This window comes from Mesorhizobium sp. P160187 (genome assembly GCF_057766425.1).
Window position 1 is genome coordinate 669006 of the sequence record NZ_JBYMDX010000004.1, and the last position, 112354, is coordinate 781359.

A 112354-nucleotide genomic window follows, 5' to 3' on the forward strand; every position below is an offset into this window, starting at 1 on the left:
CAAGCCGAAAGGCAGGCCGCTGGTCGACACCTTTATCACCGAAGTCAGTCAGGACACCTGGATCTACTTTCCCTGGGACATGGGTTTTACCTACCAGAAGCCGATCGCCGACGATCACGCAGGCTGATTCGCGCCAGCCCCATTTCTGCCCAGACGGCCAAACCCGCCCCGTTTGCTATGAAAACAGGCACTGGAAGGGACAATATTCTGTCGAATCGACAGCTGTTGGCGGAGTTTGACGGGTCGGTGTGAGGTTTTTTACTTTTAAGACTTACACTTGTCGGTAAGATTCATACGGCGGCTAACGATTCTGAGGGCTGGGGTAGCTTTCACTGATGCTGACGACACCGGCGACACACGACCATCTGGCTGAAAGGGTCCGCAAGCTCTTCGGCACTTCGCCTTGTCGCCTGCAGGTTGCCGCTTTGCCATGGCGCAATAACGAAGACGGCGTCGAGATCATGCTGATCACCAGCCGAGACACCGGGCGTTGGGTGCTGCCGAAGGGCTGGCCCGAGGCCAGGGAGCCGCTCTGCGAGGCAGCGGCGCGCGAGGCGGGCGAGGAAGCCGGATTGCGTGGCAAGATTTCAATTTTCGAGGCCGGTCGTTACTTCTACGCCAAGGCCCTCGCGTCCGGCGAGGAAGTCCCTTGCGAAGTGCTGGTGTTTCCGCTGCAGGTCGAGCACGTTGCCGACCGCTGGAAGGAAAAGCGCGCGCGCACCCGCAAATGGGTCAATGGGGCCGAGGCCGTACGCATGGTCAACGAGCCGGACCTCTGCCAGATCATCGCCCATTTCTGCGCCGATCCCGACAAGTTCGTCGTTAGAGCCTAGCTCACAGCCACCGCTGCATAGTCCTGCGCGCCCGCACCGGTTCTTGCCCCGATTCCGGGCTCGGTGCTTCGCTCCGCGCGCCAGCAATCCGACACTATAAATCCCTCCCCTTCAGGCCAAGCTTAGCCACAGCTTGACATGCAGGCATTTACCTGCATATTGTGTCTTCAAGATGAGTGAGACCGATGGACGCCGACAAGGTTTTCAAAGCGCTGGGCGACCCGACCCGCAGAATGCTGCTCGATCTTCTGTGTGAGAAGAACGGCCAGACGCTCGGCGAGCTTTGCGAAAATCTCGACATGGCGAGGCAATCCGCCACGCAGCACATCGATCTGCTGGAAGCGGCCAATCTGATCAGCACGGTCAAGCGTGGCCGCGAGAAGCTGCATTTCATCAACCCCGTGCCGCTGCACGAAGTCTACGAGCGGTGGGTGCGAAAATTCGAACGGCAGCGGCTGAGCCTGCTGCACGACCTGAAACAAGAACTCGAAGGAGACGACCAATGACCCGGGAAACCACCAGTTTTGTCTACGTGACCTACATCAGATCGACGCCACAAAAGGTGTTCGAAGCCATCACCAGGCCCGATATCGCCAAGCGCTACTGGGGCCACGAAAACGTCTCCGACTGGAAGCCCGGCTCGAAATGGGAACACATCCGCGCCAATGACGAACGGACCGTCGAACTCGTTGGCAAGGTCGTCGAAATCTCGCCGCCGACCCGCCTGGTCATGAGCTGGGCCAACGCCTCGCAGGCCGACGATCCCACCAAGCACAGCCGGGTGACGTTCGCCATCGAGGAATACGACACCATGGTCAAGCTGACCGTCAGCCATGACGAGCTCGAAGCCGGCAGCGGCATGGCCAAGGGCATCAGCCAGGGCTGGCCGGCCGTGCTGTCCAGCATGAAATCCTTCCTCGAAACCGGCACAGGCATCGACCTGTTCGCCAAGCCGAAATCGGCCTGAAGCAATCTGACAGCGGGAGAACGACAATGACCAGGCACTATACCGGCGGCTGCGCCTGCGGCGCGATCCGCTATGAGGCCAGCGGCGAGCCGATCTTTCAGAACCACTGCCAATGCCTCGATTGCCAGAAGCGCAGCGGTACTGGCCATTGTTCCTATGTGACCTTCGGCCGGCGCGCTGACGTAAAGATCACCGGCGAGCCGAGCACATGGCGGATGATCGCCGACAGCGGCAATGAAAAAGCCCAGGCCTTTTGCCCGACCTGCGGCACGCCGGTCTACGTAACGTTCGTCGCCATGCCGGAGGTGACGGCGATCCAGGCCACGAGCCTCGACGATCCGGGCCAGTTCGACCCGCAGGCGGTCACCTACACCGTGCGCGGCCACGTCTGGGACACGATCGACCCAGCGCTTCAGCCATTCGAGCGAATGCCTGGATGAACCAAGCAGAGCCCTATCCCTCGGATAGGGCTCTGCGTTCAGCTCAGATCACCAGGCCCTTGGTCAGTTCCAGCGCCTGCCGCTCGAACAGGCGGCGGTAGATGCCGCCCTTCAGCCGGATCAGCTCGTCATGCGAGCCTTCCTCGACGATCTTGCCACGGTCGAACACGAGCAGCCTGTCCAGCGCCCGCACCGTCGACAGACGGTGCGCGATGACCAGCGTCGTGCGGCCAACCATCAGCCGCTCCATCGCCTGCTGGATCAGCACTTCCGATTCCGAATCGAGGCTCGATGTCGCCTCGTCCAGGATCAGGATGCGCGCATCCGCCAGGAAGGCGCGCGCGATCGCCACCCGCTGGCGCTCGCCGCCCGACAGTTTCACGCCCCGTTCACCGACCAGCGTGCCGTAGCCCTTCGGCAGGCCGGTGATGAAGTCGTGCGCGCTGGCGAGCTTGGCGGCATGCTCGATCTCGGCCTGCGTGGCGTCCGGTCGGGCATAGGCGATGTTTTCCGCCAGCGAGCGGTGGAACAGGATGGGCTCCTGCTGGACGATGGCAATCTGCGCGCGCAGCGACGCCTGTGCAACCTGCGAGATGTCTTGGCCATCGATAAGGATCCTGCCGCCGCTGACATCATAGAGACGCTGGATCAGCTTCACGAAGGTCGTCTTGCCCGAGCCGGAATGACCGACCAGTCCGACCCGCTCGCCCGCCGCTATCTCCACCGAAAAGTCGCGGTAGAGCGGCAGGCGATGGCTGCCATAGTGGAAGGTGACGTTATCGAAGGCGATGTGGCCATGCGTGATCCGGATCGGCTTGGCGCCGGGCCGGTCCTCGATGCCGAGCGGTTGCGACTGGAAATCGACCAGTTCCTCCATGTCGTTGACCGAACGCTGCAAATTGCGGATATGCGTGCCGATGTCCCTGAGGTAGCCCTGCAGCACGAAGAACGAGGTCAGCACGAAGGCGACATCGCCCGCACTTGCCTGGCCCCAGGCCCACAGCATCAGCGACAGGCCGATTACTGCCGTCCGCAGCACCAGCAACATGGCGCCTTGCGTCGTGCCGTTGATGGTGCCGCGCACCCAGGTGCGGCTGGTCCGCGCGCGCCATTTGGCGACGACCTTGGCAAGACGCGTCTCCTCGCGCGTCTCGGCACCGAAACCCTTGACCACGGCATTGCAGCTCACCGCATCGGCAAGCGAGCCGCCAAGCCGCGTATCCCAGCTGTTGGCGAGCCGTGCCGCGGGCGCGACATAGCCGAGCGACAGCAGCGCCGTCACCGTGATGAACAGCAGCGAGCCGACTGCCACGACCAGCCCCATCAGTGGCCAGAACCAGCCGAGCAGCAACGTCGAGCCGACCAGCATGGCGACCGACGGCAACAACGCAATCAGGATGGTGTCATTGAGCAGGTCGAGAGCCCACATGCCGCGCGTGACCTTGCGCACCGTCGATCCGGCAAAGCTATTGGCGTGCCAGTCGGTTGAGAAGCGTTGCACGCGATGGAACGCGTCGGCGGCGATGTCGGCCATCATCTTCAGCGTCAGCTCGACAATGCCCATGAAAGCCAGGTTGCGCAGCACCACGCCGGTCATCGCCAAAGCGATGAGCGCGAAGAACGCCGCCATTGCCGCATTCCACGCGACATCGTCAGCCAACGCACTGCTGGCGACGGCGTCGACCAGCCGGCCGGAATAGAGCGGCGTCAACACGTCCGCTATGGTCGACAGCAGGAAGCTGCCCATGATCAGCGAAAGCCGCCACGGCTGGCGCCGCCAGTGGCTGAGCGTGAAGCCAAGAACGCTGCGAAAGGCGCTTGCACGCAGATCGATTCGAAAACGAGCCATGATGTCATCCGGGCGCAAATCTGCCCGGTCCCGGTAAGGTCTGAAAATTGAAAACCGCGCTGGGCAATTCGCCCGGGGCTGCGGAGGTTCGGCATGGGTGGCGGCGCGCCCCGGGTTGTCGGGTGGCGACCGGCAACGGCAGAAGCCTGTACTCGACCCGGCATCGGTGCGAAGGGCAAACCTTCGCCGGACGCCAGGTGAGACCTAGGCTTCGCGGCCTCGCATTACCATGTCAAATACTGCCATTCAGACCTCCCGCAAGACACTTGCGGAGCGGTCCTTATAGAGACGCCATGAAGGATCGCCAAGGCCGGGCACGTGGCAAAGCGTAACTGGTCCAACCAGTGAGGTTATTTTGCAACAACAGCGGGTCAACCCCTCGCTATGCCTCATTCCGGGTTGCGATCGAGGCGCATGTAGCGGCCGTCGGTCGATGCCTTGAAGCCCAGCTTCTCATAAAGGCCATGCGCGTCACTGGTCGACAGGCTCCAGTGCGAGACCGTGTTGAGTTCAGGGTGGTTGATGAGCGCCCGCACCAGTTGCGTGCCAATGCCTTGGCCGCGATGCTGCGGCCAGATGATGATGTCGGCGAGATAGGCAAACACCGTACGGTCGGTGATGCCCGGCCAAAACCGACTTGGTTCCTATCGATATAGGCCGCGGTGCAGAACGAGTTGCCAAAGGCGCGGCGATGAAAGTCATCGCTGCGGCCGGCGCCCCAATAACTCGCCATCAACAGATCGGAGGTCGCCCGGAAATCGATCCGTGACATGTCGAAGCTGATTTCACAGTCGGGCATGGTGCCTCGCAAAGAATGGAGGGCGGCCGAATTCAGTCCGGCCGGTGATTTGGCTGCCCACGTGGCGCGCTTATGGCACCACGAGATAGGCCTTCTGGTCGGCGATCGCGATGGTCACGTGGGTGCCGGAATTGAACTCGACGAAATCGAGCTCCATCCCGTCGCTGAAGATGACGCCGCCCCTGCTCTGCCGCGAAGAAACCACCAGCGGCCGGTCGCGGGTGATGACGCCATGCACAAGCGACACGCCGGTCGTGTTGCTCGGAAACGGTTCGCGCACCGAAAAGAACAGCTGTTCGGCTTCGCGGTCATAGCCTTGCGGCGGCACGGTCGGCACGGAGTTGTCACCATAGGCCGCGGCCAGTCCCGCGGCGCCCGCCATCACCGAGCGCAGCCAGCCGGTAGAGCCGGCGCCCGTGGAGATGATAATGCCGCTCGACGACTGGCGCTCGGTCCTGCCGCCATAGGTCAATTCGTAGCGCGCCGAGACATGCGTCGAGGCGCCAACGAACAGATCGTTGAAGGCGATCAGCCGGCGTCCGTCATTGGAGCGCGCTTCGGCCATCACCACCGCCTGGCGCTTCGCCTTGCCGGCGATCGTCAGGCCGAGGACCTTTTCGGTATCGTCGGCATTCCACGGCAGCAACACGCCGTCGAAAAGCGCCGGGTCCGGGTTGATGCCGATCAGCGGCTGGTACGGGAGGTACTTCGCGGTGTTGGACACCAGCCCGTCCTGACCGAGCGCGATCACCGCGTCGGAGCCGAATTCGAACTGCGGTACCAGTTCGCGGTCGAGCCGCAACTGTTTGAGGCCTTGGGGAAGCGAACCCATCACCCGGTCGAGCGCCTGGTGATAGACGTCATGCGCCGCCTTGACCGGGTCGAAATCCATGCCGGCCTGCCGGAGATAAAAGCGCGCCTGTCCCTGCGTGTTGAAGCGCGTCGTCAGCTCCTCCAGCTCGGTCTTGCGGGTGACGACGATCACCCGGTCGATCGGCCTGCCGCTCTGGTCGCTTGCCACCCGTGCTTGCCTTTCAGGACCCGGCTTTCGGCGTGGAAAGCTGGCTGAGCGCGCTGGTGAGCATGTCAGGCGTGATCGACAGATTGCCGACCGAACCGCCCTTTTCCGCCCAGGCCTTGAAGGCCATCGCCGTCAGCACGTGGGCGGGCGCCGACGAATAGACGGTCAGTTCCAGCTGCTGCGCCTTGGCTTCCGCCTCGGCAAGCGTCAGCTTGTTGCGCGCTTCGGTGTCGACCAGCAGCTTGTTGCGTTCGGCAAGCTCGATTTCGGTCGCCAGTTCGCTCTGCTTGATCTCGCGCTCCTTCTCCACGCCCCAGGCACGGCGCCCATAGATCGCGGCATCGGCCTGGCGCTGCAGCGCCTCGCGATATTCGGTCTGGAGCGCCTTGCGGATCTCCGGCGTCGGCTGGACCGAGGTGATGTGGACCTCCTCGATCGACAGGCCGGCGGTTGCCGCAATCGGATCGTTGCGCAGGAGTTCGGCGAGATTGCCGCCGAGCTTGGTCACCTCGGCCAGCGCCTGCTCCAGCGTCATGCTCGAAACCACCGCGCGGGCGCGGCTCTGTATCGCCAGCACCAGGCGCTCGGCGATCTTCTCCCGGCCGTCGCCGACGACGTCGGCACGGCTGAGCTTGGCGCTGAAATCAAAACCTTCGGCTGCCTTGAGTGGATCGATGATGCGGTAGCTGACCGACCCCTGGATTGCCAGATCCTGGAAATTCGCCGTCGTCTCGGTGAAGATGAAGGGGTTATCGAGCGACGTCACCGGCACCATCGCTATCGTGCTGCCGAACGTGCCGTACCAGAAGGAGATGCCGCGCCCCTGCTCCCTGATCTTGCCGTTCTTGAAGCGCAGGATGTGATACTCAGGCGTTCCCTTGAAATAGCTGATAAACATGCGCCCCCCAAGGTTCATCAATTTAATCAGATGTTTAGCCGCGATCCCTGAAACGGTTGGTGATGGGATAGCGGCGGTCGCGTCCAAAATTCTTACGGGTGATCTTCACACCCGGCGCCGCTTGCCGGCGTTTGTACTCGGCAATGTAGAGCAAATGTTCGACGCGCGTCACCGTCGCCCGATCGTGGCCGCGCGCGACGATGTCGTCGACGCCCATTTCGTTCTCGACCAGGCATTCCAGAATGTCGTCCAGCACCGGATAGGGCGGCAGCGAATCCTGGTCGGTCTGGTTCTCGCGCAATTCCGCCGACGGCGCCTTGTCGATGATATTCCTGGGGATCACCTCGCCTGAGGGACCGAGCGCGCCCGGCGGCACATGGCTGTTGCGCCAGCGCGACAGCGCATAGACCTGCATCTTGTAGAGGTCTTTTATCGGGTTGAAGCCGCCATTCATGTCGCCATAAAGCGTGGCGTAGCCCACCGACATCTCGCTCTTGTTGCCCGTGGTGACGACCATCGAGCCGAACTTGTTGGAAATCGCCATCAGGATCGTGCCGCGCGCGCGGCTCTGCAAATTTTCCTCGGTAATGCCTTCCTTGGTGCCCTCGAAAAGCTGCGTCAGCGTATGCAGAAAACCCTCGACCGGTTCGAAGATCGGCACGATGTCATAGCGGCAGCCAAGCGCACGGGCGCAATCCTCGGCATCCTTCAGCGAATCCTCCGAGGTATAGCGGTAGGGCATCATCACCGCCCGCAGCCGCTCCTCGCCGAGCGCATCGACGGCCAATGCGGCGCAGATCGCCGAATCGATGCCGCCGGAGAGACCCAGCACGACGTTCTTGAAGCCGTTTTTATTGACGTAGTCGCGCAGGCCGAGCATGCAGGCGCGGTAGTCCGCCTCCTCGCGCTCGGGGATTTTCGACATCGGCCCTTCCGAGCAGACCCAGCCGTCGAACTCTTCTGCGTTTTGCGCGCCTGCGGCGACGCGGTTGCGCTTCCAGGTGGTGACGTCGACAGTTTCCTCGAACTGGCTCATCTGGAAGGCGAGCGTCTTGTCGGCGCCGATGGCAAAAGAGGCGCCGTCGAAGATCAGCTCGTCCTGGCCGCCGATCTGATTGGCATAGATCATCGGCAAACCGGTCTCGATGACCTGGCGGATAACGACCTGATGGCGCACGTCCATCTTGGCGCGGTAGTAGGGCGAGCCGTTCGGCACCAGCAGGATTTCCGCGCCGCTCTCGGCCAAGGTTTCACAGATGCCGACGTCGCCCCAGATGTCCTCGCAGATCGGAATTCCGATGCGCACACCACGGAAGTTGACGGGTCCCTGAGCCTCGGGCCCGGCCTGGAAGACGCGCTTCTCGTCGAACTCGCCATAGTTTGGCAAATCGAGCTTGTAGCGCTCGGCGAGGATCTTGCCGCCATCGGCGACGATGATCGAATTGTGGGTGCCGCTCTTGCGCTTCAGCGGCGTGCCGATGATGACGCCCGGCCCGCCATCGGAGGTATCCGCGGCGAAATCCTGAGCGGCCTTCTCGCAAACCTTGAGGAAGGCCGGCTTCAGCACCAGATCCTCCGGCGGATAACCGGCAAGGAAAAGCTCGGTGTAGAGCACGATGTCGGCGCCCTGGCGGGCGGCATCCGCCCTCGCCTCGCGCGCCTTGGCAAGGTTGCCGGCGACATCGCCGACCGTCGGGTTGAGCTGGGCAACGGCGATGCGCAGAATATCGGGTGCGGTCTTCTGGGTCATCTGTGCGGTTTAGCGCGGCAAATTTGCCCGAGCAATGGCGTTCGTTTGGACCAATTCGGTGATCAGTCGTCGCCCATATATTCGCGCAGCGATTGCGGCGAATGGTTCTCTCCGATCGACATCGCCAGAATGCGCGAAATGTGCCGGCGCGGCAGGCCGGTTTCCTGCGCCCATTTGTTGATCTGCGCCTGAATCCTGTCGAGATCCCTCTTCGACGTCGGGCTTTCCGCAATGTCGAGGCCGGCGTCACGCAAAGCCGCAACCATATCGGCCGAGATGACGAAGGCGTCCCATTGCAGCCAGCGCAGGAAATACTGGCCGGTGTTGCCGCCAAGCCGGCTGCCATGCTTGCCGAGATACGCCATCAGCCCGACCTGGTCGTCGTCAGGCCACTCCGCGAGGAATTTGCCGAAACCGCCATGTTCCTTCGACACACGCTCAACGAAGGCGGCGTTGTCGCGGACGGATTTGATCTTCTGCGGGTTGCGCACAATGCGTTGATCAGCCGTCAGGTCGTACCAGAAGTCATCAGGTTGAAACAACAGCCGTTTCGGCTCGAAATGGAGAAAGGCTTCCTCGAAGCCCGGCCATTTCTGTTCGATGACGCGCCAGACGAAGCCGGCGGCAAACACCCGCTCGGCCATCGTCGACAGGATGCGATCGTCCGTAATGTTGGCAACGGCAGCATTGTCAGGCGCCGGCCCGAGCAGCGAGGTCAGCACCGCGTCGCCGCCTTTGCGTTTTGCAGCACGGGCGCGAATCTTCGCGAAATCGGGCATCCTGCATCCTCGCGCCGCGCTTTTGACGAAACGCCATCTTCCTATATGCAAACGAGGCTGCCAAGCCGACGCTTTTCCTATGGAGACATCCATGCACAAGACCGTGCCAGAACTGGCCAACCGCTGGCTGAAGCGAACGCCGGAGGGCCTCAGCGAGCTCGAGCGGCGGGTGTTGCAGAGCACTGTCGACCGCAAGCCCATCTCGCAGGATATCAACGACAGCCTCACCGGCCTTCAGGGCGCCGGCGACCGGATCGCCGATGCCATTGCCCGCATCGGCGGCTCGTGGACGTTCATCCTGTCCTTCATTGCTTTCCTGGTGCTGTGGATCGGCGCCAATTGGTGGCTGCTCGGGCGAGACTCGTTCGACCCCTACCCCTTCATCTTCCTCAACCTGGTGCTGTCGATGATCGCCGCCTTGCAGGCGCCGGTGATCATGATGTCGCAGAACCGACAGGCCGCGCGCGACCGCATCGACGCCGCGCATGACTATGAGGTCAACCTCAAGGCCGAGATCGAGATCATGGCTCTGCATGAAAAGCTGGACGAACTGCGCCACAGCCAGATCATCTGCGTGCGCGAGGACATCGCGCGCCTGGCCGAACAGGTGAACCGCATAGACGAAAAACTGTCGGGCCGGCAAACCTCTCAATGACCGGGATCGTCCATCACCTCATCGAGCAATATGGGTTGATCGCGGTTTTCCTGGGCTGTGTCGCCGAAGGCGAAAGTGCGGCCATCCTCGGCGGCTTCTTCGCCCATCAGCATGTCTTCATCCTCTGGAAGGCTTTCCTCGCGGCCGCCATTGGCGCCTTCGTCGGCGACACGTTTTTCTTCATTCTCGGCCGCAGCTTTGCCGACCATCCCAGGGTGCTGAAACTGAAGGCGAGGCCCGGCTTCAACCACGCCTACCGTCTCGTCTCGTCCCATCCCAACATCTTCGTCCTGTCCAACCGCTACATCTATGGCCTGCGCCTGGTCGGCGGCATCGCGGCCGGTTTCGCCAGCATTTCGGTAGCGCGCTTCGTTATCCTCAACGCGGTGTCGTCGCTGGTCTGGGCGGCTTTGTTCTGCGGCGTCGGCTACGTCTTCGGCCTCGGGGCCGAGCAGATGATCGGCAAGGCACTGCTCCATCACGAACGGCTGCTGATCGCGCTTGCCATAGGTCTGGCTTTCGCCATCCTTGCCTGGCTCATCGCCCGCACCGTCGCCGGCAAGGAGCGCGCCAAGGACGCCCGCGACAGCGAAACCACATCGTAAGGTTCAGTCGTCGTCCTCGACCAGAGCCCGGTCGCCGCGATCGAGGATCAGCGGGATGATGAGATCTTCCTCGTCGGCCAGATGCCGCTTCAGCGTGGCGATCAGCCGGCTGTTCTCGTCCGCATAGGCGTCGGCGGCGAAGCGCTGCCTGTCCTCGCTCTCCTCGAGCGTGCGGATGAAGGCGTTCGCCGTCTCGGCGTTGCGCTCCAGCCCCTCATGAATGGTGTGATGGTCGGCATCGAGGATTTCGAAGCCGCGCTTCAGGCGCGGCTCCGCCTTGGCGAAAGCCGGGAAATATTGGTAGTCCTCGACATTGTGGTGGCCGTCGAGATTGCCGAGAAAGTGGTTCAGCCGCGGCGCGAACCAGCGCGCGAAATCCGGCGCCGTCAGCCTGCCTTCGCGATAGTCGCCAATGCCGGTGGTGAGCATGCCGCCCAGCTCTCGGAACATGTCGTGCCGCTGCAGCCACATGTTTGCCATGCCGTGGATGTTGGCGTGGCCCTGCCATGTCTCGCGCGGATATTTTTCCGCCAGCCAGCGCAGGTCTTCCGGCAGGCCGGCTCTTTCAAGCAGCAGAAAATTGGCTTCCACGACGTCAGTCTCCTTTGGTGACTAACATATGGGAGCGTTCAGATCAGATCGGTAGTCCCGTGATGCGCTCGATGAGGGCGATTCCCCAGACGCCGGCGACGATAATAACCGAAATCAGCACCGCCAGCGAGCCGCAGTCCTTGGCGAGCTGGATGTCGACGTTGAACTCGCGACTGAAGGCATCGCAGGCTGCCTCGATGCCGGTGTTCAGCACTTCGACCATGATGAGCAGCAGCACCGCGCCGATCAACAGCGCGTAGCCGCGCCACGAGACCGAGACGAACCAGCCGAGCGGCAGCGCCAGCACCAGCAGCATCAGTTCCTGCTGAAATGCCCTTTCGCTGGCGGCGAGCTTGCGAAAGGCTCGCACAGAATTGAAGTAAGCACCGATCAGCCGCTGCATGCCGCATCCCCTTCGAATCACCGGCAGGGGATATCGCAATGGCTGGATCAAGGGAATAAGGCAGCCGCCGCAAAATCACTCCTCCGCAACCTTGATCGGCGGCGTCGACTTCTCGAACTGCGGCAGTCCATCGTCGATCGTATAGTAATCGCCCTTGTCGCCGACAAAGATGTGGCATTGGCCTTCGAGCCCGGTCGGGTTGTCGAACGATCCGGCCAGAACCGAGACATAGGCATCCTGACCCGGCTTCCAGAACAGCACCGAGCCGCAGATCTTGCAAAAGCCGCGCTTGGCAAAGGAAGACGATTCGTACCAGCTGATGTTGTCGGCGCCGGTTATCGTGATGTCGCCGTCGGCGACGTTGGTCGCGGCGTAAAAATGCCCGCTCTGCTTGCGGCACTGCGAACAGTGGCAATAAATGACTCCGCGCAACGGCCCTCGCGTCTGGAAACGCACGGCTCCACACAGGCAAGATCCGCTGTGGTTGTTGCTCATCCCTGCCTCCACCAGCCATCGTTCACGGCTTCGCCGCTGGCCGAGAGGATTTCAGTTTTGCCGCAGCCGGGCACCGGCAAATGCGACATGGGGTGGGCGTGTTCGGACCTGACCTCAGGATCTTTGCAAACCATTTCTGCAGCCTGCGGTAGAACGGACGCGTTACCTGGCGGCACATTAAGGAAACTTTAGCGCCGGCGCATCTATGGTCGTTGCCAAGCGAATGTCGCGATTGGGGACGTGTCTTTCGCAGGATGATCCGAAATACGGCTGGCACTCTCCGGTCGGCGGCATCTCGCACGGTCTGCGATGGTTCCCAGAGGCAGAGTGAACAGAACATGCAGCCGGCAGCCGTCCAGACCGACCGAAACAGCGACATTGCAACAGCCGTTGTGGCGACCATGCGTCAGCTCGGTGTGCTTGGCCTGCCGCGCAATTACGAAATCTTCTACGAAGCACTGAAAGGCACCAACCGCGAACTCGGCCTGGCCGTCGTCGCGCTCGGCAACCAGCCGACGCAGGACGATCTCGACCGCATCGGCCGCGCTTTCTTTGCACAGCATCACGGTCCCGGCATTGTCGAGCAGGCGCGCGACGTGCTGGCCAGGGAACTCGAGGACATCGCCTTGCTGCTGCGCAGCGAACGTAGCCATATCGAGAAATACGGCAAGATCCTCGATGAGACATCGAGTGGCCTCGCCAACCGCAGCCTGCTTTCGCAGGATCTGCTGCAGAAGGTCGCCAGCGCCATGGCGGCGGCCACCAACTCGACCCTCGACCACGGCAAGCAGGTTGCAACCACGCTGAGCGACAAGACGGCGGAACTGGAGAGCGTCAAGTCGAAGCTTGAGGAGTACAAGCGGCTCGCCGACACCGACCCCTTGACCCATATCTGGAACCGCCGCGCCTTCGACAAGCAAATCACGGCGATTTACACCTCCAACAAGGGGATCCTGTTCAACGCCCTGATCCTTGCCGACATCGACCATTTCAAGGGTGTCAACGATCGCTACGGCCACCCGGTCGGCGACAAGATCATCCAGATCGTCGCTGAAATCTTCCAGACCAGCATCCGTGAAGACATGTTCGTTGCCCGCACCGGCGGCGAGGAATTCGCGCTGATCGTCGAGGGCGCCAGCGAGGATACCACTTACGAGATCGCCGAACGCATCCGCGTGCTGATCGAACAGACGCCGTTCACCAGCAGCCAGACCGGCGCCAATTACGGCACGGTGACCGTTTCCATGGGCATCTGCATGGCTTCCGAAGCGGAAAGCCCGGAGGATCTTTACACCAAGGCGGACCGGGCGCTCTACCGCTCCAAGGTTGGCGGGCGCAACCGCGTCACCCGGCACTCGACAATGGCCGGCCGCACCGGCAAGAACTGGCTGCTATACAAGAAAGACTGACGCTTCGGCGTGCAGCCAATTCCCGGGCACAGGCAAATTTATCGGATCCCGCCTCTTTCCATATGAATTTCAGTGGACTATATTTTCCATGGAAAGAGAGAGGCCATGTCTGTTACACAACCCAATGCCGCCCCTGATCTCACCGCGACGGCGGCCGAAAACGCGGTTCTGACCAAGGCCACGCTGCGCGCCGCCGAACTCTTGGATATAACCGCCAGGGTGCTTGCGTCGATCATCGGCGTCTCGGAAGCCACGGTTTCACGCATGCGCAGGCAGGAATTCCTGCTGGAGCGCGGCACCAAGCCGTTCGAACTCGCGGTGCTGTTCGTGCGGCTGTTCCGTTCGCTCGATGCCATTGTCGGCGGTGACGAGACGATAGCCCGGGCATGGCTGAAGAACGCCAACACGGCTTTCGATGGCAGCCCGCTTGAAAAGATCCTCACCATTACCGGGCTTGTCGATGTCATTGCCTATCTGGACTCCCGACGCGCTCTCGTCTGAAGCCGTCCGGCTCGACGGCAAATACTGGCGCATGGTCGAGGCGCAGCACCGCGTCTCGACGCTGAAGATCGTCGACACGCTGGACGAACAGGCGCTGCTCGAGGATCTGATCGAGGAGACCAAGCCGCAAATCCCCATGGAATGCCGGCATCTCCACTATCTCCTGGCGACGCCCTTCCGCTACGGCTCGATCTATCCCTACGGCTCGCGCTTCCGCCGCGCCGGCCGCACTCTTGGCGTCTACTACGCGGCGGAGACGATCATGACGGCGGTCGCCGAAATGGCCTTCTACCGCTTGTTGTTCTTCGCCGATTCGCCCGAGACGCCATGGCCGCACGACGCCGCCGAATACACCGCCTTCGCCGCCGCGATCCGTACCGACAATGCCATCGACCTGACGCGGCCGCCGCTCGACCGCGACCGGGCCCATTGGACGCATCCGACCGACTATGCCGCCAGCCAGGCGATTGCCGATGTCGCGCGTGAGGCTGGGCTGGAGGCGATCCGTTACCGTTCGGCGCGCGACCCGAAGGGCGTCAATGTGGCGCTGCTGACATGCCGCGGCTTTACCAAGGCCAAGCCGCTGGAGCCGCATACCTGGCGCATCCGGCTGGGCTCCCTCGGCGTCCAGGCGATCTGCGAATTTCCGGAAAGGCGCATCGAGTTTTCCAGAACCGCCTTCGCCAATGATCCCCGGCTCAACGGATTGCGCTGGGAACGCGGGCGTTGATCTAAACGAAAAGCGCCGGATTTCTCCGGCGCTTTTCCACTTCAATCTGAAAACAGGTTCAGCCGTTAGCCACCTGCTTGTGCTGCACCGGATGGCTCTTCTTCAAGAGATCCGACACCAGGAACGCCAGCTCGATCGCCTGGTCGGCGTTGAGGCGCGGGTCGCAATGGGTGTGATAGCGGTCCTGCAGCTCCTCGGCGGTGATGGCGCGGGCGCCACCGGTGCATTCGGTGACGTTCTTGCCGGTCATCTCGACATGGATGCCGCCGGGATGCGTGCCTTCGGCGCGATGCACCTCGAAGAAGGTCTGCACTTCCTTGAGGATGCGGTCGAACGGGCGCGTCTTGTAGCCGGCAGCCTCGATCGTATTGCCGTGCATCGGGTCGGACGACCACACGACGCTGCGACCTTCCTTCTGCACCGCGCGCACCAGCTTCGGCAGATGGTCGGCGACCTTGTCGGAGCCGAAGCGGGCGATCAGCGTCAGCCGGCCCGGCTCGTTCTCCGGATTGAGCAGGTCGATGAGCTCCAGCAGGCCGTCAGTCGTCAGCGACGGGCCGCATTTGAGGCCGAGCGGGTTCTTGATGCCGCGGCAATATTCGACATGCGCATGGTCGGGCTGTCGGGTGCGGTCGCCGATCCAGATCATGTGGCCCGACGTTGCGTACCAGTCGCCGGAGGTCGAATCGACGCGGGTCAGCGCCTCTTCATAGCCGAGCAGAAGCGCCTCGTGACTGGTGTAAAAGTCGGTCTCACGCAGCGCGTAGTTGGTCTCCGAGGTGATGCCGACGGCCTTCATGAAGTCCATCGTCTCGGTGATGCGGTTGGCGAGCATGCCATACTTCTCGCCTTGCGGGCTGTCGGAGACGAAGCCCAGCATCCAGCGATGCACATTCTCCAGGCTGGCGTAGCCGCCTTGGGCGAAGGCACGCAGCAGGTTAAGCGTCGCCGCCGACTGGCGGTAGGCCATTTCCTGGCGGGCCGGGTCGGGAATACGCGACTTGGGGTCGAACTCGATGCCGTTGATGATGTCGCCACGGTAGCTTGGCAGCGTCACCCCGCCCTTGGTCTCATCGTCAGACGAGCGCGGCTTGGCGAACTGGCCGGCGACACGGCCGACCTTCACCACCGGCTGCGCGCCGGCAAAGGTCAGCACCACCGACATCTGCAGGAAGACGCGGAAGAAGTCGCGGATGTTGTCGGCGCCATGTTCGGCGAAACTCTCGGCGCAATCACCGCCCTGCAGAAGGAATGCGTCGCCGGCAGCGACAGCCGCAAGCTGCTTCTTCAGCTTGCGAGCCTCACCGGCAAAAACCAGCGGCGGAAAGGTGGCGAGCTGGGCTTCCGTGTTCTTCAGCGCGGCGAGGTCCGGATAGGCAGGAACCTGCTTGATCGGCTTTGCTCTCCAAGAATTCGGCGACCATTTCGTCATCGCTGCACCCAAACGCTCTTTCCAGCAGGCTTTTGCCCGCCATTCCCGCCCCATATGGGGATGGCGGCTCCATACACGAAGCCGATTTTCTATTCTAGACCGGAATTCAAGCGCTGGCGAATGATGGGGAGCTCCATGCCGCGACCCACTTTGGCTTCTTATCTTCGCGACGGCTGTGCAATATCCCTTGGTGCCAGAATCGATCCTCACCGATGTAGTCGCGCCGGTCATCGTCCGCTGCGCAACAATTCTCCATGGAGTCCCTATGTCCGTGTCCGCCTACCTTGACCGCGTGCGCCGCGAGCAAGGCCTGTTTACGATCGAAGAGGTTGTTGGCCTGTCCGAGCGCGGCAACGTGATCTACGACCCCTACTCCACGCTGATTTCCGCAGGCGCCGTCATCGGGCGAGGCAACGTCTTCTTCCCCGGCGTCTACCTGTTCTGCACCGACGGTGGCGCGCTGGAGATCGGCGACGCCAACATTTTCCACGCCAACACACTGTTCGAAGCATCCGCCGGCGCAATCCGCGTCGGCTCACGCAACCAGTTTGGCGAAGGCGGTTTTACTGCAAAGGCCAACAGGCCGGGAGCCTCGATCGTGATCGGCGATCAAGGCCGCTATCTCAACGGCGCGGCGGTGTTCGGTGAGACGGTGCTCGGTTCGGGCAGCCAGCTTCTCGGCGCGATCACCGTCGACAGTTGCCGGCTGGAACCGGGCGGCAGTTTTCGTGAGTCCGACCCCGACCGCCGGGCCGGATTGCTGAAAGGCGCCGGCGCCGCGCGCGGCTTCACCGTGCCTGCCGGGCACGTCATCGTCGGCGCCGGCACGTTCTCGGCATCCGACCTGCAGTTGCAGTCGAATTTCCATCCGAAAGTCTAGGTGGCCACCAGCCGCGCCAACTGCGTCATGACGACAGCCGAGCCCGCCAGACGCTTCTCGGCTGTCGGCCAGTCGCGGATGAAGACCACGCTGTGGTCGGCCCTGATCTTGGCCAGCGAGCCCTGTTCGCCGATGTACTTGACCAGCCCGACCGGGTTGGAAAACTCGCGCTTGCGGAAATGGATGACGACGCCCTTGGGGCCGGCATCGAGTTTTTCGACATTGGCCCTGCGGCAGAGTGCCTTGATGAAGACGATCTTGAGCAGATGCTTCACTTCCTCCGGCAGCGGGCCGAAGCGGTCGATCAGCTCGGCGCCGAAAGCATCGATCTCCTCTGTGTTTTCGAGATCGCCAAGGCGGCGGTAGAGCGCCAGCCTGAGCTGAAGGTCCGGCACGTAGCTTTCCGGGATCATGACAGCCGTGCCGACAGCGATCTGCGGCGACCAGCCGCCGTCCTGGACCTCGCCGGAGTCCTTCACCTCGGCCACCGCCTCTTCCAGCATCTGCTGGTAGAGCTCGAAGCCGACCTCCTTGATGTGTCCGGATTGTTCTTCGCCGAGTAGATTGCCGGCGCCCCTGATGTCGAGGTCGTGGCTGGCGAGCTGGAACCCGGCGCCAAGCGTGTCCAGCGACTGCAGCACCTTCAGCCGGCGCTCGGCCGTGTCGGTGAGCTTGCGGTTGGCCGGCAGCGTGAACAACGCATATGCCCGCACCTTGGAACGGCCGACGCGGCCGCGCAGCTGGTAGAGCTGCGACAGGCCGAACATATCGGCGCGATGGATGATCAGCGTGTTGGCGGTCGGAATGTCGAGCCCGGATTCGACGATGGTGGTCGACAACAGCACGTCGTACTGGCCGTCATAGAAGGCGTTCATGATGTCGTCGAGTTCGCCCGGCGGCATCTGGCCATGGGCCACCGCCACCTTCAGCTCGGGGACGGATTCGCGCAGGAAATCATGGATTTCGGCGAGATCGCTGATGCGCGGCACGACATAGAAGGAATGGCCGCCGCGATAGCGTTCGCGCAGCAGCGTCTCGCGGATGACCAGCGGATCGAAAGGCGAGATGAAGGTGCGCACCGCCATGCGGTCGACCGGCGGCGTGGCGATCAGCGACAGTTCGCGCACGCCGGTCAACGCCAGCTGCAGCGTGCGCGGGATCGGCGTCGCCGACAGCGTCAGCACGTGGACGTCGGTCTTGAGGTCCTTCAGCCGTTCCTTGTGCTTGACTCCAAAATGCTGCTCCTCGTCGATGATCAGCAGGCCGAGATTCTTGAACGAGATCGCCGACCCGAGCAGTGCATGGGTGCCGATGACGATGTCGACCTGCCCCTCGGCGATGGCTTTCTTGGTTTCCGCCAGTTCCTTGGCGCCGACCAGCCGCGAGGCCTGGCCGACGCGGATCGGCAGGCCGGAGAAGCGCTGCGAAAAAGTCTTGAAATGCTGGCGCGACAACAGCGTCGTCGGCACCACGACCGCGACCTGGAACCCTTCCATCGCCGCGATGAAGGCGGCGCGCAACGCCACTTCGGTCTTGCCGAAGCCGACATCGCCGCAGATCAGCCGGTCCATCGGCTTGCCGGCGCCGAGATCGTCCACGACGGCATCGATCGCGCCCTGCTGGTCGTCGGTCTCCTCATAGGGAAAGCGCGCCGAGAATTCGCCGTAAAGCCCTTCCGCCGGCACCATGGGCGGCGCGGTACGCATCTGGCGCTCGGCGGCAATGCGGATCAACTGTCCGGCCATGTCGAGCAGGCGCTTCTTCAGCCGCGCCTTGCGCGACTGCCAGGCGCCGCCGCCGAGCTTGTCCAGCGTCGCCTCGGCTGTGTCAGAGCCGTAGCGCGACAGAAGCTCGATGTTTTCCACCGGCAGGAACAGCCGGTCGTCGCCGGCATAGTGGATTTCCAGGCAATCATGCGGCGCGCCGACCGCCTCGATGGTGCGCAGGCCGATGAAACGGCCAATGCCGTGATCAGCATGGACGACGATGTCGCCCGCCGACAACGACGACGCCTCGGCGATGAAATCCGACGCGCGCTTCTTGCGCTTCGAGCGCCGGATCAGCCGGTCGCCCAGAATATCCTGTTCGGCGACGACGACCAGTTGTTCGGTCTCGAAGCCGGATTCCAGCGGCAGCACCGCAAGCGCCGCCTGGCCCGGCTCGAGTTTTTCCGCCTCGGCCAACGTCGCCACCGGCACCAGATTGCCGAGATGATGCTCGGCCAGGATCTGGCCGAGCCGATCGAGCGATCCTTCGGTCCAACCGGCGACGATGACCCGCCGGCGTGCCGCGCGCTCGTCGGCAATATGCTTCACCACGACGTCGAAGACGTTGGCGTTGGGGTCGGCACGTTCCTCGGCGAAGCTGCGGCCGTGGCGCGAACCGCCATGGAACACCTTTTTGGCCCCGACATCGGGCGCGTCGAAGGCGGTGAAGTCGATGGCTTCGCGCGGTCCGAGGGACGCTACGAGGTTTTCCGGTGAGAGATAGAGCAGGTCCGGCGCCACCGGCTTGTAGGGCACGGCGTCCTTCAAGGCAGCGTCGGCCTGTTTGCGGCGCGCTTCGTAGTGGTCGAGGATCAGCGTGTGACGCTCAGCCAGCGCTTCGTGCGCCAGATGGTCGAAGATGACAGGCGCATCCGGCAGATAATCAAACACTGTCTCCAGCCGCTCGTAGAACAGCGGCAGCCAGTGCTCCATGCCGGCAAAGCGCCGCCCTTCGCTCACCGCCGCATAAAGGCCGTCGTCGCGCTGCGGCGCGCCAAAGGCTTCGATATAGGAGCGGCGGAAGCGGCTGATGGTTTCGGGGGTCAGCGCCACTTCACTCATCGCCTGCAGCGCCATCGACTTGCGCTGGCCGGTGGTGCGCTGCGTGGCGGCGTCGAAGACGCGGATCGATTCCAGCGTGTCGCCGAAGAAATCGAGCCGCAGTGCTTCCGTCCAGCCGGGTGCGTAGAGGTCGAGGATGCCGCCGCGCACGGCGAATTCGCCGATACCGCGCACCGTCGGCACCCGCTCGAAGCCGGAAATCTCCAGCCGGGACACCAGCGCGTTCATGTCGATCTGGTTGCCGGGCTTTGCGTGGAAAGTCTGCGCTTCGACCAGATCGGCCGGCGGAATGCGCTGCAGCAGCGCATTGGCAGTGGTCAGGATGACCGCGCGATGCGGCTTTTTTGCCAGCGCGATCATCGCCGTCAGGGCGTCGAGCCGCTTGGCAGCGGCATCGGAGCCTGGCGAAACGCGGTCATAGGGCAGGCAATCCCAGGCCGGCAACTCCAGCACCGGCAGGCCGGGGGCGGCAAAGGTCAGCGCCTCGATGATCGACGGCAGGCGCTGGCCGTCGCGCGCCACGAACAGCACCGGTTTGTCAGGCGCAATCTCATGGATCGCCTGCACCAGCGCAAAGGCTTCGTAGCCATCGGCAACGCCGTCGACGATGAACTGGCCGGCACGGCCTTTCGGCAGACCGATTTTGGGAATGAGGCTCATGGTTGCACGTTTAAAATGTCATGGTCCGGCGCGATGCCAGGATCTTTTGCAGGACGGCACAGTCGATATTCCTGGGAACCGGGCGTTCGCCGGTGACCATGGGCAGGAATTCGGTGTCGGGAATGTCGAGCAGCCTTTCATATTGGTCGATTTCATCGCCGGTCAAGGCGCCGATCTCGTTGTCGGCAAACGTACCGAGGATAAGGTCCATCTCGCGCATCCCGCGATGCCAGGAGCGGAACAACAGCTTGCGGCGCCTGATATCCAGCCCCTCGCTTGATCGTTTCGTCCCGGTCATCGTGCCGCATCCTTGCTTGGTGCGGCGCATATAGCGTGGATAGAGGGCGGTGTCAGCCTTGCAACGCACGGGTGGGCGGCTAAACATCCCGGGTGTGAAGAACACTCCTGACAACGCTGGTGCCGGACACCGCCCGCACTTCACCCTCCCCCTTGTGGGGAGGGTCGGCGAGCACGCTTCGCAAAGCGAAGCGGGTGAGACGGGGTGGGGGTGCGGCGCTGACCTACCGACTTCCTCGAAAGTTAGACGCGCACCTACCCCCACCCCGCTCCGCTTCGCGGATCGACCCTCCCCACAGGGGGGAGGGTAAAGGCATGCGCCCCTCCCTCCTCGACCCTCTCTTCGTCCCCATCACTTCGCTTGCCGGCGTCGGCCCCAAGGTTGGCGCTCTGATCGAGAAGGTGGTGGCGGCCGATCTCGGCGAACGGCCGGCGCGCGCGGGCGACCTGTTGTTCGTGCTGCCGCACACCGTCATCGACCGTCGCAATCGTCCCGGCATCGCGCTTGCGCCGGCCGGCGCCATCGTCACGCTCGACGTGCGCATCGACCGCCACCAGCCGCCGCCGCGCGGCAACCGGTCGGTGCCTTACCGCGTCTATGCCCATGACGACACCGGCGAGATCGGCCTGATCTTCTTCCACGCCCATGCCGCCTATCTCGAAAAGGCGATGCCGGTGGGCGAGCATGTCGTCGTCTCCGGCCGCATGGAGTGGTTCAACGGCCGCCCGACCATGGTCCATCCCGACCATATCGCCCTGGTGAGCGAGGCGGAAACACTGCCGCTGGTCGAACCGGTCTATCCGCTGACCGCCGGCCTGTCGGGCAAGGTGCTGCGCCGCGCCATCGGCCAGGCGCTCGGCCGGCTGCCGGAATTGCCGGAATGGCAGGACGGCGCCTTCATGCGCAAGCAGACTTTCCCCGCCTTCGCCGACGCGCTCGCCCGCATCCACTATCCCGCGGACCCGATCGATGTCGCCATCGAGGGGGTGGCATGGCGCCGCCTTGCCTATGACGAGCTTCTCGCCGGCCAAGTCTCGCTGGCATTGGTGCGGGCAAAAGTGCGCCGGCTGTCGGGCCGGCCGCTCATCGGCGACGGTCGCATCGTCGAGAAACTGCGCGCAGCCCTGCCCTATTCATTGACCGGCAGCCAGGAATTCGCGCTTGCCGAAATCAATGCCGATCTGGCCGACCCCGAGCGCATGCTGCGCCTGCTGCAAGGCGATGTCGGGTCCGGCAAGACAGTGGTGGCGCTGCTGGCCATGGGGCGCGCGGTGGAGGCCGGCGGCCAGGCGGCCTTGATGGCGCCGACCGAAATCCTGGCGCGCCAGCATCTGGCGACAATCACGCCGCTGGCCGAACAGGCCGGCCTGCGCGTCGCTATCCTGACCGGCCGCGAAAAGGGCCGCGAACGCACTGAAACGCTATCAGGTCTCGCCAGCGGCGAGATCGACATCGTCGTCGGCACCCATGCGCTGTTCCAGGAAACGGTGACCTATCACGACCTCTTGCTTGCCGTGGTCGACGAGCAACACCGCTTCGGCGTCCACCAGCGGCTTGCCATCACCGCCAAGGGCGACGCCCCCGACATGCTGGTGATGACGGCGACGCCGATCCCGCGCACTCTCGTGCTGACCGCCTTCGGCGACATGGACGTCTCCAAGCTGACGGAAAAGCCGGTTGGCCGCCAGCCGATCCGCACCGTCACGCTGCCACTGGAACGGCTGGACGAACTGGTCGGGCGCATGCTCGATGCTGTCGCCGACGGCCAGAAGATCTACTGGATCTGCCCGCTGGTCGAGGAATCCGAAGAGATCAAGCTGATGTCGGCCGAGGACCGTTTTGCCTCGCTGCAGCCCTTGTTCGGCGATCGCATCGGCCTCGTCCATGGCCGCATGAAGGGCGCCGAAAAGGACGAGGCGATGCGCGCCTTCAAGGCCGGCGAAACCCGCATCCTGATCGCCACCACCGTTATCGAGGTCGGCGTCGACGTGCCGGACGCCACGATCATGGTCATCGAGCATGCCGAGCGTTTTGGCCTGGCGCAACTGCACCAGCTGCGCGGCCGCGTCGGGCGCGGCGACAAGCCTTCTTCCTGCGTGCTGCTTTACAAGGACCCGCTCGGCGAGACGGCAAAGCGCCGGCTGTCGGTGATGCGCGAGACCGAGGACGGTTTCCTGATCGCCGAAGAGGATCTGAAGCTGCGCGGCGAAGGCGAATTGCTCGGCACCCGCCAGTCCGGCACGCCGGGCTTCCAGGTGGCGCGCATCGAGGTGCACGCCGACTTGCTCGAAGCAGCCCGCGACGATGCAAGGCTGATCCTGTCGCGCGACCCGGAACTACAGTCTGAGCGCGGCGAGGCGCTGCGCCTGCTGCTCTATTTGTTCGGCCGCGACGAGGCCGTACGGCTCTTGCGCGCCGGCTGAGCGCCCTCGGCGATCAGCCCGCCAAGCGGCGGGTTGGTGAGATCTCCGTCGATCGGCTGGCCGTTCATCGTCACCATTTTCGGCTTGACTTCGGGCGCCACCAGCCCGGCCGAGACGATCAGCCTGGCGCCGTCCTCGATCGTCATGTCGAGCAGCACGATGTCGGATTTCGGCACGTACATCAGGAAACCGGTGGTAGGGTTCGGCGTGCACGGCATGAACACGGCGATCATCGGGTCGCCTGCATGGTCGAGCTTCTGGTTGATCTCGGTTTCCTTCTCGCTGGCGACGAAGACCAGCGACCAGACGCCTTTTCGCGGATATTCGACCAGCCCGACCTGGCGGAACATATCGCCCTTGTTCGACAGCACCGTCTGGAATATCTGCTTCAGCGAACCGTAGATGCCGCGCACCAGCGGCATACGGCCAAGCAGCCGTTCGCCGAAATTGACGATCGCGCGGCCGACGATGTTGGCGGTCATGAAGCCGATCAGCGTGATCAGCACGAGCGCCACGATCAGGCCGAAGCCGGGCACCGGAAACGGCAAATAGGTGTCGGGGCTGTAGCGCGCCGGAATGTACGGCTTCACCCAGGAATCGACCCAGCCGACGAACGACCAGGCGATATAGGCGGTGATCGCCAGCGGCGCGCAGACGATAAAGCCTGTGAGGAAATAGTTCCTCAGCCGGGTCATGCCGGAAGTTCTGGGAGCATCAGACATGGTTCACCGGGGACGCGGTTGCAGGGCCACACTAGTGAAGCGAACGGCGCTTTGGAACCGCGAAGTTTTTAAGACCGCCGATGAGCGCCGACTACTCCACAGTCACCGATTTCGCTAGATTGCGCGGCTGGTCGACGTCTGTCCCCATAAAGACGGCGGCGTAGTAGGCCAGCATCTGGATCGGCAGCGCATAGATGATCGGCGAGATGATTTCCGGCACGTCAGGCAGGATGATCGTCTCCATCGTCTTCACGCTCACCTGAGCCGCGCCCTTGGCGTCGGTGATCAGGATGATCTTGCCGCCGCGCGCCGCCACCTCCTGCATGTTCGACACAGTCTTTTCGAAGATGCGGTCATGCGGCGCGATGACGATGACCGGCATGTTCTCGTCGATCAGCGCGATCGGCCCATGCTTCAGCTCGCCCGCGGCGTAGCCCTCGGCGTGGATGTAGGAGATTTCCTTGAGTTTCAGTGCGCCTTCCATGGCCAGCGGGAAATTGGTGTCGCGGCCGAGATAGAGCACGTCCTTGTAGCGCGAGATTTCGCGCGCGATGCGCTCGATCTGCTCCTCGAGCTTGAGCACCTGGTTGGCGTAGCGAGGCGCCTCCGAAAGAGCGCGTACCAGAGTCTTTTCCTCGTCCTTCGAGATCGTGCCGCGGGCCACGCCGGCGCGCACCGCCAGCGAGGCCAGCACCGAAAGCTGGCAGGTGAAAGCCTTGGTCGAGGCTACACCGATCTCCGGACCGGCCAAGGTCGGCAGCACGACATCGGATTCGCGCGCCATGGTCGATTCGCGCACATTGACGATGGCGCCGATCTTCATGCCCGCCTTGCGGCAATAGCGCAGCGAGGCCAGCGTGTCGGCGGTTTCGCCGGACTGCGAGATGAAGAAGGCGGCATCATCCGCCGATAACGGCATTTCGCGGTAGCGGAATTCCGAGGCGACATCGATGTCGACCGGCAGCCGCGCATAGCGCTCGAACCAGTATTTGCTGATCAGGCCGGCTAGATAGGCGGTGCCGCAGGCCGAGATCGCCAGCCGGCCGATCTTGGCAAAGTCGAACGGCAGTTCCAGCGGCTTCGACACGCCAGAGACGAAATCGACATAGTGCGCCAGCGTATGCGAGATCACTTCGGGCTGTTCATGGATTTCTTTTTCCATGAAATGGCGGCGGTTGCCCTTGTCGACCATGAAGCTGGTCGACAGTGATTGCTGGCGCTTGCGGGCAACCTCTTTGCCGTCGATGTCGAAGATGGTGACGCCATCGCGGCGCACCACCGCCCAGTCGCCGTCTTCGAGGTAGGTGATGGAATTGGTGAACGGCGCCAGCGCGATGGCGTCGGAGCCCAGAAACATCTCGCCATCGCCATGGCCGACGGCCAGAGGCGGACCATTGCGGGCGCCGACGATGAGGTCCTCGTCGCCGGTGAACATGATGGCCAGCGCAAAGGCGCCTTCCAGCCGCTTCAGCGCCTGGTGCGCGGCCTCGATCGGCTTCAGCCCCTTGGCCAGTTCGCGCGCCACCAGATGCGCTACGACCTCGGTGTCGGTCTGCGACGAGAAGGAATAGCCGTCGCGGATCAGCTCATCGCGCAACTCGGCGAAATTCTCGATGATGCCGTTGTGAACGATGGCGACGCCGTTGGAAAAATGCGGATGGGCGTTGGTCTCGTTGGGCACGCCATGGGTCGCCCATCGCGTGTGGCCGATGCCGATGGTGCCGTCGAGCGGTTCTTCCTTCAGCCGGCGTTCGAGGTTGATGAGCTTGCCTTCGGCGCGGCGGCGGCCGAGCGCACCTTTCTCGACGGTGGCGACTCCGGCGGAGTCATAGCCACGATATTCAAGCCGCTTCAAAGCATCGACAATGAGCGGCGCGACTTGGCTCTGGCCGACAATTCCGACGATACCGCACATGCGCCTGCCCCCGATTCACCTGGAAAACCAGTCCCGATGGAAAACCAGCGTTATCTAGGGATTGCCGGCCCGCCGCGAAAGTCACTTTGCATTTCGTCTGGTGTAACGGAACGCTTCTCAACCCGATGCACCATGACACACCGCTCTTGCAATCCGGTTACCGCAATTCCTCGGTTGTTCAATTGCTTCGGCGGTTAATGGTCGGTGCCGGCCTTTTTCTTCGCCGCAGCGGCCGAGGCAAAGCGCTCGCGCAATTCCTTGCCTTTCCCGGGAATGGTCTTCTGGCGGGCGCGGCCGAAGGCCAGCGCATCGTCCGGCACGCTTTCGGTGATGACGCTGCCCGAGGCGATGTAGCCACCCTTGCCGATGGAAACCGGCGCCACCAGCGACGAGTTCGAGCCGACAAAGGCACCCTCGCCGATATCGGTGAAGAACTTTGAATAACCATCATAGTTGCAGGTGATGGTGCCGGCGCCGATATTGGCCCCCGCGCCCACACGGGCATCGCCGATATAGGTCAGATGATTGACCTTGGCGCCCTCCTCGATGACCGCCTGCTTGACCTCGCAGAAATTGCCGACCTTGGCCTTTTGCCTCAGATCGGCGCCAGGCCTGAGCCGCGCGAACGGACCGACGTCGCAATTGGAGGCGATGGTGGCGCCCTCTATGTGGCTGAAAGCGTGTATCTTGGCCCCGGTTGCAATTTTCACGCCCGGGCCGAACCAGACATTGGGCTCGACGATCGTGTCGGCGCCGATTTCGGTGTCGTGCGAGAAATACACCGTCTCCGGCGCGATCAGCGTTACGCCCGACAGCATGGCCTCGTAGCGCCGGCGCACCTGCCAGATGCCTTCCGCCTGCGCCAGCTCGGCCCGGTTGTTGATGCCGAGCGCGCTCTCGAAGCTCGTTTCGGTGGCGAGGACATCGAGCCCTTTCGCACTGGCGATCTCGACGATGTCGGTGAGATAGTACTCGCCCTTGGCGTTCTTGTTGCCAACCTGGTCGAGCAGGTCGAGCGCATGCTTGCCCGCCACCGCCATCATGCCGGCATTGCAGAAGCCGATCTTCTTTTCCTCGGCGGAGCAGTCCTTCTCCTCGCGGATGGCGGTGAGCTTGCCGCCCTTTTCGATCAGCCGGCCATAGCCGGTCGGGCTGGGCGGACGGAAACCGATCACTACGACGGCCGCGCCATCGGCAAGCTTTTGCCGCGCGGCCACTAGGGCTTCAGCATCGATCAGCGGCGTGTCGCCGAACATCACGAGAATATCGTCATAACCCTTTGATATCGCATCGCGCGCAGCCAGCACGGCATGCGCAGTGCCGAGCCGCTTCTCCTGCACGAAGGTCTCGGCCTTGGGCGCGAATTTCGCCGCCGCCTTGCGCATATCATCGGCGCCATGGCCGATCACCAGCGCCTGGCTGCGGGCGCCGGCGGCCTCGGCCGCTTTCACCACATGGGCGACCATCGGCAGTCCGGCGATCTGGTGCAGCACCTTCGGCATCGCGCTCTTCATGCGCGTGCCTTCACCGGCGGCGAGAATGACGGACAAGCAGGATCTCTGGCTCATGGAAGGACAACCGTATGAATGGGATCAGGAATCGCAGAGTGGTAGCATCTGGCGCCATGCTGCACCAATGGGGTTAAATTCCGGTGAGGTGATGAGGCAGTTCACTCTCGATCAGCGGATCTCTACCCCAGCCGGCCCAGCAGCGGAAAGGTCTCCAGCAGCCAGTAGGACACCGTCTGCACGCCGCCGGTGAGGAAGAACACGCCGGCGACGACCAGCAGCGCGCCGATGGCTTTTTCGACGCGGCCGAGATGGACGCGGAACCTGCCGAGGAAGCGCATGAAGGCGCCGGAGAACAGGGCAGCAATCAGGAACGGAATGCCGAGGCCAAGCGAATAGGCGGCAAGCAGAAGAGCGCCCTCGCCCACCGTCTCGCGGCCGCCGGCCAAGGTCAGGATCGGCCCCAGCACCGGGCCGATGCACGGCGTCCAGCCAAAGGCGAAGGCCAGCCCCATGACATAGGCGGCGACCATGCTGGCAGGCTTGCCCTGCGACTGGAAGCGCGCCTCGCGCGACAGAAGTGGTATGCGCAGGATGCCGAGGAAATTCAGTCCCATCAGGATGATCAGCACCCCGGCCGCCATCGCCAGCGGCTCCTGCCAGACGCGCAGCCAGTGGCCGATGGTCGAGGCGCCGGCGCCGAGCGCCACGAACACGGTGGAGAAACCGAGTACGAAGGCGAGCGAGGAATAGATGAGCGCGCCGCGGGCGCCGGCCTTGGCCGTGACGCCGGCACCGCCACCGCGAAAGTCGTCGACCGACACGCCGGCCATGTAGCAGAGATAGGGCGGCACCAGCGGCAGCACGCAAGGCGACAGGAACGAGATCGCCCCCGCTCCGACCGCGCTGACATAGCCGATGTCCAATGGCATTCCAGAACTCCAGATTCCCTGGCGCCGATATAGCGACGCAAAATCGTGTTCGCCAATCGCCATCGTGTGGAATTTGGCTACAGATACGATCCGGCCGGACGAATTGTTGTCGGCCAATCCCAAGTTGACCAAGCCGGGGAAGAAATATCCCTCGCCGAACGTTCACAGAGCGAAGCCGCGATTTCTGCGCGCTTCGTCGGATCACCAGGGAGATTTCCATGAAAACGATCACCGTCGGCTTGGCCGCCCTTCTGCTCAGCACCGCCGCATCCTTCGCCGCCGAAGCGTGGAAGGAAGCCGAAGTCGGTGGCACCAAGATCTACACCGATGCCAATGGCATGACGCTCTATACCTATGACAAGGACGAGAAGGGCAAGACCAACTGCTACGACAAATGCGCCACCAACTGGCCGCCGCTGAAGGCCGAGGACGACGCCAAGGCGGACGACGAATGGACCATCGTCGACCGCACCGACGGCACCAAGATGTGGGCCTATGACGGCAAGCCGGTCTACACCTTCATCAAGGACAAGAAGGCCGGTGACATCACCGGCGACGGCGTCGGCGAAGTCTGGCACATCGTCAAGGCCGACTGATCCTCCGAACCTCTATCCCGCACCCCATCGGCGGGACTCGGCTGGCCGCCGGCTCCAAGCGACCCGGCGACCAGTTCGGCATTTACGCGCAGCACGAACTGGTCGCGGCGCCTTTCCCGGTGGCTCGAAACACGAACCGTCCCAGACAAAAATTTTGTGATCTTCTCCATACACTCTAAGAGTGTATTGCGGCACACGCCTCCGCATTTTGGCCGCTTGCCCTTGACCGATCGCAAAAGCGCGGCCATGTGAGCGACCAATTGAATGCGTCACGCAGCGGAATTCTTCTGCCGCCCCACAGCTGATATGAGACCTCATGGACGTCGTCGTCGTCGAATCGCCGGCCAAGGCAAAGACAATCAACAAGTATCTCGGCAAGAACTTCAAGGTTCTGGCCTCGTTCGGCCATGTCCGCGATCTGCCGGCCAAGGATGGTTCGGTGCGTCCCGACGAGGATTTCGCCATGTCCTGGGCGGTCGACACCGCGTCCGGAAAGCGTCTCACCGACATAGCCAACGCGGTCAAGGATGCCGATGGCCTGATCCTCGCCACCGATCCGGATCGCGAGGGCGAAGCCATTTCCTGGCACGTGCTGGAGGTGCTCAAGCAGAAGCGCGTGTTGAAGGACAAGCCGGTCAGCCGCGTCGTCTTCAATGCCATCACCAAGTCGTCGGTGCTGGAAGCGATGGCCAATCCGCGCCAGATCGATGCGCCATTGGTCGATGCCTATCTGGCTCGCCGCGCACTCGATTATCTCGTCGGCTTCACGCTGTCGCCGGTGCTGTGGCGCAAATTGCCGGGCGCCCGTTCCGCCGGCCGCGTCCAGTCGGTGGCGCTGCGCCTGGTCTGCGACCGCGAATCCGAAATCGAACGTTTCGTCCGCGAGGAATACTGGCAGATCGCTGCCCTCCTCGGCACGCCACGTAACGACAGCTTCGAGGCGCGGCTGACCGCGTTCGAGCGCAAGAAGCTGCAGAAGCTCGACATCGCCAGCAAGGCGCAGGCCGACGATATCAAGGGCATGCTCGAAGGCGCGACCTTCAAGGCTCTGTCGGTGGAAGCCAAACCGACAAGGCGCAATCCTGGCCCGCCCTTCACCACTTCGACGCTGCAGCAGGCGGCATCGTCGGGCCTCGGCTTTTCGGCGACGCGCACCATGCAGGTGGCGCAGCGCCTCTATGAAGGCATGGAGATCGGCGGCGAGACCACCGGCCTGATCACCTATATGCGAACCGACGGCGTGCAGATGGCGCCGGAGGCGATCGACGCCGCCCGCGACACCATCGCCAAGGAATTCGGCCCAAGATACCTCCCGGAAAAGCCGCGCCAGTACACAGCCAAGGCCAAGAACGCCCAGGAAGCGCACGAGGCGGTCCGCCCGACCGATTTCATGCGCACGCCGGCTTCGGTCAGGCAGTATCTCGATTCCGACCAGCTGCGGCTTTACGAGCTGATCTGGAAGCGCGCCATCGCCAGCCAGATGCAGTCGGCCGAGATCGAGCGCACCACGGTCGAAATCGAGGCGGTCAATGGCGCCCGCACGGCGGAGCTTCGCGCCGTCGGTTCGGTCGTTCGCTTCGACGGCTTCATCGCCGCCTACACCGACCAGAAGGACGAGGACGCCGAAGACGAGGAAAACCGTCGCCTGCCCGAGATCCGTGCCGGCGAGCAGCTGGCCCGTCAGGCGATCAATGCCACCCAGCACACCACCGAGCCGCCGCCGCGCTATTCCGAGGCGTCGCTGATCAAGAAGCTGGAAGAGCTCGGCATCGGCCGTCCATCGACCTACACCGCGATCCTGAAGACGTTGGAAGACCGCGACTACGTCACCATCGACAAGCGCCGGCTGGTGCCGCAGGCCAAGGGCCGGCTGCTGTCGGCTTTCCTCGAAAGCTTCTTCGAGCGCTATGTCGAATATGACTTCACGGCCTCACTCGAGGAAAAACTTGACGAGATTTCCGACGGCAAGCTCGCCTGGAAGGACGTGCTGCGCGACTTCTGGAAAGATTTTTCCGGCGCCGTCGCCGACATCAAGGAACTGCGCGTCACCGACGTGCTCGATGCGCTGAACGAGGAACTGGCGCCGCTGGTGTTCCCCGCGCGGGAGGATGGCTCGAATCCCCGCATCTGCCCGAAATGCGGCTCCGGCAATCTGTCGCTGAAACTCGGCAAGTTCGGCGCCTTCGTCGGCTGCTCCAACTATCCGGAATGTTCCTTTACCCGCCAACTCGGCGATGCCGCCAACCCGAATGGCGAGAATGGCGGCGGCGAGGACGGCACCAAGGTGCTCGGCAACGATCCCTACACGGCAGAGGAAATCACGCTGCGCTCAGGCCGCTTCGGTCCTTATATCCAGCGCGGCGACGGCAAGGAAGCCAAGCGCTCCAGCCTGCCCAAGGGCTGGACGCCCGACTCGATCGACCATGAAAAGGCCTTGGCGCTGCTGTCGCTGCCGCGCGATATCGGCAAGCATCCTGAATCCGGCAAGATGATCTCCGCCGGGCTTGGCCGCTATGGTCCATTCGTTTTGCATGATGGCACCTATGCCAATGTCGACAGCATAGAGGATGTGTTCTCGATCGGCCTCAACCGCGCTGTCACCGTGATCGCCGAGAAGCAGCTGAAGGGCAAGGGCGGCCGCAATGGCGGCACCGCGGCGGCGCTGAAGGAACTCGGCGACCATCCCGATGGCGGCGGCAAGATCGTCGTGCGCGATGGCAAATACGGGCCCTATGTCAACTACGGCAAGGTCAACGCGACACTGCCCAAGGGCAAGGATCCGCAGTCGGTGACCGTCGAGGACGCGGTGGCGCTGATTGCCGAGAAGGAAGCCAAGGGCGGCGGCAAGAAGCCGTTCCGCAAGGCGGCAGCCGCCAAGGCCCCCACAGCCAAGAAAACCACTGCCAAAACAACCACTGGCAAGAAAACCACAGCCAAGAAATCGGCGACCAAGAAGCCGGCGGCGAAGAAAAAGGGATAGCAGCGTGGCGCGCAGGATCACCGGTAGAAGCCACGGCGATCCGCGCACCGCCGACACGAGGGCCAAGGTCAAGGACGACTACAGGCCTTCGCGTGACGAAATCCTGCGCTACATCGCCGAGAACCCCGACCGCGCGGGAAAACGCGACATCGCCAAGGCGTTTGCCTTGCGCGGCGACGACCGCATCTGGCTGAAGGACATTCTGCGCGACCTGCAGGACGAAGGCATCCTGACCAAGGAGCGCAAGCGGCTGGCCCGTGTCGGCGCCTTGTCGCATGTCGCCGTACTCGACATTTTTGGCCGCGACGGCGACGGCATCCTGCTGGCGCATCCTGCCGAGCCCGTAGGCACCGGCGAACCGCCCGTCGTCTCGATCCGCGTCTCGCGCGGCGGCAATGGCCCGCAGCCGGGCATCGGCGACCGTGTGCTGGCCAAGACCTTCCCGACCGACGATGCGACCGGGCCTGCCTATACCGGCCGCGTGATGAAAATTTTCGAGAAGCGCACCGATGCCGTGCTCGGCGTGTTTCGCATCCTTCAGGACGGCACCTTCCGCATCGAGCCGGTCGAACGTCGCCAGCCCGAACTGATCGTCGACAAGGAATTCCAGAACGGCGCCAGGAACGGCGACCTTGTCGAGGTCGAGCCCGCGCGGGCCTCCCGGTATGGTTTGCCGCGCGCAAAAGTGCTGGCGGTGCTGGGCTCACTGACCAGCGAAAAGGCGGTCTCGATGATCGCCATCCACGCGCACGACATTCCGCATATCTTCCCGGCCGACGTCATCGCCGAATCCGAGGCGGTAAAACCGGCGACGCTTGCTCACCGCGAGGACTGGCGCGACCTGCCGCTGGTGACCATCGACCCGGCCGACGCCAAGGACCATGACGACGCCGTCTTCGCCACGCCCGACCTCGACGAGAAGAACCCCGGCGGCGTGATCGCCACGGTGGCGATCGCCGATGTTGCAGCCTATGTCCGCTATGGCACCGCACTCGATCGCGAGGCGCTGAAACGCGGCAATTCTGTCTATTTCCCCGACCGCGTCGTGCCGATGCTGCCAGAGCGCATCTCCAACGACCTGTGCTCGCTGCGCGAAGGCCAGGACCGTCCCGCGCTTGCCGTGCGCATGATTTTTGCCGCCGATGGCCGCAAGCTGCGTCACACCTTCCACCGCGTCATGATGAAATCGGCGGCAAAGCTCGCCTATCCACAGGCCCAGGCCGCGATAGACGGCCTTCCTGACGACAAGACCGGCCCGATCCTCGATACGGTGCTGAAGCCGCTGTGGGACGCCTACGCCATCCTCAAGCGCGGCCGCGATGGCCGCCAGCCGCTCGAGCTTGATCTGCCGGAGCGCAAGATCCTGCTCAAGCCGGACGGCACCGTCGACCGCGTCATCGTCCCGGAGCGGCTCGACGCCCACAAGCTGATCGAAGAATTCATGATCCAGGCCAATGTCGCCGCCGCCGAAACGCTGGAAGCGAAGAAGCAGGCGCTGGTCTACCGCGTCCACGATGCGCCGTCGCTGGCCAAGCAGGAATCGCTGCGCGAGTTCCTGCAGACGCTCGGCCTGTCGCTGGCGCGTGGCGCGCAGATGCGGCCCGCCCAGTTCAACGGCATTCTCGAGCGCGTGCGTGGCGCCGACAATGAGGGGCTAGTCAACGAAGTGGTGCTGCGCTCGCAGAGTCAGGCCGAATATTCGCCCAAGAACATCGGCCATTTCGGCCTCAACCTGAAGCGCTACGCGCATTTCACCTCCCCGATCCGTCGCTATGCCGATCTGATCGTGCATCGCGGGCTGATTGCCGCACTTGAGCTCGGCCCCGGCGGGCTGACGCAGGACGAAGAGACGCGGCTGGAAGACGTCGCGGTGCTGATCTCGGGCACCGAGCGCCGCGCCATGGCGGCCGAGCGCGACACCGTCGACCGGCTGATCGCCGCCTACCTCGCCGAGCGCATCGACGACCGCTTCGACGCCCGCATTTCGGGCGTCACCAAATCGGGACTATTTGTCCAATTGCCGCAGTTTGGCGCAGATGGCTTCATCCCGGTGTCAAGTCTGGATGGCGATTACTATATATATGACGAAACCGCGCGATCGCTGTTCGGAGAACGCACCGGCAAGGGCTATCAGCTTGCCGACCGCGTCGAGGTTCGCCTGATCGAGGTGGCGCCTATGGCCGGCGCGATGCGTTTCGAGATGCTGACCGACCCGAAGCCCCTGCCCGGCTCCAAACGGTCGTTTCACAAGGCAAAAGGCCGCGCCCGCGCGTCGCAATCGCGCCCGGGGTCGCGCGGCAGGAGACGATAATGGCAAGCGAAATGGGAATCCAGAAGCAGGTTTTCGGGGGCGAACATCATTCGGGCCGAGTCGCCCGCCCGCTGTGGACGGCGATGAAGCGCGGCGCCCTTGGCCGCTGCCCGCATTGCGGCGAAGGCAGGTTGTTCGCCGGCTTCACCAAAAGCGTCGACAAATGCGCCGCGTGCGGTGAGGAGTTCCACCACCACCGCGCCGACGACCTGCCCGCTTATCTCGTCATCGTCATCGTCGGCCACATCGTTCTCGGCGCCTTCATGGGCGTCGAGGCGACGTCGACGCTCTCCATGTGGCAGCACATCGCCATTTGGGTGCCGTTGACCATCGTGCTGTCGGTCGCTCTGCTGCAACCGGTCAAGGGCGCCGTCATCGGACTGCAATGGGCGCTCTATATGCACGGCTTCGGCGGCGAAAAAGACGGCACCGAGCCGCATCCCGGAACCTAGTTTGCGTCAGGGCAATGTCGCCTGGCGCAACATGCCGACCGTGAAAGGCCACTTTCGTTTGCCAGAAGTTTCCGCTAGGTCCTGCGCATGGAAGGTATGACCAAGGCGGAAGTCAGCAGGATGGACCGTGGCGCAGCCGCCCACAGCGGCCTGCCCATACGCCCGCGCGATGCCGCCACCCTGATCCTGCTCGACCGCGAGGGCGACGAGATTCTGGTGCTGATGGGCCGGCGCCATGCAGGCCACGCCTTCATGCCCGGCAAGTTCGTCTTTCCCGGCGGCCGCACCGATTCGGCCGACAGCCGCATTGCCGTTGCCACCCCATTGCTTCCGGAGGAAGAAGCCAGGCTGACCGCCGGCGTCGGCCGCATCAGCCCGTCGCGGGCCTGTGCCATCGCGCTCTCGGCCATCCGCGAGACTTATGAGGAAGCCGGCCTGCTCATCGGCCGCAAAGGCTCGTTCGCAACCGACAAACGCGACTGGCAGGGCTTTGTCGAGCACGGCGTCCAGCCTTCGCTGGCGCCGCTGCGCTTCATTGCCCGCGCCATCACCCCGCCCAATCGCGTGCGTCGTTTCGACACCCGCTTCTTCAGCGCCTGGCGCAGCGATGTCGCCGTGGAACTGCCGGGTGGCGGCCCGACCAATGAGCTGGAAGAACTGGTCTGGCTGCCGCTCGCCAAGGCCAGAGAGGCCGATATCCCCGACATCACCCGAACGATCTTGCAGGAGCTGGAGACGCGGCTTGCCGGCGATCCGCGCCTGCGACCCGGTGGGTCCGTGCCGTTCTACCGGCTTGTCCGCAACCGCTTCGTTCGCGAAATTCTTTAGAGCAATTCCAGGAAAAGTGTGACGCGGTTTTCCGTCCGGAATTACGCAATATCAAACAGACAGAGTATTCAGGCATCCCATGACGGTCGATACCCAGCAAGAGGGCGACGAGCGCGTACATTGGCTACCGATGATCGCCGCGATCTCGTCGATCAGCGTCGTCGGCATCGCCATAGGCCTCGGCATGCCGCTGCTCAGCGTTATTCTCGAGAGCCGCGGCCACTCGGCATCGATGATCGGCCTCAACACCGCGGTCGCCGGCCTCGCCTCGATCGCCGGCGCCCCGCTGGCCACGCCGCTGGCGATGCGCTTCGGCGTCGCCTGGACGATGATCGCCATGATCGCCGCCGGCGCGCTCGCCTTTGTCGGCTTCCACTTCGCGCCGGACTTCTGGATGTGGTTCCCACTACGCATCGTGCTGCACATCGCGCTGACGGTGCTGTTCATCCTGTCGGAATTCTGGATCAGCACCTCGGCGCCGCCGCGCCGGCGCGGCCTGGTGCTCGGCATCTACGCCACCGTGCTGTCGCTCGGCTTCGCCGCCGGGCCATGGGTCTTCGCCCATATTGGCAGCACCGGCTTCTTGCCGTTTGGCGTCATCATCGTCCTGGTCGCGCTGGCCGCAATCCCGGTGCTGGCCGCACGGAATGAAAGTCCCACAATCGTGGTTGACGGCGAAACCAGCAACTTCCTGCGCTATATCTGGCTGGTGCCGACAGCGACCGCCGCCGTGCTGGTGTTCGGCGCCGTCGAGACCGGCGGCTTTGCGCTGTTCCCCGTCTATGGCAACCGCATCGGATATTCCGAGGCGGATGCAGCCCTCCTGCTCACCATGATCGGCCTCGGCAACGTGCTGTTGCAGATCCCTATCGGCATGATCAGCGACCGCGTCTCAGACCGCCGCTATCTGCTTTTGGCCTGTGCCACCGTCGGACTTGCCGGCACCATCTTCATGCCGTTCTTCGCCGGCAATTGGCACCTGATGGCGGCGCTTCTGTTTGTCTGGGGCGGCGTGGTGGCCGCCATGTACACGATCGGCCTTGCCCATCTGGGCTCGCAGCTCTCCGGCCATGAACTGGCCTCGGCCAACGCCGCCTTCGTGCTCTGCTACGGTGTCGGCATGGTGCTTGGCCCGCAGGCGATCGGCATCGGCATGGATGCCTTCGGGCCTTCCGGCTTCGGCTGGTCGCTCGGCCTGTTCTTTGCCGCCTATATCGCCTTGGTCAGCGCCAGGCTGGTCCGCAAGATCTGGTAGCCTGTTCGCCCGCCAGCCTGCGCAATCCTGACGGGATGTCGCCGCTGCTGACAGAACCGTGTCAGGAGACCTCAGCTAAAAGGGTGTCCCAAAAAACCCGAGTTTGAGGATACGGCGATGATCGACAGCGGCTTTGAAACCACATCTCTGCGCATGACGCTTCTGCTGCTTGTCAGCTTCCAGGCCCCGGCAGCCGATGTCGACCGCATCATGGACGCCGTGGTCGCGATCGCGCCGCTGGCAATGGGCAAATACGACCGCAACGCCTATCAAACCGCGCACGGCATCGAACGCTACCGACCGCTGGAAGGTGCAGCCGCTGGCGTCGAAACCGAACTGCGCCGCCGCCCCGGCACCGTCGAGGTCTCGTTCGAGTTGCCCGACGACCAGGCGCTCGCCGCCCGCGTCGTCGAGGCGATTTTCCAGGCGCATTCCTACCAGGAGCCGGTGATCCGCATCCAGCCAATCCTCGCCAGCCGCTCCAAGGGCCTGGACGACCGCGCCAATCCGAATTGCTGGTGGAACACCACCGGGGACTGGAAGAAAGCGCTTCCAGTTAAGGAAGAAGCCTAGAAATCCGGCCCCGCTGAGGGCGAGCAACAGCGACCTTACCTTCTCTCCTTGTGGGGTGAGAAGCGGCCTCGTAGCGGACGAAAAGCCAATTGCTTGGCTTTTCAAGATTCGAACGCCCTGAGCCTCAGCCTCCATCGAGCCGGTGATAAAACCGGACAACTCATGTGCTACCTAATCCGGACACCTCATGTGCTTACGACACGGCGGCCGCGCCGGGCTTGACTTTCCGGGCACGTTCTTTATGTGTCGCGCCAAGTTTCCCGCGTCCGGGTGTTTTCCCCCGCTCCAGCGGCCAAAACCCCACGAACATAACGGACTGATACAATGGCCAAAGCCGCAAACATCAAGATCAAGCTTCTGTCGACCGCCGACACCGGTTTCTTCTACGTGACCAGCAAGAACAGCCGTACCAAGACCGACAAGCTGTCGTTCCGCAAATACGACCCGGTCGCCAAGAAGCATGTCGAGTTCAAGGAAACCAAGATCAAGTAATCTGGTTTTCATACGCTCTGTCAAAAGCGCCGCCCCTTCGGGCGGCGTTTTTGATTCAAGGCCCCGAAAAGCCAGAACCCTCCGCTGTTTGGCGCGAAGTGCTCATCTCATTTTTTGGCAAAAAAGGGGGCCGGTCGGCGTATGGCAGCGGTACGAGGAGGCCACTATGTGCCAGCGCCGGCCGGCCGACCCCACGGACCCAGGAGATGCGGCGGACCTGAGCATCATGGGGTATTCGGCGAAGCGATGCGGCTGTCTACCCTCGTGCCCGCATCGCCCTTGTTCTTGCACCGCACATTTGCGCAACAATGTTTGAAAATCAATAGTTTCTTAACCAAGCCTGCCGAATCGCTTGGATTAAGGTAAATTCCTAACCCTGTCCGATTGACTGGATAATCGGTGGTCTAGCCTACGCTGCCTTGGCGACGACCCGGTTGCGGCCGCCACTTTTGGCTTCGTAGAGCGCCACGTCGGCACGTTTCATCAACGCCGCGACCGTGTCCGCGCCCTTCAGAACCGATGACACGCCGACGCTGACCGTGACTTCGATCGCCTTGCCGTCAGGACCGATGGCAAACGGCAGCTGGGCGATTTCGGCGCGAATGCGCTCGGCAACCTTCTCCGCCACCGTGCCGTCCGTGTCCGGCATCACAACGACGAATTCCTCGCCGCCGAAGCGGCAGGCAAGGTCGATGCCCCTGACGTTCTTGCGCAGCCGCCTTGCGAACTCGCGCAGCACATCGTCGCCGCCATCATGGCCATGCGAGTCATTGACGGTCTTGAAGCGGTCGAGATCGGTGATCATCACCGACAGAGGCCGCCGCCGCGCCACGGCGCGGTCGAACAGCGTCTGCAGATGACTGTCGAGGTAGCGGCGGTTGTGCAGCCCGGTCAATGCGTCGGTCACCGCCATCTCGATGGTCTGGGCGACGCTGGCGCGCAGCTGATCGTTATAGCGCTTGCGCCGCACCTGGGTACGCAGCCGCGCCGTCAGCTCCTGCTGGTCGATCGGCCGCATCAGATAGTCGTTGATGCCGAGTTCGAGGCCTCTGATGATGCGGCCCTCCTCGCCTTCGTCGGCAATCAGGATGATCGGCAGGAAGCGGGTGCGGTCGAGCGAACGCAATTGCGAACACAACCGCAGCGGATCGAAATCGGTAAAGCCGGTCGAGATCAGCACGCACTCATAGGGCGCCTCGGCGGCCTGGAAGAAGCCGGCATGCGGATCGGTGGCAATGTCGAGCTCGGCGCTGCCGCGCAGCATGTTCTGGATGCGCTCAACCGACGATTTGCGCTCGTCGATCAACAGCACCTTCGGCGTGGCGTCCTCCGACGCGAAGCTGCGGCTCAACAGCGCCTCGATGCCGATGTTGCGGGTGGTCGATGCGCGCAGCCGCAGCTCGTCGGTCAGCGACTTCAGCCTGACCAGGCTCTTCACCCGCGTCATCAGTTGCAGATCGTTGACCGGCTTGGTGAGAAAGTCGTCGGCGCCTGCCTCGAGGCCGCGCACCCGGTCGGCAACATGGCCCAGCGCGGTCACCATGACCACCGGTATATGCGCGGTCGCCGGATCGCTTTTCAGCCGCTTGCAGACCTCGAACCCGTCCATGCCGGGCATCATCACGTCGAGCAGCACGACATCGACCTTGCCGTTTTCGCAGGTCTCGATCGCGTCCGGCCCGTTGGAGGCCGTCAACACCTCGAAATATTCGGCCAGCAGCCGAACCTCGAGAAGTTTGACATTGGCAGGGATGTCGTCGACGACGAGGATCCGCGCGGTCATGTCACAAGGCTCCGGCTGAAGGCATCAGGCATCACCGAGATAGGATTTGATGGTCTCGATGAAACGCGGCACCGAGATCGGCTTGGAGATGTAGGCCTCGCAACCGCCCTGGCGAATGCGTTCCTCGTCGCCCTTCATGGCGAAGGCGGTGACGGCGATGACCGGAATGGAATGGAGGTCGTCGTCCTCCTTCAGCCATTTCGTCACTTCCAGCCCCGACACTTCGGGCAGCTGGATGTCCATCAGGATCAGGTCGGGCCTGTGCTGGCGCGCCAGATCGAGCGCCTCGAGCCCGTTGCGCGTGCGAACCGTTTCATAACCGCTGGCTTCGATGAGGTCGCGAAAGAGCTTCATATTGAGCTCGTTGTCCTCGACGATCATGACCTTCTTAGGCATCGATTTCCCGTCCCGGCCAGGCTTCTGCCCGAAGCCCTGCCGCTATCCGCCCTTGTCGAAGCACACCAAACCCTCGCTCACTCTTAAGGCAATATGATTGACGAAATGGAAACCCGAAGCGGCAAAAGCCATTCGGATTCCACCTCGAAAACCACATTGGATCGGGGCTGTGGCTTGCCGCAGGCGACGCTTGCGATTACTGCGGAAAAGAGACTCATTTCCGCAACGAGAAAGTAGTGATGGCAAACGCAGCGTCAATGCGCGAGGAAGCGGAAACCATTGCCGTGAAGGCACTGGGCTTCGTCGCCGCCGACCCCGAACTCCTGCCGCGCTTCCTGGCCATCACCGGCATCGAGGCGTCCGCCATCCGCCGCGCCGCGGCCGAACCGGGATTCCTTGCCGGCGTGCTGCAGTTCATCCTCGCCCACGAGCCGACCTTGCTGCGCTTTGCCGAGGAAACCGACACTCCGCCGGCCTCAGTCGGCAAGGCGTTGCGCGCGCTGCCTCTTGGCGACGACCATGAGCATTCGATATGAGCGACGATCCCGAGACGGCACGCCAGATCGCCGAACTTGCAGCCGACGACCGGCCTCTGCTGATCCTCGATGTCGACGATGTCGTGCTCGAATTCATCCGGCCGTTTCCGCATTTCCTGAAATCGCGCGGCTTCGGCCTGACCCTGGCCTCCTTCCGTCTCACCGGCAACATTGCCGAAACGGCGAGCGGCCGGCTGATCGAACAGCCGGAGGTGACGGCACTTCTCGGAGATTTCTTCGATACGCAGGCCGACTGGCAGAGCGTTACCGACGGTGCCGAACAAGCGCTTGCCAGCCTCAGCGACCGCGTCGAGATCGTCCTTTTGACCGCCATGCCGCACCGGCATCGCGCCGCCCGCCGCGCCCATCTCGATGCGCTCGGTCTGCCCTATCCCCTGTTGACCACCGAAATGGCCAAGGGACCGGCGGTGGCCAAGTTGCGTGGTAGCAAAGGCCGGCCGGTAGCCTTTGTCGACGACCAGCCCACCAATCTCATCTCGGCACGCAACTCGGTTGCCGAAGCCCATCTCTTCCACCTGATGGCCGACAATTCGCTCCGCGCCTTCCTGCCGCCGGTGCCGGACGACATCATCTCCGTCGAGGACTGGCACGAGGCCGCGCCGAAGATCGCGAGCGCGCTCGGGCTCTGAGTTAGTCGCCTCTGAGTCCAGCGCTCAGGGCTTCGTTGCTGTCCCAGGGCTCGCATCCTGATCGGTGTTGTCTTCCACGACCGGATCAGGCCCCTTCAGCATGGCGCCGTTGACCGTCACCGACCCGTCGTGCCTGGCGTTGATCACCCATTCGATACGACCGCCCGGCAGCGTCTTGGCGAATCCCTTGATGGCAAGCGCCCCTGTGAAAGCCTGCGACGCTTGCGGGTCGGTCTTCGCCGCCTCCTGCAGGCTTGCCACGATCTCGTCGTAGCCGGTGACGTCGATGGTCACGTTGGCATCGGGCTTCTTGTCGGGGAAGGTCATTTCGCCTTCCATGGCGACCTCTATGTCGCCATTCTTGACCGTGCTGTGTCCAAGCACGAACTTTGGTGTCTTGGCCAGGAAATTGGCGGAAATCTGATCGCCGAAATCTGCCGGAAGCGGTGGATCCTTACTGAAATCGAGGGTTTCTATGGTTTTCCGAGCCATACTGTCGAGATCGATGTTGGCGCCGCCGAAATTCAGGTCGAGATCCGTCGGCAGCAACGCAACGGTCCAACTGGGCAGCATCTGCTGCGGTATTGTCAGGCCGGAAACCTTGAATGCGTAGCTGATCTTGCCGTCCTTGGTGATGCCGTCCATGCCGACAACGGTGTTCAGCTGCGCCGCGCCGAAATTGCCGGCATATGTTTCAATGGCAAGGTTTTTGAATGCGTAGGTCCCATCGATCCGTTCCCATAGCGGCAGCGCACCGAGCAGAAGCGTTTTGAACTCTGCTTGATCGGCCTTCAGCCGGGCCTCGTCCTCATGGGCGACGGCGAACGCCAAAAGATCCAGAAGCGGCTTGGTCTGAATGGCCTTAGCGGTCACGTTCACAGCGAGCTCCGGTGCCCGGAGCGCTGCGATTGACCGGTCATCGATTTTGACCGTTTCGACGAAGTCCGCCATCGCCTGTGTGAAATTAAGATCGACGCCGCCGTTGGCCGACTTGCTGGCGTCAAATTTGGAAGAGCCCAGCCCCACGCTCAAATCGGTCAATTGACTGACTTGGCGCGACGTCATCGTCATGCCTGCAATCGAACTGGTGCCGCTGGTAAATGCCGCCAGTTCCGGGTCATAGACGCCCGTGAACTTGCCATCCTTGACAACGATTTGCCCGGTGTTCAGGCCATTTGGGCCATTTACCTCGATGGACCCAGTCGTAGAGAAATCCGAGGCGACTTCCCAGCCTCCGTCGCTGCGCGGTTTGACCCGCAGCGTGACGGGCGGGAAATCGAACCGCTTCAGATCCTGCTTCGGCATCTTCGCCACAAGCGCCTTCACATCGAAGGTGATCTTGTAGGCACCCTCCTCGGCTGAGATCTTCAAAATGCCTTCATTGAGCGCCTGTTTGCCGACATAGCGAGAGAGCTCATCGGAAAGTTGCTTGGCACCTTGGGCATCGACAGCCTGGCCAAAGGCAGGAGCGCTGAGGGCGAGAAGGAAAGCAAGCGGCAAGACACGGTTCACAAAATTCTCCATTTGACCAAAAAGGAACGCTTCGTTCGTCTGCTATGAAACCAACCTACAGCTTCCACAGGACATCAACAAACGCCGACGTAATTAGACTACAACACCAGCCGCATCAGCGGCCGTCCGGCCTTGCGTTCGACAAGCCGCTCGAAGCCGGCCTTTTCAAACACACGCGACGAGCCGACGAACAGCCCGATCGAACGCGAATCGCGCGACACGTCGATCGGACACGCCTCGACCAGCCGCGCCTTGTTCTGGCGGGCAAAAGCGATGCCGCCCTCGACCAGGCGGTGGCTGACGCCCCGGCCGCGCGCGCTGGCGCGGATGAAGAAGCAGGAGATGGCCCAGACGCCGGGATCTACGGCGTCCGTTGGATCGACCGGCGCCGAGCCCCGGCCCCGATTGTTCCATTCGGGCACGTCGGCGCGTGGACCGATCTGCATCCAGCCGACCGCCTGGCCGTCCTCGAAGGCCAAAAGCCCCGGCGGCGGCCCGGCCTCGATACGCGCCTTGATATGATCCTTGTTGCGCTGCTTGTCGCTGGCCCGTCGGACCGCCGGCGCCATCCGGAAATGCGTGCACCAGCAGCCGTAACAGGCGCCCTGCTTGCCGAAAAGATCCTCGAAATCCGCCCATAGGTCAGGCGCCAGCGGCGCTATGGTGGTGCTCATGAGTTCTCTCCCGGCTAACCGCTTGTGGCGGCTTCCGTCCTGACGTACCATTGCATCTGTTCTCTTTATGTTCGCAGCGATGGCGGCCCCTGTCAACAATCCCGAGCACGGTTTTTGCCGCGACTGCCTGACCTTTCAGCGCAGCGATACCAGGCGCTGTGAGCGTTGCGGCAGCCCTCGACTCACCCGCCATCCCGAGCTCTACCAGCTGCATCTGGCGCATATCGATTGCGACGCCTTCTATGCGGCGATCGAAAAGCGCGACAATCCGGCGCTGAAGGACAAGCCGCTGATCATCGGCGGCGGCAAGCGCGGCGTTGTCTCCACCGCCTGCTACATCGCCCGCATCAAGGGGGTGCGCTCGGCAATGCCGATGTTCAAGGCGCTCGAAGCCTGTCCGGAAGCGGTCGTCATCCCGCCCAATATGGAGAAATACGTCCGCGTCGGCCGCGATGTCCGCGCCTTTATGCAGGCGCTCACGCCGCTGGTCGAACCGCTCTCCATCGATGAGGCGTTTCTCGACCTTGCCGGCACCGAGCGCCTGCACGGCATGCCGCCGGCGGTTGTGCTGGCGCGCTTTGCGCAGACCGTCGAAAAGGAAATCGGCATCACCGTTTCGGCCGGCCTTTCCTACTGCAAGTTCCTGGCCAAGGTTGCCTCCGATTTCCGCAAGCCGCGCGGCTTTTCGGTGATCGGCGAAGCCGAGGCGCTGGGTTTCCTGGCCGAACAGCCGGTGACGCTGATCTGGGGCGTCGGCAAGGCTTTTGCCGCAACGCTCGAACGCGACGGCATCCGCAGCATCGCCCAGTTGCAGCGCATGGAGCGCGCCGATCTTATGCGCCGCTATGGCGTGATGGGCACCCGGCTCTACCATCTCTCGCGCGGCCAGGACGACCGCCGTGTCGATCCCGACCAGGATGCGAAAAGTGTGTCGGCCGAAACCACTTTCGACACCGACATAGCTGAAATGGGCGAACTGGTTCCAGTGCTGAGGGGATTGTCGGAAAAGGTCTCGGCGCGGCTGAAGAAGTCAGGCATTGCCGGGCGCACCGTGGTGCTGAAGCTGAAGACGCAGGATTTCAAGCTGCGTACCCGCAACCGCCAGCTCGGCGACCCGACCCGGCTGGCCGACCGCATTTTCCAGACCGGGCTCGAGCTGTTGCGCAAGGAGGCGGACGGGACAAAGTACCGGCTGCTTGGCATCGGTGTCAGCGATCTCTCGGATGACGAGAAGGCCGATCCGCCCGATCTCGTCGACGTCGGCTCGCGCAAGCGCGCCATGGCCGAAAGCGCCATCGATACGCTGCGCGACAAGTTCGGCAAGAAGGCGGTGGAAACCGGCTACACCTTCGGTAAAGGCCGCAACGCCAACCCGCCGGAGCCGATCGAGGAGTGAGACGGCTTAGATACGCTTGAGATCGATGCGGCTCGTCACCACGTTCTTGCCGGTTTTCGGATCGACGTCGGTAACGGTCAATCGCATTCCGTCGCCGCTGGTTTTCTCGACCGTCAACCGCGCCTTGCGATCACCATTGACCTCCGCCGCCCAGCGAATGCCGAGACTGATCGCGTTGCCGGAGCGGCTGCCGGCGAGCTGTGCCGGCCCGGTGCGCGACCCGACATAGACGCCTGTATACGTCGCCCCGCGGGCCTTCAGATTGGCGCTGATGGCGCGCGTCACCACGACAAGACCACGGCAATTGCCGTCAAGCGACAATGAGCTCGAGGTCGCGTCTGAATTGAAGGTGCAGGACACATTCATCGTCGGTGCGTCGGTGGTGACCTTGACTGTCCCCTTGCCGGAGAAATTCCCTTGCAAGGAGCTGAGAAAATTCGCCTCGTCGGCATGGGCCGCGGCGCTTGCAGTTAGCAGGCAGCCGGCTAGCAGAAACCGCGCGAATGATTTCATCGGAACCTTTCCCCCGTTGATGTTGAAGAAACGATGCGTCCAGCAATTGGCCAATACCGGGAACCAACGCCTGCCGTTGCGTCAGGTTCCACTTCCAGCATGGCTGTTTTGCAACGGTCTGGCCCAGTCGAATGCGTCGCCTAACGGTTGCGATAGAAGTCCCGGCTTGCGACATAGCGCCTATGGCACCTTCCCCATCGATCCCCAAAGCCGCGTTCTGGATGGCGCTGTCGATCGCCTCGTTTCTGGCGATGTCAGTCGCCGGCCGCGCAACCACCGCCGAGCTCAACGTCTTCCAGGTGCTGGAACTGCGCTCGGTAATCGGCTTCTTCATCCTGTTGCCGCTGGTGATGATGAGCGGCGGATTCGCCGCAATGCTCACGCAGCGCCCGTTGGCCCATATCGCTCGCAATGTCATCCACTATACGGGCCAGGCGGCATGGCTCTATGCGCTGACGCTGATCCCGCTTGCGGTGCTCATATCGATCGAATTCACCACACCGATCTGGACCGCGATCCTGGCGGTGACCTTTCTTGGCGAAAGGCTCTCCCGCCCGAAAATTGCGGCGGTCGTGCTTGGCCTGATCGGCGTGGTGGTCATCGTTCGCCCCGGCGTCGGCTCCATGGATCCGGGTCACCTCGTCGTTCTCGGCGCGGCCGTGTGCTTTGGCGTATCGGTGGTGTTGGTCAAGTCGCTGACCCGCACGGACAGCGTCGTGCGCATCATCTTCTGGATGCTGATCATCCAGTCGGTGGTCGGCCTGATCCCGGCGCTTTATGGATGGCGCAACCCACCGCTCGAACTCTGGCCATGGATCCTGCTGATTGCCTTCACCGGCATGTCGTCGCATTTCTGCATGGCGCGTGCCCTCACCTATGCCGACGCTACGGTGATTTCACCGATGGATTTCCTGCGCGTGCCGCTGTCGGCGCTGATCGGCTGGCTGCTCTACAGCGAGCAGATCGACATCTTTACAGCCGGCGGCGCCCTGCTGATCCTGATGGGCAACCTGCTCAACCTGCAGCGCAAGGCGCCAAAGCCGGCCGAGGTCGCGGCCTCGTAGCGGTCGGTCAATTCCCCTCATCCGGTATGTTGAGAAGATGCCCGCAGGCCTTGCAGTGCACGGCGTCCGGCTCATGCCGTTGCAGTCCGCATTGCGGACAGGGAAAGAACACCTTGGCGGGTCGAAAAATCGCCGTCGCCAGTCTGACGAACAGCGAGATGCCGATGATCATGGTGGCGATCGCGGTCAGCTTGCCGGCGATCCCCGGCAGCACGATGTCGCCGAAACCGGTGGTCGTCACCGTGGCAACGGTGAAATACAGCGCATCAATGTAGTTTTCGAGGCCGGCGCCGGTGCGGAAGAAGAAGGTGTAGACGAAGCCGGTGATGACGAACAGGAACGTCAACAGGTTGATGACCGCGTGGCTCGCCTCGCGCCAGGGCCTCAAGCCACGCATTTCGAAATGCCGCCACAGCGACCCGCTGCGCGACAGCGACCACAGCCGCAGGATGCGCAGGAACGCCAGATTTGCCAGCGCCGTCGGCATCAGCAGCGTCAAAAGGATGAAGACATCGACCCAGGATGTCGGCTGTTTCATCAGCCGCAACATGTCGTTGGAGGCTAACAGCCGGGCAATCAGGTCGGCGGCGACCAATGCGGCGACGGTATAGTCGAGCCACAGGAATGACGGCTTGTCCTGGAGCACCGGCGTGGCAACGAAGAAGGCGATGATGGCGAGGTCGATGATGACCGCCGCCAGTTGAAACCGGAACGCCACCGGCGTGCGCCCGTGATAGAGCTTGCGCAGCCTGTCACGCAGCCGCGCCATCGCTGAGTTTTGCTGCAATCCGTCCTTCTCGGCTGCCTTCATCACAAGTGCGTAACGGTCCCAGCCGGGGCCGTCTAGAGCATGATCCCAAAAAGTGGGTGCCGGTTTTGGAAAAGATCATGCTCCAACAAAGGGTTAGATCATGATGAGATTTCAACCAAATCTCATCATGACCTGACCCGGTGATCGTCACCCCTCCACCACCTTGCCGTCCGGCCCCACGAGGCGCCAGGCCGAGGCGTTGTCGTAGACGAACCGCTCCTCCGCAATCCGGTCACCATGCCAGCGCTGCAGGGCCACCTCTTCCAGCCGGCGCACGGTGCCGGCCTTGTCGACACGGTCGAAGGTCCAGCGTATGGCGACATTGTCGCCATCGACCAGGAATGTCTGGACAGGATGGGTGTGCATCTTCTCGATCCGGTCGAGTGCTGCCTGCTCATGCGCCATCAGTGTTTCCTTGCCGCGCCGCGGGACGCCGAGATTTTCCTGCATGGTGGCATCGTCATGGTAGAAGTCGGCGATCGCCTTGACGTGGCAGCCTTCGACCACCTCCTTGAGGAAGGCTTCGACGCGTTCGCGGCTGGGCATGATTGTGCGTTCCTGTGAAGTTTCTGCTCAACGCATGTGGTTCAAAGGAAGGTCAGTTCAACCACGCCCCGCACGCTGGCCCTATCGGCTGCAATGTCAGGCCCAGAGCATCTTTAGGCCGTCATGCACTGGCCGACGTCGATGCGACTGCCGTGTATATCAGCGCAGCCTAGACGAGCTCGACCTCGACCACCCCCGGCACCGCGCGCATGGCCGACGCGATTTGCGGCGAGATGCGGTAGCGGTTGGGCAATTCGATCTCGATCTCGCCTTGGCCGGCCTCCTTGATCAGCACGAAGCTGACCTGGCCTTCGCCCTTCACCGCCAGTTGGCCGGCCAGCATGCCGATCGGAGCCGCATCGCGCACGAAGATGCGCAGCGCCTTCTGGATGCGGCTGGCCTCATCCTCCAGCGACTGCACCGTCTGGATGCGCAGATTGACCCCTTCGGGCCTATCCTCGGCCGAAACGGTGATCACCACCGAACGTCCGGGCTCGAGCAGATCGCGATACTGCGCCAACCCTTCCGAAAACAGCACGGCTTCATATTGGCCAGATGTGTCGGAAAAGGCGATGACGCCCATCTTGTTGCCGGTTCGGGTCTTGCGCTCCTGCTTGGTGGTGACGGTGCCGGCGAGCCGGCCCGCGGCGGCACCGCGTTTGACCGCAGCCGAGAACTCGCCCCAGTTTTGCACGCGCATCTTCTGCAGGGCCGCCTTGTACTCGTCGAGCGGATGCGCCGAAAGATAGAAGCCGACGACCTGGAATTCACGGTGCAGCCGGTCGGCGGCAAGCCACGGATCGGTCTGCGGCAAATTGAGCGCCTGCTGCTGCGCGCCGAGCGACGCGCCGAAAATGTCGTGCTGGCCCGAAATGGCATTCTGCTGCGCCAGCGAAGCCAGCCCCATCATCCGTTCGACGCCGGCCATCATCTGGGCGCGGTCGTGGCCGAAGCAGTCGAGCGCGCCGGCCATGATCAGGCTTTCGAAGACGCGCTTGCCGACGATCTTGGGATCGACCCTTTCACAGAAATCGGCGAGATTCTTGAACGGCTTTTCGCCGCGCATGGCGACGATGTGCTCGACCGCAGCGTCGCCGACGCCCTTGAGGGCCGCCAGCGAATAATAGATGCGGTTCTCGCCGACCTCGAAATTGCGGAAGCTGGTCATCGCCGACGGCGCCACCACCTCGATGCCGAGACGCAGCGCATCCTGGCGGAAATCGGCGAGTTTGTCGGTATTGCCCATGTCGAGCGTCATCGACGCCGCCAGGAACTCGACGGGGTAATGCGCCTTGAGATAGGCGGTCTGGTAGGACACGACGGCGTAGGCGGCCGCGTGCGATTTGTTGAAGCCGTAGTCGGCGAACTTGGCCAGAAGGTCGAAGATGAAGTCGGCCTGCGGCTTGCCGACGCCGCGTTCGACCGCACCGGTGACGAAACGCTCGCGCTGCTTGTCCATTTCGGCGCGGATCTTCTTGCCCATCGCGCGACGCAGCAGATCGGCTTCGCCGAGCGAATAGCCCGACAGTTCCTGCGCGATCTGCATCACCTGTTCCTGGTAGACGATGACGCCTTGCGTCTCCTTCACCAGATGGTCGATTTTGGGATGGATCGAGGCCATCTCCTCCTCGCCATGTTTTCTGGCATTGTAGGTCGGGATGTTCTCCATCGGGCCGGGACGGTAGAGCGCCACCAGCGCGATGATGTCCTCGATGCAGTCGGGCCGCATGCCGATCAGCGCCTTGCGCATGCCGGCACTTTCCACCTGGAACACACCGACCACTTCGCCGCGCGACAGCATGGCGTAGGTTTCAGGATCGTCGAGCGGGATCGTCGCCAGGTCGATCTCGATGCCGCGCCGGCGGATCAGCTTCACCGCCGTCTCCAGCACCGTCAGCGTCTTCAGGCCGAGGAAGTCGAATTTTACCAGCCCGGCCTGCTCGACATATTTCATGTTGAACTGGGTGACCGGCATGTCGGAGCGCGGATCGCGGTACATCGGCACCAGTTCCGACAAGGGCCGGTCGCCGATGACGATGCCGGCGGCGTGCGTCGAAGCGTGGCGGTAGAGCCCTTCCAGCTTTTGCGCCATATCGAGCAGCGTCTGCACGATCGGCTCCTTCTCGGCCTCCTCGGCAAAGCGCGGCTCGTTGGCGATGGCATCCGCCAGCTTGACCGGATTGGCCGGGTTCTGCGGCACCATCTTGGAGAGCTTGTCGACTTGGCCGTAAGGCATTTGCAGCACGCGGCCGACGTCGCGCAGCACCGCGCGCGCCTGCAGCGTACCGAAGGTGATGATTTGTCCCACCTGGTCGCGGCCATATTTCTGCTGGACGTAGCGGATGACCTCTTCGCGCCGATCCTGGCAGAAGTCGATGTCGAAGTCGGGCATCGACACGCGGTCCGGATTGAGGAAGCGCTCGAACAGCAGCGAGAAGCGCAGCGGATCGATATCGGTGATGGTGGTGGAATAAGCGACCAGCGATCCGGCGCCCGAACCACGGCCCGGCCCGACCGGAATGCCTTGCGCCTTCGCCCATTTGATGAAGTCGGCCACGATCAGGAAGTAACCGGGAAATTTCATCTTCTCGATGATGGAGAGCTCGAAATCGAGCCGCTCGCGGTATTGTTCGACCGTGTAGCCGGCGGTGGGTCCATGCGCCGCCAGCCGGGCCTCCAGCCCCTCATGCGCCTGCCGGCGTAGCTCATCGGCCTCCGCTTTCAGCGCCACCTCATTGTCGGCGACATCGCCGCCGGTAAAGCGTGGCAGGATCGGATTGCGGGTCTTGGGATAATAGGAACAGCGCAGCGCGATCTCGACGGTGTTGTCGATCGCTTCCGGCAGGTCGGCGAACAGCCGCGCCATATCCGCCTGGCTGCGCAGGAAATTGTCCGAAGTCAGCCGGCGACGGTTGTCGGCGGCAACCACCGAACCCTCGGCAATGGCGATCAGAGCATCATGCGCGTCATAGTCGTCGCGGGCGGCGAAGAACGCCTCATTCGTGGCGACCAGCGGCAGATCATGGATATAGGCAAGATCGACCGATGATTTCTCGATGGCGCGGTCATAGCCGGAAACGCGGTCCAGTTCGACATAGAGCCGGTCGCCGAACAGCGCCTTGAGTGCCAGAAGCCGCGTCTCGGCAAGATCTCGGCGATCCTCCTTCAGCGCCCGGCCGATCGGGCCGCGCGGCCCGCCGCTGAGGCAGATCAGGCCATCGCTATGGCCTTCCAGCATTGCTGACGTCAGATGTACGGGCTCGCCCGGCGGCGTCTCCAGATAGACCTGGCTGACCAGCCTGACGAGGTTGCTATAGCCAACCTCGGTGGCGGCGAGCAGCACCACGGCGTTCATCTCCGGCCCGTGGCGGCGGCGGTCGCGCTGTGCGTCACTGGTCTCGCCGGAAAAGGCGAGATCGATCTGGCAGCCGATAATCGGCTGGATGCCTTCCTTCACCGCCTTCTGGGCGAACTCAAGCGCGCCGAACAGATTGTTTGTGTCGGTGACGGCGATTGCCGGGCACTCGTCCTTGACGGCATGACCGACAACGGCGGCGACCTGCAAGGCTCCCTCGAGCAGCGAATACGCCGAATGCACGCGCAGATGGATGAACCGCCGCGCCGGTGCCTCAGGGCGCGCAGCAGCGAGCGCTGCTTCGCGCTTCAGGGGATCGCGTGGAAGTTTGTCATCCGCCATGATGTATCAAATTGCTCGAAGGGCTTTGAGTCGATGGAGATGTATTGTCCCGGACCGGGCGATGCCAGTCCAGCACAAATGACCACCGACCACAGGCTTCCGTACCCAGCCGCTCGGCTCAGAGATTGTTCGAAATTCGCTCTGGCGAGTCATATGATGGTGGTTTCGAGAACCGGAGCGCAGCGGCCATTGGTCCGTGAGCACGGGAAGCGCAGAAACCGCCTTCAGATGGCCGCCGGAGTAGAATTTCCAAACAATCTCTAGGCGAACTCCATGATCACCGCATCCACAGCCAGGCTGTCACCCGGCTTGGCGTTGAGCTTCGACACGACAAGATCGCGGTCGGCGCGCAACACGTTTTCCATCTTCATCGCCTCGACCACGGCCAGCGTCTCGCCGGCCTTGACCTCCTGCCCCTCGGCAACCGCGATCGACACCACCAGGCCCGGCATCGGGCAAAGCAGCATCTTGGACGTGTCCGGCGCCACCTTTTCCGGCATCAGCCTTTCCAGTTCAGCCGTTCGCGGCAGCATGGCGCGCGCCGTCACCGACATGCCCTTCCAGGCGATGCGCAGGCCGTTCGGCAGCGGCCTGATCTGCGCCGTGACCTTGCGGGCACCGACAGTGCCGCGCCAGATGAGGTCGCCCGGCCGCCAGTCGGACGCCACGGTCAGCGCTTTGCCGCCATCGACCGACAGATCGATTTCCATCGGAATGGAGATCATGCCCTCGATGATCGAAGCCTGGAGATAGTCGTCGCCGAGCTTCACCACCCAATCGCGCTTGAGTGCGCCCGAATGCGGCGCCAGCCGCCCGCCCAGCCGGTCGAGCCGGTCGCGGCGCAGAAGCTCGACCGCGATGGCGATTGCCGCCAGCACCGCCTTCTCGTCCTCATTGGGTACGATCGGCGCGAAGCCGTCGGGATATTCCTCGGCAATGAAGCCCGTCGATATTCGCCCTTCGCGCCAGCGCGGGTGCTGCATCAGCGCGGCCAGAAACGGTATGTTGTGCTCGATGCCGTCGACGACGAAACTGTCCAGCGCTTCCGACATGGCGTCGATTGCCGCCAGCCGCGTCGGCGCCCAGGTGCAGAGCTTTGCCACCATCGGATCATAGAACATCGAAATCTCGGACCCCTCGGTGACGCCGGTGTCGTTGCGGATGACGATGTCGCCGAACGTGCCCTCCTCCGGCGGCCGATAGCGCGTCAACCGGCCGATCGAAGGCAGGAAATTGCGATAGGGATCCTCGGCATAGAGCCGGCTTTCCACCGCCCAGCCGTCCAGCGTGACGTCGTTCTGCTCGATCGCCAGCTTCTCGCCGGCGGCGATGCGGATCATCTGCTCGACCAGGTCGATGCCGGTAACAAGCTCCGTCACCGGATGCTCGACCTGCAATCGTGTATTCATTTCAAGGAAATAGAAGTTCTTTTCAGCATCGACGATGAACTCGACGGTGCCGGCGCTCTGGTAGTTGACCGCCTTGGCCAGCGCCACGGCCTGCTCGCCCATCACCTTGCGCGTCCTGGCATCGAGGAATGGCGACGGCGCCTCTTCCGCAACCTTCTGGTTCCGGCGCTGGATCGAGCATTCGCGCTCGCCGAGATAGAGGGCGGTGCCATGCGCGTCGGCCAGCACCTGGATTTCGATATGACGCGGATCGACGACGAACTTTTCGATGAAGACGCGGTCGTCGCCGAACGAGCTTTTCGCCTCCGAGCGCGCCCGGTCGAAGCCGTCGCGCACTTCCGACTGGCTCCAGGCAATGCGCATGCCTTTACCGCCGCCGCCGGCCGAGGCCTTGATCATCACGGGATAGCCGATCTCGCCGGCGATCTTTTCGGCATGGTCGGCATTTTCGATGACACCAAGCCAGCCGGGAACCGTCGACACCTCAGCGGCCTTGGCGAACTTCTTCGATTCGATCTTGTCGCCCATCACCTTGATAGCCTTGGGTTTCGGACCGATGAAGACAATGCCCTCAGCCTCAAGCGCTTCGCAGAAGGCGGCCCGCTCCGACAGAAATCCGTAGCCGGGATGCACGGCCTGCGCGCCCGTCTCCTTGCAGGCGGCGATGATCTTTTCAGGCAGAAGATAGCTTTGCGCGGCAGGCGATGGGCCGATATGCACGGCTTCGTCGGCCATTTCGACGTGCACGGCGTCGCGATCGGCGTCGGAATAGACCGCTACGGTGGCAATCCCCATCCTGCGCGCCGTCTTGATGACGCGGCAAGCAATCTCGCCGCGATTGGCGATCAGGATTTTCGTGAACATCGAAGGCGTTTCCTCGGTCTTTCGTCCTTCTTATGGGCTTCGGCAGCCGGGCTCAAGCACCGCCGGCAGCGCACCCATCAAGACACTCCCTGCCCGCCAGGGCCGTGCCGAGGGGCGAAGGTTGGGCTCGCCGACGACTGGGCCAAGATTTGCGCCATATTTGGTCGCCAAATCGGGTTGAAACAGTATAAAAACCCTGAAAGCCTGAAGACCAATCGCCTTGGGAGGAATTGCCTAATGAAAACCCGCGCCGCTGTCGCTGTCGCCGCCGGAAAGCCGTTGGAAATCATGGAGGTCGACCTCGACGGACCGCGCGAAGGCGAGGTGCTGGTCGAGATCAAGGCGACCGGCATCTGCCACACCGACGAGTTCACCCTGTCGGGCGCCGATCCCGAAGGCCTGTTTCCGGCAATCCTCGGCCATGAAGGCGCTGGCGTTGTCGTCGATGTCGGCAAGGGCGTCACCTCGGTCAAGAAGGGCGACCACGTCATCCCGCTCTACACGCCGGAATGCCGGCAGTGCCCATCCTGCCTGTCGCGCAAGACCAATTTGTGCACCGCCATCCGCGCCACGCAGGGCCAAGGCTTGATGCCCGATGGCTCCTCGCGCTTCTCGATCGGCAAGGACAAGATCTTCCACTATATGGGCTGCTCGACCTTCTCCAATTTCACCGTTTTGCCCGAGATCGCCGTCGCCAAGGTCAACCCGGACGCGCCCTTCGACAAAATCTGCTACATTGGTTGCGGCGTCACCACCGGCATCGGCGCGGTCATCAACACCGCGAAGGTCGAGCAAGGCGCGACTGCTGTCGTCTTTGGTCTCGGTGGCATCGGCCTCAACGTCATCCAGGGCCTGAAGCTCGCCGGCGCTGACATGATCATCGGTGTCGACCTCAACAACGACAAGAAGGCATGGGGCGAGCGCTTCGGCATGACGCATTTCGTCAATCCGAAGGAGATCGACGGCGACATCGTTCCTCACCTCGTCAACTTGACCAAGCGCGGCGCCGACCAGATCGGCGGCGCCGACTACACATTCGACTGCACCGGCAACACCAAGGTGATGCGCCAGGCGCTGGAAGCCTCGCATCGCGGCTGGGGCAAGTCGGTCGTCATCGGCGTGGCCGGCGCCGGCCAGGAGATTTCGACCCGGCCGTTCCAGCTGGTCACCGGCCGCACCTGGATGGGCACCGCCTTCGGCGGCGCACGCGGCCGCACCGACGTGCCAAAAATCGTCGACTGGTACATGGACGGCAAGATCCAGATCGACCCGATGATCACCCATTTGCTGAAGCTGGAAGACATCAACAAGGGCTTCGACCTTATGCATGAGGGCAAGTCGATCAGGAGCGTCGTCGTTTATTGAGGAGAAGAAGCCGCCGACCGAAGGGCCAGCGACTGTAGTTGCATGGGTTCAACAAGGGAGGAAGATAATGCCTGAGAAACTGCATCCGAAAATCGACAATGGCCTGCCGAAGGAAAGCGCAAGCTTTGCCGGCGGCACGCTGGTCTGTGCCTGCACCAGCAAGCCGGTGAAGGTGAAGGTCAAGGGCCAGATCGCCCACAACCATGCCTGTGGCTGCACCAAATGCTGGAAGCCAGACGGCGCGGTGTTCTCGATCGTGGCGGTCGCCGGCACCGGCGATGTCACCGTGACCGAGAATGGCGACAAGCTGAAGGTGGCCGACCCCTCGGCGCTGATCCAGCGCCATGCCTGCACCGGCTGCGGCGTCCACATGCACGGGCCGGTCGAACGCGACCATCCGTTCAAGGGCCTGTCCTTCATCCATCCCGAACGTTTCGAGGAAGACGGCTGGTCGCCGCCGGGCTTCACCGCTTTCGTCTCGTCGATCATCGAATCCGGCGTCGACCCGAAGCGGATGGACGGCATCCGCGGCCAGTTGAAGTCGATCGGCCTAGAACCCTATGACTGTCTCAACCCCGGCCTGATGGACTATATCGCCACCTGGACCGCGAAGAAGTCGGGCGCGCTGCCAGCCTGACAAGCCAAGATTTCTGGCATGGGGCCGGATAACATGCCGGCCCCATGTTCGTTTTGGAGAGACAATGCCCGCACCCGCCATATACGTCGACGCCGACGCCTGCCCGGTGAAAGCCGAGGTCGAGAAGGTCGCCGAGCGCCATGGTGTCGTCGTCACCTACGTCTCCAATGGCGGCCTGCGCCCGTCGCGCGATCCGATGATCCGCAACATCGTGGTGTCCAAGAGCGCCGACGCCGCCGACGACTGGATCGTCGACAATGCCAAGGCCAACGACATCGTGATCACAGCCGACATCCCGCTTGCCGCCCGCACAGTCGCGCTCGGCGCCCATGTGCTCGGGCCGACCGGACGCCCATTCACGCCGGAGACCATCGGCATAGCGGTGGCTATGCGCGATTTGAAACAGCATCTGCGCGAAACCGGCGAGAGCAAGGGCTACAATGCCAGCTTTGCGCCACAGGATCGCTCGCGTTTTCTCGGCGAACTCGACCGCATCTTGCGGCGGGCTCTGAAATCCGTCACACCCGACCAGACGTGAAGCATCATCCGAGGTCGGGCTATGGCCGACACATCGCCGAATAACCCCTTGCAGCGGCACAAGCAGTTCTTTGTGTCGCTAGCCGTCGGTCTGGTCGTATTTGCCGCGGTATTGCCTTTGATTGGATCGCTCCCCGTCTTCACGCGGCTTGCCTATTCGATCTCGATTGCCGCCGATTCCTTCTTCGTCGTCTTCATCGCGCTCGTCATCGCCAAGATGCCGCTGCTGTCCGGCCGCTATCTCAGCAAGAACGCGCGCGAACTGGACCTCCCAGTGCTGGGCATCTTTGCCATCACGCTCGGCATCGTCGCCATGGCCATTGTCCTGCTGTTCCTTTTGATCAATCACAAGGATCGCGACCCCATCGAACTCGGCTTCGCCATGCTGTCGATCCCGCTTGGCTGGTTCACCATCCATGCCATGGCCGCCCTCCACTATGCGCATGTCTACTGGATGGACGGCGACGCGATCGATGCCGAAACCAAGAAGAAGATACCGGTCGGCGGCCTCGATTTTCCCGGCAGCAAACGGCCGGACGGTTGGGACTTTCTCTATTTCGCGACGGTGATCGGCATGACCGCGCAGACCGCCGACACCGCGATCACGACCTCGCATATGCGCCGCGTGGTGCTTGTCCATTCGATCCTGTCGTTCTTCTTCAACGCCGTCATCGTCGCCGCCGTCGTCAATCTCGCGGTGAGCCTCGGCAATTGAGTATCCGTGCCCGCGATAAACCCGTGCCCGTAATAAAAACGTGACCGCATGAAACATCGCTTTCGATAGCGACGTATTGGGAGGACAAGGACGAGCGCGGCCATCCCAGGATCGCGCAGCCGGAGGCGAGGAAAAGATGGAAACCATTACCGTGAGTCAGCCCGGCGCAGGCGTCGATGCCGCCTCAACGAAGGATGCGACGCTGATCTACCGGCAATCGCGCTGGACCCGCCTGACGCACTGGCTGTGGGCGATCTCGCTGTTCTTCATGCTTTTGTCCGGCCTGCAGATCTTCAATGCCCGGCCGCAGCTCTACATCGGCAAGCAATCCGGCTTCGAGTACAACAACACCGTCTTTGCCATCGGCGCCGAAAACACCGCCACCGGCCCGCGCGGCTATACCGAAATCTTCGGCCATCGCTTCGACACCACCGGCGTGCTCGGCTGGTCGGGCCCGGCCGGTCAGCAAACCTCGCGCGCCTTCCCCTCCTGGGCGACGATCCCGTCCTATTACGATCTCGGCACCGCCCGCGTCGTGCATTTCTTCTTCGCCTGGATACTGACCACCACCCTGGTCGTCTGGCTGGTCGCCAGCCTGGTCAACGGCCATCTGCGCCGCGATCTGGCGCCGCGCCTTGACGATCTCAAGCGGCTGCCGCAGGACATCATCGAGCACGCCAAGCTCAGGTTCCACCACACACGCGAATACAACACGCTGCAGAAAATAGCCTATGGCGGCGTGCTGTTCGTGCTGTTGCCACTCATGATCATCACCGGCCTCGCCATGTCACCGAGCATGAACTCGGTGCTGCCCTGGTTAAACGAAGTGCTCGGCGGCCGGCAGACGGCGCGCACCATCCATTTCACGGTGATGGTGCTGCTGGTCGGCTTTTTCATCGTCCATATGATGATGATCCTCGCTGCCGGCCCGATCAACGAACTGCGCTCGATCATCACCGGCTGGTACCGCACGGATCCGCCAACGCATGGCGACAGCGAGAGGAGTGCGTGAGATGGCCAAATTCCCGATCAGCCGCCGAAAGTTCCTGACGGGTGCCGGCCTCGGCGTTTCCGGCATCATGTTGTCGGGCTGCGATGCCTTCGACAGCCAGCTCGGCATGGGCGATGGCCTGCGCAGTTTCCTCGAAAACGCCAATGGCCTGACCTACCGCGCGCAACGCTGGCTTGCCGGCCGCGATGCTCTGGCGCCGGAATTCACCGAGGCCGACATCCGCCAGCCGCAGCGGCCGAACGGCGTCACCGCGCCCGACGATGACACCTACAAGGGCCTGCTCGCCAACAATTTCGCCGACTGGCGGCTGGAGGTAACGGGCCTGGTCGAAAAGCCGCTGTCGCTCAGCCGCGAGCAGTTGGAGAACATGCCGAGCCGCACGCAGATCACCCGCCACGACTGTGTCGAAGGCTGGAGCTGCATCGCCAAATGGACCGGCACCCCGCTGTCGCTGGTGCTCGACCAGGCTGTGGTCAAGCCGCAGGCCCGCTATGTCATGTTCCACTGCCTCGATACGATCGATCGCAGCCTCTCCGGGGAAATCAAATATTACGGCACCATCGACCTGATCGATGCCCGCCACCCGCAGACGATCCTGGCCTACGGCCTCAACGGCAAGCCGCTGCCGGTCGAAAACGGCGCGCCGCTGCGCGTGCGCGTCGAACGACAGCTCGGCTACAAGATGCCGAAGTATCTCTACAAGATCGAGCTCGTCGACAGTTTTGCCAATATTGGCGGCGGCCGCGGCGGCTATTGGGAAGACAATGGCTATGACTGGTATGGCGGGATTTGATGGCCTCGCATTCTGACCGAGCACGATCTGACTCCGACCGAACCGAGCTTGCCTGAGGAAGCCGGTTTCGAGCGCGTGGCCGAACTTGGCGATTGGCCTGAAGACACTCCAATATCGTCCTCTGCAAAACGGTCGCAGAAAACGGCGCGGCTTAAGCAACCTTGTCGAGCAGTGGCTTGAGCGCCGGATGTATCTCCGGCGAGGCGAGTTTGATCAGCGTCAGCAGCGCGCGTTCATTGTCACGCAGCGGGCGGTCGGTGCCGATGCGATCGGCCAGCCATTTCGCCTCGCTGGCGTCGATCGTCTCGGCGCGGCGCGCGAGTGCCTCGGCGGCACGGTTCTTCGACTCCCATTCGGCCTCGATATCGCCGGGCGAACGATAGGCTTCCATGATGCCGGCCAGTCCGCCCGACACCATGCGGCTGAAGAAGCCACCAATTTCGGGCTCGGCCTGGTCCAAGAAACTGTCACGACGCAGCGCCACATCGCGCGTCGGCGCTTCGTAGCCGGCCGAACACATGACGAAATTGGCGAGCGCCTTGACGAACAGGTCGTTCCAGGACGGGTCGTTGTGGGCCGCTGCGGTCTGCTCGTTGATCTGGAACAGCACCTCGGCCTCAACCCGTGTGATGGCAATGTTACCGTCGCCGCCATAGGCGTGGAGAATGCGGCGCAACAGATCGACCTCTGCCTTGGCGACCAGCCCGGGAACCAGCGCGCCGCCGAGCATCAGTGGTCCCTTGCCGTCGACCACCGCGTTGGCGACCTGCTCGAGCGCGTAGGCGGAGAGCCGGCCGGGCGATGATTTCGCCCTTTCCAGCACATGCACCAGGAGCTCCAGTTCGGTCACACTGTCGACCATTCCGTCGCGCGAGATGGTCTGGATCAGCCAACCGGCATTGTCTTCAGAGATATAGCCTGCCGGCTTTTCCTGGTGGACGATGTAGTCGGTAACGGCCTCGACGAAGAATTCAGGCCATTGCGGGCATTTGTCCGTCGCTGTCGCATCGAGCGCGAACAGTGCTTCAGCCTCGCCGCGCGTCACCACGCCGTCAGCGAACACTTCGCGACGCAGCATGACGACATCTTCCGCCGTGATGCGGTCCTTCGAGGCCAGCCCCGCCACCGGCGCGCTCCCGATCCGTTCGCCCATCTGTCAATCCCCATCCGCCGTGCCCAACGCAATTGCCGGCCAAACCGTCAGCCCAGAATATCGCCATTGTCTTGAAAAACCGGCAAACGGCGTGGTTAGCGAAGACTGTAAAGACGACGCGCTTTACGTGTCGCTGGCAGGTGACAAGGTGTCGCCGACAAGCTATGGATGGCGCGTCGAGGGCTTAAGTTTTGAGTCCTACCTGTTTGCGGGAGAGAGCAGCGCGAGCTGCCGCCGAAGGGGAAATCGCCCGAAATCTCTCAGGCAAAAGAACCGTAGACGGGAAAGACACTCTGGAAAGTCGGGGCTTGCCCCCGCGCCGAAGGTGTAAGCGTCGCCGACAGAGTTCCGGTTGCGCGAGTCTCTCAGGCTTCAGACAGAGGGGCACGGACTGGTCGCCAGCAGCGGCCGATTGCGTGCGACTCTGGAGATGACATGACGGGCGACGACACCAAACACCTTCCTCTCGAAGATCTGCACACCGCCGCCGGCGCACGCTTTGGCGCCTTTGCGGGCTGGTCGATGCCGCTGACCTATCCGGCCGGCGTGATGAAGGAGCACCTTCACACCCGCGAACATGCCGGCCTGTTCGACATTTCGCATATGAAGCTGTTCGAGATCAGCGGACGGGGCGCTGCGGCACTGCTCAACCGCGCCAGTCCGCTCGATGCCGGCGCGCTTGAGATTTCACAGTCCAAATATAGTTTCTTCCTCAACGAGGCCGCCGGGATCATCGACGATCTGATCGTCACCCGGCTCGGCGCCGAGCGCTTCATGGTGGTCGCCAACGCCGGGAATGCGGTCGAGGACGAGAAGCATTTGCGTGCGCTGGCCGCGGACTTCGACGTCAAAGTCGATGCGCTCGACCGCGTCTTCCTGGCGATCCAGGGGCCGGAAGCCTGGGCTGCCTTGTCCCGCGCCGGCATCGAGACCGGCTCGCTCTTGTTCATGCATGGCATCGAGCCGAAGCAAAACTGGTTCATGAGCCGCTCCGGCTACACCGGCGAGGACGGCTTCGAGATCGGCCTGCCGGAGGCGGATGCGCGCGCTCTGGCCGCGAAACTGCTCGAGGACGAGCGTGTGTTGTGGATCGGCCTTGCTGCCCGCGACTCGCTGCGGTTGGAGGCCGGCCTGTGCCTGCACGGCCAGGACATCACGCCGGAGATCGATCCGGCGAGTGCCGGCCTGATGTGGGCGATCCCCAAAGATCTCCGCGCCGGCGGGTCCTTCATCGGCGCCGATGCGCTGCGGTCCATCCTGGAGCGCGGGCCGTCGCAAAAGCGCGTCGGCCTGAAGCCGGACGGCCGCCAGCCGGTGCGCGCCGGCGCTGCTTTGTTCGATGCCGACGGCGATCCGGCCGGCTACGTGACATCAGGCGGCTTCGGCCCGTCGGCCGGCCATCCCGTCGCCATGGGCTATGTGTCAACGGCCTTGGCCAAGCCGGGCACGAAACTGTTCGCCGACGTTCGCGGGACGAAAATCCCGGTCGATATCAGTTCCTTGCCCTTCACTCCTCATCGCTACCGCAAAGGATAATTCCGATGGCAAAAACCTATTTCACACAAGATCACGAATGGCTGAGCGTCGAGGGAGGCATCGCCACCGTCGGGATAACCGACTATGCGCAGGAACAGCTTGGCGATCTCGTCTTCGTCGAACTGCCTCAAATCGGCACCAAACTCAGCAAGGGCGACACCGCCGTGGTCGTCGAATCCGTCAAGGCGGCATCCGATGTTTATGCGCCGGTTGATGGCGAGATCACCGACGCCAACGGCGCGCTGTCCTCGGACCCGTCGCTGGTCAACTCCGCTGCGACCGGCGACGGCTGGCTGTGGAAGATGAAGCTCGCCGACGAAGGCCAACTCGCAGGCCTCATGGATGAGGCCGCCTACAAAGCCCATATCGGTTGACATCAGGACCTATTGCCATGAGCGCAGCACTTACCCCCTTCTCGGCCCGCCACATCGGTCCTGATGTAAACGACGTCAGAGCCATGCTTGCCGTGATCGGCGTTCCCTCCGTCGAGACGCTGATCAGCCAGGCCGTGCCGCAGTCGATCCGCCTCGATCTGCCGCTAGCCCTTCCCGCGCCGGCGAGCGAAGCCGAAGCGCTGGCCGAATTGGCTGCGACCATGGCAAAAAACAGGGTGCTGAAGAGCTTCATCGGCGCCGGCTATCACGGCGTCCATGTGCCGCCGGTCATCCAGCGCAACCTGTTCGAGAACCCGGCCTGGTACACCGCCTATACGCCCTACCAGGCCGAGATCAGCCAGGGCCGCCTGGAAATGCTGTTCAACTTCCAGACCTTGGTCACCGAATTGACCGGCCTGCCGGTGGCTTCGGCCTCCCTGCTCGACGAAGCGACGGCGGTGGCCGAAGCGGTCGGCATCGCGCTGCGCCATCACCGCGACAAGCGCACCAAGGTGGCGCTGGCCGGCACGCCGCATCCGCAGACGCTGGACGTCGTGCGCACCCGCGCCGAGCCGCTCGGCATCGAGATCGATGGCGAGACCATCGACGACAACACCGCCGCCCTGCTGGTCTCCTGGCCGGACACGTTTGGCGTTTATGGCGACCACAAGGCGGCGATCGAGAAGGCTCGCGCCACCGGCGCCGTGGTCGTCTTCATCGCCGATCCGCTTGCGCTCACGCTGACCGAAGCGCCGGCCAGGCTTGGCGCCGACATCGCCGTCGGCCCGATGCAGCGCTTTGGCGTGCCGATGGGCTTTGGCGGCCCGCACGCCGCCTATTGCGCCGTCTCCGACAAGCTGACCCGGCTGATGCCCGGCCGCCTCGTCGGCCAGTCGATCGACAGCAAGGGCCGTCCCGGCTATCGCCTCGCCCTGCAGACGCGCGAACAGCATATCCGCCGCGACAAGGCGACCTCCAACATCTGCACCGCGCAGGCGCTGCTTGCCAACATGGCGACCGCATACGCGATCTGGCACGGGCCTACTGGTTTGCAGGCGATCGCAGCCCGAATTCATGAGCTCGCCAACGGCCTCGCAGCAGGCCTGAAAACCGCTGGTGTTTCCGTGCTCGGCTCAAGCCGTTTCGACACGGTGACGGCCGAAGTGAAGGGCAAGGCAGCTTCGATCGCCGCTGCCGCTGAAAAAGGTGGCCGGCTGCTGCGCGTCATCGATGCCGACCGCATCAGCATCGCCTTCGACGAAACCTCGACCGAGGCGGATCTCGAGGCTATCGCCGCCCTGTTCGGCGCCAAGTCCGGCGCTACTGAGGCCGGCGCGATGCCCGGCAAGCCGCGCGGCAAGGAGTTTCTGACCCAGCCGGTTTTCCGCGAAAACCACTCCGAGACCGACATGATGCGCCTGCTGCGCAGGCTAGCCGACAAGGATTTGGCGCTCGACCGCACCATGATCCCGTTGGGCTCCTGCACCATGAAGCTCAACGCGGCGGCCGAAATGATGCCGGTCAGCTGGCCTGTTGTCGCCAACCTCCATCCCTTCGCGCCGGCCAGCCATTCGGCCGGCTATCGCGCCATGGTCGGCGAGCTGGAAGGCTGGCTGGCGGAGATCACCGGCTTCGACGCCGTCAGCCTGCAGCCCAATGCCGGCAGCCAAGGCGAATATGCCGGCCTGCTCGCCATCCGCGCCTATCACCGTTCGCGTGGCGAAGGCCATCGCACCATCTGCCTGATCCCCCAGTCCGCGCATGGCACCAATCCGGCGAGTGCGGCGATGGCCGGCATGAGCGTCGTCGTCGTGCGTTGCCTGGAGGACGGCAATATCGACATGGACGATATGCGGGCCAAGGCCAACGAGCATTCGAAGAATCTCGCAGCCCTGATGTTCACCTATCCCTCGACGCACGGCGTCTACGAGGAAGGCGCGCGCCACCTGTGCGCTCTCATTCACGAGCATGGCGGCCAGGTCTATTTCGACGGCGCCAACCTTAACGCCCTGGTTGCTTTGGCGCGGCCCGCCGATATCGGCGCCGATGTCTGCCACATGAACCTGCACAAGACCTTCTGCATCCCGCATGGCGGCGGCGGTCCGGGCGTCGGTCCGATCGGCGTCAGGGCGCATCTGAAACCCTATCTGCCGGGTCATGTCACCGAAGGTTCGGCGCATGCCGTGTCCGCTGCCCCGTTCGGCAGCGCTTCCATCCTGCCGATCACCTGGATGTACATCCGCATGATGGGCGCCGCCGGCCTGAAGCAGGCGACGGAGACGGCGATCATCTCGGCCAATTATGTGGCGACGCGGCTCGCGCCGCACTTCCCGCTTCTCTACAAGGGCAGGCACGATCGCATCGCGCATGAATGCATCCTCGACACGCGCGTCCTCAAGGAGAGCGCCGGCATCAGCGTCGATGATATCGCCAAGCGGCTGATCGACTACGGCTTTCACGCGCCGACCATGTCGTTCCCTGTCGCCGGCACGCTGATGGTCGAGCCCACAGAGTCCGAGCCCAAGCGCGAACTCGACCGGTTCTGCGAGGCGATGATTGCCATCGCCGGCGAGGCAGCGAAAGTGGCGAAGGGCGAATGGCCGCTCGAGGACAACCCGCTGGTCAATGCCCCGCACACGGCGGCCGAAACCCTTGCCGGCCAGTGGACTCACCCCTATTCGCGGCTGGAAGCGGCCTACCCCGCTGGCGATGTCGATACGGCGGCCAAATACTGGCCGCCGGTCTCGCGCATCGACAATGTCGCCGGCGACCGCAACCTCGTCTGCTCCTGCCCGCCGTTGTCGGAATATCTCGGCGCCGCCGAATAACACTCTGGCCTGTCAGGCTGAACGCAAGGCCGGTCCGTCGGCCTTGCCGTTGAGGACAAGCACGCGATTTCGCCCGTCGTTCTTGGCCGCGTAGAGCGCCCGGTCGGCCTCGGCCAGCACTTCATCCAGGCTGCTGCCGTCTTCCTTGCCAAAGCCAATGCCGCCGCTGACGCTGCTGCGCAACGGCCCGCGCGGCGTCGGCACCACTTCCGTGCCGAAGGCGACGCCGATCCTGCTGGCGAGATCGTAGGCCTTGTCTTCGGTCATCCGAGACATGACCAACGCGAACTCCTCGCCGCCCAGCCGGAAGGCGTCGACGCCAACCCTGTCATACTTCTTGATGACTGCGGCGAAACGGCAAAGCACCCGGTCGCCGACGGGATGGCCATAGATGTCGTTGGTCCGCTTGAAGTGGTCGAGGTCGAACATGGCGACCGACATGAACGGGCCGAAGACGCGCTCGCCATAAAGCGAGTTCAAAGCCCGCCGGTTCATGAGACCGGTCAACGGGTCGGTCAAGGTCTCGGCCTTCAGTTCGATCTGTGCCTGCAGATGATGCAGCGACAGCGTCAGCGCGCCGAGCGCCGTCATGCAGGCGACTGCCACGACCGAATTCAACCGCTCGGCCCAATTGTCGGGTGCGACGCCGAGCACCCACTGGCCCTTGACCAGAAGCACGGCGCCGCAGAGCCCGAAGGATACGCCGCAGACGCCGCTTAGCGCCGAAACGACCAGCAGAATGCCGCGATCCTGACTGCCCTTGATCCAGAACATCACCCCGATCGAGGCGAGCAGCACTGTTACCGTCGTATAGGTGAGGATGAAGCCGACACCATCGAAACCGAGATAGGTCACGCCGGCGCAGACAGCCATCGCAAGCATGGCCGGCAGGACAGCGCGGCTGTAATTTCGCACACCAAGATATTGCATGGCCGAAAGTGAAAGCGCCAGGAAACCGAGGCTGAGCAGCGCCAGCGCCGCCTGGCAAAGCAAGGGACTGGGCTCCCTCGTGTAGCGCCAGAAGACGATGACGTGGGCGACAAGGACGAGAATGCCGCACGCCACCGTCAGCACGAAGCGTGCACGCGGCGCCGTGAACCAGATCACAAACATGGTGACGCTCAGGCATGTGCCCGACAGCGCAGCCGCCAGCAATAGCGAACTGAAATCCAGCATGGATGAGCGGCAACCTTTGGGATCTTCGATTTGTGGCGCATCATAGGCATGCAACCGGCCGGAGATACCGTTTTCGGCCGGTTTTCAAAGCAACCTGCCGACAGGGTTTACAAAGCGTCGACTGCCGTCCCGCGAAGCTCGGCACGCGAGTGTCCCTAGTCTCAGCCCTTGTTGAGCAGCGCCAGATTGGCGTTGATCACGCTCGGGTCGGCCATGCCGGCCCTTGCTTCCATGAGCAGCGCTCTCGCCTTGTTCTTGTTGCCGCGCAGCAGCTGCGAATAGCCCATATTGTTGACAATCTGCGGCTTGCGCCCGGCAACCTTCAAAAGCTGGTCGTAGGCGCGGTCGGCGAAGTCGAAGCGGCCGAGTTCGTCATAGGAGGCGGCAAGCCCCATCCATCCCTCGGCACTGTCGGCCTTCAGTTCCACGGCCTTGCGGAAATGCTGTTCGGCAAGGCCGTAATTGGCCTCGCGGAACTGCGCCTTGCCTTGCGCAAGGTCGGAGGTGCTGACGTCTTTTGCCACCGGTTGGATCGATGTGGTCTTGGTTTTGTCGACGTTGTCGGTCGTGCAGCCGCCGACCATCAAGACGGCCGCTAGCGCGGCCATTACCGTGAAACTTCTGTGACGCATGCCCCTGGCCCCAATCGCCCGATTTACCGGGTCGTTCTCTGAGGAAGCAGACTACAACAGGGCGATTAAACTTCAGTGCGGAAACGCGCCTAAAATTTGGTTTCGGGCACAGAAGCCATTAACCAACCGAAGCCTATTCCGGCTCCAGCGCCTTGAGCCCCGCCGGAAACTGATAGCGCCTGCCGTCGTAGCGCAGCCGGTAGGTTCGTTTCATGGACCTGCCGGGATGGGACTGGCACTCGCCATTCTTGTCGACAGACGGATTGTCGGTGTCCAACCGCTCGAACACTGTGATGTCGTGATAGCCGTGATGTCTCGCCGGGCTCATCGCCAGGCTGACCCGGTTGGATTGAAAGGATCCTGCGCAATTGGTGTCGCCTTCGCCGCCAAAGCCGGCCACGATGATGCCGTCGAGCACCAGGCGCAGAGCACCGCCGTCAAGGGCATAGAGCCGCAGGTCGGTTTCACTGTAAGGATTCGGCTGCGAATGGTTTGCCATGTCGATGCGCAGGCCGAAGGCGCTGACATCGGGCGCCAATCTGTAGCGCCCGGTATCGAAGTCGATCTCGCGGATGCCGACGGCATCATCGGTCATCAGCCCGGGCTGGAGCAGGCGCTGGCGCACCTGCCGGGTCTTCCTGTCGACGACCAGAAGCTCGACATCGCCGAAATGCCCGTCGTCGCTGGATTGGGAGCTGTCGATCAGCGGCACGGCGACCAACAACAGGTCGTCATGGGCGGGCCAGATCTTGCAGACCACGCCGAATGGCGCATCGCCATCCCAAAGCGTCTGGGCGATGCTGGTATGAGGTTCGAGCGTGAAGGAGGCGCCATCGGCACTCTTTTGGGCCTTGGGATATGCCTGCTGCACCAGAGCGGCAGAGTCGCCGCAATCGTCGGCCGCGGCCGAGGCCGGCGACAGACTGGCCGCGGCGAGGCCGAGGAAGGCGGTGCACAAGACTATTCGCATGGACGGCTCACTCATTTTGCTTTTTGCGGACTTTGCCGAAGGAGAGCGGCCAAACCGGCCGGATATGACATCCAGGCGAAGCGTAGTTGAAGTGAGTAACCGCAGAAAGCCGCCGGGCGGCCACTTGGTATCTACTGCCTTGGTATCTACTGAACCGCCGTCATTTTGACGATGATCGGGATGACGGCGATCATCAGCACCACCGGCAGGATGCACACCACCACCGGCACCGACATCTTGGCCGGCAAGGCATGTGCCTTCTCCTCGGCCAACGACATGCGCTTGTGGCGCATTTCGTCGGAGAACACGCGCAGCGCCCCGGCGAGGCTGGTGCCGAGTTCCTTCGACTGCTGCAAGAGCGTGGCGAAGGAGCGCACCTCGTCCAGGCTGAGGCGGTCGGCGAGCGCCTTCAATGCATCGTCGAGGCTGCGGCCGGCCCTGAGTTCCAGCGACACCAGCTGCAGGTTTTGGCTCAGCGACGGATAGGTCTTGGCCAGTTCCTTCGAGACGCGCTCGATGCCGGCCTCCATGCTCATGCCGGCATCGGAGCAGACGATCATCAAATCCATGAAGTCGGGAAAGCCGTTGCGGTATTCGCGCATCTTTTCCCGCACCTTTTGGCTGAGCACCAGGCCGGGCACGAAATAGCCGGCGGCTCCCGACAGGATGATGAAGGTCCAGCGGCTGGTCGCGGTGGAATCGGCGCTGCCCATCCAATGGTTGACCAGGAACGCGCCGATCGCTGCGCCCACCAGGCAGGCGAAGCGGATCAGGAAGAATGTGCCGACCGCGCGCGGCTCCATATAGCCCGCCTGGATCAGCTTCATACGCAGCCGGGCGACATTTTCCGGATCGCTCTTGGCGTAGAATTCCTGCGCCCGCTTCACCGCCTTCTCGCGCACGACGCTCTGGTTCTTCTTCGGCGCCACCTCGGCCTGTTGGGGAGTCTTGCTGTCGTCGATCTTGAGCCGGCGCTTGAGATCGTTGCGGTCGCCTTTGGCCACCACCAGCGGCCATGCCACCGCGCTGCCGCCCAATGCCAGCAGCATCGCGGCTACCGGCATCAGCGACGTCGGCGCCAGCGAGGCAAGAAACTGGATCACCTGCTCCATCTCAGAACCGGAAGTTCGACATCTTGAACATGATGATGTTGCCCAGCATCAGCCATGTCACCGAACCGCCCAGCAGATACCAGGTCTTCGGCACATCCCAGACGCTTTGATAAAATTGCGGCATCATCACCATGATGGCGGCGAACAGCAGCGCCGGCACCGCCGTCAGGATATAGGCCGACATACGACCCTCGGTCGAAATGGCGCGCACCTTGCGGCGCAGCTTGCCGCGTTCGCGGATCGTCGTCGACAGCCCGTCGAGGATCTCGCGCAGATTGCCGCCCGAACTCGTCTGGATGGAAACCGCGGTGACGAACAGCGGCAGATCCTCCTGGCCGACGCGATCAAACAGTGAATTCAACGCCGAAACCAGGTCGGAACCATAAGTCACCTCGTCGGAGATAACGCCGAATTCGGTGCCGATCGGATCGGGCATCTCGCGCGACACCATGGAGATCGCCACCGGAACCGGATGCCCGGCCTTCAAGCCGCGCGTGATCAATTCCAGCGCCTCCGGCAACTGCACGCCGAAACGCTTCACCCGCCGGGCACGCTTGGAACGCAGCACAATTACCGGCAGCAGCGCTGTCAGCACCACAAACAGCAAAATGGCGAGCAACAGCGGCAGGCCGTACCAGAGCGCGACGAGCATCATCGCCAGCGCCACGCCCGTCGTCATCGTCAGGAATTTCGGCAAGGGCATCACCATGCCAGACTGCGTGCGCAGCGCGCGAAAACGGTCGGGCGAGAAGAATGACGTGCCGGAATCGAGGCCGCGTTCCTTGCGCAGCTGGATCAGCACCTGTTCCTGGCTGATCTTGTTTTCCTGCAGCTTCATGCGCCGGTTGATAGCCAGGCGCTTGTCGCTGCGGCCGGCATAGAGCAGATAGCAGCCTTCGGCGATCATGATGCCGGTCAGCGCTGCCGCGGCATAAACGACATAGATCGGGCTGAAATTCTCGAACACCCGGCTACTCCTGCGGCCGGCCGGGTTCGAAATATTTGCCGGGGAATTCAATGCCCATATTGCGCAGGTCCTCGAGGAAACGCGGGCGAATGCCGGTCGCCTCGTAGTGACCGAGGATCTTGCCGTCGGCCTCCATGCCAGTGCGCACGAAGCGGAATATCTCCTGCATCTGGATGACGTCCCCTTCCATGCCGGTCACCTCGGCGACGCTGGTCACCTTGCGCTTGCCGTCCGACAGTCGCGTCAGCTGGACGATAAGGTCGAGCGCGCTGGCGATCTGACTGCGGATCGACTGCACCGTCATCGGCATGCCGGTCATGCCCAGCATCTGCTCGAGGCGTGAAATGGCGTCGCGCGGCGTGTTGGCGTGGATGGTCGCCATCGAGCCTTCATGTCCGGTGTTCATCGCCTGCAGCATGTCGAAGGCCTCCTCGCCGCGGCACTCGCCGAGGATGACGCGGTCGGGGCGCATGCGCAGCGCGTTCTTGACCAGGTCGCGCTGCTTCAGCTCGCCATGACCTTCGATGTTGGCGGGGCGCGTTTCCATGCGCGCGACATGCGGCTGCTGCAGCTGCAGTTCGGCCGCGTCCTCGATGGTGATCAGCCGTTCGTCTTCCGGAATGAAGGCCGACAATGCGTTGAGCATCGTCGTCTTGCCGGTGCCGGTACCGCCCGAGATGATGGTCGTTTTGCGGGCGTGGACTGCAGCCGCCAGCACCTCGGCCATGTTCTGGGTGATGGCGCCGAACTCGACCAGCTTGTGCAGGCCGAGCTTGTTCTTTGAAAACTTGCGGATCGACACCAGCGGCCCGTCGACGGCGACCGGGCGAATGGCGGCGTTGAAGCGCGAGCCGTCGAGCATGCGGGCATCGACCATCGGTTGCGATTCGTCGACCCGGCGGCCGACGGCGGCGACGATCTTGTTGACGATGCGCAACAGGTGCGCCTCGTCCTTGAACGGGATATGGACCTGCTGCAGCTTGCCCCGCTTTTCGACGAAGCAGTTCTGGTGGCCGTTGATCAGGATATCGTTGATGTCGGGATCCTTGAGCAGCGGTTCCAGCGGCCCGAGGCCGACCATCTCATCGACGATGTCGTCGACCAGTGCTTCAAGTTCGACGGTGTTGATCGCCATACGCTCCTGGCGGGTCTTTTCCGACACGAACTCCTGCACCTGCCGGCGCATCTCATCCTTGGGCAGGCGCTCCAGCGCGACCAGGTTGATTTCCTCGAGCAGCAGCCGGTGGATGCGCACGCGGGCATCGAGCACCTTGTTGGCGCTTTTTCCCGGTGTTGTCTCCGGCTTCGGCGGCAAGGCCTTGCGGTTCGTCGGGATGACCACGGCGTGATGCGCGACCGGCGCCGCCTCGGCCGGCTTCAGCGCGCGGACGTCACGGTTCTGCAGGGTCGAGAAGCGGCTGGTCATCCGGCTTTCCTCTTCAGGAGGCCCCTGCCGATGCCGAACAGCGAGCGCGATTTCTCCGGCGTCACCACGGCTTCTTCCGGCAGGATGATCCTCTTCAGATCGTTGACGACGTTGGCGTTCGGGTCGATCTCATGCAGCGGCACGCCGCGGTCGACCGCTTCACGCACAAGCCGGTAATTGTTGGAGATGCCGCCGACGAAATGCTCGCCCAGGATTTCCTGGACATCCGCCTGCTTGATGCCGTTGTCGAACATCTTCTGCTCGAAACGATTGACGATGACGTTCGGCTTCACTTCCTTGCCGGCCGTCTCGTAGACCGCCTGGATCAGCCGCTGCGTGTGGCGCAGGCATGGCACCGTCATTTCGGCGACGATGTAGAGCTTGTTGGAGCCGAGCAGCACCGTCTCCGTCCACGGAAACCAGGTGCGCGGCATGTCGATGACGACGTTATCGAAATAGGCCGAGACGAGATCGAGCATGCGCACCACGACATCGGTCTTGAACGAGCGCATTTCCGACGGATGCGTTGGCGCCGCCAGCACGCAGAGCCCGCTCGCATGCTTGGACAGCATCACATCCAGCAGCTGACGGTCGAGGCGCTCGGGCTGGTTCTCGATTTCGGTGATGTCGAAGCGCGGCTCGAGGTCGAGATATTCGGCGCAGGCGCCTTGCTGGAAATTGAGGTCGACCACGCAGGTCGACGCGCCGCGCGTCACCGAATGATGCAGCTGGAAGGCGGTCTGCAGCGCCAGCGTCGTGGTGCCGACGCCGCCGGCGGCCGGCATGAAGGTATAGATCTGCGACTCGGTGTTTTCCTCGCGCCCCGGCCCTTGCAGCGCGCGCACGACCGACCGCACCAGATCGGCGGTGGTGATCGGCTTGACCAGGAAATCGGCGACCTGGAGCTGCACCAGGATCCGCACTGCGGCTGCGTTGAATTCCTGGGTGACGACGACCACCGGAACGCGGCCTTCAAGCCGGCGCATGATGCGCTGCAGCGACTCGATCTCTTCCAGCTTTGCCGCATCCATGTCGACGATGAGCGCGCCGAAATCGGCTTCCTGGACCTCGCCGCGCAGTTCGGTAATGTTCTTCTCGACGGTCGAAAGCTGGATCACCTCCGAGGCCGCGAACGCGGTGCGCGTATCCTGCGCAAAGGTCCGGTCGCTGGACACCAGCAGGATCTTCTTGGTCTTGATGCCGCTTGCCATTTTGTCAGCCTGTCAGGTCATTCCCGGTCAAATCACCGGGCAAATCAATCGGTTGTCGCTGTCGGTTGCACGGCCTTGGCAGCAGCAGCCTGGTCGGCGGCGTTGACTGCCGCCTCACTGCGCTGCGCCGGCACCAGCAGCCTGGTGTTCTGGACGCCGTATTTCCAGGGATCGACCATCTGCATGGCCGTATTGGCGGCCTGTGCGTTGCCGGCGGCAATCGTCGGTCCCTCGGAGCGGACATAGTCGTCGCTGGTGCAGCCGCTGGCGAGGCCGGCGATCAGCAGGGCGATGCATGATTCCACGCGCATGGCTTCAATCCTTCGGCAGGTCGAGGAAATGCCCGACGGTGGTGACCGCGGCCGGCTGTGCCGTACTGCCGCTGGCCATTGCCACTGCACGATTGGCGTCGGATGATTTCACTTCCTCGGTGTTGTTTAGGAAATAGTCGACATTGCTGGCCGGCTGCGTGCCGTCGGTCGGCTCGAGCAGCTTCTTCGACGGATCGACCGGCTTGACCAGATAGGGGGTGACGATGATCACCAGATCGGTCTCGCGCCGCTGATATGATTTGGAGGAGAACAGCGAGCCGAGCACCGGCAGCTTGCCGAGGCCGGGAAGACGCGACGTGGTGATGTCGTTCTGTGACTGCAGCAGGCCGGCGATCATGAAGCTCTGGCCGTTCTTCAGGTCGACCGATGTCCTGGCGCGGCGCACGATAAAGCCCGGCACCGAGATATTGCCGATATTGTAGGAGGCCGAAGCATCGATCGAGGACACTTCCGGCGCGATGTCGAGGCTGACCAGCCCGTCCTTGAGAACCGTCGGCGTGAAGTCGAGGCTGACGCCGTATTTCTTGTAGCTGACGGAAATCTTGCCATTGTCCTCGGAGACCGGGATCGGGAACTCGCCGCCGGCGAGGAAGCTTGCCGTCTGGCCCGAGCGGGCGATCAGGTTCGGCTCTGCCAGCCGCCGGGCAAGGCCACGTTCCTCCAGCGCCTTGATGGCGACGTCGATCGACAGGCCGTTGGACAGCAGCCGGCCGATGATCTCGCCATTGCCGGCTCCCGGCACCGAGCCCGGCTCGATGGTGACATCGCGCCCGCCAATGCCGTAAGCAAAATTGGCGCTGTATTTGGCGCCGAGATCCTGTCCGGCCTGGCGATTGATCTCGACGAAGCGGACGTTGAGCTGAACCTGCTGCGAGGACGAGATGTTGACCGAATTGATCACTTCCTCATTGCCGGAGAAGCGGCTGGCGATCTTGCTTGCCTTCTCGGCGGCGACCGCGTCATCGGCCTCGCCCGACAGCACGACGCGGCCATTGGCCGAGCCGACCTTGATCTTGGCGTCCGGCACGCTGGCGCGAATGGTGCTGGCCAGCTGGTCGGTGTCCAGCGTCACCTCGATGTCTACGGTGCCGACCAGCTGCTTGTTCTCGTCGAACAGCGCGATGCCGGTGGTGCCGAGATTGTTGCCCAGCACATAGAAGGATTTGTCGGTCAGCGGATTGACGTTGGCGATCTCCGGATCGCCGATGACGATCTGGTAGAAGGCGGCATTGGTCATGACCGTCTTCGGCTTGCCCTTGGCCACCTTGATCGACGCATTCGTTGTCGACGAGACATGGACTATATCGTTGTCGGCCTTCGCTGGCGCGCTGAGGCCGAGCATTACGGCCGCGGCAAGGCAAGCCCCCACCGCAAGCGCCCGCATTGGGCGCAGCCCTTTCGTCGTCTGAAATGCATGAAGTCCCGACATCTGTCCCGTCCTTCGCCCGGTCCCCACCGGCAGTTATTGCTGGTCCCGCGCAGGAACCTGGTATTCTTCGACCTGCGTGCCGCGCGTCACGATGATCGTCTTGAATTTCGGCTTCTCAGGCTCCTTGGTCGCGGCAGTGAACAGCGCGCCGGCAGCGGCCTGGACGCCGGAGGCGACCGATCCGCCGAAGGACGAGATGGTGGTGACGCCGTCCTTGGCGGCACCACCGTCGGCGGCCGAGCGGAGCGACAGCGACAAGGTGCCGACGGTGCGGGCAAGCGCCACTTTCTGCGCGCCTTCGGTCGTCACCTCGATGGTCACGGAATTGGCGATCTGCGGCGTGGTCTGGCGCTCGTCGGCGCCCTGTCCGACGGTCAGCACCTTGGCGTCGGAGACGACGATCTCGGAGGTAACGGTCGATCCGGCAGCGCCCTGCGCGTTCTTGGCCACTTCCTGGATTTCGCCCGCATCGCGTGTCAGCACCACGTCGACCCGGTCGCCCGGCATGACGAAGCCGCCGACGCCGGCGATCTCGTCTGTGCGGATGGTCACCGCCCGCATGCCGGGCGTCATCATGTTGGACAGCGTCGCGCGGCCGTTCGGCCCCGACAATTTGCTGATCAGCACCGGCTCGTTGATCTCGATTGGCGACAATACCACGCGGCTGCCTTCGGCGAGCAATGCATTGACTGTGGTGAACGCGCCCTGCGGCACCGAATCCTCGGACCATGGGATTTCGCTGAGCTGCGCCCGGTCAAGCTCCATGCCGTAACGCAGCGGCGCGTTGGCCACCACGATGGTCTTGAAGACGACCTTGGGGGCTGCGGGCGCCGGGATCGACGCCGTTTTCTCTTCGGCATCGGCCTTGGCCTGGCTTTTCACCCAGAAATCCGCGGCAAAGATTGAAATCGCGCCGAAGACGGCAGCGATGCCAATCATCGTTATGGCCTTGCCCCTCACAACCAACCCCTGACATTCGTGGTCTTTTGTTTTGTTGAGGCGACGCTAGGCCGCTTTGTTAAAGATTCAGGAATCGCGGCCGCCCCGCACGGACCTATTTCCGCCGGCTTGGTTATCGAAAGGTTTTAGGATAAGAAGGGTTTAATCCCCGAACGTAACAGGAACTTCCGTCGCTTGGCGCCGAAAAGCGTGGCAGTATCGACGGGTGATTCGCGGCACCGGATTCTATGGCAGGCATGGACGACAACAACGATCTTTTCGGCAATCTGGAAAAGCAGCCCCCACCGGCTCGGACACCTTCGCGCCCGGCCGACCCGCTGGTGCAGGCCACGAAGCGTCCTGCCGCGACCAAGGACGGCAGCGAGGGCTATAGCGCCGCCGACATCGAGGTGCTGGAGGGGCTGGAGCCGGTGCGGCGCCGTCCCGGCATGTATATTGGCGGCACCGACGACAAGGCGATGCACCATCTGTTCGCCGAGGTCATCGACAATTCGATGGACGAGGCGGTCGCCGGCCATGCCACCTTCATCGATGTCGAGCTGTCGGCCGACGGGTTTCTGACCGTTACCGACAATGGCCGCGGCATCCCGGTCGATCCGCATCCGAAATTCAAGAAGCCGGCGCTCGAAGTCATCATGACGACGCTGCATTCGGGCGGCAAGTTCGATAGCAAGGTCTATGAAACCTCCGGCGGTCTGCACGGTGTCGGCGTCTCGGTCGTCAATGCGCTGTCGGACCATCTCGAAGTCGAAGTCGCGCGCGGTCGCCAGCTTTACCGCCAAAGGTTCTCGCGCGGCGTTCCGGTGAGTGGGCTGGAGCAGCTCGGCGAAGTGCACAACCGGCGCGGCACCAAAATCCGCTTCCATCCCGACGAGCAGATTTTCGGCAAGGGCGCCGCCTTCGAGCCGGCACGGCTCTATCGCATGACCCGCTCGAAAGCCTATCTGTTCGGCGGCGTCGAGATCCGCTGGAGCTGCGACCCATCGCTGATCAAGGAAAAGGACCAGACGCCGGCCAAGGCGGAGTTCCATTTCCCCGGCGGCTTGAAGGACTATCTCAAGGCATCGCTCGGCGATGATTTCCAGGTGACCCGCGAAATCTTCGCCGGCAAGAGCGAGAAGCAGGGCGGCCACGGTTCGCTGGAATGGGCGGTGACCTGGTTCGGCGGTGACGGCTTCGTCAACTCCTACTGCAACACCATCCCGACCGGCGAAGGCGGCACGCATGAGGCCGGCTTTCGCAATGTGCTGACGCGCGGGCTTCGCGCCTATGCCGACTTGGTCGGCAACAAGCGCGCCTCGATCGTCACCTCCGAAGACGTCATGATCTCGGCGGCCGGCATGCTGTCGGTTTTCATCCGCGAGCCGGAATTCGTCGGCCAGACCAAGGACAGGCTGGCAACGATTGAAGCCATTCGCATTGTCGAGACCGCCATCCGCGATCCGTTCGACCACTGGCTGGCCGACAATCCGCAGGAAGCCTCCAAGCTGCTGGAATGGGTGATTGCGCGCGCCGACGAGCGGGTGCGCCGGCGCCAGGAAAAGGAAGTGTCGCGCAAGAGCGCGGTGCGCAAGCTGCGCCTTCCCGGCAAGCTCGCCGACTGCACGCAGAATGCCGCCGCGGGCGCCGAATTGTTCATCGTCGAAGGCGACTCGGCCGGCGGCTCGGCCAAGCAGGCGCGGGACCGCGCCAGCCAGGCGGTGCTGCCGCTGCGCGGAAAAATCCTCAACGTCGCCAGCGCCGGCAACGACAAGCTCGCCGCCAACCAGCAGATTTCGGACCTGATTCAGGCGCTCGGTTGCGGCACGCGCTCGAAATACCGCGATGAGGATTTGCGCTACGACCGCGTGATCATCATGACCGACGCCGACGTCGACGGCGCTCACATAGCCTCGCTGCTGATCACCTTCTTCTACCAGGAAATGCCGAACCTGGTGAATGGCGGCCATCTCTATCTGGCCGTGCCGCCGCTCTATTCGATCCGGCAAGGCGGCAAGGTTGCCTATGCCAGGGACGATGCGCACAAGGACGAGCTGTTGCGCACCGAATTCACCGGCCGCGCCAAAGTCGAGATCGGCCGTTTCAAGGGCTTGGGCGAAATGATGGCCGCGCAGCTCAAGGAAACCACCATGGACCCGAGGAAGCGCACGCTGCTCAGGGTCGATGTCATCGACGCCGTGGCCGCGACCAAGGATGCGGTCGACGCGCTGATGGGCACCAAGCCGGAAGCCCGCTTCCGCTTCATCCAAGAACGCGCCGAATTCGCCGCGACGGAAGTGCTGGATATCTGAGCGCCGGCCGACTCTTTGTTTTGACGCAGTTCCGGGCGGAAAACCGTTTCACACTTTTCCTGCAATTGCTCTAGCCTGCGCTTCCGATACGGAGACCAGCTTGTGATCTGGGCGCGGCTGAAGAGCGACTTCGAAACCAGTTTGGCGGGCCTGACGCAGCCGACGCGCTCGGATTGGATTTTCGCCCTGCGCACGGTTTCGGCCGGTCTGATCGCGCTTCTCGCTGCTTACTCGTTGAAACTCGACCACCCGCAATGGGCGATGATGACGGTCTTCATCGTCGCCCAGCCGGTCGCCGGCATGGTGCTGGCGAAAGGGTTTTACCGGCTGCTCGGCACGCTGGCCGGTGGACTTGCGGCGATCGGCATCACCTCGGTTTTCGGCACCAATCCCTGGCTGCTGGTCATGGCGCTATCCGTCTGGATTGGGCTGTGCACGCTAGTTTCGTCGCTGCTGCGCAATCCGGAAGCCTATGGCGCCGCACTTGCCGGCTATACCGCGATGATCATTGGGCTGCCGGCTTTCGGCCAGCCGCATGTGGTCGTCGATCTCGCTGTCGCGCGCTGCGCCGAGATCGTGCTCGGCATCGTCTGCGCCGGCCTGACCAGCCGGCTGATCCTGCCCAAGCTGGCCGCTGATGCCATCATCTCCAGGTTGAAGCGCAGCATCCTCGACCTCGCAACCTATGCAGGCGGCGCTTTTTCCGGCGGCGACCCGGCGACGCTGGCCGGCCTGCACCGCAAGCTGATCAGCGACGCCCAGACGCTGGCCGAGATGCGCACCTATGCTCGGCTCGAAGCACCGAGCTTCGCCACCCGCGCCCATCCGGTCCGCCTCACCATCGGTCAGCTTCTGTCGGCGCTGTCGGCGGCACGCGCGCTGCATTCGCATGCCGCGCCGAAAAGCGCAGCCCTCATTCCGGTGCGCTCCGAACTGCAGTCGCTGGTCAGCGAGCTGGCAGCCACGCCGGAGGCGCTGGACGACACGTCGCCCTGGGTGACGCGACTTGACGCCATCGCCGGCAAGGCCCGGCAAATGCCCGACGCCTCGACCGATCAGGGCGACGACAGGGTCGGCACCATAACCCGCCTCACCATCGCCGCCGATTTCGCCGAAGCCTTCAAGCAGGTGCTGCGCGGCCTCGACGCCCTGCGCGCACCGGTGACGCGCCCTATCCGGAGCAACAGGCAGCCGCCTGCGCTGGTGGTGCACCGCGATTATCCCGGGGCTTCGCGCAATGCCATACGCGCCGCCCTTGCCACGTTGGCGGTCGCCGCCTTCTGGCTGACGACGAAATGGTCCGATGCGGCCGGCACCGTTATCCTCGTTGCGGTCGTCTCCAGTCTTTTCGCCGCGCGGCCTGACCCGGTGCGGGTGTCCTGGGGCTTCTTCAAGGGTACGCTGCTGGCTTTGCCCTTTGCCTTCCTTGTTGGCCAGGTCGCGCTGCCTGCTTTGCCCGGCTTCGGCTGGTTCACGCTGTTTGTCGTGCCGATCCTGGTACCGGCGGCGCTGGGCATGGCCAATCCGCGCACCGTCGGCGTGGCGACGGCCTTTGCAATCAATTTCCTCGCCTTCCTCAGCCCGCATCAGGCGATGACCTATGCCCCAGGCCCGTTCTTCGCCGGCTCGGCGTCGGTGCTGGTCGGCATCCTGCTGGCTATCGGCGTCTTCATCGTGGTGCTGCCGGTGGATCCATGGCGCGCGGCCAACCGCATCGTGCGCGCCATGCGCGAGGATCTGGCGCGGCTGTGCCTGCATGAGCGGGTGCCGCGGCGTTCGGCCTTCGAGAGTCTGGCCTATGACCGCATCAACCAGCTGATGCCGCTCTTGCAAAATGCCGGCAGGAAAGGCGATGCGATCCTGGGCGGCGGGGTCGCCGCCGTTACCGTCGGCCTCGAAATCCTGCGCCTGCGCGCCGCGCAGCAGAGGCCGTCCACTCCTACCGACACCGCGCTCTCGATCGCCAATTTCCTGCGCGGCCTCGCGCGTGAACTGCTCTTTCGCGCAACCGGCGATCCACAGACAGCAACTGTCACTGTGGCCCGGCAATATGCAGCCAGCCTTTCAGAGCGCAGCGGCGGTGCGGATATGCTGCAGATCGCAGCCTCGCTGCGCATCATCGCCGCCGCGATCGAGGATTTCCCGGATTTCTTCGCCAAGGACCGAGTTTAGGGCGTCAGGCCGCGGCTATCGCCAGCGCATGCCCGCGCGCGTTTTCCCGCAGCGCGTCGAGGTGGATCGACTTGACCAGGCCGGCGAGATCGCCCTCGGTGGCCGGACCGCCGAGCTCCTTCAGCATCAGCCAGCTGACCTCCTGCACGCCGGCGAGGCGCTTGCCGTTGGCGACCTCGCGCCAGATTTTGAGCGCGCGCAGGATGATGCCATGGGTGGAAGCGGCAAGGCCGGCGCTGCGGAAGAGCGCCTGCAACGCAACGTCCTGGCCGCCTGCGAGCAAGGCCCGCACCCGCTGCTCCGACTGCTGGCTGAGCGCAACCAGGGCCGAGCCGAAAAAGTCGACCTTGCCGTGGGCAATGGCACGGATGATGAAACTTGCGGTCAGGTCGCCGCGCAGGCGCAGATGTTCGATGAGTGCCGCATGTTCCTCAGTGCGCGTGCCTTCGACCAGCCGCACCGAAGCCTTGACGCAAGCATCGCGCGTGACGCGCTCGGCTCTGGCCGCCCCCATCAGCGCCATCACCAGCGGCGAAGCCTTCAGCGTTTCGCCGAGCTTGACCAGCAGCATGTGCCGGCAGTCGGCCGGCAGCCGCACATCCGTGACCATTGCCTCGCGCAAATGAGCGATATGGCCATGCCGCTCGGCGATGCGGCGGAAAGAGAGTGAGGCTATATCGGCGCCGTCATTGGCGAGCAGCGTCGCACACGCTTCCGGTTCGCCGATCTCGGCGATTGCCGCGGCAACCGCCATCGAAACGACCGGCCGGTCGGCGATCAGTTTTTGCGTCGCCTTGTGCCCGGCCGCGACGCGGTCGATCAGGTCGGCATCGGTGAGCAGCGGCGACCGCGCCAGCACCAAGGCTGCCACTTCCGGCTGATCGGAGGCAAGCGCGCTGATGATCTGCAGCGGCGCGTGATGGCTCATCGACAGCGCTTCGGCCATCGCCAGCCGCACCTTCGACGAGGCGTCGTCGAGCAGCAGCGTCAGCGCCGCTTCGGCAGCGCAACGGTCTTCGAAAGGCAGGTCGGAATTGACGTAGGCGCGGGCCAGCGCGCTCGCCGCTGCGGCGCGCTCCGAAACCCTCGCGGTGTAGATCCATTTGAGAAAATGCGAGACAACCATACTGCCTGCTACGCCCCTTGCCGGAAAGCTTCCGGCCCCAGGAATGACCATAGGCAGAAATGGTTTACGAACGGTTCACCATGTTTGTTAATGCATGTCGCTCGAAAGTGGCCCCGGTTTCGAGGCAACGACATGCATCAAAACAAAGACTTAAAACTTGCGGCTGGCATGGGCAGCGCCTATCAACCGTCAGGCAGCGGAGGAGAAAAACGATGCCCGGGCTTTATCTCGAAGAGTTCGTCGTCGGACATGTCTTTCGGCACACGCTGCGCAAGACCGTCACCGAAAGCGATAACATGCTGTTCTCGGTGATGACGCTGAACCCGCAGCCGCTGCACATCGACTTCGACTTCGCCGCCAAGAGCGAATGGGGCAGACCGCTGGTCAATTCGCTGTTCACGCTCGGCCTGATGATCGGCATTTCCGTCAATGACATCACCGTCGGCACCACAATTGCCAATCTCGGCATGAGGGAGACGGTGTTTCCGCACCCGGTCTTCCACGGCGACACCATCCGTGTCGAAACGACGGTGATCTCAGCCAGGGAATCGAAATCCAGGTTGGACCGCGGCATCGTCGAGTTCGAGCATCGCGCCTACAATCAGAACGAAGTGCTCGTCGCCAAGTGCACGCGCCAGGCGATGATGATGAAAAAGGCGGCCTGATGCGCTCGCTGCTGTTTGTGCCCGGCGATTCCGAAAAGAAGCTGGACAAAGGCTTTGGCGCCGGCGCCGACGTGGTCATCGTCGATCTCGAGGATTCCGTGGCGCCACAAAACAAGGCGGCGGCACGCGACATCGCGGCACGCTTTATCGCCGGCAATCGGCAGCAGACAAGCTCCGCCATCTATATCCGCGTCAACGATCTCTCGACCAGATTGACCGACGATGATCTGGCCGCGCTGGTTCCTGCAAAGCCCGACGGCATCATGCTGCCGAAGTCGAACAGCGGCCAGGATGTTCAGCAGCTATCCCTAAAGCTCCGCGTGCATGAGGCCGAAAACGGATTGCCGGATGGCGCGATCAAGATCCTGCCGATCATCACCGAGACGGCTGCCGGTTTGCTGGCCGCCGCGACCTACGCCGGGGCAAGCGCCCGGCTTGCCGGCCTCACCTGGGGTGCCGAAGATCTGTCCGCGGCGATCGGTGCGCGGGCTGCGCGCGACGACAACGGTCGATACACCGATGTCTTCCGCCTTGCCCGCACCATGACCATCCTCGCCGCCGGCGCAGCCGAAGTCGCGGCGATCGACACGGTTTTCCCCGCCTTTCGTGATATGGCCGCCTTCGAAACCGAATGCACGGAGGCCGAGCGTGATGGTTTTGCCGGCAAGATGGCGATCCATCCGGCGCAAGTGCCGGTCATCAACGCCGCCTTCACGCCATCGGCCGAGGCGGTCGAGCGCTCGCGGGCCATCGTCGCGGCTTTCGAGGCGGCCGGAAATCCTGGCGTGGTCGGCATTGACGGCAAGATGTATGACCGGCCGCATCTCAGGCTCGCCGAACGGCTTCTGGCTCGCGCCAAGGCAGTCGGGGTTTAGTCCCGCGCCAGCACGATGACCCGGTCCTCAGGCAGGTAGGCCAGCGCTTGCGACTTCAACGGGTTGACGGTGACGCCGCCCAGCGCCCGCTCATCACTCTGCGCGGCGCGAACGCGCCGGTGCCCGATGGCGATCTCTCCGCGCAACCGCGCCGATTCCGCGATCGTCCAGAACGTCACCGGCTGGTCGATGGCGACATAGTCGCCGACCGGACGCATGTAGATTTCGGAGCCCTCCTCGTCGAGCAGGTCATCGAAGATCGCGGCGAGATGCTGGTTCTCCGAAGCCTGCGCCAGCATCAGGCTGACCAGCCGGTTGCTGACGACGAAATCATCGGCCTTGGTCACCGCCGCCAGCTCGCGGTTGCGCACGTCGATCATCTCGCTGACGATCGAGATGTGCGTGCCGGCATCGTCTGCGATTTTGCGCAGATGCAGCAGCGTCACCAGCGTGCGCGTATCGGCGGGCTGCGCTGCCATGGTCTCGCTGTAGCCGAGGACGAGCACGTGGTCGTAGGAAGGCACGTCCAGGCTTGCCAGTTCTGTGCTGCTCGACGTGTCGGTGATGCGGCAGGAAACCGACAGATTGTCGCCGACGACCGGCAGGCCGGCAACTTCCTGCTCGAGGCCTGGCGTATCGGCGGCGATGGTCAGGATCGAACCCGGCGCGACGTAGCGCGACAGTTCATAGGTGATGATCGGACCGCGCCGGTTCCAGCCAAGGATCAGCGTGCTCTCCGGCTTCGCCTCAATGGGCTGATGGCGAAGAATCGCCGCGGTATCGATCTTGGCCGCCGCGCTTCCCAGCTTGATGGCCGCATCGTCCTCGGCAATGATGATGGCGCGCATGTCCTTGCCGATCACCAGCTCCGGTGGCGGGTTGAGGTTGACGCACCCCTTTTCGTCGCAGAGCCCGATCAGCGCGCAATGCTCATACGCCATCGCCGCCTCGCCGAAGGTCTTGCCGGTGAGATCAGGCTGCTCGGTGGTGTAGATCTCGCAGCCGTCGAAATCGAGCAGCTCCGAATAAACGCCGCTGAGACCCGACTGCCGGCTCGAATGCACGACGATCCGCGAGATCAGCTGGTCGGCCAGGACAAGCTGCACCTCCGCCCCGCCGACGACGCGGGCGACCTCGGCGTTCTTTCCGTCGCGGATCTCGGCGGCGATGTTATAGGGCGCCGTGCGCCGGTTCGGGTCGTTGGCCAGCGCCAGCACCGTCTTGATGACCTGCGAATCCGGATCGTCGCCGTCCGGCGACAGCACGATGATCGAGCGCGAGGTCTGCGGGTTGACGATGGCCAGATCGTAGAGGTCGGTCGGGTCGCCGCTGCGGCAGATGATGCGTGTATTGCCCAGTCTGCCGACCTTGGCGGCGATCTCGTCCTCCATTGCGACCTTGTCCCTATTGGCCATGACGACAATGCGCGGATGGCGGCGGCTGGCATTGGCAATGACGAGTTCGGAGATGACGTCGAAGATCGATGGCGACCAGTTGAGGATGATGGTGTGGTCGCTCTCCAGCACCCGGGAACGACCCTTGCGCAATTCATCGAGCTTGCTGTCGACGCCGGCGCTGAGCACGCCGATGAGGGCCGACACGACGAAGATGCCGGCAAGCGTGACGAACAGCATGACGAGACGGAAGGCCCAGCCGGTGTCGCCGCCCATCGTGCCGGAATCGAGCGTGCGCATCAGCGATTCCCAGAACGCTTCGAAGAAGTTCAACGGCTCGCCGCCCTCCGGCGCAATGCGGGTCACCGCAAGGAAAGCCGCGGCGGCAATGATGATCAGCAGCGAAGCAACGGCGAGCCAGCCGATCAGCGCGATCGGGCCGGCGGCCATGCTCTTGTCAAACCCGTAGCGCAGCCGGGTTCCCAGCGAGTCTCGTTTCTTCATGTCGCCGGCAACCCCCAATATTCCCCATGGTCGATGCGCCGACCCCAACGCATCGCCGAAGCCGCTGTCTTAGCCTGTGTTTAAATAAAGGGGAATCGCTTTCGGGTGTCAGCCGTTCCACGGCCCCGCATAATCGGCATAGAGCTTTGCCGGATCGGGCCGCGGCCGTTCCGGCGCCGGTCCCTGATAGGAGCCAATATGGATAAACCCGACAACACGTTCCTGAGGCGCCAGTCCCAGCAGCGCCCGGCCCTCCGCCACGTCGGAATACCAGTTGCTGATCATGTTGGTGCCGTAGCCCAGCGCATTGGCTGCGATCATCAGGTTCATCGCCGCCATGCCGCCGGACAGGAACATTTCCCATTGCGGGATTTTTGGATTGTCCTTCGGGCTCGAGACCACGCCGATCACCAGCGGCGCACGCGAAAACCGAGCCAGCTCCTGGTTGCGGCGGTTTTCCGGCAGCGGTCCTTCGCGCTGTTCGGCGAGTGCCGCCAGCTTCCTGCCGATCTCGACGCGCGCCTCGCCGCGATAAAGGATGAAGCGCCACGGCTCCAGCCGGCCGTGATCGGGCACCCGGCTTGCAGCCGCGATCATGGTCGCGATATCGCCATCGCTGGGCGCCGGTTCCTTCAATTCAGGAATCGGTGCGGAGTTTCGGGTCAGCAGGAAGTCGATGATCGGCGACGCCATGGGGGCCAGGTCTCCTAAAGCACTCGATTTTGAGCTGAAGCGCGCCATTGCGGATCGGGGCGGCTCGGGCATTGGCGCGGGCGCGCCGGACGAAAGAACCTGTTGCCAAGGCGGTCGGACTCTTAAGCCTTGAAATTGCCACCGCCTTGGGCTTCAACGCAAGGCATGTTTGAGGGGACATCGCGCCTTTTCCTGATTTGGCTCGCCGTAGCGCTGTTTGCGCCGGCCTCGATGGCCATGGCGCAGAATGCCGACGGCATCGGCAATCTGAAACTCCCCGATATTTCGAGCTATGCACCGCCCAAGGGCGAGACGCCGCTGGCACTCGGTGGCGGCGGTGCCATAACGCTGTCGGCGCAGTTGACCGACAAGGGCGCCGACATCACGCGCGGCATCGTCTGGCGCGTCTTCAAGCCCGAGGCCGCCGGCGACGGCAAGCTGCCGATGGTGGCTTCCGCGCATGGCGGCAGCGCCGTGTTCCAGCTCGAACCCGGCAGCTATCTGGTCCACGCCTCCTACGGACGCGCCGGCGCCACCAAGCGCATCACCGTCGGCAAGGACGCCAGGCGCGAAAGCCTGGTGCTCGATGCCGGCGGCCTCAAGCTCGACGCGGTGCTGTCGGGCGGCGTGCGTATTCCGCCGAAAAAACTGCGCTTCTCCATTTATGAGGGCACCGCCGAGGCCAATGGCGACCGCGCTTTGATCATTCCCGATGTCGAGCCGAACAGCGTCGTGCGGCTCAACGCCGGCGTTTATCATGTCGTCTCCACCTATGGCGCGGTCAATGCCGTCATTCGCTCCGACATCCGCGTCGAGGCCGGCAAGCTGACCGAAGCCACCGTCGAGCATCGCGCGGCGGAGGAGACCATGAAGCTGGTGCGCGAGACCGGCGGCGAGGCCATCGCCGATACATCCTGGTCGCTGCTCAACGAATCCGGCGATCCGATCAAGGAGGCCGTCGGCGCCTTCGCCTCGATGGTGCTGGCCGAAGGCCAATACACCATCATCGCCAAGAACCGCGACCGCATCTACCAGAAGGATTTCACCGTGGTCGCCGGGCAGAACCAGGAGATCGAGGTGCTGGCCACTGATGCCTCTGCGATCGATCCGGAGGAAGGCGCCGACTAGGTTGTGGACTCATAAGCCCGAAGCCACAGCCGGACGGATCGACCTTGCGATTCGTTTCTAGGCACCGGTTGGAGTGGCCACGATCCGGCATTCGTGGTATGTTTTTGCGGCCTTGAAAGCATGACCCGTACCGCAGTTTGCCTTGGGAGATGCCAAATGCGCATGTCCTTGCTTTTCATTCCACTACTGCTTGCACCGATTGTATCGCATGCCGCCGGCATTCACGACGCCGCCATGAAGGGCGATGTCGCGGCGATCACGGCAGCGCTCGACGCTGGTGCCGGCGTCGATGAGAGCGACGGGCGCACGACACCACTCTATCTTGCGGTCAAGGGCGGTCATTTTGCAGCGGCAAAACTGCTCATTGAACGCGGTGCCGACGTCAACGCCGTCCCGGACCCGCGTTTGGGTCCTGCCCTTATTCTGGCTTTGGCAAAACGCAGGACCGATTTGATCAATCTGTTGCTGGACGGGGGCGCAAATCCAAATTCGAAGCGCAGCCGCGAAAACGCTATCCACATCGCGGTCAATCTCGGTTGCCTCGATTGCGTGAAAGCACTGGTTGAGGCCGGCGCGGACGTGAATGCGAAGACAAAGGACGGCAAGACACCGCTCCATCTGGCAAAATTCAAGGGGCAACGCGAAGTTGCTGACTATCTCATGTCGCACGGCGTTGTGTTGCCAACGCCAGCTCCGATCTCGATGAAGTTGGCTGCTGCCGATGTCGAGAAAGGCCGAACCTACTTCACACACGTGTGCCACGGTTGCCACAATGCCGAGCCACAGGGAGGGATCAAAACGGGACCGAACTTATGGGGCGTCGTCGGCCGCGACAAGGCATCCATGGCAAATATGCGTTACTCCGACACCTTGCTGGCCTTAGAGGGTGTATGGACGTACGAGGACCTGAACAAATATCTGCTTGAGCCCATGCTCACCACGCCGGGTGTTTACATGGAGGTGCCTGGCGTCCCGGACGAGACCGAACGGGTCAACCTGATCGCCTACTTGCGTACACTCAGCGACAAACCGCTCCCACTGCCCTAGGAGCTGTTGAGCAAAAGGGCCGAGGTTGTCGAAAATTTGACCGACTGAATGTCGTTTATGAGTACACGCCCTAGTTAGCGTCTCTCAAGCTGCCTTTCGCATACGGCGCGGCAGGAAGTGGACGCGGCGGCGCGGTGCGTCGGGCGCCAGGTCGAAGACACCGCGATGAAGACGGTCGAGCAGCGTCTTGCGGTCGCGCAATGGCTCCAACTCATCCCAGCTCAGCACATCGCCGACGCGCACGTCGATCGCCTTGCCGGACAGCCGCGCAAATTCGCGGATGAGCATTGAAAGGGGCAACGTCCGCGACGCCTTGCCGACGAATTTCGCCAGCCCTCCTTCGCGCTCGGCCATGTTCATCGGACCGCTGACCAGATGGAACAGCCGGCCGTTCTGACCTGAAAAATGCATCGGCACCACCGACGCCTTGGCGTCCTGCACGAGGCGCGCCGGAAACATCTTCCACGGCAGGTCGCGCGCCCGGCCAAAGCCTTTCGGCGCGGTGGCGACGCCGCCGGCCGGAAATACCACGATGGTGACGCCCTCTTTCAACAGCCGCACTGCCTCGTGGCGCACCGCCATGTTGTTCTTCACCGCGTCCTTGGTCTCGGAAAAGTCGATCGGCAGCGAATACGGTTCCATCTCGCGGACCTTCAGCAGGTCCTTGTGGATCATGACGCGGAACGGACGCCCGAGCTGCTCGACGAGCGACAGCACGGCAATGCCGTCGCCAATGCCGAACGGGTGGTTGGCGACGATCACCAGCGGCGTGTCGGGCAGCCCCGCCGGCGGCCACTGATCGGTGCTGCGCACCTTGACGTCGATCAGCTGCAGCATGCGGCTGAACACCCGCTCGCCGGTCGGCGCCACCTGGCGGCGCCAGAAATCATAGAGCGCGGCAAAGCGGTCGCGGCCCGACAGGCCTTCAATGGAATGGATGAACCAGCGCGTCAGCACCGGCTGGCTCGCATTGGCGTAGGAGAGTTCGGGAAACGGTCTTTCCCGTATCTTCAGCTTGAGCATGGGGGCTCGTTACAAGGTTGGCGTGACAGGCATGTGAAAATGGCGGTGGATCGCTCCACCGCCATTTCTCCGAAATATTGATTGCTCAGGCCGCGCTGCGCCTGCGGTCGGGCGAAATAGCCTCGTCGGAAAGCAGCTTCAGCGCGTCGGCCAGCTTGAGCGATTCCTGATCGCGCGAGCCAAGCCGGCGGATGTTGACCGTCTCCTCCTCCGCCTCGCGCTTGCCGCAGACGAGGATCACAGGAACCTTGGCCAGCGAATGCTCACGCACCTTGTAGTTGATCTTCTCGTTGCGCAGATCCGGTTCGGCCAAAAGTCCTGCCGCCTTCAACTGTGCGACAACCTTTCGCGCATAGTCGTCAGCATCCGAGGTGATCGTCGCCACAACCACCTGCAGCGGCGCGAACCACAGCGGGAAATGGCCGGAATAATGCTCGATCAGGATGCCGAGAAAGCGTTCCATCGAACCGCAGATGGCGCGATGCACCATCACCGGCTGCTTCTTTTCCGAATCCGAACCGATGTAGAAGGCGCCAAAGCGTTCCGGCAGATTGAAGTCGACCTGCGTGGTGCCGCACTGCCATTCGCGGCCGATGGCGTCCTTCAGCACATATTCGAATTTCGGCCCGTAGAAAGCGCCCTCGCCCGGATTGATCGAGGTCTTGATGCGGTTTCCCGAGCGCGTCCTGATCGTATCCAGCACGTTGCCCATGATCGCCTCGGCATGATCCCAGGCCTCGTCGGTGCCGACGCGCTTATCCGGCCGCGTCGACAGCTTCACGCTGACATCGTCGAAGCCGAAATCGGCGTAGGTCGACAGGATCAGATCGTTTATGCGCAGGCACTCCGCGGCCAGCTGCTCCTCGGTGCAGAAGATATGCGCATCGTCCTGCGTGAAACCGCGCACGCGCATCAGCCCGTGCAAGGCGCCGGACGGTTCGTAACGATGCACATTGCCGAACTCCGCAAGCTTTACGGGCAGATCGCGATAAGATTTCAACCCGTGCTTGAATATCTGCACGTGGCCCGGACAATTCATCGGCTTCAGCGCGAACACGCGGTCGTCGTCGGTGTCGTCGCCGGCCACCGTCACCTTGAACATGGCATCGCGATACCAGCCCCAGTGGCCCGACGTCTCCCACAGGCTCTTGTCGAGAACCTGCGGTGCGTTGACCTCCTGGTAGCCCTGCTCGTCGAGGCGGCGGCGCATGTAGTTGACCAAATTCTGGAACATCTTCCAGCCCTTGGCGTGCCAGAAGACGACGCCCGGCCCCTCTTCCTGGAAATGGAACAGGTCCATCTCGCGGCCGAGTTTGCGGTGGTCGCGCTTCTCTGCCTCTTCCAGCATCGTCTGGTAGGCATCGAGTTCAGCTTGCTCGGCCCAGGCGGTGCCGTAGATGCGGGTCAGCATGGGGTTGTTCGAATCGCCACGCCAATAGGCGCCGGCCACCTTCATCAGCTTGAAGGCGTTGCCGATCTGCCCGGTGGAGGCCATGTGTGGGCCGCGGCAGAGGTCGAACCAGTCACCCTGGGAATAGATCTTGAGATCCTGGTCTTCGGGAATGGCGTCGATCAGCTCGAGCTTGTAGCGCTCGCCCTTCTCGGCAAAGACCTTTTTCGCCTTGTCGCGCGACCAGACTTCCTTGGTGAACGGCTTGTTACGCGCAATGATCTCGCGCATCTTCTTTTCGATCACCGGGAAATCGTCAGGCGTGAACGGCTCGTTGCGGGCGAAGTCGTAATAGAATCCGTTCTCGATCACCGGCCCGATGGTCACTTGCGTTCCCGGCCACAGTTCCTGCACGGCCTCCGCCAGCACGTGTGCTGCATCATGACGGATGAGCTCCAGCGCGCGCGGATCGCTGCGGGTGATGATCTCGACCTTGCCGGACTTGCCAAGCGGGTCGGAAAGATCGCGAACGGTGCCGTCGATGGCATAGGCGACAGCCTTCTTGGCCAGCGACTTCGAGATCGATTCGGCGAGGCCCGCACCGGTCATCGCCGCGTCATAGTCGCGGACGGAGCCATCGGGAAATGTCAGGGAAACGGAATTCAGCATCGGGTATCTCCTATCCAGTCCCGCAAACGAGCGCGGGTGGTCGTGGTGTGAAGCCGGAGGCATCCGGCAGCGGGCGGGTTTTAGAGGCCACGCGGCATCAGGTAAAGAGCCGTCGTTGGCGCAGCTGTCAGGAAATGGCGCGACAGATGTCGCAGGCCAGTCGCACAGGCTTGCGAATTTCCCCGACACGAGGTTGGAATCCCCGGCATGGAAGACGCAAAACCCAGCCGAACCGCCTTGGGCGTCGCGCGCATGCGGGCCCTCCACCAGTTCTCGCAGCAGGCGGCGCTGTTTCGCGACCCATATGCGAGTGCGATACTGGGCGATGCCGCACCGACGGTGCAGGAGCTTGAGCAGGAAGGTGAGCGCAGCCGGCACATGCGCCTGTTCGTGGCAGCGCGCGCCCGCCTCGCCGAGGACTGGCTGGCTGCGGCGGTGCGCCGGGGCGTCCAGCAAGTGGTGGTGCTCGGCGCCGGCCTCGACACTTTCTCGCTGCGCAATCCGTACCCTGATGTCGCGGTGTTCGAAGTCGATCACCCGGCGACACAGGCCTGGAAACGGAAATGCATCGCCGATGCTGGTCTTGCCGAACCGCGGGCCACCATGTTCGTGCCGGTCAACTTCGAGCGCCAGCGCCCCGCGGATGAACTGGCATCGGCCGGTTTGCGGCAGACCGAGCCCAGTTTCTTCATCTGGCTGGGTGTCGTTCCGTATCTGAGCCAGGACGCAATCTTCAGCACCCTGTCCTGGATTGCCGGCATGCCCGGTTCGGAGGTCGTCTTCGACTACAGCGAGCCGGCCGAGAACCGCGATGCGGCTGGACAGGCTGCCCTCTCTTTCCATGCGGCGCGCGTCGCCGCTGCCGGAGAGCCCTGGATCAGCTTCTTCGTGCCCGCGGCACTGGCGCAATCGCTGCGCGAGCTCGGCTTCGATGAGATCGAAGATCTGGAAAGCAGCGACATCGCCGCCCGCTTCTCCAGGACGCCAAAGGCGGAGACAAGGAATTCCGGCGGCCACATCCTTCGTGCCCGCCGGAGCACTTGAAGCTAAAGCAAGTTCACTTCACCAGTTGCGGCAACTCCCTCAGTAACGCCGCGCGTGTCGCCGGGCCTTTCGGCATGTCGATCGGCTTGGTGTCGACGACCAGCCGGGCGAAGACGATCCGGCGGCCGCCCTTTTCGGCCCAGCCGACGAACCAGCCCAGCGCGCGCTTGTCCTTGCTGTTTCCCAGCCTGGTGCTGCCGGTCTTGCCCCGCACCGTCCAGCCGCCGGCCTGGAAAGTCGGCAGGATGGCTCGGGTCATCTCATGCGCCTTGGCAGAAACCGGCATCTTGCCGGCGAGCAGCTGGCGCAGGAAGGCTGTCTGTTCGACCGGCGATATCTCAAGCGAGGAATTTATCCAGGATTGCGTGAGCCCGTTGTCCTTGTCGGCATCGCCCGAGACATCCATGTTGCCGTAGCCGAATTTCGAGACGTAGCCGGCAAAGCTTTTTGCGCCGAGCCGGCGCACGATCTCGCGCGAATACCATACGATCGAGTCGCGCTCCCAGATCGTCGGGTCGACGGCTTTGTGGTCGCGGCTCACGGCCCTGAATTCAGGCTTGTAGTTCCAGGTCGGCGTATGCGCATCGCTCAGGATTCCGCTGTCGTAGCCGATCAGTGCCAGCGGCACCTTGAAGGTCGATGCCGGGCTGACGCGTTGGTCGCAGACGCCATTCTGGTAGAGCGTCTCGCCGCTCGCCGCGTCCTGGATAAGCGTACAGGCGACATCGCCAAGCGGCGCCGATTGCGCCCGCATCGGAAATCCCAGAAACCAGGCCAGCAGGAAGAGGACCGCGGCAATGATGAAGGGATGGGTTTCGATCCGACGCATGTGGGCTCTCCTGGGAATGAACAGGAGGCGCTTAGCGAAGTGTCTTGGCTCGATTTTGACTCAAATGCGCAGTCTTTGTGCAGGCCGTTGTTAACCCTACCGGATCGTAAAGAAATGCCGCCCTGGCGATCTGGATCAGGGACCCAGCGCGTCCGCCGTCAGGCCTCGCCGCGCTTCCTGCCGATCTGCCAATAACGCCATGGCGTGAACCAGACGTAGCGCGGAGCGAGCACCTCCGGCACGCGGTCGACGCCGTGCGTTCCGAACGGCCCGCAGCGCAGCACCCGGAACAGCCCCATGAAGCCGCCGGCCCACAGGCCATGGCGGGCGATCGCCTCATGCGCGTATTCGGAACAGGTCGGCAGATGCCGGCAGGAATTGCCGACAAATCCGGACAGCGTCAGTTGATAGAGGCGCACCAGCCACGTGCCGAAAATGCGGCCGGGTGTTTTGCGCCAGGGACCGGGCCAGTTGCGGCCGCGCCGGGTCCGTCCGGCGGCATGCACATGCCGATGCTGGTCGCCCACTGCAGCCTCTTTCCGAACGCGACCCCGAAACCGGCTTCCGGGTCAGCTTGCGTTTCCAAACCGATAGATGTGAGCTTCGGCCGGCAAACGCAATCCTCTTCACTCGCCTCTTTGTCGGCTTCAGGGTCGCGAGCGGCGAAAGGGATGCCGCTCCGCTGGAGCCGCCCAGCGGGTGGCCGGCCTTTGCTCGGTGCGCTGCACATGATGCCGCCTGTCGCCATGCCACTGAAATGTCGCGATCCGCATCACATCGCAAAAGATCTTCAGTAACTGGATCATGGCGCATCTCCTTTGAGGCGGATTAGACGCCCGCTGGCCTTCGCCTTCAAACGAGTATAATTTCCGGTTCGGATAACTTGGGGTTATGCGAAATGAAGCGCGGACGGTTGCCCCTGACGGCGTTGCGAAGTTTCGAGGCAGCCGGCCGGCAATTGAGCTTTAGCCGGGCCGCCGAGGAGCTGTTCGTCTCCCAGGCCGCCATCAGCCGGCAGATCCGCGAACTCGAGCAGTTCCTGCGCCAGCCCTTGTTCCACCGTCATCACCGTCGCGTCGAGTTGACCGAGGCCGGCCAGCGCCTGCTCGATCAGTTGGTCAGGAGTTTCGATGACATCGACAGGCTGGTTTCGGACCTGGTGGCTGCCCCGGCGCAGTCGGTGGTCCGCGTCAGTGTCGAGCCGTCGCTGGCCTCGGTATGGCTGTTGCCGCGGCTCAACCGCTTCAGCCAGTTGCGGCCCGATATCGACGTTTCCCTCGAAGTCGACCCAAGGCCGATCGAGTTCCGCAGCGATCAGCCCGAACTCGCCTTGCGCTTCAGCGCGCGCGCCACCTCATGGCCGCGCAGCGAGGCCGAATGGCTCGCCTCGACCGTCGATTCACCGGTCCTGTCGCCCACCTTGCTGGCATCGGGCCCTGCCCTCGAAAAGCCGCTCGACCTTGCCCGCTACACGCTGTTGCACGAGGAGAATCGTCAAGGCTGGGCGCGCTGGTTCGAGGCAGCCGGCGTGGCAGCCGACACCATTCCGGCGCGCGGCCCTATGCTGGCGGATGTGTCGCTGTCGAAGCAGGCGGCCCTGCTCGGCCACGGCGTGGCGCTGGGCGACCTCTTGCAGATCGGCGAGGAGATTGCATCCGGCGCGCTGATCAAGCCGTTCGACATTGATGTCGCATCGGGCGCCTACTGGCTGGTCGCCAGGAGTTTGAAGGACCTGGCGGAGCCGGCCAAGGCCTTCGCCGACTGGGTGAGAAGCGAATTTGCCGAAAGCAGACGGGCGCAGCAAACCAAGGCATGAGCCCGGTTACGTGAGAAGCTCCTCGACGTGTCGGCGCCCAATTTTGACAATTCACCGGCTGTTGGAGGAGCCGTCATGTACCAACATCACGCTGCTTCTTCTGCGCGTTTCTTCTCGATTTGACCGATGGCATCGACGACCGCATCGAAGGTCAGCATGGTCGAGGCATGGCGCGCCTTGTAGTCGCGCACCGGCTCCAGATATCTCAGATCGGCAAAGCGGCCTTGCGGCGGCGCGCCGTTTTCCTTGAGCATCTTCAGCATGGTGTCGCGCACCGCCCGCAATTCGTCGGCGCTGGCGCCGATGACATGTTGAGCCATGATCGAGGACGAGGCCTGGCCGAGGGCGCAGGCCTTCACGTCATGCGCGAAATCGGTGACGACGCCATTGTCCATCTTGAGGTCGATGGTCACCGTCGAGCCGCACAATTTGGAATGGGCCTTGGCCGTCGCATCCGGATGATCGAGCCGGCCTATGCGGGCGATGTTTCCGGCAAAACCCAGAATTTTCGCATTGTAGACGTCGTCAATCATATTTTTCCAATCCGTCGCCGCCAAGCGAACAGCGATTGCCGTTGTAGCGTCTTTCATTCGCTGCGTACGACCATATATAATGCTGGCAGTCGGGTATCGACAAGGCAACGCAAAGCCATCGTCCTTGCCCATTTCGTTCACGCCGCTTGCGGGCTGGAAACCGGGCGAGTTTTCAGCACCCGAAAGGTCGTGGTCCGTTCAACTCGTTCCTCCTGAGAGAGGAACTACGGGAGACGCCTTTATGGATGCCGTCATCAAGAAAATAATGCCCCCTTCCGACTATCTGGACAAGCCGGTCACCGACAGGCCGAGCGAAGCCGAGGTCGAGGCCGCCGTGCGCACGCTGTTGCGCTGGACCGGCGACAATCCGGATCGCGAGGGCCTGATCGACACGCCCAAGCGCGTCACCAAGGCCTTTCTCGAAATGTTCAACGGCTATGACATGTGCCCGGCCGAAGAGCTCGGCCGCACCTTCGAGGAAGTCGCCGGCTATGACGATCTCGTCATCGTCAGGGACATCCAGTTCCACTCGCATTGCGAGCACCACATGGTGCCGATCATCGGCAAGGCGCATGTCGGCTACCTCCCGGATGGCAAGGTCGTCGGCCTGTCCAAGATCGCGCGCGTCGTCGATATCTTCGCCCATCGCCTGCAGACTCAGGAGGCCATGACCGCACAGATCGCCGGCGTCATCCAGGACGTGCTCAATCCGCGCGGTGTCGCCGTCATGATCGAGGCCGAGCATATGTGCATGGCCATGCGCGGCATCCGCAAGCAGGGCTCCACCACGCTGACCTCGACCTTCACCGGCGTGTTCAAGGACACGCCCGAGGAACAGGTCCGTTTCGTCACCATGGTGCGCGGCCTCGGGGCGTAAGCCCCTCGCCGGCATCGCTAGATCAAGGACCGGCGATGTCGGCACTAACATTTCCCAAGGCTCCATCAGACAAGAAGGCTCTCGAAGAAGGCGCGGTGTTTTCCCCGCGCTTCGATGCTGCCGGGCTGGTCACCGTCGTCGTCACCGACGCCGCTGACGGTATGCTGCTGATGGTCGCGCATATGAATCCCGAGGCGCTGGCGCTGACGCTCGAAACCGGCATCGCGCACTACTGGTCGCGCTCGCGCAGCACGCTGTGGAAGAAGGGCGAAACATCAGGCAATTTTCAGACCGTCGTCGAGATGCTCACGGATTGTGACCAGGACGCCATATGGTTGCGCGTCAAAGTGTTGGGCCACGACGCAACTTGTCACACCGGCCGGCGTTCATGTTTTTATCGGACGGTGGGGCTAATCGGCGGCAAGGCAACGCTTGCCGGCGATGGCAGCACGCCGCTGTTCGATGCGGAAAAAACGTATCGGAAGCCCGCGTGAACCATTCAACAGTCGCAAACCACTCATATTCACTATTCTCAAACGTCCTTCCTGTAGAACGGACGCGGGACAAGGGAGATCATGATGCTCGAGTGGGCGTCATTGCGTAGCAGACCGGACGTGCGGGAGGCCAATGGCCCCTCATCGTCCGGCGGCGTGCCTGACCCGCAACCCGCGGGCAAGACAGGCATTTCGCTCGCGCTGGGCGGCGGCTGCGCACGCGGCTGGGCGCACATTGGCGTGCTGCGCGCGCTCGACGAAGCCGGCATCGAAGTCTCGATGATCGCCGGCACCTCGATCGGCGCGCTGGTTGGCGGCTGCTATCTCGCCGGCAAGCTGGACGAACTCGAGGAGTTCGCCCGCAGCCTGACCAAGCGGCGCATCTTCGGCCTGCTCGATCTCAATCTGCGCGGCAGCGGCCTGTTCGGCGGCATGAAACTGGACGTCAGGCTGCGCGAGCACATGGCAGGCATCCGCTTCGAGGATCTGACGAAACCGTTCGTCGCCGTTGGCGCCGAAATTCGCACCGGCCATGAGATCTGGCTGTCCAGCGGTTCGCTGATCACCGCGATGCGGGCTTCCTATGCGCTGCCCGGCGTGTTCGAACCGGTGAATTGCAACGGCCGCATTCTGGTCGACGGCGCGCTGGTCAACCCGGTTCCGGTTTCGGTCTGCCGCGCCTACGAGCAGCCGCTGGTCGTCGCGGTCAACCTTCACTACGATCTGTTCGGCCGCGCCGCCGTCATCAAGCACAGCGCCGGCGAACTGCTCATCGAGAAGGACGCGCCCCGGCCAGGCCAGGCCAGCCCAGACCACCAGCCGCACCAGAGCCGTCTCGGCATCACCGGCGTCATGGTCGAAGCCTTCAACATCATCCAGGACCGGATTTCACGCGCAAGGCTGGCGGGCGATCCGCCCGACATGTCGCTCCAACCGAAACTCAGCCATATCGGCTTGACCGAATTCCACCGCGCGGATGAGGCGATCAGCGTCGGTTACCAGGCGACGATGGCGCAGATCAGCGAGTTGAAGCGGCTGCAGACGGTTCTCGCTTAAACCAATTCGGCAATGTCAGGCTTTGGCCGCATCGGTGATGCGGAACTGCACCGTGCGGTTGCCGTTCCAATAATTCCCCGACAGCGAGCCGGCTACATGGATCGTGTTGCCCCTGTTCTTGAACAGGAATTCGCCCAGCGCGGTATCGACGGATCGAAAGGCGATGCCCTGGATGCGGCCGCCGCTTTCCGACTGCAGATCAGCCCGGATGTGGTTGGTGCCGACGGCCCGCGCGTCGGCCAGCCGATGGCGCGGCAGCGCGAACACCGGCGCGACATGGCCGGCGCCGAAAGGCCCGGCCTTTTCCAGTGCATCGAGCAAAGCAATCGTCGCGCCCTCGGCGGCGAGCGCGCCGTCGACGGCCAGACTTTCTTCGTCCTGCACCCGGAACACTTCGGCCGCCGCGCGCTCCTCGAAGAAAGCACGGAGTTCGCCGAGCTTGGCGCGTTCCACCGTGATGCCGGCGGCCATGCCGTGGCCGCCGCCCTTGACGATCAGCCCGGCATCGGCGGCTGCGCGCACCAGCCGTCCGAGATCGAAGCCCGACACCGAACGGCCAGAGCCGGTGCCGATGCCATTGGCGTTGAAGGCGATGGCGAAGGCCGGCCGCCGCGCATGGTCCTTCAGCCGCGAGGCGATCAAGCCGACAATGCCGGGATGCCAATTGGTGCTGGCGGTGACGATGATGGCCGGCCCATTGCCGCCGGCAAGTTCGGCGTCAGCCTCGGCGCGCGCCGCTGCCAGCATCTCCAGCTCCATCTGCTGGCGTTCCTGGTTGAGCCGGTCGAGTGTCTCGGCAATGGTCCCGGCCTCAACCGGATCGTCGGTGGCGAGCAGCCGGCTGCCAAGTGCTGCATCGCCGATGCGGCCGCCGGCATTGATGCGCGGCCCAATCAGATAGGCGAGATGAAAGGTGCTTATCGGCTCACCGATGCGGGACACCCGCGCCAGTGCGGCGAGCCCCTCATTCTTCTGCTGCCGCGCCATCTGTAGTCCCTTGACGACGAAAGCGCGGTTCACGCCGATGAGCGGCACCACATCGCAAACCGTGGCCAGCGCCGCCAGGTCGAGCAACGACAACAGGTCCGGCTGCGCGGCATCGGGCAATCGGCTGCGCAGGACCCTCGCCGTCTGCACCAGAGTGAGGAAGACGACACCGGCGGCGCACAGATGGCCTTGCCCGGAAAGGTCGTCCTCGCGATTGGGATTGACGACCGCTGTCGCCTCCGGCAGCGGGCCGCCGACCTGATGGTGGTCGAGCACCACCACATCGGCGCCTGCGGCCTTGGCGGCATCGATAGAGACAGCGCTGTTGGTGCCGCAATCGACGGTGACGATCAGCGTCGCGCCGCGCGAGACCAGTTCGCGCATAGCCTCCGGATTGGGGCCGTAGCCCTCGAAGATGCGGTCGGGAATGTAGATCTCCGAAGGCACCGAGAAATGCGTCAGGAAGCGCTTGAGCAACGCCGAAGAGGCGGCGCCGTCGACATCGTAGTCGCCGAAGATTGCCACCTTCTCCTTGGCCATGACCGCTTCGGCGATGCGGGTCGCAGCCTTGCCCATGTCGGTCAGCGAAGCCGGATCCGGCAACAGATTGCGAATCGTCGGATCGAGGAAGCGCTCGGCCTGGTCGGCGGTGACGCCGCGCCCGGCGAGCACGCGAGCCACAATGTCGGGCACGCCGTGGCCCTGCGCTATGGCCAGCGCAGTCATGTCCTGCCGCTCGCTCAACCGGTGTTCCCAGGAAACACCGGTCGCCGAATGCCTGACGTCGAGGAAGAAGCGTTTGTCGCCCGTCATAGGAGGCGTAGTCTACAGATTGTCATTTCCGGCAATATGCGACGGCTAAACAGGAAAGTCTCAACTTTTCCACCTCCTGGTGACGCGCCTTGATCTCGCGGCTCACGCCTCCGCCAGAACCCGATGATGACTGGTGGGTTCGACCTGAAATCTCAATCCGGCTCCAAATCAAAGAGAGAGAGCATTATGGCGTCCGAAACCACTTTTCAGCAGCAGCATCAATCGGTTAAAGGAGAAAAATGACTTGGCCTAGCCCGCACGCTCGATGCGGATAACCTGCGGCTTGTCTGTGAGGTGGCCGTCCTTGGTGATGCCGTCGACAGCCTTGCGCACCGCTGCTTCCGTCGTCTCGTGGGTGACCAGGATCACCGTCTTTTGCGCGTCCGTCTCGCCGCTGACGGCATGCTGGACGATCGATTCCAGCGAAATGTCGTTGTCCGCCATGCGCTTGGCGATCGCGGCGAAGACGCCGATGCGGTCGTGCACGGTCAGCCGGATGAAATAGCCGCCGGCATGGCTGCGCATCTGCGCCTTCTTGTAGGGGCGCAGTTCCTTGGCCGGCAGGCCGAACACCGGACCGTGCTGGAAGCCCGGCCGGCTCTTTGCGATGTCGGCGATATCGCCGACCACGGCGGACGCGGTGGCGTTGCCGCCGGCGCCCGGGCCGGAGAGCAGCAGTTCGCCCAGAATGTCGGTTTCGATGGCCACCGCATTGGTAACGCCATGCACCTGTGCGATCACCGACGCGGTCGGCACCATGGTCGGGTGCACACGCTGCTCGATGCCGCTGTCGGTGCGCTGCGCGACGCCGAGCAATTTTATCCGGTAGCCAAGGTCGCCCGCGGCGCGGATATCGGCCTGGCTGATATTGGAAATGCCTTCCATGTAGATGTCGTTGGCGGCGATCCTGGTGCCGAAGGCCAGGCTGGTCAGGATCGACAATTTATGCGCCGTGTCATGGCCCTCGATATCGAAAGTCGGATCGGCTTCGGCGTAGCCCAGCCGTTGCGCGTCCTTCAGGCACTCGTCGAAGGAGATGCCCTCGGCCTCCATGCGGGTCAGGATGTAGTTGCAGGTGCCGTTCAGGATGCCGAAGACGCGGGTGACCGAATTGCCGGCCATCGCCTCGCGCATCGTCTTGATGACCGGGATGCCGCCGGCAACTGCCGCCTCGTAGTTGAGCAGCACGCCCTTCTTCTCGGCGATTTCGGCAAGCGCCACGCCGTGCTTGGCCAACAGCGCCTTGTTGGCGGTGACGACGTGGCGCCCAGCCTCAAGTGCTGCCTTGACCGACGAACGCGCCGGGCCTTCATCGCCGCCGATCAACTCGACAAAGACGTCGATGTCGGCGGTCTGCGCCATCTTCACCGGATCATCGAACCATTTGGCGGCGCTGAGGTCGACGCCACGGTCGCGCTTGGCATTGCGAGCCGAAACAGCGGTGACGATGACATCGCGTCCGCACTGGCGCGTCAGTTCCGCTGCCTTGTCGCGCAGCACGCGCGCCACCGAGGCGCCAACCGTACCCAGACCCGCAATTCCAACACGCAACGCTTCAGCCATGCCCGGCGACGCCCCTCAAAAAATCTGCTCGAATAAGATGTGCGGCGACTTTAGCGATGCGCGGCGAGCGGCACCACATTGTTCGGCTGCTTGGCGCTGGACGCCAGGAAGCGCTTGATGTTGCGCGCCGCCTGCCGGATCCGGTGCTCGTTCTCGACCAGCGCGATGCGGACGTGATCGTCGCCATGCTCGCCAAAGCCGATGCCCGGCGCCACCGCCACGTCGGCGTGCTCGATCAGGAGCTTGGAAAACTCAAGCGAGCCGAGATGCTTGAACGGCTCCGGGATCGGCGCCCAGGCGAACATCGAGGCAGCCGGTGCCGGAATGGTCCAGCCGGCGCGGCTGAAGGCATCGACCATGACGTCGCGGCGCTTCAAATAGACCTCGCGCACTTCGGCGATGTCGGCGCCGTCGCCATTCAGCGCATGCGCCGCCGCCACCTGGATCGGCGTGAAGGCGCCGTAGTCGAGATAGGACTTCACCCGCGTCAACGCCGAGATCAGCCGCTCATTGCCGACGGCAAAGCCCATGCGCCAGCCGGGCATGGAGAAGGTCTTCGACATCGAGGTGAACTCGACGCAGACATCGATGGCGCCCGGCACTTGCAGCACCGAAGGCGGCGGATTGCCGTCGAAATAGATCTCCGAATAGGCAAGGTCCGACAGGATGATGATGTCGTTCTTCTTGGCGAAGGCGACCACGTCCTTGTAGAAATCGAGCGAGGCGACCAGCGCCGTCGGGTTCGACGGATAGTTGAGGATCAATGCCAGCGGCTTCGGGATCGAATGACGGACACCGCGCTCGAGCGCCGGGATGAAGCCGTCATCCGGCTCGACCTGCAGCGAACGGATGACGCCGCCCGACATGATGAAGCCGAAAGCATGGATCGGATAGGTCGGGTTGGGGCACAGGATCACGTCGCCCGGCGCGGTGATCGCCTGCGCCATGTTGGCGAAGCCTTCCTTCGAACCGAGCGTCGCCACCACCTGCGTGTCGGGATTGAGCTTCACGCCGAAGCGGCGCTGATAATAGGCGGCCTGGGCGCGGCGCAGACCTGGGATGCCGCGGGAGGAGGAATAGCGATGCGTGCGCGGATCGCGCACCACTTCGCACAATTTGTCGACGATCGCCTTCGGCGTCGGCAGGTCCGGATTGCCCATGCCAAGGTCGATAATGTCGGCGCCGCGCGAACGGGCGCTGGCCTTCAGCCGGTTGACCTGCTCGAACACGTAGGGCGGAAGCCGGCGGACCTTGTGAAATTCTTCCATGTCAGTTCCAGACGATTTAAGATTGGCTTTAGCACAGTTGGCTTGGCTAGGCGCCTTTGGCAAAGACCGCTTTCGGCGCGCGATATAGCCTTATTTGCAGGTAGGGTCGAGGGCGGGATCGCATTTGGCTTCGATCTGCTTCAGCGTGTCCTTGCCATGGTTCTTCGCCAGCGAGTTCAGCGCCGCCGGGCTGGTGGACGGGGCACCGCCGCCGCCCTTGGCCACTTGCCCCTGCTGTTCGCCCTTCAACTGGGCAAGCTTGGCCTGCGTCTCCTCAGGGGTGAGCTGCTTTGCCGCCACCTGCGGCGGGATGTTGAGATTGGGATAAGAGCCGGTGTCCTGCGCGCCCTGGGTCAGGCCGACATTCATCCCGTTGCCGGTGTTGGCGCTCGTGCAGCCACTTGCCGCCAGCAGCCCTGGCGTCAGACAGGCGATTGCAACCGCGACGCGGCAAAAGCGGCCTGCCCCCGAAAAAATGGTCTTGCCGGTGTTAATCGTCATATTGTTTTCCTGGCAGCCGGGGTACAGCGCATTGGACCCGGTCAGATGTCCCATGATAATATGTCAAGAAAACGCCTCGGGAGGAACCCCGCGAGCCATGTCCAAAACACCTGATTCGAGCAAAGCGGAAGATGATCAATCTTCGACCGTCGAGCAATATCTGGTGAAAGACCCGGAACGCTTCGCGTTGAACATGGCGCGTATGGTCGAACAGGCCGGCAAAGCCGCCTCCGCCTGGGCCGAGCCGCGCGAAAAAGGCGAGGTGCGCGATCATGTCGCCGAACCCGTGGTCGACATGGTCAAAACCTTTTCCAAGCTCAGCGAATATTGGCTGGCCGACCCGCAACGCGCGCTGGAAGCGCAGACGCGGCTGTTCGCCGGCTACATGACGGTCTGGGGCAACGCCATCCAGAAGGTTAGCCCGAATGCCGAAGCGCCGGACGATGCGGTCAAGCCCGAGCGCGGCGACAAGCGTTTTCAAGACCCCGAATGGGGTCGCAACGCTTTCTTCGATTTCCTCAAACAGGCCTATCTCGTCACCTCGCGCTGGGCGGCCGACCTGGTCGAGCACGCCGAAGGCCTCGACGACCACACCCGCCACAAGGCGAGCTTCTACGTCAAGCAGGTGTCCAATGCCATCTCGCCGTCGAACTTCATCCTGACCAATCCGGAGCTGTTTCGAGAAACCGTCGCCTCGAATGGCGAAAACCTGGTGCGCGGCATGAAGATGCTGGCCGAAGACATCGCCGCCGGCAAGGGCGACCTGAAGCTGAGACAAGCTGACTATTCGCCCTTCGAGATCGGCAAGAACGTCGCGACATCTCCCGGCAAGGTGGTCGGGCGCAGCGATGTCGCCGAAATCATCCAGTACGATCCGACGACGGAGACGGTGCTCAAGCGCCCGCTGCTGATCTGCCCGCCCTGGATCAACAAGTTCTACATCCTCGATCTCAACCCGCAAAAGTCCTTCATCCGCTGGGCGATCGAGCAAGGCCATACCGTGTTCGTCATCTCCTGGATCAATCCCGACGAGCGGCACGGCGCCAAGGGCTGGGAAGCTTACATACGGGAAGGCCTGCAATACGGCCTCGACACGATCGAGAAAGCGACCGGCGAGAAAGAGGTCAACGCCATCGGCTATTGCGTCGGCGGCACGCTGCTGGCGGCCGCACTCGCACTGCTGGCACAGGAAGGCGACAACCGCATCAAATCGGCGACCTTCTTCACCACGCAGGTCGACTTCACCCATGCCGGCGACCTGAAAGTCTTCGTCGACGAGGACCAGGTGGCAGCGGTCGAGAAATCGATGAACGAAAAGGGCTACCTCGACGGCACCAAGATGGCGACCGCCTTCAACATGCTGCGCTCGGGCGACCTGATCTGGCCTTATGTCATCAACAATTACATGCGCGGCAAGGATCCCCTTCCCTTCGACCTGCTCTACTGGAACGCCGATTCCACCCGCATGGCGGCCGCCAACCACTCCTTCTACCTGCGCAACTGTTATCTCGAGAACAATCTGACGCGTGGCGTGATGGAACTCGCCGGCCGCACTTTGTCGCTGGCCGACGTCACCATCCCGGTTTACAACCTGGCGTCGAAGGAAGATCACATCGCGCCGGCCCTTTCCGTGTTTCTCGGCTCGCAATATTTCGGCGGTGAGGTCGAGTTTGTGATGGCTGGTTCCGGCCACATTGCCGGTGTCGTCAACCCGCCGGCAGCCAAGAAATACCAGTACTGGACCGGCGGCAAACCGACAGGCGATTTTGACCAGTGGCTCGCCTCCGCGGTGGAGCATCCCGGCTCCTGGTGGACGCATTGGCAGCACTGGATCGAGACCCAGGACGACACCCTCGTTCCGGCCCGCAAGCCGGGCAAGCACATGAAAACCCTGGGTGATGCCCCCGGCACCTATGTGAAGGTGCGTGTGTAACGGCCGGCACCTTTTGCAGGTGCCTGTGTGTAACGGAATGTAATGTCTGGTGAGTTGACGAGCCGGCAAAACGGGGCGAAATGGTGTCGTCAACCTTCAAGAAGCCTCAATTGGCCTCCAACGAGCAAATAATTCAGAGGCTTGCAGAATTGACACAAGTCTCGTTTCCGGTTTGGGAACACAAGGTTATTGGATGTGAACGTTTCGACGCCGCACCAATAGCAGGCCGACCGGACACCGAGGGGGAATTTAGTTTTGAAATCAGCAGGATCGCGTCTCGCGGGGAGAGAAGGTCGCACTATAGCGGCAGCGCTTTTCTCCGTGCTTCTGGCGTCCTGCACCTCCGCTGGCGACCCCACAATGTCCGTCGGCATGCCTGGCTACAACGCGACCGCTTCTGACATCGCCGCGGCTTCCGGCGCCAGCCCTGCGGCGCCGGGCGATTCGACCGTGCAGGTCACATCCACCGGGCCGCAGATGATGATGACGGCAACGGGCGATGCGACACTGCCCGAGCAGGTCGCCTATGTGCCGGTGGCCAAGCCCGGCACCGGCTTCCCGGTCAATGTTCCCGCCGGCTCCGAAACCATTGTCGGCCAGACGCCGCAGTCGCTGCAGCAGTCAGCACAGACCGCGGCCGCAACGGACGCCGTGGCGCAGAAGATCGCCGCCGCCGATGCCGGCGTGACCGCACCGAAAGCGACGGCAGCGGCACCCGCGACCAACGAGGTCTACGTGACCGCCGCGCCCCAGCAGATCGACACGCCGAAGAAGGGCTTCCTGGCCTCACTGTTCAGCACCGCGCCAACCTCGGCGGCACCTGCTCCGCTGGTCAACTCGCGCTCGGGCGAACAGCCTGCGGTTGCTTCCCAGAAGGCCGCCCCGGCAAAGCCGATCATCACGCTGGCGTCAGCCAATTCCGCCGACAAGCCCTTGCAGCTTGCCTCGCTTGGCAACGAGAGCAACCACATCACCGGCAGCGATGCCTTGCCCGGCGTGCGCCAGACGGCGCTGTTCGAGATCAAGCGCAAATCCGGCCTCGACGACGAAAGCGACGTCGACCTGAACGAGGACGAGGGTTCGGGCGGCGCCTATCAGGTGGCCTCCGCCGCCGGCCTCGCCCGGCTGGCGCCCAATGGCCTGTTGAAGCAAAACGAGAGCGTCGACGTCGCCTGCCTGAAGCCGTCGCTGGTGCGTGTGCTGAAGACCATCGAAGGCCATTACGGCCGCAAGATGATGGTCACATCAGGCTACCGCGACCCGGCCCGCAACCGGCGCGCCAACGGCGCCAAGAATTCGCTGCACATGTATTGCGCCGCCGCCGACATCCAGGTTCCCGGCGTCTCCAAATGGGAACTGGCGAGCTACATCCGAACCATGCCCGGCCGCGGTGGCGTCGGCACCTACTGCCATACCGAATCCGTTCACGTCGACGTCGGCCCCGAGCGCGACTGGAACTGGCGCTGCCGCCGGCGGGGTTAGCATCCCCATTCGACAAACGGGCCGAGGGGCCGTTAGCAGCCTGCCGTTTTTCCCGATTAGCTATCAGCGACGTTCGAGATTAGCCGAGGCACCCGCGACTTCGTCATCCTATGGCGAAGCAAGGCGCGCAGCGACGCAGCGCAGACCATAGGATGACGACTGCGCGGGGCGTTCAGGCTAATCTCCAAAGATGTGCAATGACGCGAGGGCAGAAAACCTGGGCTGGCTCACCAAACTGGCCCTTTTCGCCCCTCTTGAAAAAAGTTTCCGCATCTGGCGGCTGATGGGTTGCCGGTTGGCAACAACGCAATTATAAGCCGCTTCGTCTGAGCGCGCCCATCGTCTAGCGGTTAGGACACCGCCCTTTCACGGCGGTAACAGGGGTTCGATTCCCCTTGGGCGTACCAGATCTTTCAGGAAAACAAGAAGCCTCGTAGCAGCCGCCGAACTAGCAGCGGCTGGAACGGTGGCGCGGCGCATCGGTTGAACCGGCGCACGCGCTGCCGTGCCGAGTCCCCTGGCGCCTGCTCGCGGCAATCTCCGGCCACTCATCCCTGGTCGTGCGCCACCTGCGGCCAGCGCTGCAACGCCGCATGGCCACCCTCTGTCAGCGCGTAGACGCCGCGCTCGGCCCTGGCGAACCAGCCATAGACATTGTCCAATAGGATGCTGGCCGCGCGCGGCGAAATCGCTTTCAGATCGCGCGGGCGTTTCGGCCCGTCGGTCATGGCTGCGGCGCAGGCCAGCGCATCCTGCCGGTAGGCGGTCATGATCGGGGCGCGCGAGCCACCGCCGACCACCGGATCGCCGCGCCGGCGACGGTGTTCCTCCATCAGTCGGGAGCGGCGCTTCGGATCGCGACGCGGCGGCAGAGCCGCCGGGCTGAGCAGCAATTCGACCTCCCCCTTGCCGCTGACAGCCAGAAGCCCGAAGCCGAGCCGCCGGCACAGCGCGCGAAAACGGCGGTCGTGCTCGCGGCCCTTGCCACGCGCCGACATGCGCGCGGCCAGCCACACTTCGTCGCATGCCGCGGCGCGATCGACACCTTGCAGCACCAGTTCGAGGTTGAACTGCAATTTCAGTTCGCAGATGACCAGCACAGGCGGCTCGCCGTCGCGCACCGCCACGATATCGCAGTGGCCGACTTCGCCCTTCACCGTGAATTCCAGGCTCTCGAGAAACCGCTTCACCGGGATGTAGAGAGACGTTTCCTGCATCGCGCAGGCATAGCCGATTCGGATCGGGTCGGCACAGGGATCGCCGAGAGGCCGACGCCTTGCGCTAAGCCGCGTCGATCCCACCATCTGCAAAAGCCATCCGTCAGGCAGGTTCTCCGACGTGATGGTCCCGCCATAGCGCTCGACGATTTCCTTGGCGATGACCGACGTCGCCAGGGCCGAGCGCGACCAGTATTTCATCGCCTGTCTCGCGTTCAACAAGGCGCTCGCCGTGGCTGGGACGGCACGATCGACAGCGCAAGGCCCGAGATCGTCGACGCCAAGACCGGTCCACGGTTAGCCACAGTGAGCGCGTGTCGGTGCTCTGTTCGAAGCTAGAGGCGGGTGCGCGTCCGGCGCTGCCCCGGTGCGGCATCGTCCGCCTTGAAATGCATCTCGTCCTGGACCGCGGCAAAAAACCGGCGGACATCGTTGGCCGCCGAAGCCGCATCGCAGCCGGCCGCGACCGCCTTGTCGAGGAGTTCGCGCGCCGTGGCCTTCCAGAACGACGTGGCCGTGTCGCCGTGCAGTCTGCCCAGCCTTGCGGCGACCTCGCGCACCAGCACGGTCTGCCGGTCTAGCGGGAAGGCACGCACATTGGCTGAGGACATATTCTGCACCATGAGACCGACGCAACGAATCAGACGCTGCTCCATGGCCTCATGCCTAGCTGTGAAGTGGGAAACGGAACCTTAACGCCGCGGAGTCCGCGCCGATTGGAGCGAGTCGGTTGGCCTGCCTCGAGGCCAAGCAGAACTCTAGACCCTCAGGCCCCTCGCCTCGCCGGCGCGCTTGGCCGTAACCATCATGTCCCTGGCCAGCAGGCCACTGACCCGGCAAAACGCCATGAAGGCGCGCCAGGCGTCCTCTGTCCTGACTACATCCACCGTGGCCCCGAAGCAGGCATTGAACGCCGCTTCATAGACCTTGCCCTGTCGCTTCTTTGGCCAGTCATGCAGGATATCCAGCGCCTGTTCGACGCTGTATATTTCCTCTACCGGCAGCCCGGGCGCGGGCGCGATGCGCACCGGCACCTCGAATTGCAATCTGTCCATTCTATATCTCCCGAACTGGCGTCGACCACAGCAACGCCGTTCGTCGTCAAAAGTTGCTTTGGCTGCTTTTGCGCGAAAATGTGTCGTCAGTGCGATCTCGGCATTCGGAGGAGATCGCGCACCTGGATGTCATCTGAGCGGCCGCGCAAGCCAGGAATATCGCCAGTATCAGTCCATTGCCGGCAGTTCTTCCTTGAACCTTGCGGCTTGCAGTGCCAAATCTGGGGAAATTTTCTAACGGGCTGATATGCGCCGCCCGCTTACAGGCAAACGGACACTATGGTCACCTATCTCGACGCCGCCACGGCACCCCTCAGGAACACCGGCCAGATCCGCCTCTACGGCGAAGAAGGATTTGCCGGCATGCGCAAGGCCTGCGATCTCACCGCGCGCTGCCTCGATGAACTGGCGCCGATGGTCCAGCCGGGTGTCACCACCGAGACCATCGACCGTTTCGTCTTCGAATTCGGCATGGACCAAGGCGCGCTACCGGCGACGCTCAACTACCGCGGCTACACCAAATCGTCCTGCACCTCGATCAACCACGTCGTTTGCCACGGCATTCCAGACAACAAGCCGTTGAAGGATGGCGACATCGTCAACATCGATGTCACCTACATCCTCGACGGCTGGCACGGGGATTCCTCGCGCATGTATCCCGTCGGCACCATCAAGCGCGCCGCCGAACGCCTGCTCGAAGTCACCCACGAGTGCCTGATGCGCGGAATCGCGGCGGTCCGGCCCGGCGCCCGCACCGGCGCCATCGGCGCCGCCATCCAGACCTATGCCGAGGCAGAGCGCTGCTCGGTGGTGCGCGATTTCTGCGGCCACGGCGTTGGCCAGCTGTTCCACGACGCACCCAACATCCTGCACTATGGCACCGCCTCGGAAGGCGTCGAGATGCGGCCGGGCATGATCTTCACCATCGAGCCCATGATCAATCTTGGCCGGCCGCATGTGAAAGTGCTGTCGGACGGCTGGACGGCGGTGACGCGCGACCGCTCGCTGTCGGCGCAGTACGAACACACGATCGGCGTCACCGAAACTGGCTGCGAGATTTTCACCCTGTCGCCAAACAAGCTCGACCGCCCCGGCCTGCCGCCGGTCAGCTGAAAACAAGATCGCCTCAAGCCGCAGCTTTGAGGCGCCGTCGCCGAAAAAACTCGACCGCGCGCTGCTTACCGCTCTAATCTGCCGTCGAAGCCTTCGGGGAGTGTGGGGGATGGATGGGGAACAGCGGTGACGACGAACGGGGGTTCTTCTCCGAGCGGTGGCTTGAACCACCGGCGAAGGACAAGGCACCAAGAGTGGCGGAGAAGCCACACTATCAGGGCCATCGCGACCGTTTGCGCGAGCGCTTCGTTGCCGGCGGCGCGGACGCCCTGCCCGACTACGAACTTCTCGAACTGCTGCTGTTTCGCCTGATCCCGCGCGTCGACACCAAGCCGATCGCCAAGGCGCTCTTGGCGCGCTTCGGCACTTTTGGCGAAGTGCTTGGCGCACCGGTGGCGCTGCTGCAGGAGGTGAAGGGCATCGGCCCCGCCGTGGCGGTCGACCTGAAGGTGATTGCCGCTGCCGCGCAGCGCATGGCGCGGACCGAGGTTCGCGACCGCGAGGTGCTGTCCAACTGGACGCAGCTTCTTGCGTACTGCCGCTCGGCGATGGCGTTCGAGAACCGCGAACAGTTCCGCATCTTGTTTCTCGACAAGAAGAACGTGCTGATCGCCGACGAGGTACAGCAGGTCGGCACCGTGGACCACACGCCGGTCTATCCGCGCGAAGTGATCAAGCGCGCGCTGGAACTGTCGGCCAGCGCCGTCATCCTGGTGCATAATCACCCATCAGGCGATCCGACACCATCGCGTGCGGACATCGAAATGACCAAGCAGATCATCGACAGCGCCAAGCCGCTCGGCATCGCCGTCCACGACCACATCATCATCGGCAAGAAAGGCAATGCCTCGATGAAGGGCCTGCTGCTGATCTGAGCCCGACGCTCGCCGGCGCCGTCAACCCAAACGCCACCGCTCGCGAGCCAATCAGCAACATTCCGCTTTGGCTCAAATGCCCACGGTTGCGGTGTAGAAGTGATATTGCGACGGAAGCGCCCGCTTCGGCGACAATGTGGTAGACCCGCGAATACGAAGCAGCCAGTTCCCGACAGCCATTGCAGGAGATCTATTCAATGACGCTCGAATGCATAAATCCAAATGACCTGCCGATTCCGGAAATGTACTCCCAGGTCGTCGTTGCGACAGGAAGCAAGCTGGTGTTCGTCTCGGGCCAGCAGCCAGAAGACATACACGGCAAGCTCGTTGGCCATGGTGATTTCGCAGTCCAGGCGCGCCTGGCGTTCGGGAATCTCGGCCGAGCGCTTGCTGCCGCCGGCGCTCGGCCCGAGCAAGTCTGCAAGATCACGATCTACATCGTCGATTACAAACGCGACGAACACGTGCCGATCATCGAAGCGGCCCAGGTCGAGCTGTTCGGCGATCACAAGCCGGCAAACGTAGTGGTCGGGATAGCAGTGATGTCTCCCGGCTACCTGATAGAGATCGATGCGATCGCGGTCATCGACCCGTAGGCCAAGCGAGGACGCGTCAAGTCGCCCAAACCAATCCCGGAGCTCGCTGCGAGATTGCCACGACTTTGATCTCTCCATCCATCCACGATCACATCGTCATCGGCAGGAATTGCGATGTCTCGATGAAGAGCCTGCTGCTCACCTGATCAACGTCGGAAACAGGAAACGAGCAATGCCCCAGCCCGGCGACGAACCATGGCCGTTCGACAAGCAACGCGCAGCCCTTCTGGTCATCGACATGCAAAGCGACTTTGTCGATGAGGGCGCCGTCATGGAAGTGGCCATGGCCCGCCATCGCATTCCGGCGATGCGGCAGGTGGTCGAGCTTTGCCGCGCGCAAGGCGTCCCGGTTATCTACACCCAGCATGTGCTCAGCGACCATTTCGATATCTCGCCGCTGGAAACCGGCTATCAGCCGAAGCTGAAAACCAAAGGAATGCGGAAAGGCAGCGCCGGCGTGATGTCGAGGGTTGCATTGTGCGATGCCTCGTCCAGTCCGCCATTGGCGTCGCTGATGAAAGCCACCTTGTAGTCGCGCATGAAGGCGCGTGATGACGGTTGCCGAGCTTGGGAACCTGTTGCGGAGTTGAACCCCAGCGTCAGCTGGCTGCGTCTCAAGCTCCGGCGCCGAGCCTGCCCTCAAGAAGGTCGCGCCGCTGCTGCAATTCGCCGGAGACGAATTTGGTGAAGGCGTGGACGCGCGCCGTGCGGCGCAAATCGTCGTGCACCAGCACCCACAGCGCCGAGCCAATCTCCTCGATCAGCCCTCCGACCCTTACAAGCCCGGGCAGGCTGTCGCCGAGATAACAGGGCAGCGCCGCAACCCCGATACCGGCGCCCGCCGCATACGACATCGTCACCAGGGAATCGGCGCGCATGGCGATCTCGACATCGGGCAGCGACGACCGCATCCAGCGGGCGACGCCGGTGTTGGCTAGGCTGTCGTCGGGCGCGATCCAGCGCAGCGCACCCAATCTCGGCTCCGGGGGTAGCGTTTCGGCATAGGAACGTGTCGCGTAGGCGGCGAAGGCGACGCCCGAAATGCGCCGGCCGACCAGGATTTCCTGCGGTTGCGACACCGGCCTGATCGCCACGTCTGCATCCCTTTGCGTCAGGTTGGCGATGGAATTCTGCGTCATCGCCTCGACCCGTATGCCGGGATGGAGCTTATGAAACGCCGCCAGGATCGGCGGCAGCACCGACGCCATCAGCGTATCGGTGGTGGTGACCCGCAACCTGCCTTCAAACCTGAGATCCTGCCCCGACAGTTTGCGCGCCAGTTCATTGACCGTCTCGGCCATTGTGCGTGCCGCGCCCAGCAGTTCCTCGCCGCCCGCGGTGAGGGCATAGCCAGTCGGCAGCCGATCGAAAAGGCGGATACCCAGCCGCGCCTCGAAGGCGTTGACGCGCCGCAGCACAGTCGTGTGGTTCACGCCCAGGATCCGAGCCGCCGCCGCCAGCGAAGCGCCATCGGCGACGGCCAGCACCATGCGCAGATCTTCCCAGTCGATATCGCGTGAGCTGTGCATTCTTGCAGAAAGATAAAAGAAAGCGATGCGCTCTGCGAGTCAAAATGACGCTTCGCTGTGCAAAAACGCAGAGCAAGCGGGCGAATCGGCATGTCGATCTGCGCATGCACGCACGCCATATGGAGTCCGACGACAAAAGAAACAGTCGCGGAGAAGAGCAATGACGCCGATAGAACTCTACACCTGCCAGACACCCAACGGGCACAAGGCCTCGATCATGCTGGAAGAGGTCGGCCTGCCCTACTCGGTCCGCTTGGTCGACATCGAAAGGGGCGACCAGACCAAGCCTGATTTCCTGGCGCTCAATCCCAACAACAAGATCCCGGTGATCGTCGACCGGGACGCCGGCCGCACGGTCTTCGAATCCGGCGCCATCCTACACTACCTGGCGCGACGGTCGGGCAAGCTTCAGCCGGTGGGCGCGCAGGAGGCGGACGATACGCTGACCTGGACCTTGTTCCAGGCGGCCCATGTCGGCCCGACGCTTGGCCAATTGTGGAATTACAAAATCTTCGCGCCGGCAAAAATCCCTTACGTGATCGAGCGTTTTGAGCGCGAAACCGGACGTGTCTTCCGCGTTCTCGATAGCCGGCTCAAGCACCATGAGCACATTGTCTGCAAAAGCTACGGCATCGCCGATGTGATGACATGGCCATGGATCAACGCGGCCGTCACCAGGCTCGGCCTCAGCCTCGATGACGCGCCAGACCTGGCGCGTTGGTATGCCGCCATAGGCCGACGCTCCGCAGTTGTCAGAGGCATTGCCGTTCCCGCCCTGCCCGAAGCATCGGCTGCCGCTTAGATCATGATGAGATTTGGTTGAAATCTCATCATGACCTAACCCTTTGTTGTAGCATGATCTTTTCCAAAAACCGGCACCCACTTTTTGGGATCATGCCCTAGCCGCCGCACCTCGCATTCAAGGAATACGATCGTGGAAATCCTCTTCATCCCTCTGGCGCTTGTCGCC

The 112354-nt window shown here is 63.1% G+C and carries 104 protein-coding genes, 1 tRNA gene and 1 riboswitch (2 of these 106 only partly in view); of the genes, 53 read left to right on the forward strand and 52 right to left on the reverse strand.

Annotated features, from left to right (window positions below; translation table 11 throughout):
- The 5 genes from gpt to AC3CCE_RS20345 form a co-directional block, all read left to right on the forward strand.
- On the forward strand, positions 1-127 hold the 3' end of the coding sequence (gpt, locus tag AC3CCE_RS20325) for a xanthine phosphoribosyltransferase (RefSeq protein WP_023667540.1). 374 nt of this gene lie to the left of the window's left edge; only the last 127 of its 501 coding nucleotides appear in the window; its start codon lies beyond the left edge, outside the window; its stop codon occupies positions 125-127.
- A gap of 208 nt (positions 128-335) precedes the next feature.
- Positions 336-833, forward strand: a complete 498-nt coding sequence (locus tag AC3CCE_RS20330; protein WP_352625754.1) for an NUDIX hydrolase — start codon at positions 336-338, stop codon at positions 831-833.
- Positions 834-1018: 185 nt separating this feature from the next.
- A complete protein-coding gene (locus AC3CCE_RS20335) occupies positions 1019-1339 on the forward strand; it encodes an ArsR/SmtB family transcription factor (RefSeq protein ID WP_023681541.1) in 321 nt (106 codons plus the stop codon).
- Complete coding sequence (locus AC3CCE_RS20340; protein WP_023681542.1) at positions 1336-1800, forward strand: SRPBCC family protein; 465 nt, start codon at positions 1336-1338, stop codon at positions 1798-1800. Before AC3CCE_RS20335 ends, AC3CCE_RS20340 begins: the two co-directional genes overlap by 4 nt.
- A gap of 26 nt (positions 1801-1826) precedes the next feature.
- Positions 1827-2240, forward strand: coding sequence for a GFA family protein (locus tag AC3CCE_RS20345; RefSeq protein WP_023681543.1), 414 nt, complete (start codon positions 1827-1829; stop codon positions 2238-2240).
- A gap of 43 nt (positions 2241-2283) precedes the next feature.
- Here the strand turns inward: AC3CCE_RS20345 and AC3CCE_RS20350 are convergent, their stop codons facing one another.
- The 6 genes from AC3CCE_RS20350 to AC3CCE_RS20375 all read right to left on the reverse strand — a co-directional run bounded on the left by AC3CCE_RS20350 (position 2284) and on the right by AC3CCE_RS20375 (position 9336).
- Complete coding sequence (locus tag AC3CCE_RS20350) at positions 2284-4089, reverse strand: ABC transporter ATP-binding protein (protein ID WP_023681544.1); 1806 nt, start codon at positions 4087-4089, stop codon at positions 2284-2286.
- Positions 4090-4478: 389 nt separating this feature from the next.
- Positions 4479-4694: a GNAT family N-acetyltransferase gene (locus tag AC3CCE_RS20355; RefSeq protein ID WP_352625751.1), complete on the reverse strand. Its 216-nt coding sequence runs from the start codon at positions 4692-4694 to the stop codon at positions 4479-4481.
- Between the two features lie 264 nt (positions 4695-4958).
- Positions 4959-5909, reverse strand: coding sequence for a diacylglycerol kinase catalytic domain-containing protein (locus AC3CCE_RS20360; RefSeq protein ID WP_081731269.1), 951 nt, complete (start codon positions 5907-5909; stop codon positions 4959-4961).
- Positions 5910-5922: 13 nt separating this feature from the next.
- Complete coding sequence (locus tag AC3CCE_RS20365; protein ID WP_352625749.1) at positions 5923-6807, reverse strand: SPFH domain-containing protein; 885 nt, start codon at positions 6805-6807, stop codon at positions 5923-5925.
- 34 nt (positions 6808-6841) lie between these two features.
- A complete protein-coding gene (locus AC3CCE_RS20370) occupies positions 6842-8557 on the reverse strand; it encodes an NAD+ synthase (protein ID WP_023735335.1) in 1716 nt (571 codons plus the stop codon).
- A 62-nt stretch (positions 8558-8619) separates the two neighbouring features.
- A complete protein-coding gene (locus tag AC3CCE_RS20375; RefSeq protein ID WP_352625746.1) occupies positions 8620-9336 on the reverse strand; it encodes a DNA-3-methyladenine glycosylase I in 717 nt (238 codons plus the stop codon).
- 91 nt (positions 9337-9427) lie between these two features.
- On the opposite strand from AC3CCE_RS20375, the gene AC3CCE_RS20380 reads away from it, so the two are divergent.
- Together AC3CCE_RS20380 and AC3CCE_RS20385 are read left to right on the forward strand one after the other, a co-directional pair.
- A complete protein-coding gene (locus tag AC3CCE_RS20380) occupies positions 9428-9991 on the forward strand; it encodes a DUF1003 domain-containing protein (protein WP_023681550.1) in 564 nt (187 codons plus the stop codon).
- Positions 9988-10596, forward strand: a complete 609-nt coding sequence (locus AC3CCE_RS20385; protein ID WP_023710611.1) for a DedA family protein — start codon at positions 9988-9990, stop codon at positions 10594-10596. Before AC3CCE_RS20380 ends, AC3CCE_RS20385 begins: the two co-directional genes overlap by 4 nt.
- A gap of 3 nt (positions 10597-10599) precedes the next feature.
- On the opposite strand, the gene AC3CCE_RS20390 is transcribed toward AC3CCE_RS20385, so the two are convergent.
- The 3 genes from AC3CCE_RS20390 to AC3CCE_RS20400 form a co-directional block, all read right to left on the reverse strand.
- A complete protein-coding gene (locus AC3CCE_RS20390) occupies positions 10600-11187 on the reverse strand; it encodes a hemerythrin domain-containing protein (RefSeq protein ID WP_023681552.1) in 588 nt (195 codons plus the stop codon).
- A gap of 43 nt (positions 11188-11230) precedes the next feature.
- Positions 11231-11590, reverse strand: coding sequence for a diacylglycerol kinase (locus AC3CCE_RS20395; RefSeq protein ID WP_023681553.1), 360 nt, complete (start codon positions 11588-11590; stop codon positions 11231-11233).
- A 75-nt stretch (positions 11591-11665) separates the two neighbouring features.
- Entirely contained in the window at positions 11666-12085 is a 420-nt protein-coding gene (locus tag AC3CCE_RS20400) for a GFA family protein (RefSeq protein ID WP_023681554.1), read from the reverse strand.
- A 338-nt stretch (positions 12086-12423) separates the two neighbouring features.
- On the opposite strand from AC3CCE_RS20400, the gene AC3CCE_RS20405 reads away from it, so the two are divergent.
- The 3 genes from AC3CCE_RS20405 (at position 12424) to AC3CCE_RS20415 (ending at position 14725) form a co-directional block, all read left to right on the forward strand.
- Entirely contained in the window at positions 12424-13494 is a 1071-nt protein-coding gene (locus tag AC3CCE_RS20405) for a GGDEF domain-containing protein (protein ID WP_023681555.1), read from the forward strand.
- Between the two features lie 105 nt (positions 13495-13599).
- Entirely contained in the window at positions 13600-13995 is a 396-nt protein-coding gene (locus tag AC3CCE_RS20410) for an MbcA/ParS/Xre antitoxin family protein (RefSeq protein WP_023667557.1), read from the forward strand.
- Entirely contained in the window at positions 13955-14725 is a 771-nt protein-coding gene (locus AC3CCE_RS20415) for an RES family NAD+ phosphorylase (protein WP_352625743.1), read from the forward strand. Before AC3CCE_RS20410 ends, AC3CCE_RS20415 begins: the two co-directional genes overlap by 41 nt.
- Positions 14726-14783: 58 nt before the next feature.
- Here AC3CCE_RS20415 and AC3CCE_RS20420 read toward each other — a convergent pair whose 3' ends face one another.
- A complete protein-coding gene (locus tag AC3CCE_RS20420) occupies positions 14784-16157 on the reverse strand; it encodes a class II 3-deoxy-7-phosphoheptulonate synthase (protein ID WP_352625741.1) in 1374 nt (457 codons plus the stop codon).
- Positions 16158-16428: 271 nt separating this feature from the next.
- Here AC3CCE_RS20420 and AC3CCE_RS20425 point away from each other — a divergent pair, with 271 nt between their 5' ends.
- On the forward strand, positions 16429-17037 hold the full coding sequence (locus tag AC3CCE_RS20425; protein WP_196814070.1) for a hypothetical protein: 609 nt from the start codon (positions 16429-16431) through the stop codon (positions 17035-17037).
- On the opposite strand, the gene mfd is transcribed toward AC3CCE_RS20425, so the two are convergent.
- Both mfd and AC3CCE_RS20435 read right to left on the reverse strand, forming a co-directional pair.
- Positions 17034-20525: a transcription-repair coupling factor gene (gene mfd, locus AC3CCE_RS20430; RefSeq protein WP_352625739.1), complete on the reverse strand. Its 3492-nt coding sequence runs from the start codon at positions 20523-20525 to the stop codon at positions 17034-17036. The genes AC3CCE_RS20425 and mfd overlap by 4 nt on opposite strands.
- Positions 20526-20535: 10 nt before the next feature.
- Entirely contained in the window at positions 20536-20823 is a 288-nt protein-coding gene (locus tag AC3CCE_RS20435; RefSeq protein WP_023681561.1) for an FAD assembly factor SdhE, read from the reverse strand.
- Between the two features lie 314 nt (positions 20824-21137).
- Here AC3CCE_RS20435 and recG point away from each other — a divergent pair, with 314 nt between their 5' ends.
- Positions 21138-23246, forward strand: coding sequence for an ATP-dependent DNA helicase RecG (gene recG, locus AC3CCE_RS20440; RefSeq protein ID WP_352625737.1), 2109 nt, complete (start codon positions 21138-21140; stop codon positions 23244-23246).
- Here recG and AC3CCE_RS20445 read toward each other — a convergent pair.
- The 4 genes from AC3CCE_RS20445 to AC3CCE_RS20460 all read right to left on the reverse strand — a co-directional run bounded on the left by AC3CCE_RS20445 (position 23198) and on the right by AC3CCE_RS20460 (position 28323).
- Positions 23198-23968 (reverse strand): DUF502 domain-containing protein, encoded by a 771-nt coding sequence (locus tag AC3CCE_RS20445; RefSeq protein WP_352625735.1) that lies wholly within the window; start codon positions 23966-23968, stop codon positions 23198-23200. The genes recG and AC3CCE_RS20445 overlap by 49 nt on opposite strands.
- 91 nt (positions 23969-24059) lie before the next feature.
- Entirely contained in the window at positions 24060-25883 is a 1824-nt protein-coding gene (gene glmS, locus AC3CCE_RS20450; protein WP_023701181.1) for a glutamine--fructose-6-phosphate transaminase (isomerizing), read from the reverse strand.
- 194 nt (positions 25884-26077) lie between these two features.
- The gene (gene glmU, locus AC3CCE_RS20455; RefSeq protein ID WP_023744818.1) at positions 26078-27451 is read right to left on the reverse strand and encodes a bifunctional UDP-N-acetylglucosamine diphosphorylase/glucosamine-1-phosphate N-acetyltransferase GlmU; all 1374 of its coding nucleotides are present in this window, start codon (positions 27449-27451) and stop codon (positions 26078-26080) included.
- A 122-nt stretch (positions 27452-27573) separates the two neighbouring features.
- Positions 27574-28323, reverse strand: coding sequence for a cytochrome c biogenesis CcdA family protein (locus tag AC3CCE_RS20460; RefSeq protein ID WP_352625733.1), 750 nt, complete (start codon positions 28321-28323; stop codon positions 27574-27576).
- Between the two features lie 218 nt (positions 28324-28541).
- On the opposite strand from AC3CCE_RS20460, the gene AC3CCE_RS20465 reads away from it, so the two are divergent.
- From AC3CCE_RS20465 to rpmG, 8 genes are all read left to right on the forward strand, one after another.
- Positions 28542-28919: a COG4315 family predicted lipoprotein gene (locus AC3CCE_RS20465; RefSeq protein WP_352625731.1), complete on the forward strand. Its 378-nt coding sequence runs from the start codon at positions 28542-28544 to the stop codon at positions 28917-28919.
- A 316-nt stretch (positions 28920-29235) separates the two neighbouring features.
- Entirely contained in the window at positions 29236-31899 is a 2664-nt protein-coding gene (gene topA, locus AC3CCE_RS20470; protein ID WP_352625729.1) for a type I DNA topoisomerase, read from the forward strand.
- A 4-nt stretch (positions 31900-31903) separates the two neighbouring features.
- Entirely contained in the window at positions 31904-34210 is a 2307-nt protein-coding gene (gene rnr / locus AC3CCE_RS20475; RefSeq protein ID WP_352511628.1) for a ribonuclease R, read from the forward strand.
- The gene (locus AC3CCE_RS20480) at positions 34210-34662 is read left to right on the forward strand and encodes a DUF983 domain-containing protein (protein ID WP_027050375.1); all 453 of its coding nucleotides are present in this window, start codon (positions 34210-34212) and stop codon (positions 34660-34662) included. The genes rnr and AC3CCE_RS20480 overlap by 1 nt, the downstream gene beginning before the upstream one ends.
- An 87-nt stretch (positions 34663-34749) precedes the next feature.
- Complete coding sequence (locus AC3CCE_RS20485) at positions 34750-35490, forward strand: NUDIX hydrolase (protein WP_023815376.1); 741 nt, start codon at positions 34750-34752, stop codon at positions 35488-35490.
- Between the two features lie 79 nt (positions 35491-35569).
- Positions 35570-36745, forward strand: coding sequence for an MFS transporter (locus AC3CCE_RS20490; RefSeq protein ID WP_352511630.1), 1176 nt, complete (start codon positions 35570-35572; stop codon positions 36743-36745).
- 117 nt (positions 36746-36862) lie between these two features.
- Positions 36863-37318: a YqfO family protein gene (locus tag AC3CCE_RS20495; protein WP_488377186.1), complete on the forward strand. Its 456-nt coding sequence runs from the start codon at positions 36863-36865 to the stop codon at positions 37316-37318.
- Between the two features lie 324 nt (positions 37319-37642).
- Positions 37643-37810 (forward strand): 50S ribosomal protein L33, encoded by a 168-nt coding sequence (gene rpmG / locus AC3CCE_RS20500; protein WP_006201775.1) that lies wholly within the window; start codon positions 37643-37645, stop codon positions 37808-37810.
- Between the two features lie 409 nt (positions 37811-38219).
- Here the strand turns inward: rpmG and AC3CCE_RS20505 are convergent, their stop codons facing one another.
- Together AC3CCE_RS20505 and AC3CCE_RS20510 are read right to left on the reverse strand one after the other, a co-directional pair.
- On the reverse strand, positions 38220-39593 hold the full coding sequence (locus tag AC3CCE_RS20505; RefSeq protein ID WP_352511632.1) for a PleD family two-component system response regulator: 1374 nt from the start codon (positions 39591-39593) through the stop codon (positions 38220-38222).
- A 24-nt stretch (positions 39594-39617) separates the two neighbouring features.
- Positions 39618-39989 (reverse strand): response regulator, encoded by a 372-nt coding sequence (locus tag AC3CCE_RS20510; protein ID WP_023667574.1) that lies wholly within the window; start codon positions 39987-39989, stop codon positions 39618-39620.
- Positions 39990-40228: 239 nt separating this feature from the next.
- Here AC3CCE_RS20510 and AC3CCE_RS20515 point away from each other — a divergent pair, with 239 nt between their 5' ends.
- Together AC3CCE_RS20515 and AC3CCE_RS20520 are read left to right on the forward strand one after the other, a co-directional pair.
- Entirely contained in the window at positions 40229-40525 is a 297-nt protein-coding gene (locus AC3CCE_RS20515; protein ID WP_352511634.1) for a DUF3572 domain-containing protein, read from the forward strand.
- Positions 40522-41175 carry a hypothetical protein gene (locus AC3CCE_RS20520; RefSeq protein WP_352511636.1) on the forward strand — a complete coding sequence of 218 codons (654 nt, stop codon included), beginning with the start codon at positions 40522-40524 and terminating at the stop codon, positions 41173-41175. The genes AC3CCE_RS20515 and AC3CCE_RS20520 overlap by 4 nt, the downstream gene beginning before the upstream one ends.
- 24 nt (positions 41176-41199) lie before the next feature.
- Here AC3CCE_RS20520 and AC3CCE_RS20525 read toward each other — a convergent pair whose 3' ends face one another.
- Together AC3CCE_RS20525 and AC3CCE_RS20530 are read right to left on the reverse strand one after the other, a co-directional pair.
- Complete coding sequence (locus AC3CCE_RS20525; protein WP_352511638.1) at positions 41200-42687, reverse strand: hypothetical protein; 1488 nt, start codon at positions 42685-42687, stop codon at positions 41200-41202.
- A gap of 98 nt (positions 42688-42785) precedes the next feature.
- Complete coding sequence (locus AC3CCE_RS20530; RefSeq protein WP_023681576.1) at positions 42786-43361, reverse strand: GNAT family N-acetyltransferase; 576 nt, start codon at positions 43359-43361, stop codon at positions 42786-42788.
- A 67-nt stretch (positions 43362-43428) separates the two neighbouring features.
- On the opposite strand from AC3CCE_RS20530, the gene AC3CCE_RS20535 reads away from it, so the two are divergent.
- Positions 43429-44757, forward strand: coding sequence for a DNA polymerase IV (locus tag AC3CCE_RS20535; RefSeq protein ID WP_352511640.1), 1329 nt, complete (start codon positions 43429-43431; stop codon positions 44755-44757).
- Between the two features lie 6 nt (positions 44758-44763).
- Here the strand turns inward: AC3CCE_RS20535 and AC3CCE_RS20540 are convergent, their stop codons facing one another.
- A complete protein-coding gene (locus AC3CCE_RS20540; protein ID WP_023701193.1) occupies positions 44764-45270 on the reverse strand; it encodes a hypothetical protein in 507 nt (168 codons plus the stop codon).
- 182 nt (positions 45271-45452) lie between these two features.
- Here AC3CCE_RS20540 and AC3CCE_RS20545 point away from each other — a divergent pair, with 182 nt between their 5' ends.
- A complete protein-coding gene (locus tag AC3CCE_RS20545) occupies positions 45453-46334 on the forward strand; it encodes a DMT family transporter (RefSeq protein WP_352511644.1) in 882 nt (293 codons plus the stop codon).
- A gap of 7 nt (positions 46335-46341) precedes the next feature.
- Here the strand turns inward: AC3CCE_RS20545 and AC3CCE_RS20550 are convergent, their stop codons facing one another.
- The 4 genes from AC3CCE_RS20550 to AC3CCE_RS20565 form a co-directional block, all read right to left on the reverse strand.
- Positions 46342-47145, reverse strand: coding sequence for a potassium channel family protein (locus AC3CCE_RS20550; RefSeq protein ID WP_352511645.1), 804 nt, complete (start codon positions 47143-47145; stop codon positions 46342-46344).
- 147 nt (positions 47146-47292) lie between these two features.
- Positions 47293-47691, reverse strand: coding sequence for a nuclear transport factor 2 family protein (locus tag AC3CCE_RS20555; RefSeq protein WP_352625721.1), 399 nt, complete (start codon positions 47689-47691; stop codon positions 47293-47295).
- Between the two features lie 169 nt (positions 47692-47860).
- Positions 47861-51388 (reverse strand): DNA polymerase III subunit alpha, encoded by a 3528-nt coding sequence (gene dnaE, locus AC3CCE_RS20560; protein ID WP_352625719.1) that lies wholly within the window; start codon positions 51386-51388, stop codon positions 47861-47863.
- 260 nt (positions 51389-51648) lie between these two features.
- Entirely contained in the window at positions 51649-53661 is a 2013-nt protein-coding gene (locus AC3CCE_RS20565) for an acetyl-CoA carboxylase biotin carboxylase subunit (RefSeq protein ID WP_352625717.1), read from the reverse strand.
- Positions 53662-53898: 237 nt separating this feature from the next.
- On the opposite strand from AC3CCE_RS20565, the gene AC3CCE_RS20570 reads away from it, so the two are divergent.
- From AC3CCE_RS20570 to AC3CCE_RS20595, 6 genes are all read left to right on the forward strand, one after another.
- Positions 53899-55026, forward strand: coding sequence for an S-(hydroxymethyl)glutathione dehydrogenase/class III alcohol dehydrogenase (locus AC3CCE_RS20570; protein ID WP_023681583.1), 1128 nt, complete (start codon positions 53899-53901; stop codon positions 55024-55026).
- A 67-nt stretch (positions 55027-55093) separates the two neighbouring features.
- Positions 55094-55663, forward strand: coding sequence for an S-(hydroxymethyl)glutathione synthase (gene gfa / locus AC3CCE_RS20575; protein ID WP_352625714.1), 570 nt, complete (start codon positions 55094-55096; stop codon positions 55661-55663).
- Positions 55664-55727: 64 nt separating this feature from the next.
- On the forward strand, positions 55728-56201 hold the full coding sequence (locus AC3CCE_RS20580) for a YaiI/YqxD family protein (RefSeq protein ID WP_352625712.1): 474 nt from the start codon (positions 55728-55730) through the stop codon (positions 56199-56201).
- Positions 56202-56222: 21 nt separating this feature from the next.
- The gene (locus AC3CCE_RS20585; protein ID WP_023681586.1) at positions 56223-56915 is read left to right on the forward strand and encodes a DUF1345 domain-containing protein; all 693 of its coding nucleotides are present in this window, start codon (positions 56223-56225) and stop codon (positions 56913-56915) included.
- Positions 56916-57051: 136 nt separating this feature from the next.
- Complete coding sequence (locus tag AC3CCE_RS20590; RefSeq protein WP_023822980.1) at positions 57052-57927, forward strand: cytochrome b/b6 domain-containing protein; 876 nt, start codon at positions 57052-57054, stop codon at positions 57925-57927.
- Between the two features lies 1 nt (position 57928).
- Complete coding sequence (locus tag AC3CCE_RS20595; protein WP_023822981.1) at positions 57929-58720, forward strand: molybdopterin-binding protein; 792 nt, start codon at positions 57929-57931, stop codon at positions 58718-58720.
- Between the two features lie 151 nt (positions 58721-58871).
- Here the strand turns inward: AC3CCE_RS20595 and AC3CCE_RS20600 are convergent, their stop codons facing one another.
- Complete coding sequence (locus AC3CCE_RS20600; protein ID WP_023735311.1) at positions 58872-59873, reverse strand: hypothetical protein; 1002 nt, start codon at positions 59871-59873, stop codon at positions 58872-58874.
- Positions 59874-60072: 199 nt separating this feature from the next.
- Positions 60073-60159, forward strand: a riboswitch (glycine riboswitch).
- A gap of 149 nt (positions 60160-60308) precedes the next feature.
- Here AC3CCE_RS20600 and gcvT point away from each other — a divergent pair.
- Genes gcvT through gcvP form a run of 3 tightly spaced genes read left to right on the forward strand, consistent with a single transcriptional unit; the run spans position 60309 to position 64611 of the window.
- Positions 60309-61409 (forward strand): glycine cleavage system aminomethyltransferase GcvT, encoded by a 1101-nt coding sequence (gene gcvT, locus AC3CCE_RS20605; RefSeq protein ID WP_023695441.1) that lies wholly within the window; start codon positions 60309-60311, stop codon positions 61407-61409.
- 5 nt (positions 61410-61414) lie between these two features.
- Positions 61415-61783, forward strand: coding sequence for a glycine cleavage system protein GcvH (gene gcvH / locus AC3CCE_RS20610; protein ID WP_023688297.1), 369 nt, complete (start codon positions 61415-61417; stop codon positions 61781-61783).
- 17 nt (positions 61784-61800) lie between these two features.
- Positions 61801-64611, forward strand: coding sequence for an aminomethyl-transferring glycine dehydrogenase (gcvP, locus tag AC3CCE_RS20615; RefSeq protein WP_023729867.1), 2811 nt, complete (start codon positions 61801-61803; stop codon positions 64609-64611).
- A 12-nt stretch (positions 64612-64623) separates the two neighbouring features.
- On the opposite strand, the gene AC3CCE_RS20620 is transcribed toward gcvP, so the two are convergent.
- From AC3CCE_RS20620 to cpaB, 10 genes are all read right to left on the reverse strand, one after another.
- Positions 64624-65787, reverse strand: coding sequence for a GGDEF domain-containing protein (locus AC3CCE_RS20620; protein WP_023704532.1), 1164 nt, complete (start codon positions 65785-65787; stop codon positions 64624-64626).
- A 161-nt stretch (positions 65788-65948) separates the two neighbouring features.
- Positions 65949-66395 (reverse strand): hypothetical protein, encoded by a 447-nt coding sequence (locus tag AC3CCE_RS20625; protein ID WP_245261158.1) that lies wholly within the window; start codon positions 66393-66395, stop codon positions 65949-65951.
- 157 nt (positions 66396-66552) lie between these two features.
- A complete protein-coding gene (locus AC3CCE_RS20630) occupies positions 66553-67605 on the reverse strand; it encodes a PA3715 family protein (RefSeq protein ID WP_245261854.1) in 1053 nt (350 codons plus the stop codon).
- A complete protein-coding gene (locus AC3CCE_RS20635) occupies positions 67536-68501 on the reverse strand; it encodes a type II secretion system F family protein (protein WP_023725707.1) in 966 nt (321 codons plus the stop codon). Before AC3CCE_RS20635 ends, AC3CCE_RS20630 begins: the two co-directional genes overlap by 70 nt.
- Before the next feature lies 1 nt (position 68502).
- The gene (locus AC3CCE_RS20640) at positions 68503-69468 is read right to left on the reverse strand and encodes a type II secretion system F family protein (protein ID WP_023688292.1); all 966 of its coding nucleotides are present in this window, start codon (positions 69466-69468) and stop codon (positions 68503-68505) included.
- Positions 69469-69472: 4 nt separating this feature from the next.
- Entirely contained in the window at positions 69473-70894 is a 1422-nt protein-coding gene (locus AC3CCE_RS20645) for a TadA family conjugal transfer-associated ATPase (protein ID WP_023667600.1), read from the reverse strand.
- Entirely contained in the window at positions 70891-72105 is a 1215-nt protein-coding gene (locus AC3CCE_RS20650; RefSeq protein ID WP_023667601.1) for a CpaE/TadZ family protein, read from the reverse strand. The genes AC3CCE_RS20645 and AC3CCE_RS20650 overlap by 4 nt, the downstream gene beginning before the upstream one ends.
- Positions 72106-72149: 44 nt before the next feature.
- Complete coding sequence (locus tag AC3CCE_RS20655; RefSeq protein WP_352511671.1) at positions 72150-72416, reverse strand: hypothetical protein; 267 nt, start codon at positions 72414-72416, stop codon at positions 72150-72152.
- A gap of 4 nt (positions 72417-72420) precedes the next feature.
- Positions 72421-73821 carry a type II and III secretion system protein family protein gene (locus tag AC3CCE_RS20660; protein ID WP_031193121.1) on the reverse strand — a complete coding sequence of 467 codons (1401 nt, stop codon included), beginning with the start codon at positions 73819-73821 and terminating at the stop codon, positions 72421-72423.
- 78 nt (positions 73822-73899) lie between these two features.
- Positions 73900-74805: a Flp pilus assembly protein CpaB gene (gene cpaB / locus AC3CCE_RS20665; RefSeq protein WP_352511672.1), complete on the reverse strand. Its 906-nt coding sequence runs from the start codon at positions 74803-74805 to the stop codon at positions 73900-73902.
- Positions 74806-75062: 257 nt separating this feature from the next.
- On the opposite strand from cpaB, the gene parE reads away from it, so the two are divergent.
- Positions 75063-77117: a DNA topoisomerase IV subunit B gene (gene parE / locus AC3CCE_RS20670; protein ID WP_352511673.1), complete on the forward strand. Its 2055-nt coding sequence runs from the start codon at positions 75063-75065 to the stop codon at positions 77115-77117.
- 102 nt (positions 77118-77219) lie between these two features.
- Entirely contained in the window at positions 77220-79289 is a 2070-nt protein-coding gene (locus tag AC3CCE_RS20675) for an FUSC family protein (protein WP_352511674.1), read from the forward strand.
- A 4-nt stretch (positions 79290-79293) separates the two neighbouring features.
- Here the strand turns inward: AC3CCE_RS20675 and AC3CCE_RS20680 are convergent, their stop codons facing one another.
- Positions 79294-80415 (reverse strand): DUF2336 domain-containing protein, encoded by a 1122-nt coding sequence (locus AC3CCE_RS20680; protein ID WP_352459097.1) that lies wholly within the window; start codon positions 80413-80415, stop codon positions 79294-79296.
- 80 nt (positions 80416-80495) lie between these two features.
- Here AC3CCE_RS20680 and AC3CCE_RS20685 point away from each other — a divergent pair, with 80 nt between their 5' ends.
- The gene (locus AC3CCE_RS20685; protein ID WP_488377188.1) at positions 80496-81080 is read left to right on the forward strand and encodes a MaoC family dehydratase; all 585 of its coding nucleotides are present in this window, start codon (positions 80496-80498) and stop codon (positions 81078-81080) included.
- Positions 81080-81955, forward strand: coding sequence for an HpcH/HpaI aldolase/citrate lyase family protein (locus tag AC3CCE_RS20690; RefSeq protein ID WP_352511677.1), 876 nt, complete (start codon positions 81080-81082; stop codon positions 81953-81955). Before AC3CCE_RS20685 ends, AC3CCE_RS20690 begins: the two co-directional genes overlap by 1 nt.
- Here AC3CCE_RS20690 and AC3CCE_RS20695 read toward each other — a convergent pair.
- Complete coding sequence (locus tag AC3CCE_RS20695; RefSeq protein ID WP_352625704.1) at positions 81952-83853, reverse strand: CASTOR/POLLUX-related putative ion channel; 1902 nt, start codon at positions 83851-83853, stop codon at positions 81952-81954. The genes AC3CCE_RS20690 and AC3CCE_RS20695 overlap by 4 nt on opposite strands.
- 108 nt (positions 83854-83961) lie before the next feature.
- Positions 83962-84546: a nitroreductase family protein gene (locus AC3CCE_RS20700; protein WP_023738986.1), complete on the reverse strand. Its 585-nt coding sequence runs from the start codon at positions 84544-84546 to the stop codon at positions 83962-83964.
- Between the two features lie 165 nt (positions 84547-84711).
- On the opposite strand from AC3CCE_RS20700, the gene AC3CCE_RS20705 reads away from it, so the two are divergent.
- Positions 84712-85674, forward strand: coding sequence for a hypothetical protein (locus AC3CCE_RS20705; protein ID WP_023815388.1), 963 nt, complete (start codon positions 84712-84714; stop codon positions 85672-85674).
- A 156-nt stretch (positions 85675-85830) separates the two neighbouring features.
- Positions 85831-86721 carry an ankyrin repeat domain-containing protein gene (locus tag AC3CCE_RS20710; RefSeq protein WP_023818143.1) on the forward strand — a complete coding sequence of 297 codons (891 nt, stop codon included), beginning with the start codon at positions 85831-85833 and terminating at the stop codon, positions 86719-86721.
- An 84-nt stretch (positions 86722-86805) separates the two neighbouring features.
- On the opposite strand, the gene AC3CCE_RS20715 is transcribed toward AC3CCE_RS20710, so the two are convergent.
- The gene (locus AC3CCE_RS20715; RefSeq protein WP_352511680.1) at positions 86806-87744 is read right to left on the reverse strand and encodes a lysophospholipid acyltransferase family protein; all 939 of its coding nucleotides are present in this window, start codon (positions 87742-87744) and stop codon (positions 86806-86808) included.
- 85 nt (positions 87745-87829) lie between these two features.
- Positions 87830-89803, reverse strand: a complete 1974-nt coding sequence (thrS, locus tag AC3CCE_RS20720) for a threonine--tRNA ligase (RefSeq protein WP_352625700.1) — start codon at positions 89801-89803, stop codon at positions 87830-87832.
- A 207-nt stretch (positions 89804-90010) separates the two neighbouring features.
- Between thrS and AC3CCE_RS20725 the strand changes: the two genes are divergently transcribed.
- The gene (locus tag AC3CCE_RS20725; protein ID WP_352625698.1) at positions 90011-90847 is read left to right on the forward strand and encodes an SAM-dependent methyltransferase; all 837 of its coding nucleotides are present in this window, start codon (positions 90011-90013) and stop codon (positions 90845-90847) included.
- A gap of 13 nt (positions 90848-90860) precedes the next feature.
- On the opposite strand, the gene blaOXA is transcribed toward AC3CCE_RS20725, so the two are convergent.
- Both blaOXA and yidD read right to left on the reverse strand, forming a co-directional pair.
- Positions 90861-91676, reverse strand: a complete 816-nt coding sequence (blaOXA, locus tag AC3CCE_RS20730) for a class D beta-lactamase (RefSeq protein WP_352511684.1) — start codon at positions 91674-91676, stop codon at positions 90861-90863.
- A 158-nt stretch (positions 91677-91834) separates the two neighbouring features.
- Positions 91835-92203, reverse strand: coding sequence for a membrane protein insertion efficiency factor YidD (gene yidD / locus AC3CCE_RS20735; protein ID WP_352511685.1), 369 nt, complete (start codon positions 92201-92203; stop codon positions 91835-91837).
- Between the two features lie 371 nt (positions 92204-92574).
- Here yidD and AC3CCE_RS20740 point away from each other — a divergent pair, with 371 nt between their 5' ends.
- A complete protein-coding gene (locus tag AC3CCE_RS20740) occupies positions 92575-93492 on the forward strand; it encodes a LysR substrate-binding domain-containing protein (protein ID WP_352625695.1) in 918 nt (305 codons plus the stop codon).
- A gap of 86 nt (positions 93493-93578) precedes the next feature.
- Here AC3CCE_RS20740 and AC3CCE_RS20745 read toward each other — a convergent pair whose 3' ends face one another.
- On the reverse strand, positions 93579-94025 hold the full coding sequence (locus AC3CCE_RS20745) for an iron-sulfur cluster assembly scaffold protein (protein ID WP_023818138.1): 447 nt from the start codon (positions 94023-94025) through the stop codon (positions 93579-93581).
- Between the two features lie 241 nt (positions 94026-94266).
- Here AC3CCE_RS20745 and folE point away from each other — a divergent pair, with 241 nt between their 5' ends.
- From folE to AC3CCE_RS20760, 3 genes are all read left to right on the forward strand, one after another.
- Complete coding sequence (gene folE / locus AC3CCE_RS20750) at positions 94267-94902, forward strand: GTP cyclohydrolase I FolE (RefSeq protein WP_023667622.1); 636 nt, start codon at positions 94267-94269, stop codon at positions 94900-94902.
- Positions 94903-94937: 35 nt separating this feature from the next.
- The gene (gene hisI / locus AC3CCE_RS20755) at positions 94938-95396 is read left to right on the forward strand and encodes a phosphoribosyl-AMP cyclohydrolase (protein WP_352625692.1); all 459 of its coding nucleotides are present in this window, start codon (positions 94938-94940) and stop codon (positions 95394-95396) included.
- Between the two features lie 84 nt (positions 95397-95480).
- The gene (locus AC3CCE_RS20760; protein WP_023667624.1) at positions 95481-96452 is read left to right on the forward strand and encodes a patatin family protein; all 972 of its coding nucleotides are present in this window, start codon (positions 95481-95483) and stop codon (positions 96450-96452) included.
- Positions 96453-96467: 15 nt separating this feature from the next.
- Here the strand turns inward: AC3CCE_RS20760 and recJ are convergent, their stop codons facing one another.
- From recJ to AC3CCE_RS20780, 4 genes are all read right to left on the reverse strand, one after another.
- On the reverse strand, positions 96468-98252 hold the full coding sequence (recJ, locus tag AC3CCE_RS20765; RefSeq protein WP_352625690.1) for a single-stranded-DNA-specific exonuclease RecJ: 1785 nt from the start codon (positions 98250-98252) through the stop codon (positions 96468-96470).
- A gap of 249 nt (positions 98253-98501) precedes the next feature.
- Complete coding sequence (locus tag AC3CCE_RS20770) at positions 98502-99815, reverse strand: homoserine dehydrogenase (protein WP_352518668.1); 1314 nt, start codon at positions 99813-99815, stop codon at positions 98502-98504.
- A gap of 50 nt (positions 99816-99865) precedes the next feature.
- A complete protein-coding gene (locus AC3CCE_RS20775) occupies positions 99866-101083 on the reverse strand; it encodes an LL-diaminopimelate aminotransferase (RefSeq protein ID WP_023681615.1) in 1218 nt (405 codons plus the stop codon).
- Positions 101084-101173: 90 nt separating this feature from the next.
- Positions 101174-101584: a hypothetical protein gene (locus tag AC3CCE_RS20780; protein ID WP_023753345.1), complete on the reverse strand. Its 411-nt coding sequence runs from the start codon at positions 101582-101584 to the stop codon at positions 101174-101176.
- 97 nt (positions 101585-101681) lie between these two features.
- Between AC3CCE_RS20780 and phaC the strand changes: the two genes are divergently transcribed.
- From phaC to AC3CCE_RS20795, 3 genes are all read left to right on the forward strand, one after another.
- Positions 101682-103517, forward strand: coding sequence for a class I poly(R)-hydroxyalkanoic acid synthase (phaC, locus tag AC3CCE_RS20785; RefSeq protein WP_352625687.1), 1836 nt, complete (start codon positions 101682-101684; stop codon positions 103515-103517).
- Positions 103518-103877: 360 nt separating this feature from the next.
- The gene (locus AC3CCE_RS20790) at positions 103878-104999 is read left to right on the forward strand and encodes a D-Ala-D-Ala carboxypeptidase family metallohydrolase (protein WP_352625685.1); all 1122 of its coding nucleotides are present in this window, start codon (positions 103878-103880) and stop codon (positions 104997-104999) included.
- A 332-nt stretch (positions 105000-105331) separates the two neighbouring features.
- Positions 105332-105406 (forward strand) — tRNA-Glu (locus tag AC3CCE_RS20795).
- 141 nt (positions 105407-105547) lie between these two features.
- Here AC3CCE_RS20795 and AC3CCE_RS20800 read toward each other — a convergent pair.
- The 3 genes from AC3CCE_RS20800 to AC3CCE_RS20810 form a co-directional block, all read right to left on the reverse strand.
- On the reverse strand, positions 105548-106216 hold the full coding sequence (locus tag AC3CCE_RS20800) for a DUF2161 domain-containing phosphodiesterase (protein WP_023688243.1): 669 nt from the start codon (positions 106214-106216) through the stop codon (positions 105548-105550).
- Positions 106217-106551: 335 nt separating this feature from the next.
- On the reverse strand, positions 106552-106827 hold the full coding sequence (locus AC3CCE_RS20805) for a DUF6074 family protein (protein WP_352625683.1): 276 nt from the start codon (positions 106825-106827) through the stop codon (positions 106552-106554).
- Between the two features lie 147 nt (positions 106828-106974).
- Positions 106975-107271, reverse strand: coding sequence for a DUF982 domain-containing protein (locus AC3CCE_RS20810; protein ID WP_023688240.1), 297 nt, complete (start codon positions 107269-107271; stop codon positions 106975-106977).
- A gap of 279 nt (positions 107272-107550) precedes the next feature.
- On the opposite strand from AC3CCE_RS20810, the gene map reads away from it, so the two are divergent.
- From map to AC3CCE_RS20830, 4 genes are all read left to right on the forward strand, one after another.
- Positions 107551-108384: a type I methionyl aminopeptidase gene (gene map / locus AC3CCE_RS20815; RefSeq protein ID WP_352625681.1), complete on the forward strand. Its 834-nt coding sequence runs from the start codon at positions 107551-107553 to the stop codon at positions 108382-108384.
- A 113-nt stretch (positions 108385-108497) separates the two neighbouring features.
- Positions 108498-109259 carry a RadC family protein gene (radC, locus tag AC3CCE_RS20820; RefSeq protein WP_352625679.1) on the forward strand — a complete coding sequence of 254 codons (762 nt, stop codon included), beginning with the start codon at positions 108498-108500 and terminating at the stop codon, positions 109257-109259.
- Positions 109260-109456: 197 nt separating this feature from the next.
- Complete coding sequence (locus tag AC3CCE_RS20825) at positions 109457-109855, forward strand: RidA family protein (protein ID WP_023667656.1); 399 nt, start codon at positions 109457-109459, stop codon at positions 109853-109855.
- A 172-nt stretch (positions 109856-110027) separates the two neighbouring features.
- The gene (locus AC3CCE_RS20830; RefSeq protein WP_352596465.1) at positions 110028-110387 is read left to right on the forward strand and encodes an isochorismatase family protein; all 360 of its coding nucleotides are present in this window, start codon (positions 110028-110030) and stop codon (positions 110385-110387) included.
- 82 nt (positions 110388-110469) lie between these two features.
- Here AC3CCE_RS20830 and AC3CCE_RS20835 read toward each other — a convergent pair whose 3' ends face one another.
- Positions 110470-111384 carry a LysR family transcriptional regulator gene (locus AC3CCE_RS20835; RefSeq protein ID WP_352543114.1) on the reverse strand — a complete coding sequence of 305 codons (915 nt, stop codon included), beginning with the start codon at positions 111382-111384 and terminating at the stop codon, positions 110470-110472.
- Positions 111385-111544: 160 nt separating this feature from the next.
- Here AC3CCE_RS20835 and AC3CCE_RS20840 point away from each other — a divergent pair, with 160 nt between their 5' ends.
- Positions 111545-112186, forward strand: a complete 642-nt coding sequence (locus tag AC3CCE_RS20840; RefSeq protein ID WP_352625676.1) for a glutathione S-transferase family protein — start codon at positions 111545-111547, stop codon at positions 112184-112186.
- A gap of 132 nt (positions 112187-112318) precedes the next feature.
- Positions 112319-112354: the 5' end (the start) of a DMT family transporter gene (locus AC3CCE_RS20845; RefSeq protein WP_023705987.1), read on the forward strand. Its footprint extends 891 nt past the window's final position; the window shows 36 of its 927 coding nt (coding positions 1-36); the start codon lies at positions 112319-112321; its stop codon lies off the right edge, out of view.

Excerpts from the sequence above, each read along its gene's own strand:
- AC3CCE_RS20805 (WP_352625683.1), bottom strand. The coding sequence starts at position 106,827 with ATGTCCTCAGCCAATGTGCGTGCCTTCCCGCTAGACCGGCAGACCGTG.
- AC3CCE_RS20375 (WP_352625746.1), bottom strand. The coding sequence starts at position 9,336 with ATGCCCGATTTCGCGAAGATTCGCGCCCGTGCTGCAAAACGCAAAGGC.
- AC3CCE_RS20460 (WP_352625733.1), bottom strand. The coding sequence starts at position 28,323 with ATGCCATTGGACATCGGCTATGTCAGCGCGGTCGGAGCGGGGGCGATC.
- AC3CCE_RS20345 (WP_023681543.1), top strand. The coding sequence starts at position 1,827 with ATGACCAGGCACTATACCGGCGGCTGCGCCTGCGGCGCGATCCGCTAT.
- AC3CCE_RS20445 (WP_352625735.1), bottom strand. The coding sequence starts at position 23,968 with ATGTCTGATGCTCCCAGAACTTCCGGCATGACCCGGCTGAGGAACTAT.
- AC3CCE_RS20810 (WP_023688240.1), bottom strand. The coding sequence starts at position 107,271 with ATGGACAGATTGCAATTCGAGGTGCCGGTGCGCATCGCGCCCGCGCCC.
- map (WP_352625681.1), top strand. The coding sequence starts at position 107,551 with ATGGTCACCTATCTCGACGCCGCCACGGCACCCCTCAGGAACACCGGC.
- recJ (WP_352625690.1), bottom strand. The coding sequence starts at position 98,252 with ATGACGGGCGACAAACGCTTCTTCCTCGACGTCAGGCATTCGGCGACC.
- AC3CCE_RS20635 (WP_023725707.1), bottom strand. The coding sequence starts at position 68,501 with ATGGAGCAGGTGATCCAGTTTCTTGCCTCGCTGGCGCCGACGTCGCTG.
- AC3CCE_RS20800 (WP_023688243.1), bottom strand. The coding sequence starts at position 106,216 with ATGCAGGAAACGTCTCTCTACATCCCGGTGAAGCGGTTTCTCGAGAGC.
- AC3CCE_RS20775 (WP_023681615.1), bottom strand. The coding sequence starts at position 101,083 with ATGGAAGAATTTCACAAGGTCCGCCGGCTTCCGCCCTACGTGTTCGAG.
- AC3CCE_RS20825 (WP_023667656.1), top strand. The coding sequence starts at position 109,457 with ATGACGCTCGAATGCATAAATCCAAATGACCTGCCGATTCCGGAAATG.
- AC3CCE_RS20555 (WP_352625721.1), bottom strand. The coding sequence starts at position 47,691 with ATGCCCAGCCGCGAACGCGTCGAAGCCTTCCTCAAGGAGGTGGTCGAA.
- AC3CCE_RS20535 (WP_352511640.1), top strand. The coding sequence starts at position 43,429 with ATGTTCGCAGCGATGGCGGCCCCTGTCAACAATCCCGAGCACGGTTTT.
- AC3CCE_RS20505 (WP_352511632.1), bottom strand. The coding sequence starts at position 39,593 with ATGACCGCGCGGATCCTCGTCGTCGACGACATCCCTGCCAATGTCAAA.
- AC3CCE_RS20520 (WP_352511636.1), top strand. The coding sequence starts at position 40,522 with ATGAGCGACGATCCCGAGACGGCACGCCAGATCGCCGAACTTGCAGCC.
- thrS (WP_352625700.1), bottom strand. The coding sequence starts at position 89,803 with ATGCTGAATTCCGTTTCCCTGACATTTCCCGATGGCTCCGTCCGCGAC.
- gcvT (WP_023695441.1), top strand. The coding sequence starts at position 60,309 with ATGACGGGCGACGACACCAAACACCTTCCTCTCGAAGATCTGCACACC.
- AC3CCE_RS20490 (WP_352511630.1), top strand. The coding sequence starts at position 35,570 with ATGACGGTCGATACCCAGCAAGAGGGCGACGAGCGCGTACATTGGCTA.
- AC3CCE_RS20690 (WP_352511677.1), top strand. The coding sequence starts at position 81,080 with ATGCGCTCGCTGCTGTTTGTGCCCGGCGATTCCGAAAAGAAGCTGGAC.
- AC3CCE_RS20415 (WP_352625743.1), top strand. The coding sequence starts at position 13,955 with ATGTCATTGCCTATCTGGACTCCCGACGCGCTCTCGTCTGAAGCCGTC.
- AC3CCE_RS20495 (WP_488377186.1), top strand. The coding sequence starts at position 36,863 with ATGATCGACAGCGGCTTTGAAACCACATCTCTGCGCATGACGCTTCTG.
- glmS (WP_023701181.1), bottom strand. The coding sequence starts at position 25,883 with ATGTGCGGTATCGTCGGAATTGTCGGCCAGAGCCAAGTCGCGCCGCTC.
- rpmG (WP_006201775.1), top strand. The coding sequence starts at position 37,643 with ATGGCCAAAGCCGCAAACATCAAGATCAAGCTTCTGTCGACCGCCGAC.
- AC3CCE_RS20830 (WP_352596465.1), top strand. The coding sequence starts at position 110,028 with ATGCCCCAGCCCGGCGACGAACCATGGCCGTTCGACAAGCAACGCGCA.
- AC3CCE_RS20780 (WP_023753345.1), bottom strand. The coding sequence starts at position 101,584 with ATGACGATTAACACCGGCAAGACCATTTTTTCGGGGGCAGGCCGCTTT.
- AC3CCE_RS20705 (WP_023815388.1), top strand. The coding sequence starts at position 84,712 with ATGTTTGAGGGGACATCGCGCCTTTTCCTGATTTGGCTCGCCGTAGCG.
- AC3CCE_RS20485 (WP_023815376.1), top strand. The coding sequence starts at position 34,750 with ATGGAAGGTATGACCAAGGCGGAAGTCAGCAGGATGGACCGTGGCGCA.
- AC3CCE_RS20715 (WP_352511680.1), bottom strand. The coding sequence starts at position 87,744 with ATGCTCAAGCTGAAGATACGGGAAAGACCGTTTCCCGAACTCTCCTAC.
- AC3CCE_RS20515 (WP_352511634.1), top strand. The coding sequence starts at position 40,229 with ATGGCAAACGCAGCGTCAATGCGCGAGGAAGCGGAAACCATTGCCGTG.
- AC3CCE_RS20620 (WP_023704532.1), bottom strand. The coding sequence starts at position 65,787 with ATGCTGGATTTCAGTTCGCTATTGCTGGCGGCTGCGCTGTCGGGCACA.
- AC3CCE_RS20590 (WP_023822980.1), top strand. The coding sequence starts at position 57,052 with ATGGAAACCATTACCGTGAGTCAGCCCGGCGCAGGCGTCGATGCCGCC.
- AC3CCE_RS20365 (WP_352625749.1), bottom strand. The coding sequence starts at position 6,807 with ATGTTTATCAGCTATTTCAAGGGAACGCCTGAGTATCACATCCTGCGC.
- AC3CCE_RS20600 (WP_023735311.1), bottom strand. The coding sequence starts at position 59,873 with ATGGGCGAACGGATCGGGAGCGCGCCGGTGGCGGGGCTGGCCTCGAAG.
- AC3CCE_RS20710 (WP_023818143.1), top strand. The coding sequence starts at position 85,831 with ATGCGCATGTCCTTGCTTTTCATTCCACTACTGCTTGCACCGATTGTA.
- AC3CCE_RS20655 (WP_352511671.1), bottom strand. The coding sequence starts at position 72,416 with ATGCGCGTGGAATCATGCATCGCCCTGCTGATCGCCGGCCTCGCCAGC.
- AC3CCE_RS20595 (WP_023822981.1), top strand. The coding sequence starts at position 57,929 with ATGGCCAAATTCCCGATCAGCCGCCGAAAGTTCCTGACGGGTGCCGGC.
- AC3CCE_RS20625 (WP_245261158.1), bottom strand. The coding sequence starts at position 66,395 with ATGGCCGCGCTAGCGGCCGTCTTGATGGTCGGCGGCTGCACGACCGAC.
- AC3CCE_RS20350 (WP_023681544.1), bottom strand. The coding sequence starts at position 4,089 with ATGGCTCGTTTTCGAATCGATCTGCGTGCAAGCGCCTTTCGCAGCGTT.
- dnaE (WP_352625719.1), bottom strand. The coding sequence starts at position 51,388 with ATGGCGGATGACAAACTTCCACGCGATCCCCTGAAGCGCGAAGCAGCG.
- AC3CCE_RS20335 (WP_023681541.1), top strand. The coding sequence starts at position 1,019 with ATGGACGCCGACAAGGTTTTCAAAGCGCTGGGCGACCCGACCCGCAGA.
- AC3CCE_RS20330 (WP_352625754.1), top strand. The coding sequence starts at position 336 with ATGCTGACGACACCGGCGACACACGACCATCTGGCTGAAAGGGTCCGC.
- AC3CCE_RS20580 (WP_352625712.1), top strand. The coding sequence starts at position 55,728 with ATGCCCGCACCCGCCATATACGTCGACGCCGACGCCTGCCCGGTGAAA.
- AC3CCE_RS20585 (WP_023681586.1), top strand. The coding sequence starts at position 56,223 with ATGGCCGACACATCGCCGAATAACCCCTTGCAGCGGCACAAGCAGTTC.
- folE (WP_023667622.1), top strand. The coding sequence starts at position 94,267 with ATGGATGCCGTCATCAAGAAAATAATGCCCCCTTCCGACTATCTGGAC.
- hisI (WP_352625692.1), top strand. The coding sequence starts at position 94,938 with ATGTCGGCACTAACATTTCCCAAGGCTCCATCAGACAAGAAGGCTCTC.
- AC3CCE_RS20395 (WP_023681553.1), bottom strand. The coding sequence starts at position 11,590 with ATGCAGCGGCTGATCGGTGCTTACTTCAATTCTGTGCGAGCCTTTCGC.
- AC3CCE_RS20370 (WP_023735335.1), bottom strand. The coding sequence starts at position 8,557 with ATGACCCAGAAGACCGCACCCGATATTCTGCGCATCGCCGTTGCCCAG.
- cpaB (WP_352511672.1), bottom strand. The coding sequence starts at position 74,805 with ATGATTGGCATCGCTGCCGTCTTCGGCGCGATTTCAATCTTTGCCGCG.
- AC3CCE_RS20700 (WP_023738986.1), bottom strand. The coding sequence starts at position 84,546 with ATGGCGTCGCCGATCATCGACTTCCTGCTGACCCGAAACTCCGCACCG.
- AC3CCE_RS20530 (WP_023681576.1), bottom strand. The coding sequence starts at position 43,361 with ATGAGCACCACCATAGCGCCGCTGGCGCCTGACCTATGGGCGGATTTC.
- AC3CCE_RS20410 (WP_023667557.1), top strand. The coding sequence starts at position 13,600 with ATGTCTGTTACACAACCCAATGCCGCCCCTGATCTCACCGCGACGGCG.
- AC3CCE_RS20660 (WP_031193121.1), bottom strand. The coding sequence starts at position 73,821 with ATGCGGGCGCTTGCGGTGGGGGCTTGCCTTGCCGCGGCCGTAATGCTC.
- mfd (WP_352625739.1), bottom strand. The coding sequence starts at position 20,525 with ATGAGCCTCATTCCCAAAATCGGTCTGCCGAAAGGCCGTGCCGGCCAG.
- AC3CCE_RS20650 (WP_023667601.1), bottom strand. The coding sequence starts at position 72,105 with ATGGCAAGCGGCATCAAGACCAAGAAGATCCTGCTGGTGTCCAGCGAC.
- phaC (WP_352625687.1), top strand. The coding sequence starts at position 101,682 with ATGTCCAAAACACCTGATTCGAGCAAAGCGGAAGATGATCAATCTTCG.
- topA (WP_352625729.1), top strand. The coding sequence starts at position 29,236 with ATGGACGTCGTCGTCGTCGAATCGCCGGCCAAGGCAAAGACAATCAAC.
- AC3CCE_RS20400 (WP_023681554.1), bottom strand. The coding sequence starts at position 12,085 with ATGAGCAACAACCACAGCGGATCTTGCCTGTGTGGAGCCGTGCGTTTC.
- AC3CCE_RS20550 (WP_352511645.1), bottom strand. The coding sequence starts at position 47,145 with ATGAAGGCAGCCGAGAAGGACGGATTGCAGCAAAACTCAGCGATGGCG.
- AC3CCE_RS20435 (WP_023681561.1), bottom strand. The coding sequence starts at position 20,823 with ATGACCGGGACGAAACGATCAAGCGAGGGGCTGGATATCAGGCGCCGC.
- AC3CCE_RS20465 (WP_352625731.1), top strand. The coding sequence starts at position 28,542 with ATGAAAACGATCACCGTCGGCTTGGCCGCCCTTCTGCTCAGCACCGCC.
- AC3CCE_RS20385 (WP_023710611.1), top strand. The coding sequence starts at position 9,988 with ATGACCGGGATCGTCCATCACCTCATCGAGCAATATGGGTTGATCGCG.
- recG (WP_352625737.1), top strand. The coding sequence starts at position 21,138 with ATGCGCCCCTCCCTCCTCGACCCTCTCTTCGTCCCCATCACTTCGCTT.
- glmU (WP_023744818.1), bottom strand. The coding sequence starts at position 27,451 with ATGAGCCAGAGATCCTGCTTGTCCGTCATTCTCGCCGCCGGTGAAGGC.
- AC3CCE_RS20770 (WP_352518668.1), bottom strand. The coding sequence starts at position 99,815 with ATGGCTGAAGCGTTGCGTGTTGGAATTGCGGGTCTGGGTACGGTTGGC.
- AC3CCE_RS20740 (WP_352625695.1), top strand. The coding sequence starts at position 92,575 with ATGAAGCGCGGACGGTTGCCCCTGACGGCGTTGCGAAGTTTCGAGGCA.
- AC3CCE_RS20545 (WP_352511644.1), top strand. The coding sequence starts at position 45,453 with ATGGCACCTTCCCCATCGATCCCCAAAGCCGCGTTCTGGATGGCGCTG.
- AC3CCE_RS20340 (WP_023681542.1), top strand. The coding sequence starts at position 1,336 with ATGACCCGGGAAACCACCAGTTTTGTCTACGTGACCTACATCAGATCG.
- AC3CCE_RS20745 (WP_023818138.1), bottom strand. The coding sequence starts at position 94,025 with ATGATTGACGACGTCTACAATGCGAAAATTCTGGGTTTTGCCGGAAAC.
- AC3CCE_RS20645 (WP_023667600.1), bottom strand. The coding sequence starts at position 70,894 with ATGACCAGCCGCTTCTCGACCCTGCAGAACCGTGACGTCCGCGCGCTG.
- AC3CCE_RS20540 (WP_023701193.1), bottom strand. The coding sequence starts at position 45,270 with ATGAAATCATTCGCGCGGTTTCTGCTAGCCGGCTGCCTGCTAACTGCA.
- AC3CCE_RS20510 (WP_023667574.1), bottom strand. The coding sequence starts at position 39,989 with ATGCCTAAGAAGGTCATGATCGTCGAGGACAACGAGCTCAATATGAAG.
- AC3CCE_RS20790 (WP_352625685.1), top strand. The coding sequence starts at position 103,878 with ATGTCCGTCGGCATGCCTGGCTACAACGCGACCGCTTCTGACATCGCC.
- gcvH (WP_023688297.1), top strand. The coding sequence starts at position 61,415 with ATGGCAAAAACCTATTTCACACAAGATCACGAATGGCTGAGCGTCGAG.
- AC3CCE_RS20835 (WP_352543114.1), bottom strand. The coding sequence starts at position 111,384 with ATGCACAGCTCACGCGATATCGACTGGGAAGATCTGCGCATGGTGCTG.
- AC3CCE_RS20405 (WP_023681555.1), top strand. The coding sequence starts at position 12,424 with ATGCAGCCGGCAGCCGTCCAGACCGACCGAAACAGCGACATTGCAACA.
- radC (WP_352625679.1), top strand. The coding sequence starts at position 108,498 with ATGGGGAACAGCGGTGACGACGAACGGGGGTTCTTCTCCGAGCGGTGG.
- gcvP (WP_023729867.1), top strand. The coding sequence starts at position 61,801 with ATGAGCGCAGCACTTACCCCCTTCTCGGCCCGCCACATCGGTCCTGAT.
- parE (WP_352511673.1), top strand. The coding sequence starts at position 75,063 with ATGGACGACAACAACGATCTTTTCGGCAATCTGGAAAAGCAGCCCCCA.
- AC3CCE_RS20420 (WP_352625741.1), bottom strand. The coding sequence starts at position 16,157 with ATGACGAAATGGTCGCCGAATTCTTGGAGAGCAAAGCCGATCAAGCAG.
- AC3CCE_RS20840 (WP_352625676.1), top strand. The coding sequence starts at position 111,545 with ATGACGCCGATAGAACTCTACACCTGCCAGACACCCAACGGGCACAAG.
- AC3CCE_RS20685 (WP_488377188.1), top strand. The coding sequence starts at position 80,496 with ATGTTTGTTAATGCATGTCGCTCGAAAGTGGCCCCGGTTTCGAGGCAA.
- AC3CCE_RS20725 (WP_352625698.1), top strand. The coding sequence starts at position 90,011 with ATGGAAGACGCAAAACCCAGCCGAACCGCCTTGGGCGTCGCGCGCATG.
- AC3CCE_RS20695 (WP_352625704.1), bottom strand. The coding sequence starts at position 83,853 with ATGAAGAAACGAGACTCGCTGGGAACCCGGCTGCGCTACGGGTTTGAC.
- AC3CCE_RS20570 (WP_023681583.1), top strand. The coding sequence starts at position 53,899 with ATGAAAACCCGCGCCGCTGTCGCTGTCGCCGCCGGAAAGCCGTTGGAA.
- AC3CCE_RS20680 (WP_352459097.1), bottom strand. The coding sequence starts at position 80,415 with ATGGTTGTCTCGCATTTTCTCAAATGGATCTACACCGCGAGGGTTTCG.
- AC3CCE_RS20480 (WP_027050375.1), top strand. The coding sequence starts at position 34,210 with ATGGCAAGCGAAATGGGAATCCAGAAGCAGGTTTTCGGGGGCGAACAT.
- AC3CCE_RS20380 (WP_023681550.1), top strand. The coding sequence starts at position 9,428 with ATGCACAAGACCGTGCCAGAACTGGCCAACCGCTGGCTGAAGCGAACG.
- AC3CCE_RS20565 (WP_352625717.1), bottom strand. The coding sequence starts at position 53,661 with ATGTTCACGAAAATCCTGATCGCCAATCGCGGCGAGATTGCTTGCCGC.
- AC3CCE_RS20760 (WP_023667624.1), top strand. The coding sequence starts at position 95,481 with ATGCTCGAGTGGGCGTCATTGCGTAGCAGACCGGACGTGCGGGAGGCC.
- gfa (WP_352625714.1), top strand. The coding sequence starts at position 55,094 with ATGCCTGAGAAACTGCATCCGAAAATCGACAATGGCCTGCCGAAGGAA.
- blaOXA (WP_352511684.1), bottom strand. The coding sequence starts at position 91,676 with ATGCGTCGGATCGAAACCCATCCCTTCATCATTGCCGCGGTCCTCTTC.